Origin of the sequence: Sphingomonas longa (assembly GCF_016892685.1) — a bacterium.
GTDB lineage: Bacteria > Pseudomonadota > Alphaproteobacteria > Sphingomonadales > Sphingomonadaceae > Sphingomonas > Sphingomonas longa.
In genome coordinates, this window is record NZ_JAFEMC010000002.1 from 1 (window position 1) to 115,343 (window position 115,343).

Genomic DNA, 115,343 nt, shown 5'->3' on the forward strand with positions numbered 1-115,343 from the left:
TGAGCCAATCAGCACCGTCCAGCGTCAATCAGCCGTTGCCTGTCTCAAGACCCAACACCGACTTCTTCAACACAATCGCCCAATTGCGGACATTCGGCCGGCGCGGCATGGTGTGGCGATGGCAGAGTTCGAGAGCTTGGACGGCGAAGATAACTGGGACGCGGAGCTTGCCGCTGATCTGGTCGGTTGTACGCTTCTGATCGGCCTCACATATGTCGATCACGATGATTGCCTGATCCGGCGTCGGCAGCTCCACGGAACGGTTGTTTCAGTCGATCGCTACTCCGGCATCGTAATCCGCCAAGGCACTGGCGAGGATGCCACGATTGCTCCTGTCCTCAATGCAATCGAGCCTGCGCAGCCCGGTATCTACCAGCTAGCTGACGAAGACGCGGCAGTGGAGGACCCAGATTTCACTGCGCTTCTGACCGTCCGCGCGCCCCTTCGTAGCTAGCCTGCCATGTCGGCTATCGCCCAACTGCGGACATGCGACCTTCTTGCCAAACCGTACGTTGGTGCTAGCGTTCGTCAATAAGGAGCGGCTCATGTTACGTGGTGCGTTACTGGCAGCATTATTCGCGGCTGCTGTGCCGGCTGCGGCGCAGAAAGTGAACGTTCCGGCGATCCTTCCCGACGCGTCGTCGGCAGACGACATCATTGTCACCGCCTTGCGAATACCGCGCGAGAAGCTCCCGACCGGCGTTTACTGGGACTATCAAACGCTGCTTTCGAGCAAGATTGCTCGTGAAAACGCCCAGATGTTCTTACGGTGCGCGCTTAAGTCGAGTGACTTCAAGTCGATACGGATGGTGGTCGATGGCGAGCCTAACAGTGCGAACGCCCGCTTTGCTCAGGGGTGGATCAGGAAGACCCATCGTGGCTGCTATCCACCAACAACCTTGGCCGGGTACACTACGCCTGCCAAGCCATATACGATTGCCGACGTAGGCGGATCGATACTGGATCGGGGCGTCATCGTGGAGTCAGTGCTCAAATCCTATGCTCCCGACGCGGCTTTGACGCCGTCAATCACCGCAGACGCTGCCGTGCAAGGCCGCTTTCAGCAGCGTGAAGGGCTTCGCAATCGGCTCAGGCTCCCCAACGATCTTGACGCCCTAGTGTTTGCCTCCTGCCTCGTCAGACAACAGCCTGTGCTGGCCACGCGTTTGTTTCAATCGGAGCCGGGCTCTTTGCTCGAACGCGGGCTTACTCAAACCATCATCGTTCAGGGACGCGAATGCGTTGGGCAAGCCAGCCGTGTGACGGTCGATCCTAGTTTGCTGCGTGTCTACATCATAGACGCTTTTTACCGCTGGGTTGTCGCCTCTCGGGGTTTAGAAAGTCTGATCCCAGCTGACGCATGAACCCGCGTCGCAGCCGACGCTTGATGTCCGCTCTCCACCAAACCCGGACATTCTCGATGCACGATCGTTGTTGCGACACTGCGCCGCGCCGAGACGTGTCATCGCCCGCTGACGCAGCGTGCCGACCGGAGTCGACTCGCCATGCTCGCCGTTCGCCTGATGAACCCGGGCGTGGGGATCGAAGGGCTGGCGCGGTCGGGCAACCAGCATCGTCCGGATCGCGTCAGGGCAGACTGGCCGGTATGAAGGTCACGAAGATGTTCGCGGTCAGACGCCCGGTTTCGGGGTCCGGGCTGAGCCGTTCGGGTGACGGAACGCGCCCCGAGTGCAGGACGCAGCTGCGATAGACGATCAGCCTGTTCATCTCGGCCGACACCTGCATGATGGGTTCGAACCACGGCGCACCGTCCTCGACATATCCGTCCAGCGTGGCTTCGCCGGCACGGTGAGCATCGTAGCTGGCGAGCCGGCTCGGGCTCAACGTCTCGAACCCGGTCGCACGATGGCGGTAGAACGACGTTCCGCCGTGGTCCGCGCCGCAGAGATAATGCAGGATGGCGAATTGCATCGGATCGACCGAGTCGACGTGCGGGGCTCGCTGCGGAGGGGCGAGCGCATCGGGGGGCAGGGTCACGAGGGAAAACGCGCCCTGCGCCCGGATCGGACGAACCGCACCCAGTGAGAACGCCTCGGCGATCGGGCCCGTCAGGACGTTCACCACCTTCTGGATATAGTCGCTCGGCAGCGCGCTCCTGAGACCCGGAAAGCCGCCGGCGGGACTATAAGCGGGCAGGAGGTCGCTGGCCGAAACACCGCGGACCAGTTCGTCCGGATCGGCAAGTATCCCGTCCGACTGGAGCAGCGGTTCCTGTTCCTGCCCCAACAGCGTCGCGTTCAGCCTCGCTCCCGGTGCCAGCTGGAACTGTGTCATCGAACCTCGCCACCAGCTTTCGACGATCGGGTAGCGGCTTTCGCACTATCGTCCAGCCTCGGTGCGGCGGCGGATTGGCGGATCAGCAGGGAATAGGGATGCTCGACCCTGCGCACGGGGTCACGGCCCTCGAGCTGGGCGATGACCATGTCGGTGGCCGTGACCGCCATTTCGAAGACGGGCTGGCGTATCGTCGTGATCGGCGGCCACGCGATCCGCGACACCTCCGAATCATCGAAGCCGACGATGGACAGATCGCCGGGCACGGACAATCCGCGGCTGCGCGCCGCGGTCAGGGCACCGACGGCCATGTCGTCGTTCTGCGCGACGATCGCGGTGGGCAGGTCGCCGGCACCGAGCAGGTCCCCGGCGGCGGCTTCACCACTTTCGCGGGTATAGAGGCCGTCGCGGATGCGGTCTGCGCGGATGGTCGTGCCGACCGTCGCGAAGGCGTCGCTGTAGCCGCGCATGCGGGCTTCGGACGATCGATGGGTCGGGTCGCCACGAATGACCGCGACGTCGCGATGCCCCAGTTCGATCAGGTAGCTCGCAAGACGAAAGGCGGCCTCCTGATCGTTCATCAGGGTTTCCGGGCCCACATCCGACGCGGTGGTGGACCCGATCCGTGCGCACGCGATGCCCGCTTTGGCCAGGTCGCCGAGCAATGTCGGATCGTCGGAGGCCGGTGGCGCGAGGACGACGCCGTCGAGTGCCGCGGATCGAAGAAGGCTTACGACCTCCGCCGCACGCTTCGCCACCGACGTGATCGGAAGCACCACCAGCCTGTATCGCTCGTTGCGCAGGCGATCCAGGACGCCCATCTGCAGTTCGACGACGAAGCTGGGCGAGGGGTTCTCGTAGACCAGCCCGATCAGATGCGATCGGCGGCGCACCAGCGCCTGCGCGAACAGGTTGGGGTGATAGTTCAGCGCCTCGGCGGCGGCACGAACGCGCTGTCTTACGGGCTCGCTGACGTGCGGCGCATTGTTGAAGACGCGCGACGCCGTCTTGATCGACACATCGGCGTGAGAGGCGACATCGCGAAGGGTGGATCGGCGGTTCAGGTGCGGCGCCACTCGAATTCCCCTCGATCATCGTACGTGTGCCGCGCTGCCCTTGGCCGGCACTCTCGGCCACGAAATGCTTGAATGGCACAAAGCCCGACCTGTCAAATCGCGCCCTAGATCACGAGGCTCAGCAGCATCGTAAATCCCAGGCCGAACACGCCGACCAGCGTTTCCATCAACGACCATGTGCGGAAGGTCTGTTTCAGGCTCAGCCCGAAATACTCCTTGAACATCCAGAAGCCGGAATCATTCACGTGGCTGAACATCAGGCTGCCGGCGCCGATCGCCAGGACCATCAGGCTGCCATCCGCCTGATGGGTGGCAACTATCGGCTGCATGATTCCGGCTGCCGTCAGTCCCGCGACCGTCGCCGATCCCAGCGCGACACGGATCGTCATCGCCAGCAGCCACCCGAGCACCAAAGGCGGCAGCGGCATGCTGTTCAGGTGCGCCGCCAGTGCCACGTCGGCACCGCCCGCGACGAATACCTGTTTCAGCGCGCCGGCGCCGGCAATGATGAGCAGGATGCCGCCGATCTCCGTCACCGCCTGCGCCTGCCCGACACCGACTTGCGCCAGCGTCCTGCCCTGTGACGTGGCCAGCACGACGGTCGCCACCACCAGCGCGAACAGCATCACCAGCGCCGGATTGCCGAGCAGTGTGACCAGCGCCTCCGCCGAACCGCCGGCCGTGCCGTACTGGACGATCGTCGCCAGCGTCAGCAGCGCGACCGGCAGCAGGGCGCAGGTGAAGCTGCGCAGGGCGCCGGGCTGGCGCGCTGCGTCCGCCGCTTCGGACGGGGTGAACAGCGCGGGCGGGCGGGCGATGACGCCGCGCGTCGTGATCGAGAAGATGGGGCCTGCGATCGCCAGCGTTGGGATGCCGACGATCAGCCCCAGGATCAACGTTCGTCCGATGTCCGCGCCGAACTGCGCCACCAGCGCCGTCGGCGACGGATGCGGCGGCAGGAAGCCGTGCGCGATCGACAGCCCGGCCAGCATCGGAATGCCTAAGTACACAGCCGGCATCCGCACCCTCTCCCCCACCGAAAACACCAACGGCACCAGCAGCACGAAGCCGACATTGTAGAACAATGGGATTCCGACCAGAAAGCCGGTCGCGGCCATCGCGACGGTGATGAACCGCCGGCCCGACCAGCCGTACAGCGTGTCGGCGATGCGTCGTGCCGCGCCGCTGTCCGCGACGAGCTTCCCGAACATCGCGCCGACGACAAGGATGATCGCGATCGGGCCGAGCATCGCGCCGATCCCGGCCTCGATCGTGGACATGATCTTCGCGGGGGGAAGACCCAGCAATACGGCGGCCAGAACGGACGCCGCGATGAAGGCGATAAAGGGATGAACCCGCCCGACCGATATGGCGAGGATCAGCAACACTACCGCGGCAAGGATCGCAACCAACGTCATGACAGGCCGGCTCCCTCAGGCCGGCGGATCAAGCCGCGGCGTGTATAGCGCCCTGTCATGACACGCGGACGGCGATGCACAAGGGGCATTGCCACATGCGGTCCGGGGCATCGTCGCGAAGTCATGATCGGCGCGGCGCGACCCCGCGGGTGGTCTGCCAATCCTCGTATTCGAGCGATCCGCATCGCCCCGGAGTTGAGTGTGGACCGATTGCCGTGTCCGCAGAGTGAGAGTAGGTTGCGAAGATGCAGCGGAAGACGGCAGAGACAGCGACGGAGACCGAGGATCGCCCCCCCGCTCGCAAAGGCGACCGGCATCAGGAAGCCGTCACCATGCTGCGGCGGATGATCCTGGCGGGGGAACTGGCGCCCGGTGAACCCCTGCGCGAAGTGGCGTTGAGCGAGCAGTTCGGCACGTCGCGCACACCGGTACGCGAGGCGCTGCGCACGCTGGCGGCCGAGGGGCTGGTGACGTTGCTGCCCAACCGCACGGTGCAGGTCAGTCAGCTCGACGAGCAGGCCGCATCGGAGGTGTTCACCGTTCTCGGCGCGCTGGAATCGCTGGCGGCGCGGTTGGCGTGTGAGCGGATGGGGGGGGAGGATATGGAAGTGCTGTCGGAACTTCAGGAGGACATGGCCCGCTATTTCGAGAGCCGCGACCGGCCGCGCTATCTGGAGGCCAACCGCCAGATCCACGAGCTGATCGTCGAATCCTCCGGCAACGCATCGCTCATCCTCGCGTGGCGGCTGTTGCTGCCGCGGGCCGAACGCGCGCGGCATGTCAGCACGCTGGATCACGAGCGGTGGGAAGCGGCGTTCGAGGAACACAAGCTGATCGAACAGGCATTCCGGGCGCGGGATGTGCCCGCCATCGCCGAGTTGATGCAGTCGCATTTCGATAACGGGGCGGACAGCATCAAAAACGCGCATCGGCGCGCCCGGCGCGAGGAGCGGTCGCGCGCGTACCAGACGGCGGCGGGTTCGACACCGCGCAAGTAACCGTCAGACGGTATCGGCGCGGTAGATCGGCCGCGAGGCGTCGATCCGCAGGAACAGCAGCGCACCGATCGCGGACAGCGCCGCCAGCACGAACATCGCCGCATTCCACCCGCTCCAGTGCAGGATATAGCCGGTGATGACCGCGGCCAGCGCGCCGCCGATATTACCGAACGTGTTCATCACCGCCGACACCGAGCCGGCGAAGATGCCGCCGACATCCAGCGTCAGCGCCCACGACACGCCGACCGTCAATTCCAGCCCGAACACCGCCAGCGCGAACCACGCGACGCTGACCAGGGGCGAGGCGCTGAGCACACCCGCCGGGATCGCGACCGCCGCCAGCAGGAAGCCGACCACCGCGACGACGCGCCGCGCCAGCGTGACATGGCCCCAGCGGTGGAGCAGCCGGTCCGACACCCAGCCGCCGGTGATGTCGCCGACCACGCCCGCCATCAGCGGCAGGCTGGCGAACAGGCCCATCTGCGCGAGATCGAAATCACGCACCTCGTTCAGGTATTTCGGGAACCAGGTCAGGAAGATGTTGATCGAATAGGCGTAGCAGAAATACATCGCCGAGATCAGCCAGAGCTGCGGCTGCGCGAGGATGAAGCGCCACGGTACCTTTGCCGTCACGGCACCGGCTTCCCCCTGCGGCGCGAGCGCATCGGTGATCAGCCGCCGTTCCGCATCGTTGGTGGAGGCGTGCTGCTGCGGGCTGTCGCGGTAATACCAGAACCACACGGCCCCCCAGATCAGGCCCAGCACCGCGAAGATCAGGAACGGCGCACGCCAGCCGAAATGCAGCATCAGCCAGACGACCAGCACCGGCGTCAGCGCCGCCCCGAGCCGTGCGCCGGCATGCGTCAGCCCCTGCGCGAAACCGCGTTCGGACGGCAACATCCAGCGGCTGAGCGAGCGCGTGGCATTCGGGAACGCACCCGCCTCTCCGCAACCGAACAGGAAGCGGCAGACGATCAGCGACGACGCGCTCCACGTCGCGGTGGTCAGTGCGGTGAAAGTCGACCACCAGATCACGATCGCGGTCAGCACCCGACGCGGCCCGAACCGGTCGCCGAGCCAGCCGCCGGGGATCTGGAAGATCGCGTAACCGATCTGGAAGATGCCGAGCACCCAGCCCCAGGTGCGGTTCGACAGGCCATATTCCGCCTGGATCATCGGCCCGGTGACCGAAATGACCACCCGGTCCATATAGGTGATCATATAGGCGAGCACGGTCAGCCACAGCACGACGTGCCGCACGCGCGTCGGCCGCATCCCCGCCACCGACACCTTGGCCGCAACCGCCATGTCGCTCATCGGACCGACGGGACCTTGCTGCCGCCGATATAGACCGCGGCGATCCTGCGGCTGTTCAGGATGTCGCGGGTGGGATCGGCGTTCAGTACGACGAAGTCGGCGAGCCGGCCGGGCGCGATGAGGCCGCGGTCGTTGGTGCCCAGCCATTCGGCGGAGCGGGCGGTGGCGGTGTGGATCGCTTCCGCAGGCGTGAAGCCCGCCTTCACCAACTGCTCCAGCTCCCAATGTTCGGAATAGCCGGGCAGGCGTCCCGGCGGGCCGGCGTCGGTGCCGAAGCCGTACTTCACGCCGCTCTTCGCCAGCAGCATGATGTTGTCGCGCGCCTGTTCGTCGATCCGGGGCAAGGCGGGGTAGATGCGGCTGGTGGCGATGGTCTTCTCGCGCTCCGGGCTTTCCAGCCCCGCGATCGTTGCGGGATCGGCGGCCTGGCGGAAGAACGGATCGCGCGTGCGGGGATTGTCGGCGGCGAAGGCATAGACCGCCGCCTCCCGGCTGAGGGTGGCCGCACCCTGCCACACGCCGCGCGCCTTCATCGCCGCGATCAGCTCCGCATCCACGGGCTTGTCGCGGACGCTGTGCATGAAGCCGTCGATCCCCTGCGCCACCAGTTCCTTGGCGTCGGCGAGGTAGAAGACGTGGGCGAGGACGCGCTTGCCGTTGCGGTGGCCGGCATCGATGATCGCCTTGCTGATGGAATAGGGCATCTTCGGCATCGCGCCGAGTTCGTCATCCATCCACAGCTTGATGTAATCGACGCCCTTCTTCGCCTGCGCATCGACCTCCGCCGCGGCTTCCGCGGGCGTGGCGACGGGGTGATTGATGCCGGGAACGCCGCCATAGCCGCCCTTGAAGACCAGCCCCTGACCCGCCGTCAGCAGGCGTGCCATCGTCTGCGGACCGTTCCGGCCGGTGTCGCGGATGGCGATGATGCTATCCTTGTCGGTGCCCATCGACTGGACGGTCGTGACGCCGAACGCGGCATAGGTGCGCAGGTCCTTGCGCACGCTGTCGGGGGTGAAATATCCCTCTTTCTGGACGAGATCGCGGACCGTGCCGATATGGATGTGGAGGTCGACGATCCCCGGCATCAGGTACTTGCGCTTGAGATCGACGCGGGCTGCGCCGGGTGTGCGCGGGACCTGTTTCGCTGGGCCGACCCATGTGATGACGGCATCGTCGACGACCATCGCCTGATCGGCCTTCGGCGCGGTGCCGCTGCCGTCGATCAGGGTGAAGCCGTGATAGACGACCGTCGCCGCCTCCGCACCGACGGCGCACATCGCAGCGGCCCCGGCCAGCAGCCCAAGACCCAATCGCTTCCACCGAGTCGTCATCCTCGCCCTCCTCTTGCCGCCTGCAATCCGGCGGCCGCTCTGGTCGTCTTCGCCAATCTTTCGTCCGCGCCGTCGACCGCTTACCCACTATGCATGCAACCGAGACATAATGTATGCAACATCAAAAAGGCGCGGTGGTCAGCCGCGCAGGCGACCAGGAGAGTATGCGTGCGGCAGACGGGATGGAAGATTGCAGTTCTGATGCTGTCGGCGGCCGGAGCTGCTGCCGCGACGTCCGGCCGGGACGGCGACTGGACGGGGTTCGGCGGCGACGAGGCGGGCACCCGCTATTCCGCGTTGCGCGACATCACGCCCGCCAATGTCCGACGGCTGATCCCGGTCTGGACGTTCGAACTGAAGCCGCAGGAGAGCAACAGCCCTCGCCTGCTGGTGAGCAGCATGACGCCGCTGGCGATCGGCGGGATGCTGTATCTGGCGACGCCGTACGGCCGCATCGTCGCGCTCGACGGGGCGACGGGGGCCGTGACGTGGACGTACGCCTTGCCGGCTGACGACGGAATCGCCGGGCGCGGTTTGGGGTATTGGCCGGGCGAGCGCGGGGGTGGGGCGTCGCCGCGCCTGTTCTTCGGCACGCGATCGGGCCAGTTGATCGCGCTCGACCTCGCCACCGGTAAGCCGCCGGCAGACTTCGCGCCGATCCAGTTGCGCACGGCGGAGGTCATGAACGGCACCAACGGCGGCGGCTTTCCGGCAGGCTATACCTACCAGATCAACAGCGCGCCGGCGATCGCGGGCAACGTCGTCATCACCGGTGCGCGGTTGCAGGAGTCGCCGGTCGAGGGGCCGGCGGGCGATGTGCGCGGCTGGGACGCGCGCACCGGCAAGCTGCTCTGGACGTTCCACTCGGTGCCGCGTCCCGGCGAGCGGTTCCACGGCACGTGGCAGGGCGACAGCTGGGCGAAACGGTCGGGCGTCAACGCATGGAGCAGCATGTCGGTGGACGAAGCACGGGGGATCGTCTTCGTGCCGTTCGGCGCGCCCGCCTACGACCGGATCGGGGTGGACCGGGCGGGGGCCAACCTGTTCGCGAACTCGCTGGTGGCGCTCGATGCACGCACGGGACGGTATCTGTGGCATTTCCAGACGGTGCATCACGATATCTGGGACCTCGACCTGCCGGTCCAGCCGACCCTGATCGAGGTGCGGCGCGGCGGACGGACAGTCCCGGCGGTCGCGGCGATGAACAAGACGGGCTATCTGTTCGTGCTCGACCGGGTCACCGGCAAGCCGCTGTTCCCGGTGCGCGAGACGCCGATGCCGAAAAGCAGTCTGGACGGCGAGCAGGCATGGCCCACCCAGCCGATCCCGGCCGCGCCGCCGCCGGTGATCCGCCAGTCGCTGACCACCGACGATCTGGCGACGGTGACGCCGGAACTGGCCGCGCATTGCCGCGCGCGCGTCGAGAGCGAGGGCATCGGGTTCGCCGCGCCGTGGGAGCCGCTGCGCACCGACCGGCCGATGGTGCGCCTGCCCGGTAGCGGCGGCGGGCCGAACTGGGGCGGTGGGGCCTATGACGGCAAGCGGGGCCTGTACGTCATCAACACCAGCGAACTTCCGTCGGTGGAGAAGATGGGGAAGGACGCGAAGGGCAATTGGTACAATGCCGGTCCGCAGCCGTCGTGGTTCGGGATGGGCGGCGCGCGGATGCCGTGCCAGCGGCCGCCCTGGGGTAATCTGACCGCGATCGACGTGTCGAACGGGCGTATCGCGTGGCAGGTGCCGCTTGGTGTAACCGACAGCCTGCCCGCCGCCTTGCAGAAGACGGGGCGGCCCAATGTCGGCGGTCCGCTCGCCACCGCGACCGGGTTGGTGTTCATCGGTGCGTCCGACGATTCGCGCTTTCGGGCGTTCGACACCGCGACCGGGCGCGAACTGTGGACGTTCCGGCTGGGGGCATCGGCGCATGCGACGCCGATCAGCTATCGTGGGCGTGACGGGCGGCAATATGTCGCGGTGGTGTCGGCGGGCGGCTCCTATCTGGGCAGCCCCGGCACCGCGAGCCGGCTGGTCGTGTTCGCGCTTCCGCGTCAGGGAGAACGGCCGGCCGCCAGCGCCTCGGTCGCGCAGGCGGTGCCGGTGGAGGCGAAGCGCGCCGCCGTCGTCGCGGCAGCGGCTGTGCGGAGCGATCCGGCGTCCTTCGCGCCGGGGGCGGAGAAGGCCTTCGCCGAGAAAGCCTGCACCAGTTGTCACGTCGCGGCGCAGGTGACCAGCCAGCGCAAGACGCGCGCCGACTGGGTGGCGACGGTGGAGAAGATGGTCGGCTTCGGCGCGCAGGTGCCGGACGACAGGTTCGATGCGCTGGTCAGCTATCTGGCCACCAACTATCCGGCGGATCGGTAGGGTCGGGCGCGGTGACCAGCGCGTCGCGGGTCACCGTGCCGACATCGCGCTGACCGGCCAGCGCCATCGCGACCGCCAGTTCGTGGCGCATCAGCGACAACATGGTCGTCACCCCAGCGCCTCCCTGCGCCGCCAGCGCGAACGCCCAGGCGCGGCCGAGCAGGACGCCCTTCGCCCCCAGCGCCAGTGCGCGCAGGATATCGATGCCCGAGCGGATGCCACCGTCCATCAGCACGTCGGCGCGGCCGTCGACCGCCGCGACGACGGCGGGCAGGGCGGCGATCGACGACGGTGCGCCGTCCAGCTGACGGCCGCCGTGATTGGAGACGATGATCGTTTCCGCACCAGCCGCGACCGCGTCGCGCGCGTCGTCGGGATCGAGGATGCCCTTGATCGCCAGCCGCCCCTGCCAATGCTGCCGCAACCAGTCGAGATCGGCCCACGTCACGGTCGGGTCGAAGTTGCGGCCGACCCACGCGGTGAACTGCGCCAGCCCAGCGCCCTCGGGCATGCGCGCGGCGAAATTGCCCAGCGTGTGCGGGCGACCGCGCACGCCGACATCCCATGCCCAGCCGGGATGGCGCGCGATCTCGAACGAGCGGCGGAGTTTGGCGGCGAGGCCCTGATCGCCGGTCAGGCTGCTACGCACGTCGCGGCGGCGCGGCGAGTGGATGATGAGGTCGACGGTCAGGATCAGCGTCTCGACCCCCAGGGCGGCGGTGCGTGCCAGCAGGTCCTCCATGAACCCGCGGTCCTTGATCATGTACAATTGCAGGATCAGGGGGGCGGTGACGCCGCCCGCGACCTCCTCGATCCCGCAGCAGGCGGAGGAGGACAGGATGAAGGGGATGCCCGCCGCTTCGGCCGCGCGCGCCGCCTGCACTTCGCCGCGCCGTGCGTAGAGGCCGGCGAGGCCGATCGGCGCGAGCGCGACGGGGAAGCTGGCGGGGCGGCCGAACAATGTCGTGCCGAGATCGACGGTGCCGACGTCGCGCATGACGCGCTGGCGCAGCTTCAGCGTCTGGAGGTCCGCCTCGTTGGCGCGCAGAGTCTCCTCCGCGAACGAGCCGCCGTCGATATAGTCGAACAGGAAGCGCGGCAGGCGCCGGCGGGCCATCTCCCGGAAATCGTCGATCCCGGCCGGTGTCACGGCTGCGGACTCATCGACCGGTCCATGCCGGCGTCTCCTTGACGAGGAAGCTGCGGACGCCCTCCGCGAAGTCCGAACTGCCATAGATGGCGGCGATCAGGTCGTCGATGCCGGGCTGGTTCGCGGTGCCGATGCGGCGGATCGCTTCCTTGCTGACCTGCATCGTCAGGGGGGCATGGGTCAGCAGGCGTGCGATCAGCGCCTCGACGGTGGCGTCGATCTGGTCCGGCTCGACGAGGTCGTTGACGAGGCCGAGCGTCTTCATCTCTCCGGCGCCGATGATCTCCGCTCCCAGCAACAGCCGCTTGGCGACCGCGATGCCGGCATGCTGCACCAGCCGGGCATAGCCGCGCGCGGACAGGCAGTTGCCGATCGTGCGCGCGAGCGGCGATCCGAACCGCGCGCCGGTCGCGGCAATGCGGAAATCGCTGGCGAAGGACAGAGCGAGGCCGCCGCCGACCGCCCACCCGTCGACGATCGCGATCACCGGCTGCGGCAGGGCCTCGACCGCGCCGACATAGGAGTCCATCTCCGCCTCGTAGGCGACACCCTGCTCGCCGGTCGTGAAGGACTGGAAGCCGGCGATGTCGGTGCCCGCGACGAACGCCTTGCCGCCGGCACCGCGCAGCGTGACGACACGGATGTCGCGGTCGGCCGCGAAGGCGGCGCATGCCTCGCCCAACCCGCGCCACATATCCCACGTCAACGCGTTGTAGGCGTGTGGACGGTCGAAGACGATGCGCCCGACCGGGCCGACCCTGTCGTAGCGGGTGACGCCTTGGCTCATGCCGCCTGAGGCTCCGCGATCAGGCCCTTGTCGGCAAGCTCGTGGCGGATTTCCGTGCCGTGTTCGTCGAGCAGCGGCGGCGGGAAGCGCACGACCTGCGGCGTCGCGGACAGTTTCACCGGGAAACCGAGCGCCTTGAAGCTGCCCTCCACGGGGTGCGCGATGTCCTGCACCATCGCGCGGGCGTGCGTGTGTTCGCTGGCGAGGGACTGTTCGTAGTTGAGGATCGGCCCCGACGGGACGCCGGCCGCGAGCAGCGCGTCGACCCATTCGGCGGCGGTGCGGGTGCGGAAGCTGGGGCGTAACAGTTCGATCAGTTCGCGGGCGTTCGTCACGCGCGCGCTGTTGTCGAGGAAGCGGGGAAGGTCCGCCAGATCCTGGCGCCCGATCACCGCCAGCAGGGCGAGCCACAGTTTCTGGTTGGCGGCGGCGAAGACGAACCAGCCGTCCGACGCCTCCACCGCCTGATAGGGGGCGGACATGCGGTTGGCGCTGCCGAGCGGCTGGGGGCTCTTGCCCGTTCCCCAGAATTCGGCGGTTTCCCAGATCGACAGGCCCAGAGCCGCCTCGAACAGCGACGCCGTGACGAGCTGGCCCTCGCCCGTGGTCTGGCGCGCGAGGATCGCGGACAGGATGCCATAGGCGGCGAACAGCGCGGAGCCGAGATCGCCGACCGGCGTCGTATTCTTGACGGGCTCCTGATCCGGAATCCCGACCGCGCTCATCAGGCCAGACATCGCCTGTGCGATCAAGTCGTAGCCCGGTCGCGTCGCCCACGGGCCACCGGGACCGAAACCGGAAATACTGGCGTAGATCAGCCGCGGGTTCAGCGCGCGCAACGTATCGTAGCCGATACCTAGGCGGTCGGCGACGCCGGGCCGGCCATTCTCGACCACGACATCGGCGGTCTTGACCAGTGCATAGAAGGTGTCGCGATCCGCCGGCGCCTTCAGGTCGAGCACGATCGAACGCTTGTTGCGGTTAAGTGCCAGGAAGCCGGGGCTGTCCTCTCCCTTCAGACGAAATCCCATCGAGCGGCGCGAGCTGTCGCCGACCTGCGGCGGTTCGACCTTGATGACGTCGGCGCCCATGTCGCCCAGCAACATGCAGCAGAACGGCCCGGCCATGACCTGGGACACGTCGAGGACGCGGATGCCCGCCAAAGGCTGGTTGTTCGTCATCGTCCCACTCCCCCCATCACGGCTTGTACATCCGTCCTGCATTCAAGATAACAAAATTGCATACAATATGTTCGTGACGTCGCAAGTCACAGATCGCTCAGCCGGCAGGCCTGGTCGGCGTGATCGCAATGGCGGTCTGCGCGGCGGCATCGGGCGGCAGGTCGGCCTGACCCGCCGGAAAACCGTTGCGCGCCAGGATCATCGCCTCGATCGCCGCAACGGTTGCGCCGCCGAGCGAACCGGGATTGTCGAGCGGCATCGTCGTCTTGATGCGGGTGAAGAGTGCGCCGGCATCCTGTCCGTTCCAGTTGGCGAGGAACGTCCCGCCGGCCAGTGGCGGTGCCTGATCGCCGCCCGCGAGGGAGTCGCCGTGGCACGATGCGCAGTGCTGCGCATAGGCGGCGGTTCCGCGCTCCACCTGCGCCGCGCTGTAGACCCCGCTCCAGACGGTGCGGCCGGCGGCGCTCACGGCCCCTTGCGACAGGGCGATGGACGGAACGGCGACTGCGGTCGCGAGGATCAGGGGGAGGGCGCGCAAGAGCATCGATATGGCTTTCGACGGAGGCGGGGCGACAGGCGCAGGGCTCGGGGTCGGATCAGGCGGCGGGCACACGGAACACGATGAGTTCGGCAGGGTAATTGCCGCCGCCGACCGCGATCGCGATGTGCTGTCGTCCGTTGAGCATGTACGTCATCGGCGCACCGGTCTGCCCGGCGGGCATGTACACCGCGCCCTTCTGCTCGCCGGTCGCCTTGTCATACGCGCACAGCATCGCGCCACGGCGACCGTCGGGTAGCGTGAAGACGCCCGGTTCGCCGCAGATCACCAGCGTCTTCGTGACGAGCGGACCGACATTGCCCGGCCGGCCGGTCTTGGGGAGCGTCATCCCCTTCAGCTTGGGATGGTTGCGGATCGCGTCGGGGGTTTCGCCGTGCGGCACCTGCCACAGATGGCTGCCGGTCTTCAGGTCGATGGCGGTGATGCGGCCATAGGGCGGCTTCAGCAGCGGCAGCCCCTCGACCGTCAGCATCCCGTAGGTGTGATCGCCCCGCTTCGGCGCGGTAGGCATGCCGCGGACGTTGATATAGGCGAAGTCGGACAGCTTGGTGTCGCTGTTCTTCAACTCCGTCATCACGTCGGCGACGGTCTTGGAATAGACGTAGACGACGCCCGTCTCCGGGTCCGCGCCGCCGCCCGGCCAGTTGGTGCCGCCGGTCAGGTTCGGCGCGGTCAGCGTGCCCCATTTCCCTTCGGGCTCGAACACGACGGCGGGCGTGTAGAGTGGGCCGGTATGATAGTTCTTCATCACCTCCAGCGCCTTGGCGTGAAGTTCGGGCGTGAAGTCGATCAGGTCGTCGGCGCTGACGCCCTGCACGTCATAGGCCGGCGGCCTCGACGGGATCGGCTGCGTCGGGGAATACCATTCGCCCGGCACGTCGCCCTTGGGCACCTTGCGCTCCGGGATCGGCCACACCGGTTTGCCGGTTTCGCGGTTCAGAACGTAGAGGAAGCTCTGCTTGGTCGGCTGGGCCAGCAGCTTGACCAGCTTGCCCTTGATCGTCACGTCGAGCAGGATGGCGGCGCAGGGCACGTCGTAATCCCACAGGCCGTGATGGACGAGCTGGTAGTGCCATTTGCGCTCACCGGTATCGAGATCGACCGCGACGATGCTTTCGCCGAACAGGCCATTGCCGCGCCGGTACTGGCCGCCGACATCGCCGGTCGGGAGTTCGATGCCGAGATAGGCGAGGTTGAGTGCGGGGTCGGCCGAGATCTGGCACCACATGCCGGCGTTGCCGATCTTGTCGGTGCCGTCGAGCCACGTGTCGTAACCGAACTCGCCCTTTTTCGGGATGGTGTGGAAGATCCACTTCCGCTTGCCCGTGACGGGATCGTAGCCGCGGACATAGCCGCGCACATTGTCATAGGTCTTCGGCACGTTGCCGGCAGTGTGCGCCGCACCGACGATGACGGTGTTCTTGACGACGAGGGGCGTGGAGTTGAGGCCGACGTCGCTGTCGACGGGGTCGATCTCCTGATCGAAGTCGGTCTTCAGGTCGACCGCGCCGTCGACGCCGAAGCCGGGGATACGCTGCCCGGTCTTCGCATCCAGAGCGATCAGGCGGTACCCGATCGTGACGTAGAGGAGGCGTTCGTCGGTGCCGTCCGTCCAGTACGAGACGCCGCGCCCCGACAGCGTTCGTGGAGCCTTGCGTGCCCGGTCGCCCTCGTCCTCGCGGTGGACCCAGAGCAGTTCGCCGGTTTCCGCATCGAGCGCGATGACATCGCGCCGCGACCCGGCGGTCGAATAGATGACGCCGTTCACCACCAGCGGCGTCGCCTCCAGCTGGTAATCCGCGCGCGCCCCCAGCTTGTCGGTCCTGAACGTCCACGCGACCTCCAGCGCGTTGAAGTTCTCCGCCGTCACCTGATCGAGCGGCGCGTAGCGCGTGCTGCCGGGATCGTTGGCATAGTGCAGCCAATCGGTATCGCCGGGTGCCCGCTTGCGCGGGGTGATCTGGGCCAGCGCCGGGGCGTGCGCCGCCAGCCAGGTGAGCGGCGGCAGCGCCAGCAGCGCGCGTCGGTTGAATTTCATGGCGATCCGGCCTGTCGGGCGCTCAGTGCGCCGGTTCGAAATTGTGGAGGATGACCGGGCGCGGGTTGATCGGGATGCGCGTCGACATCGGTGCGCTGGGATCGTTGCCGGCGCGGTGCCAGCGTCCCTTGGCGGCGGTGACCACGTCGCCCGGCTCCGACACGAAATACGGATAGCCCTCGATCTTGTAGCCGATACGCCCTTCCATGATGAACCAGAATTCGGTCCAGTCGGTGTGGAAATGGCCCTTGTTGGTGTCGGGCGGCACGGCGTCGGCCGCCTTGCCGCGCAGGATGTTGGACGTGAAGTGATCGTCCCAGACGAACTTGCCGTTATACGGTTTGTCGCCGATCGCGATCGTCTTCATGAAATCGACCCAGACGGGATTGGTGTCGCGGTCCTTGGCCGGGCCGGGATTGCCGGTGACCTTCATATAGGTGCGGCCGGGCTGCGGATCGGGCGTCACGGTACCGGGGTAGAGCGGCGCGGAGCCGGCTTGACGAACCTCGAACCACAAAGCGGGGCGGGTGCCGGTATTCTCGATCGAATAAACGTGGCGGAACGGGACGCTGACCATGAAGCCCTTGGTCGCGGTGAACGGTTCCGTGCCGTCGATCGTCACGCGGACGGAGCCGTCCCAGACGATGAACATGACCCGGTCGTCCGCGTAAAATTTGGGCTTCGTCGCCTTGCCCGCGCCGAGCGAGACATAGTCGCCGTCCTGCTCCTGATTGCGGATGATCGGCTGCACCCAATCGGTCTTGCCGCGGTGCGCGGCGAGGATGTCGGACAGTTTCCAGTGGACCCGGTTGGGGGCGGCGTAAGCAGTTGCCTTGCTTGGTTTCGGCGCCCAGTATTCGCCGGTCATGCGCGGTTGGGTGACCGGCATCGGATCCTCGCGGCCGGAAAACTGCGCGGAGGCGGCCACGGTGGTGCCGAGCACCGCCATCGCTACGCCAAGATTCAGCACGCCCTTCATCCCTGATCTCCTGTTCTCGCCGCGTATTCGCGTCCGGGTTGCCATCGACTTTGTATGGACAGTCGCAATCTTGTATGCGATCTGATGTCCCGTCAAGTCGCAAAGCGGGAACGTCTTCGGCACGGCCGATGCGGAAATCCGGCGCGGCATGTGGGGAGGACGCCGATGGGCAGGACAGGTTTGGGCGTCATCGTCGCACTGGCGGCGCTCTCGCCCGCGATCGGCAGTGCCGCCGCCGGCGAAACCGCCGCCACCGGCTATCAGGCCGATCTGGGGCCGATGCCGCTCGACGACGAGACGAAGGTGTTCATCGCCGGGCGCGGCGAGGCGACGGCGGAAGTCGTCGGAGCACGGCTGGTCGTGAAGGGCAGCTTTCGCGGCATGCCGTCGCGCGCGACCGCCGCGCACCTGCTGATCGGTCCGGCGACGGGCGTGCCGGGTGCCAAGGTCGTGCCGCTCGCGGTGGAGGGCGACGGCACGGGCACCGTCTCCGGCAGCGTTCCCTTGACGCGCACGATGCGCGACGCGTTGCGCACCGGGCGGCTGTATATCCAGATCGATAGCGAGAAAGCGCCGCCCGGCTATAGCTGGGGACCGAAGGGCACGCTGTGGGGCTGGCTGTTGCCGGCACATGAGCGCGGCCGGCCGGGCGTTCCGCAACAGGGCGACTGGTTCATTCCCCAACTCGACACTCCATCGCGCTGAAAAGGCTCGCCGAACCGATGCACACCCGCCTCCGGTCCCCCCTGTTGCTGGTCGCCGCGACCGGCGTGTTCGCCACCAGCATCGCCGTCGGGCAGGGCAGTGTCGGGTTCTTCACGCCGCAGCAGGTCGACGCGGGACGAGCCGCCTACGCCGAGCAATGCGCCGCCTGCCACCAGGCCGATCTGGCGGGGGCGACCGATGCACCGGCGCTGGCGGGGACGTCGTTCCTGAACGTGTGGGGCAAGCGGCCGGTCGCGGCGCTGTACAGCAAGATTCACGCGTCGATGCCATACGGTCGTGGTGGCTCGCTCGACGACGGCACCTACGATGCGATCGTGGCATACGTGCTGTACGTGAACGGCGTCGCCGCGGGTGCGAGCCCGCTCGACCGGACGAGCCAGACGGTGCTCGGCCCGATCGCCAGCGGCAAGGTGCCGGGCGACGCCTTTGCCGCTGCACCGGCTCAGACCGAGGCGGCGGGCCCCCCGGCGGGCAGCGCGGCGTCGCAGAACGCGCAGATCGCCGGCGCGAAGGAGGCTGCGCCCGCCAACGGTCCCGGCGGATCGGCCGCGCCCGCGACCTCCGCCGGCTTCTCCGCGCCGGGACAGGTGGTGAAGTACGCCGATCCCGGCCGCTTCGTGCTGCCGACAAAGCTGGGCCTGAGCCTGGAAGGGGCGATCAAGGATTACGTTCCGGTCACGGATGCGATGCTGCGCAATCCGCCCGCCGAGGACTGGCTGATGTTCCGGCGCAACTATCAGGGGTGGAGCTATAGCCCGCTCGACCGGATCGACACGGGCAATGTCGGGCAGCTGCAGCTGAAATGGATGTGGTCGATGCCGGAGAACGGCACGATGGAGGACACGCCGATCGTCCATCACGGCATCATGTACATGTGGGGCGTCGGCAACACGATCCAGGCGCTCGACGCGCGCGACGGCGAACTGCTGTGGGAGAACCGGCTGGGTCCGCTGCCCAAGAGCGCGGGGCCGGGACCGTCGTCGGTGGAGACGCGGGCGATGGGGCTGTACGGCACCAATCTGTACGTCAACACGCCCGAGGGCTGGGTCTATGCGCTGGACGCGCGCAGCGGGCGCGAGGTGTGGAAGACGCACATCACCGACCAGAAGCCGGGCGTCGGCTTCTCCACCGGCGGGCTGATCGTCATCAACGGCAAGGTGATCGTCGGCATGACCAATTGCGGGCGCAAGGGGACGCCCGACCACTGTTATATCAGCGCGTACGACGCCGCGACGGGCAAGCGCGACTGGACATTCACGACGGTGGCGTTGACCGGCCAGCCGGGCGGCGACAGCTGGGGCGGGATGCCCGACAACGACCGGAAGGGATCGGAGACGTGGATCGCCGGCACCTACGATCCCGAACTCGACACCACCTATTGGGGCACCGCGCAGGGCAAGCCGTGGCGCCGCGATGAGCGCGGGTCGGCGACGGGCGCGACCGATTACGCGAACTCCACGCTGGCGCTCGATCCGAATACGGGCAAGCTGAAATGGTGGTTCAACCACGCGCCGGGCGAAACGTTCGACCTGGACGAGGTGTTCGAACGCGTGCTGATCGACCACGGGCCGAAGAAGTCGCTGTTCACGATCGGCAAGGTCGGCATCCTGTGGAAGCTGGACCGCGAGACGGGCCAGTATGTCGACTCGGCGCAGACCGTGTTCCAGAACGTCTTCACCAGCGTCGATCCGAGGACCGGGCGGCCGACCTATCGCAAGGACGTGGTGCAGCAGCAGTCCGACCAGTGGCTGTCCTCGTGCCCCGGGCCGGAGGGCGGGCACAATTGGCAGGCGATGAGTTATCACCAGCCGACCGATGCGCTGGTCATCCCGCTAAGCCAGAGCTGCGTGCTGATGCTGGGGAACGGGAGCCAGGTCTATTACGAAAGTCCGGGCAGCGGCGGCAATGTCGGGCGGCTGTCGGCGTACCGGGCCGCCGATCTGAAACCGCTCTGGACGTTCCAGCAGCGTGCGCCGTTCCTGACATCGGTGGTGTCGACGGCGGGCAACCTCGCCTTCGTCGGCGATTTCGACCGCGTGTTCCGTGCGGTCGACGTGCGGAACGGCCGTACGCTGTGGAAGACCCGGCTGGGGACGACGGTGCAGGGCTTCCCCGTGTCGTTCGGGATCGACGGCCAGCAATATATCGCCGTCACCACCGCGCTCGGCGGCGGCAGTCCGCAGCTGAAGCCGGGAACGATGCTGGGCGAGGTCCACCGGCCCGTCACCGGGTATGCGGTGTACGTGTTCGGGCTGCCTGACACCGAATGACGGCATTGGCCTGACACCGATTGCAGTTTTTTGCACGCACGATCACAAAGTTGTCGACAAAGCTAGAAAAGTCGCCGACAAACCTGTTTCGAAACGGAGAGGATAATCCGGCGCAATCAGGGGTACGACCGAGCGGAAAGCCGCCGGACGTGACGAGCGACAGACGCCCACCCCCGATCAGCGTCGATCCCTCTCCGAACAGGTTTCGGGAGGAGGGGATATCATGACGACATCTGCATTCGGGCTTGGCTGCGGCGTATCGATGCGGCGCTGGGCGATGGCGACCGCGAGCGGTGCGGCGCTGGCGGTGACGCTGGCATCGCCAGCGTTCGCGCAGGTGGACCCCGCCGGCCAGTCGGTGCCTGCACCGACGACGCAGCCGGGATCGTCGGCCAGCACCCCGTCCACGGCCGATCCTGCTACTCCGACCTCGGCCGCGACGGTCGATGCTCAGGAGACGGAGGACAGCGCCAACGCGGCGGATATCGTCGTCACCGGATCGAGGATCACGTCGAACGGCTTTGCGGCCCCGACCCCGACGCAGGTCATCGGCGCGGCCGACCTGAACCGTCTGGCCCAGCCCAACATCTTCAACGCGGTGGTGCAGTTGCCATCGCTTCAGGGCAGCACCGGCCGTGCGGTGTCGGTCGCGACGACATCGAGCGGCGTGCAGGGCCTCAGCTCCTTCGCGCTGCGCGGTCTGGGCGCGATCCGCACGCTGACATTGCTCGATGGCCAGCGGTTCGTCGGCGCCAATTATTCGGGCGTCACCGACGTCAGCCAGTTCCCGCAACTGCTGATCCAGCGCGTCGACGTGGTGAACGGCGGCGCATCCGCCTCCTACGGGTCGGATGCGGTCGCCGGCGTGGTCAATTTTATCACCGACAAGCGCTTCAAGGGCTTCAAGGCCAACATCCAGGGCAGCATCACCACCTACGGTGACGATGCGGGCGGCACTGCGCAGGTCGCGTGGGGCAACAGCTTCGCGGACGATCGCCTGCACGTCGCCCTGAGCGGCGAATACGGATATCAGGGCGGCGTTCCCAATCCGGGCTTCGGCATTACCGGTGCCAATGGTCGCGACTGGTTCGACTCGCCCGCCTTCGTGCAGACCGGCACCACCAACACGCCCGCCGGCCAGCCGCGAATCCGGTACATCAACAACGCGCAGCAATATCAGTATTCGAAATTCGGCCTCATCACTTCGGGTCCGCTACAGGGCATCGCCTTCGGTGCGGGCGGCCAGCCCTACCAGTTCCAGTACGGGTCGAACGGCGTGCCGACCGGCACCGGCGGCGTGACGGGCTGTACTCCCTCTTTCTGCTCGGGTGGCGACACCAGTGGCGTGGTGGGCGCGGGCACCAGCCTCGCCAGCAAGCTGGAGCGGTACAACGCCTATGGCCGCGTCGGGTATGATTTCGCGCCGGACAACGAGATCTATGTCACCTTCAACGCGTCGCGCGTGAAGTCGGAGAACTCGCCCAATCCGGGGTTCGCGCAGCAGGCGAACCTGACGATCCAGTGCGGCCTGAACAACGCGAACGCCAATCCGTTCGTGCCCGCCGCGATCCAGCAGGCCTGCACCAATGCCGGCATCACGTCGTTCCAGTACGGATCGGCGCTGGCGCAGCTCGGCGACTTCATCAAGGTGAAGCCGGTACGCACCAATTTGCGCGGCGTGCTGGGAGCGGCGGGCAAGTTCCAGGGGCTGGGGACCGAGTGGAGCTACGACGCCTATTACGAATACGGGCACAACTACACCGACCTGCACGTCGACAACATGCTCAACATCTCGCGGTTCAGGGCGGCCTATCAGGCGGTTCGCCTGCCCAACGGCACGATCGCCTGCGCCAACGTCGCAGCGCGTGCGGCGGGTTGCGTACCGCTCAACATCATCGGCGACGGCGGCGTGACCGAAGCGGCGCTGAACTACGTCAAGCCGGCGATCGGGCCGTACCAGCATACCTGGTCGAGCCAGAACGCGGCGGCGCTCAGCCTGAACGGTCAGCCGCTCCAGACCTGGGCCGGTCCGCTGTCGGTGGCGTTCGGGTACGAGTTCCGGCGCGAATGGTACCGGACCAAGGCGGACCCGTACGGCAACGGCGTGACGGCGGATAATCCGAACACCGCCGACTATCCGGCCGATCCGACGCAGAACACCGTCAGCGGCGGCAACTGGTATGCCGGCAACTACAAGAACGGTACCGGCCGCTACAATGTGCACGAAGGTTTCCTCGAACTCGACATCCCGATTTCGAACGAGGACCAGATCGGCCGCGCGAACATCAACGCCGGCGTCCGCCAGACGCGCTACAGCACGTCCGGCTGGATCACGAGCTGGAAGATCGGCGGTACCTGGGACACGCCGCTGACCGGCATCCGCCTGCGCGGCGTGACGTCCCGCGACGTTCGCGCGCCGAACCTGTCGGAGCTGTTCCGGACACCGACCTTCGCCAACGCCACCTATCTGGACACGCGCGCGCCCGGCCAGTCGCCGACCGCCGGCCAGTTCGTGCAGGCGCCGACCAACACGATCGGCAACACCGCGCTGCGTCCGGAAACGTCGCGCAACACCACCGGCGGCGTCGTCTTCAACGGCAGCGAGGCGGGCATCCTGCCGGGCTTCAACGCTTCGTTCGATTATTACGACATCAAGGTGAAGGGGATCATCATCGCCTTCAGCGGACAGGCGGCGATCAACCAGTGCTTCCAGCAAAACATCACGGAGTTCTGTTCGTCCTTCAACCTCGACCCGGCGGCGGGCGCACTCTTCGTGAACGAGCAGCTGTTCAACTTCGCCAAGGTCCGCACGAACGGTTTCGATATCGAGGCGAGCTATCGCCGTCCGCTGAGCGGGCTGGGCCTGCCGGGCAGCTTTGCGGTCCGCGGTCTGGCGACGCGGGTGCTGCACTATACCGAGACATCGGGCCTGCCGGGCACGATCCCGACCGAACAGGCGGGCAACAATCGCGGCAGCACGCCGGACTGGAAGCTGCTCGGCATCCAGAGCTGGGACACCGACCGGTTCTCGTTCTCCGTCACCGAGCGCTGGTTCTCCAACGGCGTCTATTCGAACGAGTATATCGAGTGCGATCCGGGCAGTTGCCCCACGACCGATCCCACCGGCAACACGTCGACGATCGGCGACAATTCGATGCCAGGCGCCTTCTATGTCGATGTCGGTGGATCGTGGAACTTCTCGAAGCAGATCTCGGCCTATTTCAAGATCGACAACATCGCCAACAAGGCGCCCGAGCAATCGCCGCAGAACGGCGTCAGCTACGGCTTCAATCCGCTGCTGTACGATGTGCTGGGCCGCACGTTCCGCCTGGGTGTCCGCCTGAGCTTCTGATTGGCCTGCGATACCCGGCCCGTCGCTACGGTCAGGCGGCGGGCCGGACGTCCTTGCGCGCAGGACGTGCGTTCCCCGACCGATCATCGCTTTCCGCGAACAGGTCGAGGCGGGCGGCACGTCCGCGACACCGTAGCGGCAAGCCAGGGTCGCACCCCGGCATCGAACCGAGAAGGACACGCCGCGGCACACGAAGTGCGGCGGCAGTTCTCGATAGCCGTCATCGTGCCTTCCTGACCACATACAGGAAGAAACAGTCCAATTGCGCCGCAAATGCATCACATTGGTATTGTCTCCCAGAACATGTCGTGACACTTTCGCCCACCGGATCAACCGGATGAAGACGTGAAACGTCGGTCTTCCGATGCGGGCGCCAGACCCGTGGAAGGCCGGGCGACATGCTGTTGATCGCCGCCGCAATGTTGGCGGCGGTGAGACTGGGCGGCATTCTTCATCCGATGGTCCCAAAGGCTATCGGGGAAAACTAATGCTGATGTTCAAAGGGTTGATGTCCACGACATGCTGCGCAGTCGCGTTGTTCGCGCTGCCGGCCGAAGCTCAGGTGCAGGCATCGGAGGCGCGCGCGGATGGCGTGACGCAGGATGCGCCGTCGTCGATCGGCGACCCCGTGGCATCCGCGAAGCTGGCGGCCGATACCGGACGCACGAACGATACCGGGGACGGGTCGGAAATCGTGGTGACGGGCACGCGCATCGTCCGCCCCAACAACCGCTCGGCCGCGCCGATCGTCACCACCACCGCCGCCGAGATCGCGGCGCAGGGCGCGACGACGATCGAGGAGGTGCTGAACCGCCTGCCGCAGGTGCAGGTCAATTCCGAACAGAATTTCAGCGACTCCGAAGGGCGTCAGCGCATCAAGCTGCGCAGCCTGGGCTATGAGCGCACGCTGACGCTGATCGACGGCCTGCGCGTCGGGCTGGCCAACACCATCGACGTCGGCATCATCCCGAACGCGCTGGTCGAGCGCATCGACGTGCTGACCGGCGGCGCATCGTCCGTCTATGGATCGGACGCCGTGTCGGGCGTCGTCAATTTCATTCTGAAGAAGAACTTCGAGGGCATCCGCGCCGACGCCAATTACAGCTTCTACAACCATAACAATCGCAGCAACGCGGTCACCGACGCGGCCGGCCGCGCCGGCTTCAACGCGGCGCGCGGCATGACCAACGACGGCGGCCGCGCCGACGTCAGCCTGGCGGCGGGCGTCAACCTGTTCGACAACCGCGTGAACTTCACCAGCTTCATCAACTATCGCCAGTCGAGCGCGGTCGAGCTGGTCGACCGCTCCTATTCGGTGTGCGAAGCGGTGCAGCCGACCAATACCTCTCCGCTCGGCTGTTCGCGCGCCAGCTTCACGCCGGCGGGCACGATCATCCCGCAATCGGGGCCGCGCGCCGGCGAAATTCTCGTCAACAATCCCAACGGCAACGGCACCTTCATTCCGATCAACAGCGGACCGCAGGGCACGTCCGCCAACCCGTACGACAACTGGGCGGTCCAGCGCGCCTTCAACCGCGTCAATCTGGGCGGCTTCCTGACCGCGAAGATCAGCGACGATATCGAGCTGTACGGCAACGGCCTGTTCTATCGCGACAAGTCGTACAACACGCAGCTCAACCGCACCTTCAACTTCGGCGCGTACGGCACCGAGCCGTTCCGCGTAAATTGCGACAACCCGTTCCTGTCGGGATCGCAGGCAAGCGACCTGTGCGGGGCCAATGCGGGCGTCGCCGGCCAGTTCGCGCCGATCGACGTGCGCTATCGCTTCGACGGGCTGCCCCTGACGCGGCAGGAGTTCACCAACGAGGGCTATCGCATCGTCGCGGGCCTGCGCGGGCGTGGGTTCGACGACGTGTGGTCGTACGACCTCGCGGGCATGATCTCCCGCGCGAGGCTGGATACGATCGACGTGCCGTTCGCCCGGTTCGACACCATCAACAACTCGCTCGACGTGGTCCGCGTCAACGGGACGCCGACGTGCCGATCGGTCGTCAACGGCACCGATCCGGCCTGCGTCCCCTTCAACGCGTTCGCGCCGTTCAATCAGGACGTGGCGCTCAACCAGTATCTGTACGGTGGCGCGACCGGCGGCATCAGCACCCGCATCCCGCGCCTGTTGCAGTTCATCGGCACCGTCAGCGGCGATCTGGGCAAGTACGGCATCACCTCGCCCTTTGCGGAGCAGGGCGTCGCGGTCGCGCTGGGCGCGGAATATCGGGAGGAGCTGGAACGGACGATCGTCAACGAGATCTTCCAGCAGAATAACGGCGGCGAGAACCAGCGCTTCACGCAGAACATCCTGGAGGCCAACGCCGAGATCCAGGTGCCGTTGGTCGAGAACCGCCCGTTCGCGCGACTGTTGCAGGTCAATGGCGGTTACCGCGTGTCCAAGTACAACCGCCTCGACGGCAAGTTCGACACGTGGAAGGCCGAGGGCATCTGGGCGCCGGTCGAGGATATCACGCTGCGCGGATCGTACAACAAGTCGCAGGCCGCGCCGGGCGTCGGCACCGCACAGGGCGCCGCCAACATCTTCTGGAACCAGGGCTTCTACGCCGACCCCTGCGCGCCGCGGATCGATCCGGCCAACCCCAACGGCGCCCGTCTGGCACCGTCCGCCACAGCGGCTCAGTGCGCCAACACCGGCCTGCCCGCCAATCTGTACGGCAGCGCATCGCTGATCTGCCCCGACGATCGCTGCACCGTGCGGGAGGGGGGCTTCGACCTGAAGCCGGAGACCGCCTATACCAAGACGTTCGGCGTCGTCCTGCGCCCGCGCTTCGTGCCGGGGCTGGTGGTGTCGGTCGATCGCTGGCTGATCGACCTGAAGGACCAGCTCGATTTCCTCCAGCCGCAGAACATCATCAGCGAGTGTCTGAACACCGGGAACGATTATTTCTGCCGCGGTATCATTCGCAACCCCGGCAGCGGCACCCTGTCGAGCTCGCCCGCGACCAGCCCGGCGACCGGCTGGGTCGCGCGCGGGTCGGCCAATGGGTACAAGTCGCAGTCGCATGGCTGGGATTTTCAGGGCCAGTATAATGTCGGGCTGGGCAGCGTCGGCCTGCTCGACCTGAGCTTCAACGGCACGCTGATGACCCGCGTTGGTTCGCAGTCGGCACCGACCATCGCGCCGCGCGACTGCGTCGGCTATTTCGGCAATCTGTGTGGTGAGAGCATGCCGAAATGGGCACACCAGTTCCGTACGACGTGGACCGCGCCGGACCGTACGACCAGCGTGTCGGTCAACTGGCGTCATCGCGGCGCGATGCCACTCGACGTGTACGCGCCCGCCGATACCGGCATTCCCGCGCAGGATGCCAGCGCGCGGCGGGACCAGTATCCGGGCGTCGGGTCGTACAACTGGATCGACCTCGCGATCAGCTTCGACATCGACAAGCGCATGACGTTCCGGGTGGCCGCGAACAACATCCTCGATCGCGATCCGCCGTTGATCCCGGACAGCCGCTCGCGGATCGGGCTGCTGCGCGGCAACACGATCATGGGCTACGACCTGCTCGGCCGGCAGATCGTCGCGGGCGTATCGGTGCGGATGTAACCGTCGCCCGCCGCCACGCTTCGTTCAGGGCGTGGCGGCGGACGACCTCGACCCGCTATGTTTTTGGATGACCGACCGGAGGCGGCGGCGAGGCGCGACGGGCCTGCCAGCCGTCGCCGGTGATCGTGTCGCCGGCGACGCGGCCCGCATAAACGCGCCCGAACGCGGTGAAGCGGATGGCGGGGCCGGTCAGGCGGACGCCGGTGAGCGTGCCGGCCGATCCGATGCGGGTCAGCGTGCCGCCGATATCCTGAAAATGCTGGTGCAGCGACAGGCGGGCACCGTCCGCCAGCACCCATTCGCCGGCGACCGCAGCGGGTACTCGCCACAGGTACAGGTGCGACCCGCCGACCCGGCCGGTGGCGTCCGGCGGCCAGTCGGCCATGTCGAAGGCGTGGCTGACGATGCGCGTGCCGGGGGCCAGGTCGCGCAACAGATGCGGGCGCAGGCGCAGGTTGACGCGCGGCAGCAGGAACATCGTGACGACGGTATGACCCCGCAGCGGCGTGGCGAACAGGTCCTGCGCCACGAAGCGCGTCCGATCGGCGACCCCGGCCTGCACGGCCGCCGCCTTGGCTTCGCCGATCAGCACCGGGTCGATGTCGACACCCGTGCCGGACGCGTCGCGACGGGCGGCAGCGATCAGGATGCGGCCATCGCCGGTACCGAGGTCCAGCACCCGGTCACCGCGTCCGACGCCCGCCATGTCCAGCATCGCTGCGACCACTTCCGGCCGGGTGCCCAGATAGGGCACGTCGAGCGTCGGTCCGCGGCCGGTCAGCGCCGCCCACGAACACCGCGCGACGCCGGGCGACAGGCACCGCGCGCCCAGCGCGACGCTGCCGCTGGCCAACAGCGTCAGGGCGAGGGCGGCAAGGGTGGAGCGTCGGGACATCGATCGGCTGCGTACCGCCGGGAGGCGCGTGGAGCCAAGACCCGATGTGGTGCGAATCACTCCTGAGCCGATGACTCCGCATGGCGGGTAACGGCTTCGCACAGTTCGTGCGTCGCGAGGATGGCGACGACCGCGGTCGGCCGCCGCTCGCGGACGGCTTGCAGGAAGTCTGCACACATCGCCTGAAAGCCGCGCTGCTGGCCGACCGGAGTCCAGTCGCCGCGTCGCTGCCGACACTCCGTCCCGGCGGAGCGGACGCGGTCGGCCATGTTCAGCACGGACTGGCGGACGCCGTCGCCGATCACGTCCAGCCGTTCCTCGTCGAGGCCACTGTCGCGGTGCATCGTGCCGATGGCGGTGTAGCCGTCGCCCTCCAGCATCAGCGTCACCGCCGTCAGCAAGCCATCCCGGAGGTGCGTCGTGATCGTGCGATGCCGGATCGGCGCGGGAATCAGGAACAGCAGCGTATCGATGACATGGATGAAGTCGTCGAACACGACCCGGCGTGCGGTGTCGGGCTGCCGGTGGCGATGCTTTTCCATGACGATCAGGCTGGCGTTCGACCCGCGCAGCGAGGCGTAATCGGGGGCGAAGCGGCGGTTGAAGCCGATCCTCAGCAGGGTGTCGTTGTGCTCGGCGAGTTCCACGAGCCGTTCTGCGTGCGTGAGCGTGTCTGCGAGCGGTTTGTCGACAAAGGTGGCGATGCGATGTTCCAGCAGCGTCTGCACCAGCGGCGGGTGGGCGCTGGTGGCGGCATGGACGAAGGCGGCGTCGAACCTGTGGGCCGCCAGCGCCTCTTCGATGCCGGTGTGGAGGTGATGCACGTGGAATCTGCGTCCCGCTTCCTCGAGCACTCGCCGGTCGCGAGTCGCCAGATGCAGCTCGAGCCCCGGCAGGGTCGATAGCACCGGCAGGTAAGCCTTGTGGGCGATGTCGCCCAATCCCGTAACCAGAACGCGCATGGTGGCTGTCAACTCCGTACGGCCGGGGGCGTCGGACCCCGCAAGACCAGCAACAGCACCCCGCCGATCGCCAGCACGCCGACGCCGACCAGCGCGCTGATGCCGGTATAGGCGATGCTGGAATACAGCAGATATGCGCTGGTCGCGCAGAACAGCGCGGGTATCAGCGGGTAGAGGGGGACGCGAAAGCAGTCCGGCGGGGGTGGCGAGCGACGCCGCAGCACGAACAGTGCGATCCCGACCATCAGCAGGAAGAACCAGAAGACCGGCGCGGTGTATTCGACGACCGCGCCGAACGCGTCGCGCCCGAACGTCGCCCCGATGACGAGCAGGACCGCGATAATGCCCTGGAGCAGCATGGCATTGCCCGGCGTGTCCCGCGTCGCGCTCCAGCGGCCGAGCCAGCGCAGGCGCGGGAACGCGCATCCGAGCGCATAGTTGGTCCGCGCCCCGGTGATGACGGTGGCGTTGGCGGAGGTCAGCGCCGCGATCGCGATCATCAGGCTGATGGCCGCGCCGCCCGCCGGACCAAACGCGCGGGCCATGACGTCCGCGGCGACGGTCTGGCTGCCCGCCACGCCTTCCAGCCCCAGCGCGCGCAGATACGCCCAGTTGACGAGCAGGTAGAGCAGGGTGACCAGACCCAGCCCGGCAACCATCACCGGCGCGATGCGGCGGCGTGCATTTTGAAGCTCGGCGGAGATGTAGACCACCTCGCTCCATCCGCCGTAGGTGAGCAGCACGAAGACGAGGACGAGCCCCAGCGCACCCTCCCGCGGGGCGCGGACGGTGGGCACCGCCTCCGGTGCGACGACCAGCCCGGCGACGATGACGCAGACGAGGCCCAGCACCTCCGCACAGGTCATCCAGAACTGCGTTCCCGCGCCCTGACGGATGCCCAGCCAGTTGAGGCCCGTCAGGCCCACGACCAGCAACGTCGCGTACAGGCTGCTGGAATAGGCGCCTAGCGGCAGCAACGCCGCTACGTAATCGCCGAATACGTAGGCGAGCAGCGCCAGCGATCCGGTCTGGATGACGGCGAGCCGCGCCCAGCCGTACAGGAAGGCCAGATCGCGGCCGAACGCCACTTCGAGGAAGTGGAAATCGCCGCCGGCGCTGGGATGCGCCGACGCGAGTTCGGCGTAACACAGCGCACCGAGGATCGAGAGCAGGCCGCCAAGCGCCCAGGTGCCGAGAAACATAGCCTCGCTCGACGCCGCGCCCGCGACCATCGCCGGTGCGCGGAAGATGCCCGCGCCGATGACGATGCCGACGCACAGCGCCAGCCCATGCCGCAGGCCGAGCGTCGGCCGTGGCTTACCCGCGCGATCGTCCGGTGATGCCGATACGGTGTCCATCCGCCCCTTCTGCAACGTCCGTCGGCGTTCGGGAACCGTCGGGAGACGAATGTCGCCGCCGAACAGGCCGCTTGGGACAGGTCATGATGGCGGTACTCGACCTTGCCTCCAGCACTGGCGGCTGGGCCATTCGTCTCGGCCAGCGATGCCTGGTCGACGGTTTCCATGAACCGCAACGTGGGTCTGCGTTGACGGCGTTGTTGCCGACATCACCGGCCGCGACCGTTGATCGCAATCGAAATCCTGCCCGAAACTGTGACAAACATCACGAATAACTGTGCGCTCCGTCACTGCGCAAGTTCTCCGAACCGGCGAAAGACGTTCGACGGCTTCGCCTGCTGGCGAACGGCCGAGTCGATTACGGGGGATATCATGAAGCAGATCAACAGCCGGGCACGCCTCTATGCAGGGGCGGCCACTATCGCCGTCGTAACGGCCCTGTCCGCACCGGCTGCTGCGCAGTGCGTCACCGATGCCACGACCGTGACCTGTGCGGGCACCGTCACCTCGGGCGACGTGAACGCGGCGATGAACGCCGTCGCACCTCCCTCGGTGACGCTGCGGGTGGCGGCGGACACGACGGTCACGCGGACGGCACCCTCGGTTCAACCGGCATCGACCTTCAACGGCGCCGTCGACATCGGCAACGCCGGCACGCTCGGCACGACCGCGGCCACCGTCGGCGTCACCTATTTCGGAACGCCGGACGCCGCCACCAACACCTTCTCCCTGACCAATAGCGGGTTGGTCACGGGTGGCGTGACCGTCGGCGGCGTCGGCGGCGCGATCACCGTGACCAACACGGGTACGCTGGCCGGCGGGCTGCAACTGTCCGGCTCCGGTCCGATCACGCTGAGCAGCAGCGGGCCGATCTACGTCGCCGGCGGCAACGGCAGCACGACGGCGGTGTCGCTCCAGTCGCAGCGCTTCGTCTCGACGACGACGGGAACGTTCGGCGTCGATGCGGTCACGACCAGCACGACGACCGGTGGTCCGGTCACCGCGACCATCACCGGACCGGTGGCGATCCCCGCCGCCGGTGCGGGAACCCCGGCCATCCCGCAGGGCGTGCAGATCGATAGCTTCGGCACCGGCGGATCGGCGCGACTGACCCTCGACGCGGCCGCCGGGCAGGTGCTCGTCCGTGCGCTCGGCACCGACTCGGTCTTCACGCCCGGCAGCAACACCACGACCGTGGGCGGCACGACCACGACGCGCAGCTCCAACACGCAGACGCAGGTCGGCGGCCCGGCGTCGGCGACGCTCGGCACCAACGCGCAGGTCGCAAGCCTGAGCGTCCAGGGCGGACCCGGCGGCGCGAGCGCCTCGATCGCGGGCGGCGTCGGCACCGTGGCCGCACCGGGCTTCGTCAGCGTGACGTCGTCGGCGGCGAACTTTGCCAACACCAGCGAAACGGTCAGCGACGCGACGGGCACCACGACACGGACGACCAGCGTCAACACGCCCGTGGGCGGGGCGGCATCGCTCGACATCGCGGCGACGGGACGGGTGATCGGCAACGCCAATGTCGCGTCCAGCGCCAGCACCGCAACCGCGAACGTCGCCGGTGCCGTCGGGACGATCGACGGAACCACCGTCCGCACGGGCAGCGTGACGGCCGACGCGCGTGGACAGCGTTCCACCTCGACCGGCGTGTCGACGAGCGGCGGCGGGGCATTCTCGAACGCCAACACCAACAGCCAGACGGCCTCGACCGGCGCGGCGTCCGTCGGCGTCGCGGAAACCGGCCGCGTCCTGGGGTCGATCAGCGCTCTGGCATCGGGGGGTACGGCCTCCACGACGATCGCCGGCCTGGTTGGAGCCAGCGACGACAGCATCGTATCGGCCAACGTCGTCTCCGATTCGCGCGGCTCAAATACCGAGTCGACCAACAGCAGCAGCAATGCCGCCAATGGCGATTTCGCGGGCAGTTCCACGTTTGCGCAGCGTAACGTCGGGGCCGCGGCCAGCACGACCATCGCCGCCACCGGGCGCGTCGCGGGCAGTGCGAGCGCCTTGTCCAACGCCGGCGACGCGACCGTCGTCGTCGCGGGCACCGTCGGTGCCGGCAGCGGCACGACGGTGACCGTTCAAGGCAACGTCCAGGCGACGGCGCGCGGCATCAACTCCACGCAGGCGAACAGCAACTCGAACGTCGCCGCGACGGGCGACTTCGCGAACAGCCAGAACTCGACGGGTGCCATCACGGGCGGCGCAGCGTCGGCCACGGTGGCGTCGACCGGCGCGGTCTTCGGCAGCGTGACCGTCCTCGGCGATCGCGGGGCGATCGTGGACAATGCGGGCCGCATCCGTGACACGGTGCAGGCGAACAGCTCGCGGACCATCACGCTGGCGCAGGGCAACTCGTCGAGCCAAGTGACGACGGCGGGCGCGGCCGGCGTATCGACGGTGGTGAACCGCAACGCCAACACCAGCCTGAGCCAGACCAGCGGCGGCACCGCCAGCCTCGTCAATCGCGCCGGCGGCGTGATCGAGGACGGCGCGTTCGTGTCGGGCGTCGGCGGCGCCACCCTTACCAACGCGGGCGCGATCTTCGGCAATGTCAGCGTGACGTCCGCCGGCAACCGCTCGGACAGCGCGAACTCGTCGGTCACGACGGCGACGACCACGCCGGCGGCGGCGGGCGGCGATACGGTGCGGAGCGAGACGGTGTCGGCATCGTCGTCATCGACTACTCCCATCGGCGGCATCGCAACCGGCACCTATGGCGGCACGATCGGCGCCGCACAGGGTTCATTGCTGGCCGCGGCCACGACGATCAACCAGACGGGTCAGGCCGGCAGCACCGCCACCTTCACGGGCGTCGCTTTTGCCGATGCGTTCACGTCCGCCGGCGCCAGCCGGAGCGAGAACAGCCAGTCGAGCACCAGCTTGACGGTGACCCAGCCGGCGGTCGGCCCGGCGACGCCCGCCAGCGAGACGACGGGCAGCTCCACCTCGCGCAGCGCCACCACCGTCGTGGCGGCGAACAACAGCGTCAGCGTCACCGGCGCGCTGCGCAACAACGGGCTCGGCACCGGTGATTTGCAGGCGACATCCACCGGCGGCACGGTCAGCGTGGCGATCGACGGCGGGACGGTGGAGGGCGGCGTATCCGCATTCGCCGGGCCGTCGTTCAACTTCACCAGCGGCTCCGACTCCAGCTTCCGCAACACGCAGGCGGCGACCGTCGCCGGACCGGTGGCTTCGACCGTGGAGCAGTCGAACAACGTCACGAACTTCAGCGAACAGCGGCTGGTGGCGAGCACCGCCAACGTCGCGCTGACGGGTAACGCCCGCGTCGGCGGCAATGTGCAGGTGACGGGTACCGGATCGGGAGCGGGTTCGACCGGAGCGTCGGCCAGCGTCGCCTCGACGGCGTCGATCGGTGGCGCGCTGAACGTCACCGGCGCCAATTCGGTGAATACACGTTTCGACAACAGCAGCGTGGCGACGCGCACCGGTGCGACGGAGACGACGCGCACGGACCGGTCCAGCACCGTGCAGACGCGCTCGCCGAATGCGGGCAATGCGACGGCGACCATCGCCGGTGACGTCGGCGGCACCGTCTCGGTCAGTGCGCCCTACGCCAATGCGTCGGCGACGCTGAGCGGACGTATCCTGAACGGCAGCGGCATCTCGGTGATTTCGAGCGGCACGCTGAGCTCCACTTCGAGCGAAACCATATCGCGCGGTACGAATGCGACGACGCTGGCGACGCCGCTTCTCCAATCGTCGCGCAATCAGGCGACGAACACGGCTGCCGGCGGGACGGCGACGCTCGCCATCGCCTCCACCGGCATGACGGCATCGTCCGGTGCCTCGGCCGTCGATGGCAGCATCGTCGTAGAAGGCGATGCGGGAGCGACGCTGTCGATCGCGGCCGGCACGCGTGTCCTCGCCAGCAACAACGGCGACATCGACGTCGGCAGCAACGGCAACAGCAGCACGTCGTCGCAGACGGCAAGCTACAATCTGGCGGGCGCGCTGACCGGCCAGACCTTCACCTTCACCAACACGGAGGTCGGCGGTCCGGCCAGCTTCACCAATGCCGGTATCATCGGCAGCTCGACCGGCTATTTCGGCGCGCCGATCGGGATCGACGTGGACAGCATCGGCGGCGTGACGATCGCGAATACCGGCACGATCTACGGGTCGATCGACGCCGACGCCCTGACCAGCAACGATAGCCAGACGACGACGATCACCGGTCTGACCGATCCGGTCACGCAAACCTCGACCACGATGGGCACGACGACGATCGTCGGCGGAACCGCGACGGTCACCAACAGCGGTGTGGTGTCCGGCGATGTCGGCATCGCCGCCGCGACCGGCACGGTGAGCAATACGGGCGTGCTGCGCAACGGCGTGTCGCTCGGGTCCGCGCAGTTCGCGGGTACCCAGACGACCACCCAGACCGCCACGTCCAGCAACGTCACCGTGACTGCCCCGGCGACGCGCTTCGTCCAGACCTACACGCTCAATCAGAACGGGCTGCTGCTGAACGGCGTCAGCGTGTCGGGCGCGACGGTCGGCGATTTCTCGACCAACGCCCCCGCCAACGCGACGCTGCGCACGAGCGATGTCCGCGCGACGATCAACCTGGGCAACGGGTCGGTGACGACGGGCAACATCGATGCCCAAATCGACATGGCTCGCGCCCGGTTGACCGACACGACGGTGAACCTGACCGGCAGCGGGTCGCTGGGGGCGGGCACCGGCCTGACGCCGCCGGCATCGCTGGGCTTCGGCGCGGCAGCGCTGCGGTACGAGAACACGCCCAATTTCGCCGCATTCGCGGCGACCGACCCGGCGCTGGGCAATTCCGCCAGCGGCACGTTCGTGCCCTCGGTCGGGATCGCCAGCGGTTCGCGGATCACCGGCGTCAACGTGGTCGAGCGTAATGGACCGGGTGTCTTCACGATCGTCGGTGCGCCGTATCTGTCCGTATCGAACGCCAACCCGTTGGCCGTGTATACGATGGATGTCGGCACGTTGCGGATCACCAGCGGCGAGCTGCAGCTCGGCGTTGCCGGGACGGACCCCGCCAACAGCGCGGCGGTCTTCGGCATCCGCGGCAATGTCGTGAACAGCGGCGGTACGTTGCTCCTCGGGCGCCGGGTCACGGACGGGACGACCTCGGTCGTGCAGGGCACCAATGTCCGGGTGGACGGCAACTTCACCCAAGCGGCAGGCGGCACCTTGTCGCTGGCTGCGACGCCGGCGCTGGTGCGGATCGCGGGCACGCAGGTCGGTGCGCAACCCGCCGACGGCATCCTCGGCTTCGGCGGGTACGGCGTCGCATTGACCCCGTTCGTGCCGTTCGATCCGCTCGCCACCAACCAGCTTCGCTCGACCCCGTCGACGTTGACGGTCAACGGCGACCTGACGCTGGCCGGCACGGTCAGCATCGCGGCGCAGCCGGGTGCGATCTATGCCGCGGGCCGCAACGCCGACCTGATCACCGTGTCGGGAACGTTCAATGCGGCGGGTCTGACGGTCAGCACGCCGATGAACTCGCCCTTCGTCCGCTTCGCGCTCACCCCGCGCACGGTCGGTGGCCAGACGGTCGTGTCCGTGGACGTGACGCGCACCTCCTACGCGTCGGTGACGACGACCGGTAACGCGTCGGCGGCGGCGGTCGCGCTCGACGCCGCGGTTCCAAGCGTCATCGCCCAGTTGCGCGCGGTGCCCAACCCGAACGCGGTGACCGACGTAGAGAGCTATGCCAACGTGCAGGATCTGGCGACGATCATCTCCGCGCTCGATACGCAACTCAACGCCGCAACCGCGACCATTGCGTTCGATCAACTGGGTTCGGGATCGATCTACGGTTCGCTGTCCGCAGTCACGGCGACCGCACCGTTCGGCGATCCGCTGGACGCGGCGGTCATCGCCGATGCCGGGCTTGGACTGTGGATGCGCCCGGTGGGCCTGTTCTCGCGGTTCGACGGCGATAGCGGTACGGGTGCGGGCCGTCTGAAGGCCGACAATTATGGCGGCTCGGCCGGGATCAGCATCACCACGGGCAACGAAGGCGCGTTCGGGATCGGTGGCGGTTACGGCCGCATCAACGCCCGCGACAAGGCGTTCGCCTCGACCGCCAAGGCCGACACCTACATGATCGGGATCTTCGGGCGTCAGCGCTCGGGCGGTTTCGATCTGGCGGTGCAGGGGGTGTTCGGGTGGAGCAACTGGGACGTGGTGCGCGCACTGCCGCTCTTCTCCCGCACCGCGGACAGCAGCTTCAACAGCAAGGAGTTCCGTCTGACCGCCCGGGTCGGATACGACGTGCTGCTGAACGGGATGACGGTGACGCCGTTCGGTCGCGTCGACCTGCGCCACTACGACTTCGAAGCGTTCAGCGAGCGTAACGCCGGCGGTATCGGTCTGGCCGTGGCGTCGCGCGAGAAGACGGTGTTCAACCCCGAGGCCGGCGTCCGTATCTCGGGCGATACCGGTGGGTTCCGTCCGTTCGCCGAAGCATCCTACGTCTTCCAGGGAAATGTCGGCAACGATCGTCAGGTGTCCTTCCTGGGTGATCGCGCCAACAGCTTCCGGATCGAGGGCGTCGATCCGGACGGTTATGCCCGCATCGGTGCCGGCCTGATGGCCGACCTCTATGGCGCCAACTTCAGCCTTCGCGGCAGCTATTTAACGGGTGGCGGCAATCGCGCGGGTGAAGTGTCGGGTGCAGTTACCTTCCGCTTCTAAATCCATCCCCCAAGCTAAAGGGGCGACGCAAGTCGCCCCTTTTTTTTGTCTGATGAATATCTTTTCGTCAGGTCCGATGCGAATTCGAGTGCAATGCGATCTTCCAGCGGGCATCGGCTCGGGAGGGGATCGACGAACTTGAAGCTTGCGGGGTGAATCGCTTCGTATTCAGGTCCGTCGCAAGAATGGGCGGGCGACGTGCGGGGGACGATGCAGGGAGAAGACGAGCGCTTCGACGGGTGGAAGGCCATCGCCCGTCATCTCGGCAGGGATCGTTCGACCGTTATCCGTTGGGCCAAGGATCGCGGCCTGCCGGTGCATGCGATGCCCGGAGGAAAGAGCCGGACCGTCTATGCCGTTCGCCGCGAGCTCGATGCGTGGATGCGCGGTGACGGCGTGCAACCTGCGGCGAACGGCGGTTCCGACCCGGTCGAGGATGACGAAGCACGACCGCTCCCGCCGGAGCCGCCGTCATCGTTCGATCCTCCTCCGTCGGGCAGGGCACCGGGCGACGCCGTCGCCCGGTCGCCGGCAGCGCGGGCAGGGCGGTGGGCGATGGCTGCCGCGGCGGCGATCCTGATCGTCGCGCCCGGCATCTACTTGCTTGCGAAAGAAAGACCCGTGCCGGATCAGGATCGGCAGGTACGGCTCGATCCCGCGACCGACGCTCGCCTGTTGCGAGCGCGGGACGACATCGCGTCGCGGTCCGAGCCGCGTCTCCGCGCGGCGATCGCGTCGCTCCGCACGATGGACCGGCAGTCGAATGGACATAGCGGCATCCATGAGGCGCTGGCCGAAGGGTATCTGCTGGCGCGCGAGTTCGGATCGCTGCCTGACGCACTCGCTTTGGAAAAGGCTCGGCAGGAGGCGGAACTGGTGCTGCGGGTCGACGGCGACTCCGCCGTCGCGATGCGGGTGCTGGGGGTCGTATCCTATTGGCGTGATCGCGATGTCCAGCGCGGCGGCGATATGTTCCGACGCGCCATCGCCGCCGATCCTCAGGACGCTCTGGCGCATCAATGGTACGCCAATATCCTTGCCGACAACGGCGATTTCGCTGGGGCCTTTCGCGAGTTCGCGGTCGCCCGGTCGCTCAGTCCGGGTGCCGCCTATCTGCTCGCCGATTACGCCTGGGCTCTATGGTCGGCCGGGCGCGAGCGGGAGGCCGAGGCCATATTGCTGGATCTGGCGGCACGCTATCCAGATCTCGCCAGCGTCTATGACTGCCTGAGCGTGACGGCGTTCGCACGCGGCGATTTCGCGGGCTACGCCAAGCGGCTGAAGACCCGGGCGAGCGCACGCGGCGCCGCGGAGCTCATCAGCTATTCGAAGCTGGTCGGCGAGGCGGCCACGCGCGACGATCGCGTTCTGTACGATGTCATGCTGACCCGCGGATTGACCTACGCCGAAGCGATGCCCGCCTCCGACCATAGCTGGCCCGCCTTCGTCGCCAGCGTGTTCGGGGATCGTCATCAGCTTCTCGCCATTCTGACGCGGGCGAGCGAGCGCGACGAAAAATGGGGGGCGTCCGGCTATACCCGCCGCATCGTCGCACGCTGGAAAACCGACCACGCGGTCGTCGAGGCGATCGGGCGCCTCGTTCAGCCGCCGATCGAGCCCCGCTCCGCCGCGTTGCGACCATTTGAGACGTGATGCGACGCCGCATTTCGGGATTTCTCCTCTAGTTTCCGTCGGGTCGGGAGCGTCACGCTTTAGGCACGCCGGGGGGCGACGGGGACGATGGAAGCAGGGGCAAGCTGGCCCGTGGCGATGCCGCCACGGTTCGGAGGGGGAGTGCTGGAAACCGGGCGGATCGAGCGGATCCGCCCGGCGACCAGAGTACGGCCGGGGGATGCCTTCCATTGCCCGGACAATGGCGACGTCGCGATCGTGCAATCCGGTGCCCTGGTGGTCGAACTGATGATGACGGGCGGGAGCGTCCTGCCGCTGGTCCGATACCGCGCCGGGGATATCGCGCCGGTGCTCTCTCGATTGTCCACGCCCGCCTTTTCGCTGGGCTATCGTGCGCTCGAGCTGACCCAGATGAGCTGGTTGCCGAGCCACCGGATCGACGACGCGGTGCGCGGTGGGATCGCCCGCGCGCGCGACGATCTCTTGAATGCCAGCATGCGCCAGATCACGTACCTGGCCTGTCTTCCCGCATCCTACCGGCTGTATATCGAGCTTCTGCGTTGCGCCCAGTCGGCGGGAGACGGTCCGTTTGCGATGCCGACGCATGGCGAGCTGTCGGCGCGGGTGTGCACGACGCGGGAAACCATATCCCGGGAGCTTTCGATCCTCCGACGGGAAGGCGTGTTGTCGCCGGGCAAGGTCGCGCGGTTGCTGGCACCGGCCGACCTCATGAAACGGATCGCGCGCGTCCTGAACCTGGAGCGCGAATCCGATGTCTGGGAAAGCTTTGGCATGATGCCCGTCGCGGCCGCATGATGGGTATGCCACGTGATCCCAACCGGCTTCCGGCGCGGTTCGGTCGTTCCGGGCATCGCTAGCCGTCGATCGCGGGCGATAGGGAAATCCGGCTCAGGCTGGGATGACAATGCTTTGCAGCGCATGCGGTTACGGCAATCGCGCTGATCCAAGTTGAACGGACCCCGGTCCCGAGGAACGCGGAACATATCGACATGGTTGGCCCGAGGAGATCGGGAGCAAGTCGATGAGCAACGTTGATTTTCTGGTAAGTCGTGCGCTTCAGGAGCGTCGGCAGGCGGACGCCAGCAGCGACATGGCCGTGCGCGACGTCCATCGCATGCTGGCGGAGCGATATTTCGACGAGGCGTGGAGCCTAAACGAGGCAGACGACGACGCCCCGCCCATGGACGAGCAGATCTGGCGCCACTGAAAAGCGGCGCCAGCCTTTCCTTCCAGATGCGGTATGTACGGCCTGGTCAACAGGCCGCCGTTCAGCGTCACTGCGCCGGAGCCAGGGTCGTTCCAGGACTGGACATCGCCTGCACCACAGCGATCTCGATCGGTGTCAGGCCGCTCATGCGCTCGACATCCTCCGCCGCCGTCACGCGTACCGATCCAAGTTGATCGCGACCGCGCAGGTCGGAAGCCACGGCAGGGCGTGCGGCACCGAAAAGCCCCAGCTTCATATGATTCGTACTTTCCCAGTATGTCCGACGCGGAGCTCCTCTCCACGTGCCGAGCGTATAATGCCGGCTGGCGATACTGGTTCCGGACGTGACAAGCCCTTTTGTTCGAAGGGTAAAATTCGGGATTACGCGATAGTGATGACGCCGTCCGACGTCGGCGATGCATGTCGCATTTCGCTTTTCAGATGCAGGATGTTCGAATGGAGCGCCTCCGCTCCGGTGCGCTGGGCGGTATCGCGAAGACGGCGGGCGCGAACGACGTAGCGGACGATGCCCGCATCGGTCGTGGCGTTGAACGCCAAGTCGTTTCCAATCCAGCGCGCACTGGCAAAGTTCGGTGTCCACATGATGGACGCAATCCCCCTTTAGCGTTCCGCAGCACGCGCTCCCCAGAGCCTGCCGACGAATCGCAACCGTTTCGACACCTGCGATGCAGGCGACAGAACCGAATTGAGGTGTTCTGGTTAATCAAATGATAACGGGGAAATCGGCTCTTGCGGCGAGATCGATCATCTCGCTCCAGTCCAGCTGCTCACGCGTGCCGTCGACGACCAGGAAGAGGCGGCGCTGCTCGCCCCGGTCGCTGGAGATCGCAAGCGCCACCATTTCGGCGACCGCGCCGCGCGCGACCTCGATCGATGGCATCCATGCCGTTGCGCCCGGTTGCCACAGTCGCGCTCCCCACCAATAACCGGCCGCGCTGGGCCGCGTTTGAGATCCAAGCTGCATGATCGGCAGAGGCTTTAGCCCCACACCGGTTGCGTGCAATCGGGCCGACCGCAGACTGGCGCGGATGCCGGTCGGATGGGCGCTTCGCGAGGACGGGATGGGGCGAGACGGGCTGGGTTGAGACGCGCTGGGTCGAAAGGGGGCGGACGGGTGAAGCCCGGTCGATGGCGATCACGCCACCATCAGGCGGTCACCTTCGAATACCCGACATGCGCGACCGTCATATGGGCGGCGGTCAGGGCTTCGCAGACGGCCAGCAGGAACCGGTCCGAGGCACGCATGCGCCCGCTCGCGTGATCCGCGATGATAATCTCGCATTCCTGGATGACGTGCGACACGACCTCCAGGCTGGATTTCAGATCCTGGTGGCTGAACCCCACCCCGGCCTTGCGCCCGGTCAGCACCCGGTCGCTGACGCGATTGAGCTGCTGCGAGAAGGTGGCCAGTCGCGACATCGCCTGAGCTTCGGAAATCACGAAATTCATGGGACATTTTCCACGGTGGCGTCTTCCGGACCGGAAAACTCCGCGGCACGATTGGCGTCCGAACCTTGTCGTCGGGTAAACGGGTGGGCAAAAACATGAGGTTGCCCGGGCCATCCCCTGACGGCGGAGATCACTGGGTCGCGCGGGCGTCCACCTGTTTCGACACGACAGCCCATTCGGCGTCGCCGAGCCGCATTTCCTCTTGATGGCCGTTGGTCGTCAGCGTGACCACTTGCTTGATCCGGTTGTCGAATATGCAGGTATAGTCGCGGGCCTCGATCCTGCCGCCGGTGACATCGGCCGCCAGCCGATCATAGGCGCGCCGCACGAAGGTCGTCGCTTCGCCTTCACTGATGCGCGCCGTATCCTTCGGTCGAATCGGCGCGCGGGGATCGCTGCGCAGGTTTGCGGGAAGGCTGCGCAGTTCTTGCGCCGCCAACAGGGTTTCGCATCGTTTGGTGACCGCCGCCGCCTGCTCGGCATTTTGGCATCCACCGATCCAGAGGCACAGGGTGGCAGCAACGGCTCGTCTCATGCATCGGCCCTTCGGAGCGTTTGGTTGCCGCAGCATAGAGCAGCCCGAACGTTCTCGCATCGCCCAAAACACGACAGCGCATCGCGGCCGGAGCCGGACACTCGCCTGCTCGTTGTGAGTCAGCAACGAAGGATGATCGAGATGGGGTGGAGCAAGATCGAGAAGGGCGGAATTCCGATCGATCGATCGCCGATGATCCGCGCGGGCGAGCCAAGGCAGCCGGTCGCGGACTACCGAAGCGCGGACGATGTCGGAGATCGCGGCAGGGCGCTCGTTCGGACCTCGTCGGCGCGGATGGGGGCGACACCCCGAAACGATAATCGGACCCTGGCGGGCTTCCCGGCGTGACGAAGCTGATCGTCTGGCATGACGGGGCGTGTCCGCTGTGCCGAAAGGAGATCGCGTTGATGCGGAGGCTGGATCGGCGCGGGGCGATCGCCTTCGTCGATGTGGCCGAACCTCGCAGCGTGTGTCCCATCGATCGCAAGACGATGCTGGCGCGGCTGCATGCGGAGGAGGACGGGCGTCTGATATCCGGTGCGGCGGCCTTTGCGGCGATGTGGCGGGCGATACCCGTGTTGCGACCCTTGGGGCTCGCGGCGCGCAACGCTATGGTCCTGTCGATGCTGGAACGCGGCTACCGGCTGTTCCTGCACGTCAGGCCGTCGTTGCAATCGCTGGCACGCAGGATGGAACAACGATGAGGTCTGTCGTGCCCGAGATCGCAGGGCCGGGACAGGAGAGCGTCTGGGACTATCCGCGGCCGGCGATCGCCGAGGCGACCGGCCGCCATATTCGGATCGAACATCGCGGCGTAGTCATCGCCGAGACGCATGCCGCGGTCCGGACGTTGGAGACGAGCCACCCGCCCAGCTATTATCTGCCGCCGGCCGATATCAGGATGTCGACGTTGCGCCGGTCCGGCCGCGGCTCGTTCTGTGAGTGGAAGGGGCAGGCGATCTATTATGACGTGGTGTTCGACGGCGAGGTCGTTCCCGATGTGGCGTGGAGCTATCCAAATCCGACGCCCCGGTTCGTCGGTCTGCGCGACCACATCGCCTTCTACGCCGGTCCGTTCGACGCGTGCCTCGTCGATGGCGAACGGGTCGTGCCTCAACCGGGCGACTTTTACGGCGGCTGGATCACGAACGACATCGTCGGACCCTTCAAGGGCGTGCCCGGCAGTCGCTTCTGGTAGTTGCGAGCGGACGCCTTGCCGCTCATAAGATCATGAAAGGACTGGCTGAGAGGGGTGATGTGCGATGAAGACGGTGAATGGTGCCATCGCCCTGTTGCTCGTGGCTGCGGCGATGCCGTCGCCCGCACCCGCGCAAGCGGCATCGGAGCCGGTCGTCGCCGGGCGCGTCGAGATCCAGGCGCAAACCCAAGCCATGCTGGCCGAGATGAAGCCGGATCAGGGTTTCATGTGGCGTCCGGTCCTGCGCGACGGCAAGACCGTCGCCGCGATCGAGATCTGGAAGAAACCCGGACGCCCCGCGGTTCATCCGACCGAGGCGGAATATGCGATCGTGCTGGAGGGATCGGGCACGCTGATTTCGGGTGGCACCCTGAACGACCCGAAGACCAGCAATCCCGGTCTGGTCGAAGGCAGCCGGATCGAGAACGGCGCGACGCGCAGCCTCGGCCCGGGCGACGTCATCCTGATCCCCGCGGGCGTGCCGCACTGGTTCGGGATCACCGGCGAGCGGCTGATCCTGCTGGGTGTGAAGCTGCCCGGATCGAAGTAGCGCCCGACGCGGGGGTGGTCGCTGCCGAACGTTGCTCGTAAGCGGGACGGCATGATGAACGTCCTCGCTGCACTCGCCTTGTTACCCGCCGCGGTTCCCCAGACATCGTTGCCGAGCCCGACGACGCTCCTGCCGGGCAAATGGGACGTGACCTCGACGATGGTCGACGCGGTCATTCCGGGCGCGCCCGGGTTCCTCGTGCGCATGATGCGGGGCAAGTCGAAGGCGGAGCACAAGCGCGTGATCGCCGGGCAGACGATCGAAGTCCTGCTCGCACCCGATCCGAAGGCGAAGTGCCGGGTCGATGCTCAACGCATCGCAGACGGCAGATACACGCAGCAGCTGAGCTGCCCGCAGAAGCGGGGGGAGGCGATGCGGATCGCGCGGGCCGGCACCTATTCGCGCGACGGTTTCGCCGGCCGCGCGACGGTCAGCGGGACCACGCCCAAGGGAGCGCTGAACATCGTGCTGGATCAACGCGCCGGCCGGGTCGGCGACTGACGGTACGACGCGGACACAGGATCGTTGACGCGGGCACGGGATCGCGGTTCAACCCCGTCATGACTTCGAACTCCGCACCGATCCTGTCCCGTCGCGAAATCGTCGCCGGCGGCGGCCTCGCTCTGGCACTCGCCTCGTCGCGCGTCTCGGCGGCTTCTGCGCCCGGCCTGATCGCCGGCACCTATGCGCGGGAGGGCGGTGCCGGTTTGGTGACGCTGATGCCGGAACGGGGAGGCTGGGCCGCGGGCGCGGCGCAGACCGCGATCCGCAACGCGTCGTTCGGCGTTCGGGCCAGAAGCCGCGGCATCCGGTACCTGCTCGACGAGCAACAATCGGGAATGGTCGGGATCTACGACCACGATTTTCGGCGGCTGACGCAAGCATCGACCCTCGGCGCCGACCCGTGTCATGCCGCGCTCAGTCCGGACGGATCAATGCTGGCGGTCGCGAACTATTCCAGCGGCGACGTCGCGCTCTGGCGCCTCGATCCGGCGACGGGTCTGCCGCGCGGGGATGCGCAACTCACGAGGCACGCAGGGCAGGGTCCCGATCGGGATCGGCAGGCGGGTCCGCATGCGCATTGGGTAGGTTTTACGGCGGATGGCGGCATCCTGCATTCGGTCGATCTGGGCGCGGACGCGGTGTTCGCCCACCGAATCGACCCGCGTACGAAGACGGTGACCGGGACGACAACCGCTTACCGTGCGGAGCCGGGATCGGGTCCGCGCCACCTTGTACGACATCCGCGATTGCCGGTGGCGTATCTGGTGGCGGAATTGGCGAACACGGTCACGACGCTGAGCGCGCGGGCCGACGGATCGTTCGCGGCCCGATCGGTCGCGTCGACCTTGCCCAAGGGTTTCGGCGGGGCATCGGCGGGCGCGCATATCGCGATCAATGCCGCCGGCACTCGGCTGTACGTGTCCAATCGCGGCCATGACAGCATCGCGGTCTATACGATCGCGCGCGACGGTTCGCTGACGCTGGCTCAGCACGCGGCATGCGGCGGGCACTGGCCCCGCTTCTTCCTGCTGCTCGAAAGCCGGGGCGAGATGCTCGTCGCCAACGAGCGGTCGGGGAATATCGCCGTCCTGACGATTGGTCGCGACGGTCGCCTGCGGGGGAGCGACGCCACCGTCCGGATGCCGGGCGTGGTATTCCTGGCGACCTGACGCCGCCGCCTGCCGATCGATCGTCACATCAGTCACACGTCAAGGGTCGCCTGAGATGCACAACATGGATCGTCGATCGATCATCGCAGCCGGTGCCGCGCTGCTGGGTGCGTGTGCGCCGGGGACGCGGCCGGGTGTCCGGGATACCATGCCGACACGGTTCGTGACGGTCGATGCAGGCGGATTTCGGCGCGGCGGCGAACGCTATCGCTATGCCGGGGCCAACATCTGGTACGGGGCGTATCTGGGCGCCAATACGCCATACGGCGACCGCGCGCGATTGCGCCGCGAGCTTGATCGCTTGCAGGCGCTGGGCATCCGCAACCTGCGCCTGCTGGGTTCCGCAGAGCTGTCGCCCCTGAAGAACTCGATCACGCCCGGATTTCGCGACCGCAGCGCGACCTACAATCAGGATCTGCTGGTCGGGCTCGACTGGACGCTGGCGGAGATGGCCCGGCGCGACATGACGGCGGTCCTGTACCTGACCAATTTCTGGGAGTGGTCGGGCGGGATGATGACCTACCTCTACTGGGTCAATGGTGGCCGCTACATCGACATGAACGACCCGGCGCATCCCTGGCCGGCGTTCGCGGACGCCACCGCCGCCTTCTACGCCAACGCTCGGGCGCAGGCGCTGTACCGCGACTATATCCGTGCGGTCGTCACCCGCACGAACAGCGTCACCGGCCGTGCCTATGCCGACGATCCGACGATCATGGCATGGCAGCTGGCGAACGAGCCGCGCCCCGGCGGGTCGGACGCGGTCGCGGTGCCGAACCTGCCGGCATTCTACGACTGGGTCGACGGCACGGCACGCTACATCAAGGCGCTGGACGGCAACCACCTCGTCTGCACCGGGTCGGAGGGGCTGAAGGGATCGATCGAGCGCGAGGAGGTCGTGCTCGCCGCGCATCGCTCGCCCGCAATCGATTACCTGACCGCTCATATCTGGCCGAACAACTGGTCGTGGATGGACCCCGCCAATCTGCCCGGCACCTACGATGCGGGCGCGGCGAAGGTCGCGGATTATATCTCGACGCATGTCCGGCTGGCGAAGATGCTCGGCAAGCCGCTGGTGATTGAGGAGTTCGGCTATCCGCGCGACGGGGCGGCGGCGTACGACCCGACAGTCACGACCGTCTTCAAGGACCGGTTCTACCGCCAGATCTATGCCGCGATCGAGGCGGATGCGGCGGCGGGCGGACCGCTCGCCGGCTCCAACTTCTGGGCCTGGAACGGGGAGGCGCGGACGCCGCACGCCGACCACCGCTTCCGACGCGGCGACCTGAACTATATGGGCGACCCGCCGCACGAACCGCAGGGCTGGTACGGGGTGTTCGACAACGACGCGACGACGCTGGCGGTGATCCGCGCGCACGCTGCGGCGCTGGCCGGGGCGCGGGGTTAATGGGCGGCCGGTGGATCACCGCCCTGGGCGGGCTGGCGCTGATCGGGGCGGCACCCGCGGCGGACAGGGTGACGGTGGTGCCGGTCGCCATCGGCGGGCAGTCCGGTCGCGCCCTGCCGATGCATATCGAAGGGCGGGTCGAGCGAACGGCGGACGGCGACCGGCGGCAATGGCCAGGCACCTATTGGGAGGCGGCGTTCCAGGGCGCGGGCGTATCGCTGCGCGTCGGTGAAGGCGACGTGATCCTGAAGGTTTCGGTCGATGGTGTCCCCACGGCGACGCTGGTGAAGCCAAAGCCGGGCAATTACGCGATCGACGGCCTGACATCCGGCCGGCATGTCGTTCGCGTCGATGTCGCCAGCGAAAGCCAGGCGGGGGCGACGGTCTTCGGCGGGCTGTACGCCACCGGCATGACCCGACCGCTGCCCGCGCCGACGCGGGCGCACCGGATCGAGCTCATCGGCGACTCGCACACCGTCGGCTACGGCAACACCGCGACGACGCAGGACTGTACGGAGGCGCAGGTGTGGGCGACGACCGACACCGCGCAGGGGTTGCCGGCGGTTCTCGCACGGCGCTTCGATGCGGACTATCAGGTCAACGCCATCTCGGGCCGCGGCGTCGTGCGCAACTACAACGGCTTCGCGGCGGACACGCTGCCGACCGCCTATCCGTTCGTGCTGTTCGACAAGGCCAGCCGCTATGCGCCCGCGGGGTGGCAGCCGCAGTTGATCGTAATTGCGCTGGGGACCAACGACTTTTCGACGCCGCTGCACGCTGGGGAGCCCTGGGCGACGCGCGATGCGCTGCATGCGGCCTATCAGGCGCGCTACACGGCGTTCGTGCGGCAGTTGCGCGCGCAGAACCCGCGCGCCCACATCCTGCTGTGGGCGACCGACATGGCGAGCGGGGAGATCGCGGATCAGGCGGGGCGGGTCGCGGCGACGTTGCGCGCGGCAGGCGACCGGCGCGTGACGTTCCTGCCGGTTCCGGGGCTGGCCTTCTCCGGCTGCCATTCGCATCCGTCGCTGGCGGACGACCAGCGTATCGCCGACCGGCTGGCCACCTACGTCGACGCGCATCCGGGGTTGTGGGCGGGACGGTAAGGCGATCCGGGACCGCACGTGCGCCTATGGAGATCAGCGCACGTCCGGCTCGCCGAGGTGATGCGCCTTCCACCTCATCGCCATCAGGATACGCGTCCGGCCGGACGGGTGATCGAAGAAGACGATTTCTTCCAGCGCGCCGGGCTCCAGCTTGCGATACTCGCCCAGCTTCAACGCCACCCGACCGGCGTCAATAGCGGCGCCAGCACACTCGCGGCTCACCCCCCGTGATGACCGGAGGCTAGCCACTCGCGGTCAGGAGCGCCAGCGCCGTGTCGTTTGCCGCTCCATATGGCTTGATCGACATTCACCGCCAGCTTGGGTTTCCCGTCGGCCCATGCCTCCGAACACGTCCGGGTGACGGGTGACCTGAAACCCAACGCCCGCCCTGACGATCGGTTGCCCGCACCAAAGCAGTCAGGCGAAGTCGCCGAGTTTTTCGGCATCGTCGTCGGGCAGATCGTGCCTCTGCGGCTGGTCGTCTGGCCCTCGCGTGCCGGGCTCCGTGGACATATCGCCGGGGTCGGGCTCGTTGCCGGGGATGCGGGTCGGGTTCATCGTCTTCTCCTAAGCGGTCAGCGGAGGAACGCGCGAGAACCCGAAAGTGGCATCGGAAGGCTCGCCTCACGCACGTCACCGTCGCTGTCGATACGGGTCACTCTTGCCGGCGCCTCTCCGTCGTGGCCGAGCGGGTGTCAGTCGCCTAAGCATCGAAGGCGGTGTCGTCGGTCACCGCCTGCCAAGTTGCGATCCACTTCACGCGCCAAGCGTAACCGGCCCCATCGGCACGATCGATCCGGCGCGTACGAACAGCGGCATGCGCGCGAGCGGCGCGGGTACGGTTGAGCTGCTGCCACCGGCATAGCTTTTGCCGGTCGAGAAGTCGTACCATATCGTCCCGCCGGGAAAGTACACGCTGCGGCTGCGCGCCTTGTGGTCGGTGACGGGAGCGACGAGGAACGCCTTGCCGAACAAATACTGGTCGTCGATCTTGCGCGCCATCATGTCGGCGGGAAGTCCACGGCCAGCCCAGAAGGTGTTGGCGTAACCGGGTCTCTTCCGGTCTTTGTTCCCCTGGCGCAGATTGCCCTGATAGAGGGGGCCTTTGGCCGCCAGCTCCTTGCAGGCGTCGGTGGTCGGGTGGAATTGCCGCCAGACCGAGATCATGAAGTTGGTGTTATCGCCGTAGACCGCGTCGATCATCGCCTTCGGATCGGGGAGGCGGGTCTTGTCGAAGCGATGGCTGTTCCAGTCGTTGTCCCGCCAATAGCGCCAGTCGAGCTTGATATTGCCGAGGGGGGTATTGAGCTTGCGATGGGTGTCCACGACGTCCACGACCTCCTTCTCGGCATCGTAGCGCTGGCGCGACTGGCAGAAGCCATACCCCTATTTGGGCATTATCTCCGCCTTGCGCGTCGGACGGCGATAGCCGGCGATGACGTCGTCCATGTCGTCGCCCGGTACGAACCCGTAATGCTTGGCCTGCGCGACATCGCCGGTCAGCCACGCCGAATGATGGTCGGCGGCGGGCAGCGGGTGGTTGTGCAGCAATGCAATACACCCGGCATTCGGCTCCCTGCTGGGACACCGCCACACAGGGCTTGCCGTCGCCGCTGGTCGCAGGGAATGCGGGCTGCCCCGCCTCCGCCAGCACCAGCTTGCCCGCCGCATCGAGGAACCGGACCTGGCCGGTCGCGAGATCGACATCCGCGGTGGCCTTCGTCGCCTTGCACAGAACGTGGCCGCGCGCCTCGGTGACAGTGAACGGGCTGGTTGCGGGTGGGTTCGGCACCATCAGGCTGGGGATTGGGGGCCGATGTAGCCGTTCTCGGCGTGACCACGACGGCGGTCGCGAACTTGCGCCAGCTTTGCGCCTCGACCAACCCGATAGAGCTACCGAGCATCAGCGTGGCGAAGACCCCTGAGACCTTGTCAGGCCAAATGCGACGGTTTTCAACCGGCCGTGGCGGGACATTGCTTTACCGGTACCAAAGCGTGCTAAGCCGATGGTGAACAACGGAGACTTGGTTGCCGATGTCGCCTCGCCGTTTCATTATGCTCGTCCTGCCCGCCGTCGTCATGCTGACGGCCGCCACCCCGCCGCCGGCGTCTGAGCCCGTGTCCGCAATCCGGCTGAACCAGATCGGCTTCCTGCCCGACAGCGGCAAGCGCGCGGTGATGGCCGATGCGTCGAAGTCGCCGCTGCCTTGGCGGGTCGTCGATCCCAGCGGCAACACGATCACGTCGGGGCGGACGACGGTGGTCGGCGACGACGCCGCATCCGGCGATCACGTCCATCTGATCGAGTTCGGCCGGCTGGCGACACCGGGTACGTACCGTGTCGTGGTGGCGGGACATACGAGCCGCGCCTTCCCGATCCGCGCCGGGCTGTACGCGCCGTTGGCGGCGGCGGCGCTCAACTACTTTTATCAGACCCGCGCCGGCATCCCCATCGAGGCAAGGTTCGCCGGTGGCGCACGATGGGCACGACCGGCGGGTCACCCCAAGGAAATCGCGCCGTGCTTCAAGGGCAAGGACGAGCGCGGCACGGATTGGGCGGGATGCAGCTATTCGCTGGACGTGACCGGCGGCTGGTACGATGCCGGAGATCAGGGGAAGTACGTCGTCAACGGTGGCATATCGCTGTGGACGTTGCAGAATCTATACGAGCGAGAGGCGGGGAAGGCGCGCTTCGACTTTGCCGATGGCCCCGCCCGCATCCCGGAAAGCGGCAACGGGATCGACGACCTGCTCGACGAGGCGCGGTGGGAAATGCGCTTCCTGATGGCGATGCAGGTACCGGACGGCGGCAGGGCGCGGGTGCCGGTGGGCCGACTGTCGCGCGGCGCTGCGCTGACGTTCCGCGATATCGATGCGGGCGGCATGGCGCACCAGAAGGTCGCCGATTGTCGCTGGACTTCTCTTCCGACGCGTCCGCAGGACGACAGGGAGGACCGGCTGCTCTATCCGCCGACGACCGGCGCGACGCTGAACCTCGCCGCCACCGCTGCGCAATGCGCCCGCAACTGGCGCACGATCGACGCCGGTTTCGCCGCGGCGTGTCTGACCGCCGCTCAGCGGGCCTATGCGGCGGCCCTGCGCAATCCCGAGGTCTACGCGACCAGCAGCTTTACCGGCAGCGGCGGTTACGGTGACGACGACCTTGCCGACGAACTCTACTGGGCGACGGCGGAACTTTGGGCGACGACCGGGCAGGCGCGCTACGGTGAGGCGCTGCGGCGGATGCCGGCGTTCACCGCGACCGTGCGCGAGCCGAACTGGGGCAGCGTCGCCGCGCTCGGCACGATCACGCTCGCCACGGCGGCGGGAGTTCCACAGGCCGATGCGGCGCGGGCGAGGGCCATGCTGGTCACGGCAGCGGACCAGTTCCTCGCGGAGGAGGCGCGGTCGGGCTACCGCATCCCGTACGCGACGCTCGCCTATCCGTGGGGATCGAATTCGTCGATCCTGAACCGGGCGATGATCCTGGGGCTGGCACACGGCTTTACCGGCGAGGCGCGCTACCGCGACGGGGCGGTAGACGTGATGGATTATGTGCTGGGGCGCAACCCGCTCGATCAGAGTTACGTGTCCGGGTTCGGGGCGAGGCCGCTGATGAATCCGCATCACCGCTTTTGGGCGCACCAGCTCGACGCGACGCTGCCGGGGCCGCCGCCGGGGGTCGTGTCGGGCGGGCCGAACTCGACCGCGATGAGCGATCCGATCGCCGCGGCGATGAAGGGCGGGTGCGCGCCGCAGCGATGCTGGAAGGACGAGATCACCGCCTATGCGTTGAACGAGGTCGCGATCAACTGGAACGCGCCGTTGCTGTGGGTGGCGGCGTATCTGGACGAGCGGCAAACCGCCGGAGAACCGCGATGACCTGGATGCCGACCCGTCGCGACAGCATTGCGGCCCTTGCCGCCGCGGCGCTGGTGCCGCAACTCGCCCGCGCGGCGGAAGCCCCCGGCCTCGACGCCGTGGCGCGGAAAAAGGGAATGCGGTTCGGGTCGGCGGTGTCGGCCAATCCGCGCGGCGGCTCGTTCGACAATCCCGCCTATGCCGCCTTGCTGCGCGCCGATTGCGGGCTGCTGGTCGCCGAAAACGAGATGAAGTGGCAGCATCTGCGACCCGCGCCCGACCGGTTCGACTTCGCCGCGTTCGACCGCATGCTGGGCTGGGGCGAGCGCAACGGCATGGCGATGCGCGGCCACAATCTGTTGTGGCATCGGCGCAAGTGGATGCCGCGCTGGCTGGAAGTGCAGGATTTCGGCGCACGCCCGGCGACGGAAGCGGCGCGCATCCTGACGACGCACATCCGCACGGTGACGCAACGCTATGGCACGCGCATCGCCAGCTACGATGTGGTCAACGAAGCGGTGACACCGGACACCGGCGATCTGGAGGAGACGGCGCTCAGCCGGGCGATGGGCGGCGTGGAGGTGACGCTGGATCTCGCGTTTCGCACCGCGCGCGCCGCCGCGCCGCACGCCGAGCTGGTCTATAACGACTATATGAGTTGGGAGCCCGGCAACGCCCGGCACCGCGACGGCGGGCTGCGGCTGCTGGAGGGCTTCCGTCGCCGCGGCACGCCGGTCGATGCGCTCGGCGTGCAGTCGCACATCATGACGCAAGGGGCCGATGGCCACGCCGGTGTGCTGGCGCAGCAGGACGCGTGGCGGCAGTTCCTGAAGACCGTGTCGGACATGGGGTACGGGTTGCTCATCACCGAGCTCGACGTGCGCGACAACGGCCTGCCGGTGGCGATCGGCCCGCGCGACCGCGGCGTGGCGGAGTATGCGCGGGCGTATCTGGACGCGACGCTGGCGTTCCCGCAGCTGCGCGATGTCGTCGCGTGGGGAATGTGCGACCGGTTCAGCTGGATCGAGGGCTTCGAACCCCGTGCCGACAAGGCGGCGCGGCGTCCATGCCCCTATGACGAGGCGTACCGTGCGAAGCCCTTGCACGCGGCGATCGCCACGGCGTTGGCGAACGCGCCGGCGCGGTCCGCGAAATCGGGCACGCGCTGACGGGACGCGGCCCCGCATCTCGGCCTCCCATCGGCGCGGCATCGCAACGTCGGGCAAAAAAGAAGGGGAGGCGGCACGGGCGTGCCGCCTCCCCCATGTCATCCCGGGGTGTGGATCAGTAGTTGGCGCGCAGGATGATCGAATAGCGCCGGTCGTTGGTGAAGTAGGACCGCGGAGCGAGGTCGTTCGAACCCGCCTTGTAAGCCTGCAACAACTTGGTCGTGGTATTCGTCAGGTTCACGCCCTGCACGCCAAGCTTCACGTAGCGGTTGATGTTTATGAACGCCGAGGCGTCAAGCTGTCCGGTCTTGTCGTTGAAGATCGACGTGTAGGGGAAGATCACGTCCGCCGCCGTCAACAGGAACCGCGAACGCCAGTTGTAGGCTGCCCGCAGCGAGATCGGCCCCTTCTCGTAGAACAACGTCGCGTTGAAGTTGTGCTTCGATAGTCCCTCCAGCGGCAGATTACCCTTCGCGACCGTCGAATTGGACGACGGCGTGCCTCCGTTCAGGAACGAGTTCGGCAAGCCCGAGCTTTCGATATAGGTATAGTTGCCGTTGAAGCCGAAGCCGTTGAGCAATCCCGGCAGGAAGTCGAACGTCTGCTGATATGCGACCTCGAAGCCCTTGATCTTGCCCTTGCCATCGTAATTGGCCGGGCCGCGCGCCTGGATGTTCTGGGTGATGCCGTTGTTCGTCACCGACCGGTTGACCAGCGACTGGTAGAAGAAGCCATCGACGGTCTTGTAGAAGGCGTCGAACGACAACTGCCCGACACGCCCGAAATACCACTCGATCGTCGCGTCGAACTGCCATGCGGTTGCGGGCTTCAGATACGGGTTGCCCGCGTTGATCGTGACGGTGCCCGATCCCGGTTCCAGTGCATAGGTGACGTAGGGACGGATGTTCGCGAAGTCCGGACGAGTCAGCACCTTCGACCCGGCGAGGCGCACGATCAGGTCGCGCGTTACGCCGAACTTCAGGTTCGCGCTTGGCAGGAAGTAATGATAGCTGTTCGAGAAGGACGCCGGCTGCGATGCGTAACCGTCGGTGGCGAACGTGCGGAGGCGCGTGTATTCGGCCTCGCCGAGGTTACACACGCCACTCGGCTGCGTGACCTGCACAGTGCCGTCGGGCAGCGTGCGGGACGTGGCGACGCAGCGTACCGCAAATGGATCGACTACGCCGAGCTCGGTACGGTTCGGCACTGCGGTCGCGGTCCGCGAGGCGTTGGCGGTGTGAACGTAGCGCAAACCGACATTGCCCGAGACGCGGACATCGCCGAACAACGGTTCGTTGTTGCCGAACTGGAGCATCGCGTAGGCGGCCGTGTCTTCCTGACGGACGTTGGATACCTCGGAAGGCAGGTACGCCGTACCCGCGATTGCGCCCGCGCGCTGGCCAGCTCCCACGAAACGGTTGCTGGCGGTCGCGCCATTGGTGTTGCGCCAGATGTCGTTCTGCGCCTGGAAGAACTGGACCGCGCTGTCGTAGCCCTTGATCAGGTCGCCATTGTAGAAATGGGCAGTGGGCGGCGCATTGGTCTGGCCGCGATAGAAGTTGTCGAACGAATAGAGCGACGAGCGGCTGGTATCGCCCTGGTTGAACGTCACCGGCGCACCCGACCAGACTTCACTGATCGCACCCCAGTTATAGGCGGTGTAGCGCACGTCCTGCTGGCGTTCGGCATAGCGCGCACCGAACTTGACGCGCTGGAGGAAGTTGCCGTCATCGAACTTGTACGCGAAATCGCCCTTGATCTGGTACTCGTCGCCGACGCTATCCTCGATGTGGTCCATCGCCGCGCGCCAGAACTGGAAATCACGGCTCTGGAAATATTCGGAGTCGCTGGCGGCGGCCATTGCCGGGTTGGGGGCTGCCCAATTCGCCGACAGCGTCAGCGGCTTGTGCGGGGTGACGACCGGCAGCTTGCCCGTCAGGTCCAGCTCTTCGTCGGCAAAGGTCGAGCCGAACACGCTCAGGTCGGTAACCTGGTGCCGCGCATAGGTATAGTCCGCGTCGAGGTTGATCGACCAATGATCGTCCGGATTGATCTTCAGGTTGAAGCCGGCATCCTTGACCAGATTCTCGTCATAGACCTGACGACGCGACAGCGATTGCTGCATGCCGCCGGTGGGAACGGTCGTCGTCGGCGACCCGCTCGACGCGGTGCGCCAACCGGAGCCGGGCAGCGTGATGAAGCCGCTCTGGAACAGACCATTCTGGTCATACGCGAAATTCGGATACGAGTTGCCGGCAGGGTTGTAGCCATTACCGCGCTGATTTTCGCCGAACACGAAGTTCCCGCCGGTACCGAGCGCGCATTCCGCCCGCGTTGTGGCATTGTTCGCGCCGTTCAGCGGACCATTGCCGTTCTGCTGGCAGCCCGCGGGATAGGTGTTGTATTCCGACAGATCGGGCGCGGTTTCAAACGTGTGCTCGCCCCAGGCGTTGCTGGAATGCGTGCGCAGGAACTGCGCCGTCAGCGAGGTGCGCTCGTCGTTGCTCTGCCACTGGACGGCCAGCGCCTGTCCGTCGCGCTTGCGGTCGTAATCCTGGCTGCGGAACTGACCGCCGATCGGGGCATAGGCGATGCCGAGCGGGTCGGCGAAGCCGTCCGCACCCGCGATGCCGGTGTTGCCGCAGATGTTCGACGGATTGGGGAAGGACGCGCCGCCGACGCCGTTGACGTTGCCGGGCAGCAACGTGTTGGCGTCCGTGTTGCCGGGCAACTGGTTGCGGCAGGTGACGGTGGTATTGGTCCCCGTGCCCGTCGCGGCCTGGATGCCGTCGCGGGTCTGGAAGTTGGTGACCTGGATACCGTCGGCGCGGCTCTTCAAGCGCGAATAGGAGGCGTTGGCGAGGATGCCGAACGTGCCGAGTCCGGTATTCCAGGTGTTGGTGACCAAGATCGAACCGGTCGGCGACCATTTCTTCGCGAAATCGCCATAGTTCGCCTCGACACCGCCACCGATGTGGAAGCCCTTGTTGTCGAACGGCTTGCGCGTGTTGAGGTTGACGGTTCCGGCCAGACCACCCTCGATCAGGTCGGCGGTCGCGTTCTTGTAGACCTCGACCGAGCCGAGCAGTTCGGACGGCACGTCGGCGAAGTTGATCGCTTGACCACCGATGCCCGCCGAAAACGTATCGCGTCCGTTGAATTCGGATCGCACGAAGTTCAGGCCGCGCACGTTCACGCCCGAACCCTCAACCGAGAAATGGTCGGGGTCGTTGTTGCCGGCGAAGCGGTTGATCGAGACGCCGGGCACGCGCTGCAACGCTTCCGTCACGGAACGATCGGGCAGGGCGCCGATGTCCTGCGCGGTGATCGCGTCCACGACGGTATCGGAGTTGCGTTTGATGTTCTGGGCGTTCGCGAGGCTTTGACGAATGCCGGTGACAACGATGTCATCAGGAGACACAGCATCGTCGGCCTGTGCGCCTGTCGCATTTTGCTGAGCCGCCGGATCGCCGCCCGGCGTGTTGGTCGATGTCGCCGATCCGGCAGTGTTCTGGCCGCTGACAGCACCCGTCTGTGCGTAGGCCGGCGCGCTCAACGCGAACACCCACATCGCGGTCGCGGACACACCCAGCAGCACGGCTTTCTTGCCACGGCGTGTATTCGCCGCAAGCTCCAAAGTCATATAATTGGCGGACATTCAGACCCCTCCCCAAACATAAAGACGACGTCTTGTCGCGGTTTGACCACGCAGCATCGTTCAACCCAAATGTTACGATTGCACTTCAGGTGTCGCAAGCGGAAATGTTCGCGCTACCAAAAAATGCCGGACCGTTGCTGGAATGTCGCGGTCGGCTCTGTCCAACCTCCATGTAACTGGTATGAAACGGCAGAAGCACGGCCACGCAGCCGTGCCCCGAACCGGGACGGAGTGGATGGAGACGGCAACGCGTCAACGGGTTGTGGTGGTCGGTGGCGGTACCTCCGGCTGGATGACCGCGGCTGCGCTCGCCAAATTGCTGCCCGACCGCTGCGACGTGCATCTGATCGAGTCGGAGGCGATCGGCATCATCGGCGTGGGCGAGGCGACGCTGCCGCACATCCGCGCCTTCAACGAACGGCTCGGCATCGTCGAGGCCGATTTCATGGCGACGACCCGCGCGACGTTCAAACTGGGTATCGAGTTCCGCGACTGGGGGCGGATCGGCGACAGCTACATCCACCCGTTCGGTACGTTCGGCCGCGGCACCGGCGACGTGCAGTTTCATCATTATTATACCCGCCTGCTGCACGCCGGCATCGAATTGCCGCCGATCGAGGCATTCTCGATGGCGTGCACGCTGGCGAGGACCAACCGCTTCGCGCAACCCTCCACCGATGCGCGGCAGATCGCGTCGACTTTCGGCTATGCCTATCAGTTCGATGCGGTGGCCTTTGCGCCCTATCTGCGTCGGTTCGCGGAGGCGCTCGGCGCCCGCCGGAGCGAGGGCCGGATCGTCGATGTCGGGCGCGACGGCGGGAGCGGCGATGTCAACGCTGTCGTGCTGGAGGACGGCCGGCGGATCGAGGGCGACCTGTTCGTCGACTGTTCCGGCTTTGCGGCGCTGTTGATCGGCAAGGCGCTGGGCGAACCATTTCAGGACTGGTCGCGCTGGCTGCCCGCGGATCGTGCGGTCGCCCTGCCGTGCCGCACCGAGACGGCGGTCACCCCCTTCACCAGCGCCGTCGCGATGCCGTCCGGCTGGCGCTGGCGCATCCCGCTCCAGCACCGCACCGGCAACGGTTATGTCTTTGCGAGCGGCTTCGTGTCGGAGGAGGCCGGCGCCGACGCGCTGACCGCCGTAGTGGAGGGGACGCCGCTCGCCACCCCGCGCGTGCTGAAGTTCACCGCTGGACGACGGGAGCGGGCATGGGCGCATAACGTCGTCGCGATCGGGCTGGCGGGCGGCTTCCTCGAACCGCTGGAATCGACCAGCCTCTACCTCGTCCAGCAGGCCATCACCGCGCTGGTGGAGTTGTTTCCCGAACGCCGCGCGTCGTCGGTCGATCGCGACGAGTTCAACCGCATCGTCAACATGGAATATGACCGCGTCCGCGACTTCCTGATCCTCCATTATCACGCCACCGAGCGCGACGATTCCGAGTTCTGGAATTACGTGCGGACGATGCCGATCCCGGACAGTCTTGCGGAGAAGATGGAGCTGTTCCGGCGGCGGGGTCGCATCGTCAAGTACCGGGAAGGGGCGTTCCTCGATGCCAGTTGGGTGTCGGTCTATCTCGGCCAGCGGGTGATGCCCGCCGGTTACGACCCGCGCGCGGCGGGGCCATCGGTCGACAGTCTGGTGGCGGGCATGGAGCAGATGCAGGCGGAGATCCGCACCGCGGTCGGCGCGATGCCGGATCACCGGTCCTATCTGGCGGAGTATTGTCCGATGCCGGTCGCGGCGTGACCCTGTCGGGGCGGCACGGCGTGGACGAACCGATCCGCAGCGTCGTGGTGATCGGCGGCGGCATTGTCGGATGGTCCGCCGCCGTCGCGCTCCGGCGCCGGGTGCCGGGGCTGGCGGTGACGATCGTTGCGACCGAGCCGCCGGCGAACGCGCTCGCCGACCGGATCGCGCAGACGCTGCCCTCGACGGTCGGCTTTCACGACGATCTGGGCCTGAGCGAGGAGGATGCGGTGCTGCGCGCGGGCGGCACGTGGCGATCGGGTACGCTATTCGAGGGTTGGGCGGAGGGGCTGCCGGGGTACGTCCATGCGTATGGACCCTATGGGCAGCCGTTCGGGACGGCGTCGTTCCACCACCACTGGGTGCGGGCGGCGCAGGCTGGCGGCGCTGCGCCCTTCGACGCGCATTCCCCCGCGGCGATGCTGGCGCGGGCCGGGCGGATCGTGCCGGCGGGGGTGGAACCCGAGGCTCCGTTCGCGGGGGTGCAGCCGGGGCTGGTGCTCGACATCGACCGCTATCGCGCGATGCTGGCGGCGTTCGGGCGGCATCTGGGCGTTGCGGTGCAGGACGGTGAAGTCGCGGAGGTGCGCTTGCGCGGCGACGACGGCTTCGTCGAGGCTGTCGTGCTGTCGGACGGCAGCGTCGTCGAGGGCGACCTGTTCGTGGATGCCGCAGGTCCGGCGGGCGTCGTGCGCGGGCGGATCGATAGAGATTGGGAGGACTGGAGCCGCTGGCTGCGCTGCGATCGGCTGGTGCAGGCGGACGGGCCGGCCGAGCCGCCGTCTCCGCTCGACCACGTCGTCGCGCACGAAGCCGGCTGGCAGTGGACGACGCGCGCGCCGGGTCGGACGTTGCGCGGGCGGTGCTATGCCAGCGGCTTTACGGCGGCGGACGGGGCGCGTTCGCCGGTCGAGGGGGATGTCGTCGCCTTCGAGCAGGGCACGCGGCCGAACGCGTGGGCGCGCAACTGCGTGGCGATCGGGGATGCGGCGACGGTGATCGAGCCACTCGACTGGACGAACCTGCACCTCGCGCAGAGTGCGATCGACCGGATCGTGTCGATGATGCCCGGCCGCGCCTGCCACCCGCTCGAAATCGCGGACTATAATCGGCAAGCGGCGGCGGAGGTCGTTCGCGTGCGCGATTTCGTCCTGTGCCATTACGTCGCTGCGCGGCGGCCGGAGCCGTTCTGGCAGGTGCCTGCCGACTTACCCGAGAGCCTGACGAGCACGCTGGCGCTGTTCGCCGAGCGCGGCCGGCTGCGCTTCTTCGAGGAAGAGACGTTTGCGCGCGACGATTGGCTGGCGGTGCTGCTGGGTCAGGGTTTCCTGCCACGGCGGACCGACCCGCTGATCGGCGCGACCCCGCCCGACCACTCGGACGCCGCGATGGCCGCATATCGCGCCGCGATCATGCGCGCGCTGCCGCGATTTCCGACTGCCGCCGACCATCATGCCGCCCAGATGAAACGGATTGCCCGATGAACGAACACACGATCAGCAACGTCGTCATCGTCGGCGGCGGCACCGCCGGCTGGATGGCCGCCGCCGCGATGTCGCGCTTCCTCAACAACGGGGTCACGCGCGTGACGCTGATCGAATCGGAGGAGATCGGCACGGTCGGCGTCGGCGAGGCGACGATCCCGCCGCTGCTCACGTTCAACCGCATGCTCGGCATCAACGAACATGATTTCGTTCGTGAGACCGGCGGTACGTACAAGCTGGGCATCGAATTCGCGGGCTGGGGCGATGTCGGCGAACGCTATTTTCATCCGTTCGGCTCGCACGGTCACGACCTGGGCGGCGTGCATTTCCACCAACTCTATCTACGCGAGCGCAAGCGCCGGGTGATGCAGGACATCTCCGCCTGGTCGATGAGCGCGGTAGCGGCGCAGGCGGGCAAGTTCGCGACGCCCGGCCCCAACGCGCAATCAGCGGTCAAGGACCTGCTCTACGCCTATCATTTCGACGCGGCGCTCTACGCCCGCTTCCTGCGCCGCTTCGCCGAGGGCAATGGCGTGCAGCGACTGGAGGGCAAGATCGTCGACGTGGCGCTGCGGCCGGAGGACGGCCATGTCGCCGCGGTGACGTTGGAGGACGGGCGATCCGTCGGGGGCGAACTGTTCATCGATTGCTCTGGGTTTCGCGGGCTCCTGATCGAGGAGGCGCTGCACACCGGATATGAGGACTGGCGGCACTGGCTGCCCTGCGACCGCGCGGTTGCGGTGCCGAGCCGCTACTCGGGTGATCCCGACCCCTTCACCCGCGCCACCGCGCGCAGCGCGGGCTGGCAATGGCGCATTCCGTTGCAGCAGCGGATGGGCAACGGCCTGGTCTATTGCAGCGAATTCCTGACGGCCGAGGCGGCGGAGCGTGAGCTGCTCGCGAATCTGGAGGGCGACCCGCTGGCGGAGCCGCGGCATCTTTCGTTCACGACGGGACGGCGGAAACTGGGCTGGAACCGCAACGTCGTCGCGCTGGGGCTGTCGTCGGGGTTTGTCGAGCCGCTGGAATCGACGTCGATCCACCTCGTCCAGTCCGGTATCGCGAAACTGATTGCGCTGTTTCCCGACCGTCGTTTCGACCCCGTCGAACGCGACGAATATAACAGCCAGATGGACGAGCTTTACGCCGACGTGCGGGATTTCGTGATCCTGCACTACAAGGCGACCCGGCGCAGCGACACGCCGTTTTGGGATCGGTGCCGCACGATGGACATTCCCGACAGCCTTCAGCGCAAGATCGACCTGTTTCGCGCGAAAGGCCGCGTCTTCCGCGAGGGGCGCGACCTGTTCGCGACGACGAGCTGGGTCGCGGTGTGCCTCGGCCAGCATATCGTGCCCGACGAGTACGAGCCGGCGGTCGACGCGCTGGACGAGGACAAGGTTGCCACCGCGCTGGAACAGATGCGCCGCGACTATTTACAGGTCGCGGACCAGTTGCCGACGCATGCCGACTTCCTGCGGCACACCGGCGCGACGCTGGCCAACGCAGCCCCGCCGGTCGCGGCGGTGAAGGACGAGCCCAATTTCGCCTTTGCGTCGGAAACGCCGTTCAACTTTTCGGCGAACCCGCTGTGAGGGAGGACGCCATCCGCCGCGTCGTGATCGTCGGCGGCGGCACCGCCGGCTGGATGACGGCGGCGGCGATCACCCGCGTGCTGGGGGAGATACCGGGACTGTCGATCGAGCTGGTGGAGTCGGAGGAGATCGGGACGGTCGGCGTCGGCGAGGCGACGATCCCGCAGATCGTGCTGTTCAACAAGATGCTCGGCATCGACGAAGCCGAATTCATGCGGGAGACGCGGGCGACCTATAAGTCGGGCATCGAGTTCGTCGACTGGGTGCGGCCCGGCCACCGCTACGTCCACCCGTTCGGCTTCTATGGGCTGGATATGAAGGGGATCGAGTTCCATCACCACTGGCTGAAGGGCAGGGTGTTGGGCGATCCGACGCCACTCGACGCCTATTCGCTGGCGATCGTCGGCGGCTCGCAGGGCCGCTTCGCGCATCCGCGGCCGGACCAGCCGGGCTCCCCCCTGTCCAAGCTGGGCTATGCGTACCAGTTCGATGCGGGGCTGTACGCACGCTTCCTGCGGCGGCTGGCGGAGGGGAACGGCGCGACCCGGACCGAGGGGCGGATCGTCGGCGTCGAGCGCGACGGCGAGAGCGGCCATGTCGCGGCGGTGCTGCTGCAATCGGGCAAGCGGGTCGCGGGTGACCTGTTCATCGACTGCTCGGGCTTTCGCGGGCTGCTGATCGAGGGCGAGATGGCCGCGGGCTTCGAGGACTGGAGCAGTTGGCTGCCCTGCGACCGTGCGGTGGCGGTTCCATGCGAGAATGGCGGCGACCGCCAGCCGCTGACCCGGTCCACTGCGCGCGGCGCGGGCTGGCAATGGCGCATCCCGCTCCAGCACCGGATCGGCAATGGCTATGTCTATTCGTCGGCGCATATTTCAGACGACGAGGCAACGGCGACGTTGCTGGCGAACCTCGACGGCCGGCCGATCGCCGATCCGCGACCGCTGCGCTTCACCGCCGGGCATCGTCGCCGTGCCTGGGTCGGCAACGTCGTCGCGCTCGGACTGGCGGGCGGGTTCCTGGAGCCGCTGGAATCGACAAGCATCCATCTGGTGCAGTCCGCGATCGCCCGGTTGATGACCTATTGGCCCACGAAGCGCTTCGACCGGCTGGAGATCGATCGGTTCAACGCCGCGCATGTCGCCGATTACCTCGACATCCGCGATTTCCTGATCCTCCACTACAAGGCGACGGAGCGGACCGACACGCCGTTCTGGGATTATTGCCGGACGCTGGAACCGCCGGCGGGGCTGGCCGACAAGCTGGCGATGTTCCGCCTGAACGGCCGGATCTTCCGAGAGGGAGAGGAACTGTTCACGGAGACGAGTTGGCTGTCGGTGATGGTCGGGCAGGGGATCGAGGCGGGCGGATACCACCCTGCCGCGGACCTGCTGTCGGACACCGAGACGTTGTCGCGGCTGCAGCACATCCGTCAGGTCGTGGCGGACACTGCGACGCTGATGCCGGAGCAGGACGAGTATCTGCGCCGTATCGGTTGCGAACTGGCGGTCGCCGCGTGACCTATCCGCCGCTGCCCGAGATCGATCGCATCGATCGCCGCACGTTCGAGGAGGAGGTGCGCCCCGCCGCGCAACCCGTCGTGCTGCGCGGGCTCGGCCGCGATTGGCCGGCGGTCGTCGCGGCGCACGCATCGGCGGAGGAGGGCGTCGGTTACCTGAAGCGGTTCAGCCATCCGCAGCCGGTGTCCGCGATCCTTGGCGAGCCATCGATCGAGGGGCGGTTCTTCTACACGCCCGACCTGAAGAGCCTGAACTTCGTGCGCGGGCAGACGCCGCTCGATCCGTTCCTAGACCGGCTGCTGCGGGACCGCGATCATGCGCAACCCTATGCGATGGCGATCCAGTCGGTGCCGTTGCCGCAATTGCTGCCCGGCTTCGCGGATTCGAACGAGAGCGGACTGCTGCCGCCCGCGGTGGTGCCGCGCATGTGGCTGGGCAATGCGATCCGCGTCGCGACGCATTACGACCTGATGGAAAATATCGGCGTCGTCGTGATGGGCCGACGGCGCTTCACGCTGTTCCCGCCCGACCAGATAGCAAACCTGTATATGGGGCCGCTGGAACTGACGCCGGCGGGGACGCCGATCAGTCTGGTCGATCCCGACGCGCCGGATCTCGACCGCTACCCCCGCTTCGCGGAGGCGGCGAAGGTCGGGCGATCGGCGACGCTGGAGCCGGGCGACGCGATCTACATCCCGTTCCACTGGTGGCATGCGGTCGTGTCGCTGGATCCGATCAACGCGTTCGTCAACTATTGGTGGAACCCGGCGCGGACGGGGATGGGCAATCCGTACGACGCGCTGCTGCACGCGCTGGTCGCGATCGGGTCACTGCCGCAGGATCAGCGCGGCGTGTACCGCGACGTGTTCGAGCACCTCGTCTTCCGCATGAACGGCGAACCGGCCGCGCACCTGCCGGACGACGTGAAGGGCGTGCTCGGCACCGCCGACGCCACGACGGCGGCACGGATGCGGGCGACGTTGCTCGACAGTTTTTCGCGGGGCTGACCGTCCGGCCGGGGCAATGTTTGGGCTGGGAGGACGACGATCGCCCTAGCTGTATTGTTGCGCTGGGCTGGCTCTACTGATCCGCCTCCAGCACGGATAGCGACCTGCCCAGCGCCCGTATGCTCCCGCGGAGGCGGGAGCCCAGTACTGGGTCCCCGCCTTCGCGGGGAGACATGGTTGGTTCGTGGCTGAAGGAACTACTAGGGACCGGTGGTGGGTGCGGGAGCGATCGGCGCGAACGGCTACATCCCGTTACGGACGCAGGCCCAAGTCAGACCTTTCCTCCGAGCATGCGGATCAGGAATCCACGCAGCCTTTCGGTCCTTGCGGGGCTGCCCCTCGCGAGGACGCCGCGCGCGTGCTCGGGGAGGTGTGCCGCCACCGTGTCGGCGTCGGCATCGAATACGTAATGGTCGAACCATGCCCGCCACGCCGCCTTCTGTGGTGGCGGCAGATCGCGGACGCTCATCAACGCGTGGATCAGCGCGCCGAACGGCGACGCCGTCTCCTCGTGATTCCACCAATAGTTCACCAGCACGTTGAACGGGTCGAGCGCGGCGACGTGATGCCACCAGATCGCCGGCACGAAGATCGCATCCCCCGGTTCCAGCTCGGCGACCTGTGCGTGTTCCAGCGCCTCGGCGAAGCGGGGATATCGGTCGAGATCGGGGGTTTCCGGGTCGGCCATGCTCGACGGCGGCCCGGCCAGCGTGTTGTCGAGCGGCCCGATATACAGGTTCGCGATCTGCTCGGGGGGGAACAGCGTGAAGCGGCGGCGGCCGTGAACGACGCAGGCGATGTTGTTGGACTGGTCGTAATGGGTCGCGACGCGGGTGGCGTTGCCGATCCAGAGACGGGCCGGCGCATCGCCGGTCGGCAGGTCCAGCGCGTTGTCGGCGTCCCAGCCGGGCAGATGCTCGGGCGCGGTCGCGGCATTGGCGTACAGCGCGTGCGGTGAGGCGACGTCCTGCTCGGCGAAGCGGAGCAGCTCGCCCAGCAACTGGCCGAGCGCGACATGTTGCCGCTGGAAATTGAAGCCGCTGAGATCGTGGTTGTAGAAGAATCGCCCGGCGATCTCCGGCGCGCCGATCATCACGTCGAGCGGTTTGCCGCCGCCGAACGCCGCCAGATATTCGGCCATCGCCCGGTCGCCGCCGCCACTCGCCCGGACGGCGGCCCAGCGCCTGACCTGCCCGCGCAGGATTATCGGCCGGTATTCGCCCACGACCTCGCGCGCGAAGGTCTCACCGTCGACGGCGGATCGTTCGGCGACGCGGCGGTCGGGGGCGGACGAGTGTCGAAGCACGTGCGAATCCTACAGGATCCCGGCTGCGGCGACCACCGGAAACCATGGCCTGCCGGCGTTGCCAACGTCAGCTCCCACTGGACTTGTTCGCGCGGGAGCTTAGCCTGATTGCAAGTGGCGGGGACGGGGTACGATGAAGCTGACGGTTCGGATCGCGCTGCTGGCGCTTGCGCTCGCGCCGCTGACGGCGTTCGGCGACAGTGCGCCACAGGTCACGATGGCGACGCCCGGCGTCGGCAATGGGTCGATCGAGCGCTTCACGATCCGTTTCAGCCAGCCGATGGTCGCACTGGGCGATCCCCGGGCGGAGGGACCGCTGACGGTTCAGTGCGCGGTCGGCGGCGAGGGGCGCTGGGTCGATCAGCAGACCTATGTCTGGGAATTCGCGACGCCGCTGCCGGGCGGCACCGCGTGCGAGATGAAAACGCGCGACGGTCTGAAGAGCGCGAGCGGCTATGCGCTGGCGGGCCAGCAGAGCTTCAAGGTGGATGCGGGCGGGCCGGTGGCGCGTGTGGTGCTGCCGGGGCAGGGGCGCAATATCGAGGAGGATCAGGTGTTCCTCGTCGCCGCGAACATGGCCGCGACCCCCGCGTCCGTCGCGGCCAACGCTTACTGTGCGGTCGACGGGATCGGCGAACGGATCGCCGTCGACGTGCTGCCGGCCAGTCTGGCGGGCGAGTTGCTGGGCAAGATGGGCACCGGGCAATGGGAGGTGCGCAGCTTCCTGGAAAGCGCGGGCCTGCCGACGGCTATCCCGGCGAGCGCGCCGGATCGCCAGCCGCTGCTGTCGACGGTAACCGCACTGAAATGCCGCCGTCCGTTGCCGCCGGGCCGCGACGTGGCGCTGGTATGGGGCGCGAACATCGCCGGGGCGGGCGGCAAGCTGGCGGGCGCGGACCAGCGTTTCGACTATACCGTCCGCCAGCCTTTCACCGCTCGCTTCGAATGTTCGCGCGTCAATCCGCAGGCGGGGTGCAGCCCGGTCGAGAAGGCGTATGTCCGTTTCACCGCGCCCGTGCCGATGAGCCAGGCGGCGGCGATCCGAATCCGGACGCCGGACGGAAAGACGATCGCGCCGACCTTCGACGATGATGATCGCAAGAAGGCGACGACATCGGACGTGACCTTCGCCAACCCGCTGCCGTTCGGCACTGCGGCTACGCTGGTTCTGCCTGCCGACATCAAGGACGAGAGCGGCCGACCACTCGCGAACGCAGAGCGCTTTCCGTTGGAGGTGCGCTTCGACGTCGCGCCGCCGCTGGTGAAGTTCGCCGCGGGCTTCGGCATTCTGGAAGCGAAACAGGGCGGCGTGCTGCCGGTGACGGTGCGCAACGTCGAGCCGGCCTTGCAGGGGCGGAAGCTGGCGGTGAACGGCCAGACGATGCGCGTCGACGGTTCGGACGGCGATATCGCCAAATGGCTGCGCACCGTCGACAGCGCGGACGACACCAGTTTCGAGGAGGTCGAGCGGGGCGGCGAGACGGTGCGGATCAACCACACCGGCGAGAAACCGATCCTGACCGCGGGCTCGGGCGCGGCGATGACCGTTGCGCTGCCGGGCAAGGGCAAGGATTTCGAGGTCGTCGGCATCCCGCTTAGCAAGCCGGGCTTCTATGTCGTCGAACTCGCCAGCCCGGTGCTGGGCCGCGCGCTGCTCGGGCGCGACGTGCCGCGCTACGTGGCCAGCGCGGCGCTGGTCACCGACATGGCGGTCCATTTCAAATGGGGCCGCGAGCGGAGTCTGGCTTGGGTGACGCAATTGTCGGACGGAAAGCCCGCCGCCAATGCGGAGGTGCGCGTCACCGACAGTTGCACGGGCAGGCTGCTGGCGCGGGGCGTCACCGATCGCAGCGGCGGGCTGTACGTACCCGCCGGCCTGCCCGAGCCGGAAACGTATAGCGACTGTTCGAGCGAGACCGGATCGCATGCGCTGATGGTGTCGGCGCGCCGCAACGGCGATTTCAGCTTCACACTAACCGAATGGGGCGAGGGTATCCGCCCCTACGACTTCGACCTGCCCTACGGCTATTCGGCGCGCGGGGAGATGGTCCACACCGTGTTCGACCGCGCGCTCGTCCGGCAGGGCGAGACGGTGCATATGAAGCACATCCTGCGGCGGCCGAACGGCAGCGGCTTCGCGCTGGCGCCCGGCGTGACCGGCACGCTGAAGCTGACGCATCGCGGGTCGGACACGCAATTCGAGCTGCCGCTCAAGATCGACGCGAACGGGATCGGCGAGAACCAGTGGACCGCGCCGCAAGGCGCGCCGATGGGCGATTACGACCTGTCGATCGAGGCAGCGGAGCGATCGATCGAGATCGGCCAGTCGTTCCGCGTCGACGAGTACAAGCTGCCGACGATGCGCGCGACGGTGACCGGGCCGAAGGAGGCGGCGATCCGCCCCGCCAACCTGCCGCTCGACCTGTTCGTCGGCTATCTGTCGGGTGGCGGCGCGTCCAATCTGGGCGTCGACCTGCGCGTCGGCTGGTTCGCGCACAGCGCCACGCCGGACGGGTATGACGGCTACACCTTCGGCGGGCGCGCGGTGACCGAGGGCGTCAAGGCGCTCGACGGCGACGGCGAGGAGGAGCGGACCGAACTGCCGCCGACACAGACCCTGCCCGCGACGCTGGGTGGCGACGGCACCGCGCGGCAGACGATCGAGGTGCCGCAGTCGCTCGACGGCAATGCCGACATGCAGGTGGAGATGGACTATCGCGATGCGAACGGCGAGACGCTGACCGCGTCGCGAACGATCCCGATCTTCGCGTCGGGCGTGCAATTGGGCGTGAAGACCGACGGCTGGCTGATGAAGAAAGACGATCTACGCCTGCGCTTCGTCGCGCTCGACACGGGCGGAAAGCGGATCAAGGGCCAAAAGATCGCGGTCGCGCTGTACAGCCGACAGGTGCTGACCGCACGGCGGCGGCTGATCGGCGGCTTCTACGCCTATGACAACCAGATGCGGACGACCAAGATCGACGCGGATTGCATGGCCACGACCGATGCGCAGGGACTGGCCCAGTGCAAGGTCGATCCGGGCGTCTCGGGCGAAATCTACGCCGTTGCGACAACGGTCGATAGCGACGGACGGACGGCGCGCGCGGTGCGCAGCGTGTGGCTGGCAGGTGACGAGGACTGGTGGTTCGGCGGCGACAATGGCGACCGCATGGACCTTGTCCCCGAACAACAATCCTATGCGTCCGGGGAAACCGCACGGTTCCAGGTGCGGATGCCGTTTCGCGAGGCGACCGCGCTGGTGACGGTGGAGCGCGAGGGCGTGCTGTCCAGCTTCGTCACGCATCTGTCGGGCTCCGATCCGGTAGTGTCGGTGCCGATGACGGGGGCATATGCGCCCGACGTGTTCGTGTCGGTGATGGTCGTGCGGGGTCGCACGACGAGCGGGTTCTGGAACTGGCTGCACGGTATCGCGCGCACGCTGGGGCTGTCGGACACGCCCGACGACGCGCCGGAGCCGACTGCGCTTGTAGATCTCGCCAAGCCCGCCTACCGGATCGGTATCGCCAAGGTGAAGGTCGGGTGGGAGGCGCACCGGTTGCAGGTCGGCGTGAAGGCGGATCGCGACCGCTATGCCCCGCGCGACATCGCGCAGGTGGCGATCCGCGTGCGCAGGCCGGACGGCCAGCCGGCGCGTACCGCCGACGTTGCGTTCGTCGCGGTCGATCAGGCGCTGTTGCAGCTTGCGCCTAACGACAGCTGGGATGTGCTGACCGCCGAGATGGGAGAGCGGCCGTTGTCGGTCCTGACCGCGACCGCGCAGATGCAGGTCGTCGGCAAGCGCCATTATGGCCGCAAGGCGGTGGAGGCCGGCGGCGGTGGCGGCGGCGATATGTCGGGGCTGAACCGCGAGAACTTCCAGCCGGTGCTGCTGTGGCGCGGGCGGGTGGCGCTGGATGCGCGCGGTCAGGCGCGCGTCGCCGTGCCGCTGTCCGACGCGCTGTCGTCCTTCAAGCTGGTGGCGATCGCGACGGACGGCGCGCAGTTGTTCGGCACCGGCAGCGCGGATATCCGTACCGCGCAGGACCTGTCGATCTATGCCGGCCTGCCGCCGCTGGTGCGGACGGGCGACCTGTATGCCGCCGCCTTTACGCTGCGCAACGGATCGGCGAAGCCGATGACGGTGACGGCGAACGTCGACGTCTTCCCGCGCGTGGCGCAGGGCAAGCCGCTGACGGTGACGATCCCGGCGGGCGGTGCCGCTCCGGTCGCGTGGAACCTGACCGCGCCGGATGGTGTCGCTTCGCTGCGCTGGCAGGTGCGGGCACGCACATCGGACGGGCGCGCGACGGATCAGGTCACGGTGACGCAGGACGTGGTGCCTGCGGTGCCGGTGGAGGTCTGGGCGGCGACGCTGGCGCGCGTCAACGCGGGCTCGACGATCCCGATCGCGGCGCCGGCAGGCGCGCTGCCGGGCCGGGGCAGCGTCGACGTGCGCCTCGACGACAGCCTCGTGCCGTCGCTGAAGGGCGTGCGCGATTATATGAGCGGTTATCCGTACAATTGCTTCGAACAGCGGCTGTCGCGGATCGTCGTGCTGGGTGATGCGGCGGGCTGGGCGCGGTTGGCGGGCGATATCCCGACCTATCAGGCGCCCGACGGGCTGCTGCGCTACTTCCCCGGCGACACGATGATTGGGTCGGAGGCGCTGACCGCTTATGTCCTGTCGATCACCGGCGAGGCAGGGCTGGCGCTGCCCGAAGCGGCGAAGACGCGGATGGTCGAGGCGATGAAGGCGGTGCTCGATGGCCGGCTGCGCCGCGAGGATTATGGCGACGTGCGGCTGCAACGCGTGGCCGCGCTGGCCGCGCTGGCGCGGGTCGGGTCGGCGATGCCGGCGATGCTCGGCCAGATCGGCATGCCGCCCGCCGACATGCCGACCGCGACGCTGGCCGACTATCTCGCGGCGCTCGACCGCATCCCCGGCCTCGCCAACGGGCCCGCGCTGAAGTCGGAGGGCGAGCGCGTATTGCGCACCCGATTGGTGTATGAGGGCACGCGGCTCGACCTGACGGACCAATCGTCGCAGTCGTGGTGGCTGATGTCGTCCGGCGACGAGGCCGCGATCAAGGCGACGTTGGTGACGCTCGGCCGCCCGGGCTGGCAGGACGATGCGCCGCGGATGATGGTCGGCGCCACGCTGCGCCAGAGCCGCGGGCATTGGGATACGACGACGGCGAACGCGTGGGGCACGGTTGTCGCGCGCAAGTTCGGCGGGCTGTATCCGGCGGAGGCGGTGGCGGGCACGACGACGCTGGCGTACGGCGCGCGGCAGATCGCAAAGGGCTGGCCGCTGGCGGGCGACCAGAATTTGACGTCCTTCCCGCTGCTCGCCGCGCCCACACCGCTGCGGATGGCGCAGGCGGGCGGGGCTGGGCCGTGGGCGACGGTATCGGTATCCGCTGCGGTGCCGCTGAAGTCGCCTCTGTCGGCCGGCTATCGCATGACGCGGCAGGTGACGCCGGTGCAGGCGCGCAACCCCGGCCGGCTGACACGCGGCGACGTGCTGAAGGTGACGATCACCGTCGACGCCACCGCGGAGCGCAACTGGGTGGTCGTCAACGACCCGATTCCGGCGGGCGCGACGATCGTCGGCGATTTGGGCGGACAGTCGGCGATGTTGCAGGCGAGCGGCGACGGCGAGGGCGTGCAGCCGTCGTACGTCGAACGTGGCCGCGACGCATGGCGCGGGTATTTCGCGTGGGTCCCGCGTGGGCGCTTCGTGGTCGCGTACACCGTGCGGCTGAACGGTACCGGCCGCTTCGGCATGCCGCCCAGCCGGGTCGAGGCGATGTACTCCCCCGCGATCCGTGCGGCGGTACCCAATGCGCCGGTCGTGGTGGGGATGCGGTGACGTTGCCACCGTCGTGCCGGGTCGATCCCGGCATCCGCTTTTTGGAACGCCTCATCCGTCAGGATGCGCGGTATCGTGGATGCCGGGACCAGCCCGGCATGACGGGTGGTGCGCGGTCATGGGCGTGAACGGCAGGCGACGTGCGGGGCGGAAGGCATCAGTCGGGACTCGGCTGTGACCGGCGACCGTGGGGCGGCCTGGCGCGGAGCTCCGGCTTTCGCTGGAACATGGGAGGTCTTGAGGCGGCGATGGCGATTGATCGCCGTGCTGGTCGCCTTCACCCTCCTCGCAGTTGTCGACTACGCGACCTATCCGCCGCCGATCCCGAATTACGCACAGGCCCGTGCCGCCTATCGCCCGTCGGAGGCGTGGCTGTACGACCGTCACGGCGTGCTGATCGACAGCGCGCGGGTGGATTTCGCGACGAGGCGGCTTGCGTGGACGCCGCTCGACCGGATCGCTCCGGTCGTACCGCAGACGATCGTCGCGGCGGAGGATCATCGCTTCGCCTCGCACGGCGGCGTCGACTGGCTGGCGCTGGCGGGATCGCTGCGGCGGCGGATAGGGGGACAGTCCGCGCGCGGGGCCTCCACCCTCTCGATGCAGGTCGCGGGCTTTCTCGCTCCCGATCTGGCCCGCCCCGGCGCACGCGGGTGGCGCGACAAGGTGCGGCAGATGCGCGCCGCGCGGGCGCTGGAAGGACGCTGGAGCAAGGATCAAATTCTGGAGGCCTATCTGAACCTCGCGCCGTTCCGTGGCGAGGCGCAGGGGATCGGTGCGGCGGCGATGGGCTTTTTCGGTAAGACGCCGGCCGCGCTCGCCGGCGACGATGCGGTGCTGCTCGCGGCGCTGCTGCCCGATCCACAGGCGAGCGCCGACCGGCTGGCGCGCCGTGCGTGCCGGCTGGCGCGGGCAGGCGATTGTTCCGGTTTCGAAGCGCAGGCGGCGTCGATGCTCGGCCCGGCGCGCAGTCTGGCGCTCGACCCCGGTCTCGCGCCGCATCTGTCCGATCGCCTGCTGACTAGGCCCGGCCTGCGTGTCGCGACGACGCTGGATGCAGGGTTGCAGCGGCTGGCGATCGGGGCGTTGCGTCGGCAATTACAGGGGCTGGGCGGGACACGGGCCCGCGACGGCGCGGTGGTGGTCGTCGACAACCGGAGCGGCGACGTGCTGGCCTATGTCGGCGGGATCGGCGGCGCGTCGACGGCGGCGGCGGTGGACGGCGCGAACAGCTATCGGCAGGCGGGATCGACGCTGAAGCCGTTCCTGTACGCGCAGGCGATCGAGCGGGGATATCTGACGGCGGCGTCGATCCTCGACGATTCGCCAGTGCAACTGGATACGGCGTCCGGGCTGTATGTGCCGCAGAATTACGACCACGGCTTCAAGGGGCCGGTATCGGCGCGCAGCGCGCTGGCGGGGTCGCTGAACGTGCCCGCGGTGCGGACGCTGTTGCTGGTCGGGGTCGATCCGTTCCGCGACCGGTTATGGGATACCGGGTACCGCGGCCTGACCGAGGACGGGCAATATTACGGTTTTTCGCTGGCACTGGGATCGGCGGAGGTGACGCTGCTGGAGCAAGCGGACGCGTATCGAAGCCTCTCGAACGGCGGGCGCTGGTCGCCGCTGCGCGTGTTGCTGCGTGCGCGTACGGTTGCGGCGCGGCCGGTGACGACGCCCGCGGCGGCGTGGATCGTCGCGGACATGATGGCCGATCCCAATGCGCGTGCAGCGACCTTTGGGCTCGATTCGGCGCTGCGGCTGCCGTTCTGGGCGGCGGTGAAGACGGGCACGTCGAAGGCGATGCGGGACAACTGGTGCGTCGGTTTTTCCGATCGCTTCACCGTCGCGGTGTGGGTCGGCAATCTGGAGGGCGATCCGATGCGCGCTGTGTCCGGCACCAGCGGCGCGGCCCCGGTATGGCGCGACCTGATGCTGGCGCTGCATGCCCGCACCCCCGGCCGCGCGCCGCCGCCGCCCGCCGGGGTCGAGGCGCGCCGGATCGCCTTCGCCGACCGGATCGAGCAGCCCCGGCGCGAGTATTTCCTGCGCGGCACCGGCCAGACGCTGATCGCCGCCGCGCCGGGGGAGGCACGGCGACCGCGCATCGCCAATCCGGTCACCGGCACCGTTTACGCGATTGACCCCGACATCCCTCCGGAGCGGCAACGGTTCGCGGTCGCGGTCGCGGGGAGCGCCGCCGCGTATCGCCTGATGCTGGACGATCGCGATCTCGGATCCGCCACCGCCCGGCCGCAGGTCATGCCAGCGCCGGGGCCGCACCGGCTGCGGCTGGTCGACACCGCCGGCCGGGTGGTCGATCAGGCGCGCTTTACGATCCGCTGACCGGCGCGTCGCGGCCGGTGCGCCGCCACAACATCCACGCCATCGCGGCGAGCAGCGCGGTCGCCGCGAGCAGCACCGCCCAGAGCAGTGCTTGCCGTCGCCACCGGCCGCTGTCGTCGGCTGCTGCCAGATGCAGCGTCGTGGCGGGCAGCGTGACCGGCGCGGTCGCCGGCGTCGTCGTCCGGAGGCTCGCCAGCGGCAGGTACGGATCGGCCGTCCCCGCACGCCCCACCGCCAGCGTATAGGGTGGACGACCCGCGGCGAGGAACACGACTGCCGCTGGCGCAAAGCCTAGCTCCAAAGTCGGTGGCGCGGTGAAGCCGGGCGATCCCTCGTCGGCCTCGATCCGCCACAGGCGATGGCGGCTGTCGCCGACCATAATGGCACCGCGCTCGCTCGTGGCGAGATCGGCGCGGGTGGCGGTGCCTTCGCCGAGTGCCGTCCACGGTTGCTCCCGGTTGTCGCGGCCGAGGATGCGGATCGGCACGATCATGTCGTTGCCCGTCGGCAGCACCCGCACCGTCGCAAACGGACTGGCGAACGGGGCGACGAACTCGATGGCATGCGCGTCCGTCAGGGGCGGCAGCGTCGCGGCGACGGTGACGCTTGCCGCGGCGTCGGCCTGTGTCAGCAACGCCGCGCCCTCGACGCCGACCGGCGACAACAGTCGCGAGGACCCGCGCCACGACACGCGCAGATAGTCGCCGTTCAGCCGCGCGCCGCCCAGCGGGATCGCGACGGCATCGCGGGCGTCGCCGGCGCGGTAGACGGTCTTGTCGCCCAAGGTGCGCCATGTCTTCAGATCGTCACTGGCGTCCACGACGAAGGTCACGGGCTGGCCGGCGGGCAAGGTGGCGTCGAGCGACAGGCCAGCGGCGCGCGTGACGATCCGCCGGGCATCGAGCAGGACGCCGAGCGTCGCGGTGGCCACGCGGTCGCCGGGCTTGCCCTCGACCTGCGCCACGCTGGCGCGCCCGCTGTCGTCGATGCGCAGCGATACGCCCGTGACGTCCAGCGTGTCGCCGCTACCCAGGATCGGCATCACCCGCAGGGACACGCGGCGGCCCGGTGCGTCGGCCGGGGTTGCGCGGGCGATCGGCATCGCGCGGTGGTCGGCATCGAAGACGCGCACATCGTTCAGTCCACCGGTGCGCGACGCCGCGATCACGGCCGCGGGCAACGTCAGCCGTTGCACCGCCGAACCCGCGGCGACGGTGACCGGTGCGCGTACCGCATAACGATCCGGCGTGTCGCTTTGCTCGGGTGCGGCGGCGACCGGCGTGGCCAGCGCCAGGACGACGGCGGCGTGATGGAGCAGGCGCCTCATGCCAGCGCCTCCGCGGGGTGGCTGTCTTTCGGTGGCAAGGGCGCGAGATAGCCGACGACCAGCATCAGCACGCCGACGCCCATGAACGCGATGATGCGCGCGCCGCCACCCGCGGCGTTGAGGTCGATCAGCAGCAGCTTCAGGACCGTCAGCGCCAGCAGCCCGGCTCCGACCAGCCACAGCGTCCGCCGCACGCGACGGTGCGCCACGACCATCAGCGTCAGCGCCAACACCGTCCACAGGATCGCCAGCCCGGTCTGGACGACGACGCTGTCGAGCAGCAGGTCGATCGACCACGGCACCCCCAGCCAGTGATGCGCGATGCGGAGCCACACCGTGTTGACGATCACGAACGCGAGCCCGGCCAGCGCCGCCAGCGCGCCCGTTCCGCCGAGCTTCGCCGCGCCGGGCGGGACCGGAACGGCGGCGAGCATCGTGCGCCGCCACGCCTCCAGCGTCGCCAGCGACAGGCCCAGCGACAGGTCGACGGGGTTCAGCACGGGTACATAGGGCAGGGGCGCCGCGACGCCGGACGACAGCAGCCCCGTGAGCAGCGCTCCGCCATAGACCAGCACGGCGATCGGGATCGCTGCGACCCAGCCATACGCGGTGGCATGCCGGTCGAGCGGCCAGCGCTTGTCCGCCGCATGCCGCATCGCGCGCCCGGCGGTCAGCGTCAGGGCGAGCAGCACCGCGATGCTCGCAACGAGGAACACGACCTCCGCCCATGCCGTGCGCCACAAGCCGGCGCGGTCGATCCCCAGCCACAGCGCGTCGGCCAGCATCGCGACCCCCAGCAGCACGCCGCCGACATGCGTCGCCGCGAGCATCTCGCGCGGAGCCGGCGCCTCGCGATCGTTCACGAACAGCATGCGCAGGTGCAGCGCGATCGCCGCTCCCCACATCAGCCAGTCGGGCATCGACAGGATGTTGCGGCCGAAGCCGATCACGCCGATCGCGAATGCCAGCGTGAGCGCCGGCAGCGCTGCGTAGCTCGGCCAGAATGCGACCGCCCAGCGGCGGCGCTGGCCCAGCATCTGCGCCAGCCACGCGCTCGCGACGGCGGCGAGCATCACGACGACCGGTTGCAGGGCCGGATCGATGACCGGCACCGGCAGGGCGCCAGCGCGGAGTGACGGCACCGCGCGGATCGCCTCCGCCGCCCACGCCGCGCACCAGAAGGCGAAGCCGAACAGGAAGGCGGGCGCGGCCAGCGCGTGCTCCACACGCTGATACGATTGCGCCATCCGCGATCCGCTGTGCGGCAGTGGCTCCCGCAACCACCACGCCGTCGCCAGCGCTGCCAGCGCGATCAGCATCGCACCAAGGAACGCCGGGTTGGCGAGCGGGACGGCGGCGGTGGTGTCGAAGGTAGCGATGTAGACCAGCGCGGCGACCACTTGCAGCAGTAGCCCGAACAGCCGCGGCATCCACCGCGCTTGCCGCATACCGACCCAGAACGCGCCCGCTCCCTCCAGCGCCCAGGCCGACGACGTCCAGCGCGCGCCGAGCGCCAGCGGCACCGCCAACGTGACGAAGCCGATGCCGATTGCGAGCATCGTCTCGTTCATCACCCGGAACGTGTCCTTGCGATACCGCATGGTCCACATCGCAACGCCAAGATACAGCGCCGCGAAGCCCAGCGCGGCAAAGGCGCTGCCGAAGGGCCGGTCGCTGACGAGACCGACCTGAAGACCGAACCCCGCCAGCGCCGGCCCGAACAACAGGGTGGTGTCGACGACATTGCCCAGACGGCCGGGCGTCGCCCGCGTGTACAGGACGGCGGTCGCGACGTAGATCAGGACGGAGACGATCAGAAAGCCCTGCGCGGCGGCATAGTCGCCCGGCTGATAGCTGGTGGTGCCCCACAGCGTCGCCATTCCAAACGTGGCGAAGAAGCCGATCAGGTTCAGCACGCGCCACGCCTGACGCTGCGCGATGAACAGGATCGCGGCGTTGAGGATCGTGTAATAGACGAACACGCCGACGATGTTGCCGCCCGCACCCGCGAGCAGGACGGGCACGGCGAAGCCCCCGGCGAAGGCGGTCGTCGCCAGCGCCTGCGACCGTTGCAGCAGCGCCAGCGCACAGCCGAGCGCGCACACCACGATCATCAGCGCGAAGGCGGCAGCGACCGGGAAGCCGTCGAGCAGCCTCACCGCCGCGAACAGCGTCAGATAGATCGTGGCGATGCCCGCGCCTTGCAGCGCCAGCCCGAAGCCGGGCCGGTCGGTTCGCGTGCGGAACCCGAAGCCCAGCAGCGCGATGCCCGCCGCGACGATCAGCGCCAGCCGCGCCTCGACCGGGAACAGTCCCGCGGCGGCGGCATAGCTGGCGAGGAAGGACAGTCCCACGAACAGGATGACGAGTCCGACGCGCACGATCGTGTTGCCGCCCAGCAGCCAGCCCTTCGCGGCGGCGATGCCCGCGGCGATCGTCGTCGCGACGATGCCCGATTCCGGCGGTGTCGTCGTCACCGGTTCCCGGGCTGCGGGTTGGCGAGGCGATGGCGCGGCCGACCAGCTATCCGTCTGTGGCGTTTGCGCGCGGGCGGGGACGGCCACAGGAGTGGGGGCAGGCACGGGGGCGGCGGGCGCGAAAAAGGGGTCGGGCGCGGCGACGCCGTTCGCGATCAGCGCCGCGATCTGGTCCTGCAACGGTGCGGTCGCGCGCGTCACTTCGGCGCGCACCGCGCTGCGAAAGCCCCAACCGACGAACGCGCCGCAAAGACCGCCGAGAAAGAAGCCATAGCTGTCGAGGCCAGCGGCGAGCCAGCCCGCCAGCGCCCCGGCGATTGCCATCCATACGATCATCGGCCGTCTGTCCCCCGCGGCGTCTCGACGACGCCGACGAGTACATGCCCCAGCCCCCTCCACCGGTCGAGGGGGCGCGTTCTTGCGGACGTTTCGAACGCATGGGGCGTACGGACACGCGGGCCGCCGCCCGGAATCGGCAGAACGTGTTTGAAAACGCGAGGGAAATGGCCGATCCCGTGGATGGTAGAGGATGATCGAGGATAGCAGAATGACCGAAGCGACCGTGACCCGGCGTGACTGGATCGGCGGCGCCGCCGCGACCGCGGGGTTGCTGCCCTTCGCCCAGCCCGCATCCGCGCGCCGGATCGCGGCGAGCGACCGGGTCAACGTCGCGGTGATCGGCGCGGGCGGGATGGGCGCGCAGAACATGGCGAAGCTGACCGACCAGAACGTCGTCGCGCTGGCGGACGTCGACTTCGCGCACGTCGCCAAATCGCTGGTCGACGACACGGGCGCGGTTCGGAAGGATCGCGTGGCGCTGAAGGCGGCCTACGACCGGGCGGAGAAGTTTGCCAATTACCGGCGCATGCTCGACGCGCGGAAGGATATCGACGCGGTGGTGATCGCCACGCCCGATCACCACCACGCGATCGCCGCGAAGACGGCGATGGAGCGGGGGCTGCACGTCTATGTCCAGAAGCCGCTGACCTATACCGTGCGGGAGGGGCGCACGCTGCTCGATCTGGCGCGGCGTAACCCGAAGCTCGTCACTCAGATGGGCAACCAGGGGCATTCGGGCGACGACGGCCGCCGCACGGTCGAGCTGATCCGCGGCGGTGTCATTGGAACGGTGCGGGAGGTTCAGGTCTGGACCAACCGCCCGATCTGGCCGCAGGGGGAAGCCCGGCCGGCACCCGTGCCGAAGCCGGCCAGCCTAGACTGGGACCTGTGGCTCGGGCCGGCGGCGGTCGATTGGGGCTATCACCCGGATTACGCCCACTTCAACTGGCGCGGCTGGGTGCCGTTCGGGGTCGGCGCGCTCGGCGACATGGGCGCGCACCTGATCGATTTCCCGGTTTGGGCGCTGGAGCCGGGCCTGCCGACGCGGGTCGAGACGCGGCACAGCCGCTGGGGCGGCGACGACGATGTCTGGGACGGCAAGCCGCCCGCCGACCTGTCGAGCTATCCACTCGCCAGCATCACCACCTACCGCTTCGGCAACGCCAGGAACGGGCCGCTGACGATGACCTGGTATGACGGCGGCCTGATGCCGCCGACGCCGGACGCGATGCCGGCCAAAGCGCGGATGAATCCTGACGGCGGCGTCCTGTATATCGGCGACCGGGGGATGCTGATGCACGAAACCTATGGCGAGAAGCCGGTCCTGATCGGCGACGGCGTGGCGGAGCGCGCCGCCGCCGTGCCGATGTCGCTGCCGCGCATCATCGGCGGCCGCGACGGCCACGAGATGAACTGGATCCGCGCGATCCGCGGACAGGAGGCGATCTCCTCGCCATTCTCGATCGCCGTGCCGCTGAACGAGACGATGATCCTGGGCATGGTCGCGCTGAGGGCGGACCAGCCGATCGAGTATGACGGCGGGGCGGGGCGGATCACGAACGTGCCCGACGCGAACCGCTTTCTGGATCGGCAGTATCGCAAGGGGTGGTCGATCTGAGGTGGCGTAGGGCGCGTCTGATCCACATTATCGGCGCAGGGCGGCGGTCGTGGTAACGCCGCCGGGTCGTGGGTGTGCGGCGATGCTTGCGGGTGCGGACGATCCTCCTCGGTAATGGGACAGCAACGGGCGCTATCGACGGCGCGGTGCTCAGGCGGGACGGTCGCGCAAGCCGCCACTTCGCCGTCATCGCGCCGCCGACGCTGGGGCATCTGAACCCGTTGCAGGTGCTGGGCGGCGAACTGGTCGCGCTCGGCCACCGGGTGACATTCGTGCATGCCGGCGAGGTCGGCCTGTACGTCACCGATCCGAGGATGGGCTTCTCGCGGCTGCGCGGGCCGGCGGGGGAGGGGTTCTCGCTCGCCCGGCATCTGGCGACGCTCGCCGCGCCGACCGGGCCGGCCGGGATGACGCGGATGATCCGCGCCTCCGCCGACCTGACCGCGATGCTGCTCGACGAAGCGCCGGCGGTGCTGGAGCGGATCGGCGCCGATGCGGTGATCGCGGATGCGGCGGAGGCGGCAGGGCCGTTGATTGCCGCCAAGCTGCGCATCCCGCATGTGGTCAGCGTCACCGGCCTGCCGTTGTTGCACGACGCGGCGGTACCACCGCCGTTCGTCGGCTGGCGCTATCGCACCGATCCGCTCGGGCTGAACCGCAACTGGGGCGGCTACACCGTGTCCGACCTGCTGCTCCGCCCGATCGTGCGGGTGGTGGAGGCGCGGCAGAGGGCTTGGGGCATCGCGATGCCCGATCCGCAGGCGAGCCGCTACGTCGCGCAGTGCCCGCGCGGGCTCGACTATCCGCGCGCCGCCCTGCCGCCGGGCTTCGTCTATGGCGGGCCGTGGCGCGCCGACACGGGCGAGGAGGTCGTGTTGCCCGACGACGACCGGCCGCTGATCTTCTGTTCGCTCGGCACGTTGCAGGGATCGCGGCGCGCACTGTTCGCGACGATCGCCAGCGCCTGTGCCGCGGTCGGTGCGCGCGCGGTGATCGCGCATGGCGGTGGCCTTTCGGCGGACGAGGAAGCGGGGTTGCCCGGCGATCCGCTGGTGCGGGCCTTCTGGCCGCAACGCGCGGTGCTGCGCCGGTGCGCGGCGGCGGTTCTGCACGGCGGCTTCAACACCGTGCTCGATGCGCTGGGCGAAGGCGTGCCGATGGTCGTTTTGCCGATCGCGTTCGAACAGCCCGGCACCGCGGCGCGGCTGGCGCATCATGGCGCGGCACGTGTGCTGTCGTCGCGTTGGGCGAGCGTCGGTGGCGTTGCGGCGGCGTTGCGTGAGGTGATGACCGGGCCGCAATACAGGGCGGCGGCGCGCCGCCTCTCGGCTGAGATCGCCGCAGCGGGCGGGGCCGCCGCCGCCGCCGCCACGATCACCGAGGCATTGACCGTGCGCGGTTGAGGTGGGGCAGCCGCCACCACGGCGTATGCGGCTTCAGATGATGTTCGTGGTGGTAGGCGCCGAAGTGGAAGCACGTTACCAGCGATGCCAGCGGCGACAGCGAATTGCTGCGCGCGTTGTGCTCGTCCGCGAACGGCAGTTCCTCGTGCCGGTGCGGCAGATAGGTGCCGAACACGAACAATTGCGCCAGCGCCAGCAGCGCGGGCACTGCCCAAAATGCGACGATGTTGAGGAGCGACGCGCCGAGCAGCATGTACGCGATTGCCGCGACGGTGATCCGCAGGATCTGGCCGTGCGTGTAATAGCCGCGGAAGAAGTGCACGAACCACGGCAGCGCCTGTCGCGGCGCGCCGGCATGGAAATCGGGATCGTCGGGGGTGCCGGGTGCGGCGTGGTGCGCGTGATGCTTGGGGTAGAGCGCGGCGTAGGACAGGCCGGCATAGGCGGCGAGGCACAGCGTCCCGACGACCGTGTTCAGCCGGCGCTGCCGTGGTGCGAACGACCCGTGCATGCAGTCGTGCGCGACGATGAACAGCCCGGTGCTCAACCACGCCTGCACGACGATCAGCGCGACCGCGAGCGGCGCGGTCGCCCAGCGCCATTCCCAGAAGAAGATGCCGCCGATGTGAATCGCCAGCCAAGCCCCACCGATCGCGCCGGCCAGCATCAGGCTCCGTCGGCCATCGGCGGCGGTGTCGCTCATGGATCGACGCGCTGCGACAGCTTGCGCTTCAGTTTCGTCGGGTTGGGCGCGAACAGGAACCCGAAGCTGACGCCGCCCTCCTTGCCCTTCACCGCGTGGTGCAAGCGGTGCGCCTGAAGCAGCCGCTTGGAATAGCCGCGCCGCGGGACCCAGCGCATGCCGAACCGCTGGTGGACCATCATGTCGTGGACGAACGCGTAGATGCCGCCATAGATCGTGATGCCCAGCGCCGCCCACCACAGCGGCTCCCACCACATGCCCGCGGTGAACAGGCCGACGACGAACACGGCGAAGGTGACGGCGTAGAGGTCGTTCTTCTCGAACGCGCCCTCATGCGGTTCGTGGTGCGAGCGGTGCCAGCCCCAGCCCCAGCCGTGCATCACGTATTTGTGCGTCGCCCAGGCGAAGCACTCCATGAACAGGACCATGCCGACCACCAGGGCCAGCTTCTCAAACCACGTCATCGTCAACTCCAGACCCGGTCGCTGTACGCCGCCGCCGGACCCGCGCCAACCGTCAGCCGGTCACTTCGGTTACTACGCGTGCCAATACCGCTCGTTCCGTCTCGCGCCGGGGCCCGCGCGCAAGCCACGTCGCGGCGAGAATCGATAGCGGCGCGAGCGCGATGCCGGCCAGGACGTCGACGCCGTAATGCCCGCCGAACACCGGCGTCGCGACGATCGTGACCCCGGCCCAGACCGGCGCGACGATCCGCCAACCCCTGACGTCGCGCTGCGCCCAGGCGAGGATGATCGGCAGCGTCGCATGATAGCTGGGGAACGTCACGATTCCCATCAACTGCGTCAGGTCCAGCGTCCGGAACGTACCGTCCCGCAGCCCCGCGATCATCGCCCGCTCCATCCAGGCGACCGAGGGCCAGAGGTGGCGATAGCCGGCAGGATCGAAGACGTTGCCCATTGCGGGCGTCGGGCCGGAGATCAGGATCGTCGCAAATCCGCCGAGGATCGCCGCCATAACCGCGGTTCTCAGCGTGGCGAAGCGGCCGGTGCCGCTGAGCACGACGATGGCGACGATCATCTGCACCGTCAGGCTGTGATAGGCGATGCCGCCGATCCAGAGCGACGGCGGTGACTCGTCGAGCGCGGCGAACACCGCCGGCCAGTCGAACCCCAGCGCCCGGTCCGCCGCCGCGAGATTGTCGTCCCACAGCGGCCCGCCCCGCGCGGCGAGCGCGTAGGCGAGCACGACGCCGATGATCGTAAACAGCGTCATCTGCAGGAACGCCTCTGCGCCGGCTGCCAGCCGAGGACGGCCGCGGCTGATGCCGAACCCCATCGCCAGCGCCAGCATGGCAAGGCCAGCAGCCGGCGGCAGCGCGCGCACCGGATCGACGTGGAACCCCAGCCCGCTACAGGCCATGAGGCACGTCCCCGCCATGCCGGCGATCAGCCACCAGATCGGCGGGTCCCTCCTGTCGTCGATCACGCTCACCCCCGCCCAACGCGGCAGCGCGGGCGCGGTGCCGGACTGAAGCGGCGAATCGGGCGCAGTCCTACTTCTCTCTTCAGAGCAGCGGCGACCAAGCCGCTCCTCCCCCGTCATTGCGAGCGTAGCGAAGCAATCCAGTCCGGCGCTCGCGGCTCTGGATTGCCGCGTCGCTTCGCTCCTCGCAATGACGGCAACGCAGTGCGAGCGAGCACGTGCGGCCCCACGAGTGAGGCTGAAGATCGCGCCCGCTCGGCCGACCTCACCACCCTCCAACCGCGATCCAACAAACGACCATCCACCTCCAACGTTCTCATAATGTTCTGTCCTACAAGGATTTCTCTTGGCATTCCGGGCTCAGCAGGAGGTAGTTATGACACAGATGGATGCATCAATGCTGATGGCGGTCGCCGCCCTCATCAGCAGTCTGTCGGGCCTGATCTGGGCGCTTCGGCGGAAGGCCTGATCGGAGCGGCGGCAATCTTACCAACTTAGGTTGGGTGGCCTAGGTCACGGACCGGTTCGGTGCGTGTTCCGGGCCGCGTTCTGATCCAGTTTGCAGCGCAGCACGGCGCAATGGGCAACCATCGTCACAATGGCGGCCCATTCTCCTTTCCGCGCGATCGGCCTGACCATCGCCGCAATGCTCGTAGCGGCGGTGCCCGTCGCGGCTCAGCGGACACAGAACGGCCGGGCAGCGCCGGTCGCGCAACGCGGCAGCCGGTCCGACCCCTCGCCCTCGCCGCAGACGGCGGATACGCAGAACCGGCCGCCGCCGGGCCTGCTCGGCGATATAGGCGGCGTGCGCCCCTATCTGCGCGATCGCGGCGTCGAACTGACGCTTCGCTACGCTTCCGAAAGCGCCTATAATCCCACGGGTGGCGAGCGGCATCTGTACCGCGAGACGGGCCAGTTCGATCTCGGCGCGACGATCGATATGGAGCAACTGGCGCAGATCGCCGGAGGGACGTTCCAGGCGACCGTCACCTATCGCCGCGGCCACGATCTCGGCGCCGACGCCGGGCTGGGCGTGCTGCAACAGGTGCAGGAGGTTTATGGGCGTGGCCAGACGTGGCGGCTGACGCAATTCTGGTACGAACAGGCGTTCGGCGCGGCGCGGTTGAAGGTCGGGCGCAGTTCGCCGGGCGAGGATTTCGAGGGTTTTTCCTGCCATTTCCAGAACCTCAGCTTCTGCGGATCGCAGCCGGGCAACCTGGTCGGCGATTACTGGTATAACTGGCCCGTCAGCCAATGGTCTGCCCGGCTGCGCATCGATCGTGCCGACGGCTTCGTGCAGGCCGGCATTTACGAGGTGAACCCGCGCAATCTGGAGCGTAATTTCTTCAGCTGGCGGTTCCGCGGCGCGACCGGCGTGCTGGTGCCGGTGGAACTCGGCTGGTCAGGCACGTCGGGGCGCACCGGCCATGTCTGGTCCTACCGCGCCGGCGGCTGGTACAGCAGCGCGGACGGCGACGACGTGCTGCTCGACATCGACCGCCGTCCCCTGATCGTCACCGACGCGGCGCCGATGCGGCGATCCGGTCGCTACGGCGGCTGGTTCAGCGTCCAGCAGCAGCTGACCGGCCGGGCCGAGGGCGGCAAGTCGGTGTCGGGGCTGAGCGCGTTCCTGAACGTCACGCAGGCGGATCGCCGCACGTCGGTAACCGACAATCAGGTCGCGCTGGGGCTGTTCTACAAGGGGTTGGTGCCGTGGCGTCCCGGTGACGTGCTCGGGCTCGGGCTGGCGCGGACCAACGTCAACGCGCGCGCGATCCGCGGCGGCACGGCGGGGGTGGCGCCGAACGGCCTCGATCCCGGCCCGCGTGATGCGGAATATGCCGCCGAACTCTATTATAGTCTGCACCCGACGCCCTGGCTGGAGCTTCGGCCCAATATCCAGGGCATCCACCATCCCGGCGGCCGGCGGAACGCGCGCGACGTGGCCGTGTTGGGCCTGAAGGCTGCGGTGACATTGTGATGCAACGGCGTCTCCGCAGGGCATGGCGCACGGCGTCGCAGGCTTCGATACACGACCCTTCACGACAGGGATGACGGATATGGCGACACGGCAACCGGCCCCCAACGATGCAGTCGATCCGGTCCACGGATCGCGGCGTAGCAAGCTCTTGTCCGTTACGGCCGTCGTCGTCGGCCTGTTCGGACTCGCGACGCTGATCGGTGGCGGGTTGCTGATCGCGGTCGGGGGCAGCTGGTATTACGTCATCGCCGGGCTGGCGATGCTCGCGACCGCGTGGCTGCTGTGGCGGCGCAACCCGGCCGCCCTGCACTTGTTTGCGGCGCTGGTGATCGGCACCGTCATCTGGGCGGTCGCGGAGATCGGCTTCGACTGGTGGCCGCTCGTGCCGCGCGGCGACATCATCTTCCTCATCGGCGCGTTCCTGCTGACCCCCTGGGTCACGCGGCGCCTCGACCGGCGCTGGCGCAGCGCGGCTGGACCCCTGGCGGGGGCGCTGGTCGTCGCCGCGATCGTCGGCATCGTATCGCTGCTGGCGAGCAGTTCGAAGGAATGGGAGGGGCAGCTCCCCGGCCCGCGCGCGGCGATGCCGGCGACGGAGAATGGGATGCCGGCGGGCGACTGGTTCGCGTACGGCGGCGATTGGCGCGGCACCAAATTCTCGCGATTGACGCAGATCACGCCGGCCAACGTCAAGGATCTGAAGGTCGCGTGGAGTTTCCGAACGGGCGACGTGAAGCGCGCCGGCGATCCGCAGGAGACCACCTACGAACTGACCCCGATCAAGATCGGCGATACGCTCTACGCCTGCACCCCGCATAACATCGTCATCGCGCTGGATGCGGAAACGGGGAAGCAGCGCTGGCGCTTCGACCCGAAGATGACGACGCCGCTGCACCTCCAGCATCTGACCTGTCGCGGCGTGTCGTATCACGACGCACGCTGGGCGGGCGCGACGCAGGCCCCGGGCGGCGACTGCCCGCAGCGGATCGTCACCGCCACCAACGACGCGCGACTGTTCGCGCTCGACGCGCGGACCGGCCGGCCCTGCCGGAGCTTCGGCGTCAACGGCGCGGTCGACCTGCGGCCGAACGTCCAGAACTACAATGGCGGCTGGTTCCAGTTCACCTCCGCCCCCGTCGTGACCAAGGGCCTGATCGTGGTCGGCGGCGCGATCTTCGACAATGCCGCCGTCCACATGCCGTCGGGCGTGATCCGCGCGTTCGACGTGGCGACGGGGCGGCTGGTGTGGAACTTCGATCCGGGCAATCCCAACGACACCGCGCCGCTCGGGCCGGGACGGCATTATGTGATCTCCACCCCCAACAGCTGGACGACGTCAGCCGCCGACGAGGGGCTGGGGATGATCTACGTGCCGATGGGCAATGGCGCGATCGACCAGTGGGGCGGCAAGCGTTCGCCGGAGACGGAGCGCTTCTCCGCCTCGCTCGTCGCGCTCGACATCCCGACCGGTCGCGTGCGCTGGGTCTACCAGACCGTGCACCACGATTTGTGGGACATGGACATTCCGGCACAGCCCGCGCTGGTCGACCTGACGATACCGGGCCGCGGTATCGTGCCCGCGGTGGTGCAGTCGACCAAGACCGGCAACATCTTCGTCCTCGATCGCCGCACCGGCCAGCCGGTGCACCCGGTGACCGAGCGCCCGGTGCCCGGCGGGCCGGCACCGGGCGACCGCCTGTCGCCGACGCAGCCCTTCTCCGCGGTGACGATGATGCCGCAGCAGCGTATCCGCGAAAGCGACATGTGGGGGGCGACGATGTTCGACCAACTCGCCTGCCGCATCACCTTCCGCAAGCTGCGCTACGAAGGGCCGTTCACGCCGCCGTCGCTGCGCGGATCGATCGTGTTCCCCGGTAATTTCGGGGTCATGGACTGGGGCGGCATGTCGATCGACCCGGTGCGGCAGGTCGCCTTCGCGCATCCCAATTACATGGCGTTCGTCGATCAGCTGATCCCGCAGGGCGATGCCGGCAAGAGCAACGACTCCGGTGGTGCGGCGGGCGGGTCGGATCGCGGCGGATCGGACGAGCACGGCTTCAACCCCAATAAAGGAGCGCCATTCGCCGTGTCGCTCAACCCGTTCCTGTCGAAGCTCGGTCTGCCGTGTCAGGCCCCGCCCTGGGGCTATGTCGCTGGCCTCGACCTCGTCAGCGGCAAGGTCGTGTGGCGGCACCGGAACGGCACGATCCGCGACGAGTCGCCTGTGCCGGTGCCGATCAAGATGGGCGTGCCGACCTTGGGCGGGCCGATGATGACCGCCAGCGGCGTCGCCTTCCTCAGTTCCGCGCTCGATTATTATGTCCGCGCCTACGACACCGGCACCGGCAAGGTGCTGTGGCGCGCGCGGCTGCCGGCCGGGGCGCAGGCGACGCCGATGACCTACAGTTCTCCCGCTTCGGGGAGGCAGTTCATAATCGTAGTCGCGGGCGGGCATGGGTCACTCGGCACCCGGATGGGCGATTCGATCATCGCCTACGCCCTGCCGAGAACGTGACGAGCGACCGTTCCGCCAGCGGAACGGAACGGCCGCAATGTCGGTTTGTCGTGCAACAGGAGGAGTTTGCATGACTGCCAGTGCCCGGCTGACTTCATTGACGCGGATCGGTTTCGCGACGCGAGGATTGCTCTACATCGTCATCGCCGTGCTGATCGTCCGCACCGGCCGCGCCGAGGACCCGAGCGGCGCGCTGGAGTATCTCGGCAAGGGTGGCGGCCAGTGGCTGCTCGGGATCATGGCGGCGGGACTGGTCGCGTACGGCATCTGGCGGCTGTCCGACGCGGCGTTCGACATCGAACGTCACGGGAGCGACCGCAAGGGCGCGATGGAACGCGCTGGCGCCGGCGTCAGCGGCATCGTGCATCTCGTCCTCGCATGGCAGGCCGTTCGCCTCATGCGTGGTGTCGCGGCATCCGGCGACGGCACGCAGGAGGGCGCTCAAGCTGCAATGGGTCTGCCGGGCGGGTGGGCGCTGGTGATGCTGGGCGGCGTGGTCCTGTTCGGGCTGGGCGCGGTGCAGATCGTCAAGTCCGTCAAGGCGGGTTTCCTGCGCTATCTGGACCCGCAGATCGCGTCGCAGCTATGGGCGCAGTGGAGCGGTCGCGCCGGTTATGCCGCACGCGGGTTGGTGTTCATCATCAGCGCCTTTTTCCTCGTCCGTGCCGGGCTGGAGGAACAGGCCGGCGAGGCGGGCGGCATGGCGCGGGTGCTATCGTGGCTGACCAGCCCGTTCGACATCATCATCGGTGCAGGCCTGTTCGGCTTCGGCGTGTTCAGCCTGATCGAGGCGCGGTACCGGCGGTTGCACGACGTGCCGGTCGACGGCATCGTGCGGCGCGCGACGACCTTGCACTGAGCGGGCGATCGGCGGACCTTCGGAAGGAATATCATGGTGGTGGATCGTCGACGCTGGATGGGACTGCTGACCGTCGCCGGCCTTGCAACCGTGGCGGGTCGCGCCACGGCGGCCGGGCGCGGCGCTACGAAGGGCAAGGTCGTACATCACGTCTTCTTCTGGCTAAAGGACCCGGCGACCGCCCCGAAACTCATCGCCGGCCTGAAGACGTTGCGCGACATTCCCGTCATCCGCGAATTGCGGGTCGGGGTGCCTGCCGATACGGAAAAGCGATCGGTGGTGGACGGCAGCTATCACGTGTCGGAACTCATGATCTTCGACACGGTCGAGGATCAGGCGCGCTATCAGGACCACCCCATACACCAGCGTTTCGTCGCCACCTGCGGCGACCTTTGGGAAAAGGTGGTCGTGTACGACAGCATCGACGTGTAGTGGCCGCCGCTGAGATTGCAGCATATATTCAAGCGTCCGCTTACCCGCTCGTACTATTCGCGGGAACTATCGACGGCGCAGTGCCTCTTCTGATAACTCAGGTAAGTAATTCACATCAGATAGAAATAGAGGCCGGGTGGCGGCGGCATTAAGCCGTCTGAAAGCGGAAACGTGTCATGAACGCCCGTCGGTCAACAAGTTCCTGGCAAAGCCGATCGGGCGCTCCGGCATCCGCCATCATCTATCGAGCAGACCATGCCACGATTTTTCCTGAACCTGCACAGCGACGTGGACACCGCGCTGGATACCGAGGGCGCGATGTTCGACTCCTCGGACGACATGAAGGCGGCGGCGCTGGGTGGCGCGAGAGAAATCATTGCGGCCGACGCAATGTCCGGCGTGGTCGATTTGAGCCCGCGTATCGAGGTTCAGGACGAAGCCGGGACAGTCGTTCACGTGCTGTATTTCGCTCAGGCCATCGCGTTCCTCTCCACCGGATCTCGCGCGGCATAACGCCAGCCCGCCGACGTGCCCGACCCGCAGGAGCGATACGGCGTCACCGGGAACGTGACCTGCTGGAAACGGCGCTCCGATCGTGCGATCAAAGTCCGATCTTGTCGAGGGCAGCCGCCAGTTCTCCGCTGATGGCCTCGCCGTCGCCACTGTCGCCGTTGCTGGGTGTCATCCGGTTCAGGACGGTGTGGATGCGCTTCTGCGCCACCTCCAGCATCTTCCGGCGCACCTCCCGCGTTTGGTTGGTGCGCCACGACGGGCTTTCGCCGACCAGCGCCGCCCATTTGCCCTCCTCCGCCGCCAGCATTGCCAGCGCGAGACGCAGGCCGTCGCGGCGCCCGCGCTCGTAAGGGTCGGACCTGTGCTCGTCATCGTCGGACATGGCATCGTCCTGCGGCAATCGTCGTGCGGCGTCCACCCTGCGCCCGGGAACGGCAACGACGCGTGAGAGTTTCTCCAGCATACTCAACAGGATGAACCCTTATGCGCACGCTCTCGGCGGCGGAGATTGCTACCATGCCGCCTGGGGAGGATGCGCTGAAACCAGCATTGGGCACGGCCGAAATCGCGACCGAACTGGCGGTTCTGCTTCAACGGGGCGATGTGCTGGTCGCAGAAGCCGACGAGACGCGTGCCCTCGCGCTGACGCGGATACTGGCGGCGATGATGCCAGGCGCGTGCGTCTGTTTCTGTCCCGGCACCGATGCGTTGCCGGGTGACGATGCGCCGGCATCTCCCGCCAATGTCGGCCAGCGCGTCTCCACGCTACGCGCCGTTCGCAGGATGCTGGCGGACAAGCAGCACCCGCCGATCGCACTGGTCACCACCGGCGAGGCGCTGGCCAACGCCTATCCCGCGCCTGTCGCGTTCGAGGCGGAGCCGCCGAAGGTGGCGACCGGCGCGGCGTGCGACCTTCAGGCGCTGTACGATCAACTCGTCTCGATCGGCTATATCGCGGACGAGCGAGTGGACGAGCCCGGCGAGGTCGCGTTGCGCGGGCAAGTGCTGGACGTATTCCCCGCCGATGCCGACGACCCCGTGCGGATCGAGGTCGCGGAGGGCGTGATCGCGTCGATCCGCTGCTACGACCCCGTCGACCAGCGCGCGGTCGGCGAGATCGAGCATCGGGAACTCGGTCGCGTCGCGGAGCCGCCGCTTGGCGACGATCGCTGTCCGCTGACCACGCATTTGCCGGGGGCCACGATCGCCTTCACCCCCGCCGCGGACGAACGCCGCCGGCGCCTGTTGCTGCTGAGCAAGGATGCCGCACGCCGGGGGTCCCGTCGCGCCGCACGCGAAGTGATCGACGACGCCGGCTGGCGCGCTGCGCTGAAAGGCCGTGACACCGTGACCTTGCGGCGCACCGACGAACCGCCTGCCCGCTTCGTCGAACAGCGTGCGCCGCTGCGCGCCTTCGCAAAGGTCGGCAAGGCGGCGATCGAAGCCGGCGACCGGGTCGTCCTCCTCGGTGGCGAGCGCGACCTGCGCTTCCTGACCCGGCGTCTGGAAAGCGTGCTGGACCAGCCGGCCGAACAGCTCGCGACATGGGCCGCCGTCCACGATGCGGCGCCCGGCACGCTGCTGACACTCGCGGTCCCGGCCGATCGCGGCTTTCGCCGGCCCGGCATCCTCGCCGTGGCAGCATCCGACCTGATCGGCAGCCGCGCCGACCGTGACGAAGCGCCGTCGCGTGCGGCCAATGTAGCGCTGATCCAGACCGCGGAGGTCCGCGTCGGCGACACCGTCATCCACGAGGATCACGGCATCGGTACCGTGACCGGGCTCGAAACGCTGCCCGGTGACCAGGAGCAGCCGGGCGGCGACGCAATCAAACTCACCTATGCGAGGAATGCGGTGCGCCTCGTTCCCGTCGCGGAGGCGGATCGGCTGTGGCGCTACGGCGCGGAGGACGACGCGGTCACGCTCGACACGCTCGACGGCAAGAGCTGGCAGCAGCGCCGCGCGGGGATCGACGCCGCGATCGCCGAAACGGCACGCCAATTGACCGAAATGGCAGCGGAGCGTGCCGATCGCACCGCGCCGGTGCTGGACCCCGCCCCCGCCGATTATGAGCGGTTCGCGGCCGGGTTCCCCTTTTCGGAAACGCCCGACCAGCTCGCCGCGATCGAGGCGGTGCGCAGCGACCTCTCCTCCGGGCGGCCGATGGACCGGCTCGTCATCGGCGATGTCGGCTATGGCAAGACGGAGGTGGCGTTGCGCGCCGCGGCGGTCGCGGCACTGTCCGGGAGGCAAGTTGCGCTGGCCGCGCCGACCACCGTACTCGCCCGCCAGCATCTCGACAGCTTCGTGCGTCGGTTCGACAATACCGACATCGTCGTCGCCGGCCTGTCGCGGCTGTCGACACCCGCGGAGAAGCGCCGCATCAAGGCCGGGCTGGCCGATGGCAGCATCCATGTCGTGATCGGCACCGGCGCCGTCGCCGCAAAAGGTGTGGCGTACAAGGATCTGGCGTTGGTCATCGTCGACGAGGAGCAGCGCTTCGGGGCCGCCGACAAGGCGCGGTTGCAGGATCTGTCCGCCGGCCACGTCCTGACGCTGTCGGCGACGCCGATCCCGCGCACGCTCCAGACCGCGCTCGTCGGCCTGCGCCAATTGTCGATCATCGCAACGCCACCGGCGCGGCGACAGCCGATCCGCACCGCCGTCTCGACGTTCGATACCGAAGTGCTGCGCGCGGCGCTGCTGCGGGAGCGGGCGCGGGGCGGGCAGAGTTTCGTGGTGGTGCCACGGATCGCCGACATGGCGCCGCTGGCGGAGACGCTTAACAAGCTCGTCCCGGAGCTCGAACTGCTCCAGGCGCACGGGAAGATGCCGGCGGCTGAGATCGACGAGGCGATGGTCCGCTTCGGGCGCGGCGACGGCGACGTCCTGCTGGCGACCAACATCATCGAAGCGGGGCTCGACGTGCCGCGCGCGAACACGATGGCGATCGTTCACGCCGACCGGTTCGGGCTGGCGCAGTTGCACCAGTTGCGCGGGCGCGTCGGCCGCGGCCATCGCCGCGGGCAGGTGCTGCTGTTCACCGATGCCGAGCAGGCGATCGCCCCCCGCACGCTCAAGCGGCTGCGGACGCTGGAGGCGTTCGACCGGCTGGGTGCGGGCTTTGCGATCAGCGCCCGCGACCTTGACATGCGCGGAGCCGGCGATCTGCTCGGCGAGACGCAGGCGGGTCACATGCGGCTGATCGGCGTCGAACTGTATCAGCAGTTGCTGGAGGGAGCGTTGCGCGTAGCGCGCGGGGAAACGGCGGAGCGGTGGACGCCGGAACTGAATCTGGGCGTCGAGGGCCGACTGTCCGAAGAGTGGATCCCGGACGAGGACCTGCGCATCTCGCTGTACGCACGGCTCGCGCGGCTGCGGGACGCGGTGGAACTCGATGCGTTCGAGCAGGAATTGCAGGACCGCTTCGGTGAATTGCCCGACGAGGCTCAACGCTTGCTCGCGGTCGCACGGCTGCGTGAACTGGCGCGCGATCACGGTATCGCCCGGATCGATGCGGGACCAGCCGCGATCGCGCTGACGCCGCGACCCGACAGCGACATGGCCGGCGGGTTCGAAGGCTTGACGGAAAAGAACGGGCGACTGTTGCTGGCGGAACGGATCGACGATGCCGGGGTGAGGCTGGAGCGTCTGGTGGGGCTGCTCGGCTGACCATCGCGGAGCCAGTCGATCGGTCGTACGTTGGCGCGACATGCCTCATGCCAGTAACATTGTTTATCCGACCGGACCGGATGCACCGCACGCTTTCGACATCATCCCGCTGAAGCCGCGCAAGGGCAATCTGGATGCGCTCTGCCCGGTCTGTCGCGGCTATGGCGAGTGGAATACCGAGATCGATCTTGTCAGCTTCCGCTGCAAGCGCGCGATCTGCGACCGCTGCCTCGGTGCGGGCTGGGTCGAGACGGGTGTCGATCCGATCGGCTATCCCGACATCGAACTGTCACCCGAGGGAAATCCGCAATGGGTCACCCGCTTCGTCCCGCGCGAGGATGTCGTGGGTGACGACGTGCCGCACGGCAATCTGCTGGAGCCGAAGCCCGGCGCCTGACCTCAGGCGAAGATGCCGATCACAAGCGTCAGCCCACCGAGACCGACCGAAAGCGGCGTCCTGATCCGCATCCACCAAGCCGGCGCCAGCCCCGCGGCACGCAGCCGCCGGTCGACGACGAGCGATCCAAGGATCGCCATTCCCAACGCGATCAGCGATGCTCTGGGCGACGGCGTCCCGAACGCCCAGAGCAGCGCGGCGGCGAAGGCGATCAGGGACGGCGTCACGGCCGCGAACCAGAGCCAGCGCGGTGCCCGCACATCCGCTTGCGCCGCGATGCCCCACCACATGCCGCCGAGGAAACTCAGGATCAGGGCAGCGTAGGCGAAGGCGACGATCACTGCCGCGTCGTGCCAGCGCGGTCCGAGGACCAGCAGCGCGAGCAGTGCCGCTATCTGGGGGAGAAGACCGGCAAAGCCGAGGGCGCCGACGACGGGATCGGGTGGGCTGGTCCTGCTTGTGGTCATGCTTCGCTCCGGCTGCGATGTCGGTGCCGCTACAACGACGCGGGGCGGCAATGTTTGCAAAGCCCTGCTGCGCTGCAAAAACGTGTGTATGGTGGAGGTTGCACGACCGTTGGAGGGCAGGATGAGCACGATCGACACCCGCGAACATCAACGCTTTCCAACATTGTCGCCGGCGCACATCGACACGGCACGCCGCTTCGCCAGCGGTCCCGAGGTGCGGTTCGCGGCGGGCGAGAGCGTCTACGCGATCGGTGATCTGCACGCGCCGGCCTGGCTGGTGCTCGCCGGATCGATCGAGGTCGTGCGCCGTGACGGGCTCAGCCGGGAGGCGCCGGTCACCACGCACGGCGTCGGCCAGTTTTCGGGGGAGGTGAACCAGCTAGCCGGGCGTGCCTCGATCGCGGCGGGGCATGCCGGGCCGGACGGGTGCACGGCGCTGCCGTTCGATGCGGCGCATCTGCGCGCGTTGATGGTCGGATCCGCCGATCTCGGCGAGATCGTGATGCGCGCGCTGATCCTGCGCCGCGTCAGCCTCATCGAGGAGGGCGGCGCGGGTACGATCCTGATCGGCGTGCCCGGCAGCCCCGATATCATGCGGCTACAGGGCTTCCTCAGCCGTAGCGGCTTGCCCAATCTCGTCCTCGACATCCATTCCGACGAAGAGGGCCGCGCGCTGGTCGAACGCACGGGCGTTCTGCCAGAAGAGCTGCCGCTCGTCGTCTGCCCGTCCGGTCCGCTCCTGAAACATCCGAGCAACGAGGAACTCGCCGCCTGCCTCGGCATCGTGCCTGCGATCGATCCCGACCGCCTGTACGACGTTGCGGTGGTCGGCGCGGGTCCGGCCGGGCTGGCGACGGCGGTCTATGCCGCCAGCGAGGGGCTGTCGGTGGTGGTGCTCGACGCGCGTGCGATGGGCGGACAGGCTGGCGCGTCGTCGCGGATCGAGAACTACCTGGGCTTTCCGACCGGCATCTCCGGGCAGGCGCTGGCGGGCCGCGCGTTCAATCAGGCGCTGAAGTTCGGGGCGGAAGTGGCGATACCGGTCGGCGTGGAGCGGCTCGACTGCGACGGCGAGCATCTGACGCTGGTGTGCAGCGGCGACCGACGGATCGCGGCGGCGACCGTCGTGATCGCGTCGGGCGCGCGCTATCGCCGGCCCGACGTGCCGAACCTCGCGACGTTCGAGGGGGCGGGCATTTCCTATTGGGTGTCGCCGATCGAGGCACGGCTGTGCGCGGGCGAGGATGTGGCGCTGGTTGGCGGCGGCAATTCGGCGGGGCAGGCGGTCGTCTTCCTTGCGCCGCAGGTGAACCGCCTGCACCTGATCGTCCGCCGCCCGCTCGTGGAGACGATGTCGCGCTACCTGATCGACCGGATCGCCGCGCTTCCCAATGTCGAGGTGCATGTCGGCTACGAAGTCGCGGCACTGGAGGGAGATCGCATCGGCGGGCTGACCGCGGCGACCTTCCGCAACCGGCACGACGGCACGACCTATAGCTGCGCGCTGCGCCACCTGTTCCTGTTCATCGGCGCGGACCCGAATGCCGACTGGGCGCGAGACTGCGTCGACACCGATGAGAAGGGCTTCGTCGTCACCGGCAACGCCGCCCTGCCCCTGGAGACGAGCAAGCCCGGCGTGTTCGCGATCGGCGACGTGCGCGCCGGTTCCACCAAGCGGGTCGCCGCGGCGGTGGGCGAGGGAGCGGCGGTCGTCGCGCAGATCCACGCCTTGCTGGCGGACCGGAAAGCAGAGGCGGGATGATCCCGTCGCGGGCTTAGGTATGGGGAGGCCGATTGCCTGATGCCAGCAGGAATTTAGGAACACCCGCCGCGCCTCGTGCGTCGAACCTGTCGATATCGCCGACAGGAGAACAAGATGACGATCTTCAACAAGGATATGGTCGACCTCGCGACGCGGAACGAGCTCTGGCAGAAGGAGGTCTACCGCGACAAGAAGGTGCAGATCGTCCTGATGAGCATCCCGGCCGGCGAGGAGATCGGCATGGAAACGCATCCGGCCGACCAGACCACCTTCATCGTCGCCGGCGATGCGCACGTCGTGATCGACGGTCATTCGACCAAGGCGGGTCCCAACCACCTCGTCGTCGTACCCAAGGGCGCGCAGCACAATATCGTCAACAAGGGTTCGGGCGAGTTGAAGCTGTTCTCCGTCTACGCCCCGCCTGCGGAGCCGGAGGGCGCGGCGTTCAGGACCAAGGAAGAGGCTGAGGAAGCCGAGAAGGGTCTGCTCGCCAAGGCGGCGGATGCGGTCAAGGAGGCAGTCGGGCGATGAGCGGCGCGGCGGCGGGCAAGGACGGCGCGCCGCTGCGCGTCGTCATCACCGGTGCGTCGAGCGGGATCGGCGCGGCGACCGCAATCGCCTTCGCACAGGAGGGCGCACGGCTGATGCTGGGCGCGCGCGGTGAAGCCGGTCTGGAGGATATCGCCCGTCGCTGTCGCGAAGCGGGTGGCGATGCCGCGGTGCAGGTGGTCGACGCGACCGACGCCGCGGCGGTGGCCGGGTTCGCGGCGTCGGCGCGCGACAGGCTGGGCGGCATCGACCTGTGGTTCAGCTGCATTGGGGTCGGGGTCGTCGGCAAGTATCAGGACGTTCCGATCGCGGATCACGCGCGGGTGATCGAGACGAATCTGGTTAGTCACATGAACGACGTCCACGCGGTCTTGCCGATCTTCCTCGCGCAGGATCGCGGCACCTGGGTGAACATGATCTCGGTCGGCGGCTTCGTCGCGACGCCCTATGCGGCGGCCTATGCAGCGAGCAAATTCGGATTGCGCGGGTTCAGTCAGGCCCTGCGTGGCGAAGTGTCGAAGCGGCCGAACATCCACATCTGCGATGTGTATCCCACCTTTGTCGACACACCGGGCATCGACCACGCGGGTAATTATACGGGCGCCAAGCTGTCGCTGCCGCCCGGTGCGCTCGCGCCGGAAACGGTCGCGAGGGCGGTGGTCCGGCTCGCGCGGCATCCCCGCAACACGACCGTGGTCGGTGCGCCGGCGATCGCGCTGAAGCTCGGCCAGTTCGCGGCGCCCAACCTGGGTGCGGCGATGATGAACGGCTTTATGGATGTCTGGGCGAGCAGGGCGGACACGGGCGAAGACGATAGCGGCACACTCCACGAGCCGCCCTCCGGCGCCAGCGGCACGGATGGCGGGCGTCGCCACCCTGAGCGGCGACGCAAGGCGGCTGCCGCGGCGGGCGCGACGGCCGCCGTCGGGCTCGCCGCGGTGGGTGCGTGGCTATGGCAACGCCGCCGGTAACGCCGGACGGCCGCTACATCGTGGTGCGCGGACGCCTTTGGCGGCGCGCGAACCCGAACTTGGCGGAAGACGAGCGGCAGGCACTGGTCGATCGGCTGATGACCGCGCGCCGTGCCGTGCGGTCGGCCTTGGCCAGCGGGGACGCCGCGGCGTTGAAGGCGGCGCGGTCGGATGTGAATGCGGCGAAGATCGGTCTTGGCGAGCGTGGTCCGGTGTGGTGGCAGGGCGACGATCTCAACCGCCATATGGCGGCGAATACTCCCTACGCCGATTGGCATGCGGCAATCGACGAATAACACGGGGCGGCCGGTCCGACCGCCCCGCCGACGTCAGCCCTTCTTGCGCGCGCGCTTTGGTGCGGCGGCGGCTTCCGTGTCTTCATCCTCGTCGGGCTGATCCTCGCCCGCCTCGGTCAATGCCTCGCCGAGTGCCTTCAACTTGTCCTGCGACTTATCCGCCTTGTCCGCGATCTTCGTCGTCGCGACACCCAGGCGGTGCAGTAGCGCGTGGACGCGGTCGGCATCCGGCGTATCCTTTTCGAGCTGCTTGCGCAGCGAACCCAGGTCGCGGAGGATACCCTTTGCTCCGGTCAAGTCCAGATCGGCCAGCGCGGCCTCCCAATCCTCGACCATGTGCGCACCCTTGTCGGGCTTGGTTTCGTCGAGGCCGCGGTTGATCGCGTTCATCGTTCCGGCAAATTTGACAGCCATCAGGCACATCCTCTCGTACGGGAGAAATCCCGCGCCGCTAACGAGGCGTAACGGCCGATGGCTCCGCTGATTCCATGCGAACGGCAACATAGGTTGCAGTGCTTGATCGGGATCAAGCGCTTTGCTCCAACATCCTCTAAATTACTGGAAAGCATGAACCTTTTCCGATGATCGACGCTGTTCTTGCATCAATTCGCAGGAGTGTTGTCATGACCGACCTTGCCAATCGCCGAGACTTGTTGAAGGGCGCGGCCGTCGCCGGTGCCGCCGTTGCCGCTGCGCCTGCGCTGGCACAGGCGAGCGCGCCGCCACCATTCGCAGACCCGCAGACCAAATACACCAGCCAGCCCTATCCCGAGCAGCGCCAGAAATGGCCGGCGCTTCAGCGCGACATGACGCCGGTGCCCGATTGCGGTGAACGGAGCTATCGCGGATCGGGCAAGTTGCAGGGGCGTAAGGCGCTGGTCACCGGCGGCGATTCCGGCATCGGTCGCGCGGCGGTCATCGCCTTCGCGCGGGAGGGCGCCGATGTCGCGATCAACTATTTTCCCACCGAGGGGCCCGACGCGCAGGACGTCGCCAAACTGCTCCGTGCGGAGGGGCGCAAGATCACGCTGATCCCCGGCGACCTGACCGATCAGGAATTTTGCGTTAATCTGGTGGGCAATGCCAACCGCAAGCTCGGCGGGCTGGATATCCTGGTCAACAACGCCGCGTACCAGCAGTCGAAGGACTCGATCGCGGAGGTCAGCTTCGAACAGTTCGACCGCACGATGAAGACGAACCTGTACGCGATGTTCTGGATAACCAAGACGGCGATCCCGCTGATGAAGCCGGGATCGGCGATCATCAATACCGCGTCGGTGAACTCGTTCGCGCCAGAGAAGGAACTGCTCGATTACGCCACCACCAAGGGTGGGATCGCGATCTTCACCAAGGCGCTGGCGAAACAGGTCGCGAAGCAGGGGATCCGCGTCAACGCCGTCGCGCCGGGGCCGATCTGGACACCGCTTCAGGTCGCGGGCGGGCAGTTGCCGGGCAAGATGCACGAATTTGGGCAGGACACACCGCTCGGGCGCTCGGGCCAGCCGGCGGAACTCGCGCCGTTGTACGTCGCCCTCGCGTCGGGGGAGTTGAGCTACACAGACGGCAGCGTGTTCGGCGCGAACGGGGGAACGGGGACGATCTGAAGATCCGCCTGTTCCAAGGTAATGGTCACCGGCGGATAGCCACCGCCACATCGGTCCTGACCGGACCGATCGCGACGCGCAGGATGCCGCCGCTGGCGGTGGCGGTTGATAGCGGCTGCGATATCCCGGTCTTCGTGTCGAACGCCGTCACGGTGTAGGTGCCGTCCGCCAGACCCGGCACGGTCAGCGTAACAGCCGACGCGTCGGTGCGCGCCTCCATCGTCCCGTCCCGGCCGGTCGCGTCCGTGCGGACCAGCCACGCGAGCGCCTGCGCATCGTCGCCGCAGCCGACGACCGCGACGCCCGGATCGCTGCATCGCATCTCCTTCGACAGGTTGCGGCGACGGAACCGCGTCCAGTCGATCGCCGGCAGAAACAGCGACAGCACGCGCTGTGCTTCTCGCATCCCGGCGGTCAGGACATGCGGATGGCGATTGGGCCAGCGCATGCCGCCGCCCGCGCCGCCGCTGGCGAGATGCGCCCATTGGATGTGCCGAAAATACTCGTCGTCGAACGCGTCCGGCAGGGTGCGCTTGCGGTCCTTGAAGCTGTGGATCGGCCCGTGTTCGGAATCGAAGACGGGACGGCCCGGTCCCGCCTCAGTCACGGCAGCGCGCATCAGGCGTGCCACGGCCAGAGCGGGCGCGATGGTGTCGCGCGGCGCGTCGATCGTACCTTTTTCGTAGAGGTGGGTGTTGGCGAAATCGAGCGCGGGGTGGCGGAAGATCGCCTCCACGAGCGAGGGGTGGTTGATCAACTCGGGACCGAACACGGACACGGTCTGCAGGTTGGCGCAACCGCGTCGCTCGATCTCGTGATCGCGCAGCCAGCCGGCGATGTCGGCGATGAAAGGCGCGGCGGTGGCCGGATCGTCGCCGCCGTGAGCGGGATGGATCTCGTTCCAGATGTCCCACGCGAACAGCGCCGGACTGCCGCCCCAGCGATCGCTGGCGAACGCCAGCCGCTGCTTGATCGCGGCGCGCGTGTCGGGACAGGTCAGCCAGGTGCGGCGTGCCGCGCAAGGGCCGTCGTTCGCACGCGCATAGGGGTGGTGCCGCCACCGTATCCACATAAAGAACGTGTCGAACGGCGTGAGCAGCACGCGCAGCCCGACCTTCTCCAGCAGTACGAACAGATCGTCCCAGAAGCGGACCATGTTGGGGACGAAGCGCCCGGCCGGTCGCTCCAGATAACGATGCTCGCCGTGGCAATATTCCAGCATCAGCCGGATGCACGTCACGCCGTGATCGCGCAGCCAGACCAGATGCCGCTCGACCGCAGCCATGTCGCGGCGGCGGAATAGGGGAGCGAGTTCGGGCCAGGTGATCGCGTCGTTATGGCCGATCGGCGTCCAGGGTGACCCGTCGTCGGTCACGAAGTAAGGCAGGTTCGGCAGGACGCCGATGCGCGCGAGGGGCGGATTGCGGGAACCTGAACTCGGGAGCACGCCGGTCAGGTTAGCTGCCGATCCGCCACATCGCCACACGCAATGTATTGATCTGGCTGATACTCGCGGAGCGAAGCGGCCGAACAGGTTCGGAGCCGGCAACGCACTTGGCGCTACCGGCTCCGATCTTAGTGAAGCGACGGTTCAGTGTGCGTTCCGCCTGCACCAGCGGCGTCGCCGGGGTGCAAGGGCAGGATCGCAATGACCCGATCGGGAACGCCGGCCTTCCTGAGCACGGCAGCGGCGCGTTCGGCCTCCGCGATGCTGTCGAAGATCGCCATCAGCCGATGCGGGCCTTCCTTCACCGGACCGAGCCGCGACGAAAGAGGTTGATGATCGCGAGCAGAACGATCGCACCAACGAGCGAGACGAGCACCGACTGGATGCTGATGACGCCGCTGGTGATCGGCGCACCGCCGATCAGGGGGGTGACGATGAAGCCGGCGAGCAGTGCGCCGACGATGCCGACGACGACGTTGAGCAGGATGCCCTGCTGACCGTCGGTACGCATGATCATGCTGGCAACCCACCCGATCAGGCCGCCGACGATGAGAAGTACGATGAGACCCATGATTATTCCCTCTGTTGATGGAGCTTACGGGGCGTTCAACGGATCGCCGGCCACGGTTGTTCAGATCGCGAGCAGTCGATCTAATGCGCCGATGGGTGCTGATGTACTAATCGAATAGGTATCCGGTCCGGGAACAGGTGAGGCCCGTCGCGCGCTTCAGCCGCCATGCCAGACACTCCCGAACACGGCAGCGCGCCGACGCTGCGCCACCTCCAGCAACTGATGGCGCAACTGCTCGACGGAGTGATCCTGATCGATCCTGCGGGAACGATCCTCGACGCCAACGCCGCGGCGCTGCGGATGCACGGGGTCGATGACGTCAACGATCTCGGCACGACCGCGGAGGGCTATGCGGAGCGCTTTGCGCTGCGGGACGGTGATCACAAGCCGCTGAAGCATCGGCAATATCCGCTGTTCCGGCTGCTGGCGGGCGATCGCTTCCCCGACCTGATCGTCGAGGTCGCTCCCGCTGGCGAGGACGAGGTGCGCTGGGTGCATCAGGTGCGCGACGTGACGATGGATGTCGACGGTGGCGAACCCGATTACCTCGCGCTCGTCATCAGCGACGTGTCGCAACGCTTCGACGCGGAGGCGCGCTTCAACGCGATGTTCCAGGCGAACCCGGCACCCGCTGTCGTGGTGCGGCTGAGCGACCAGCGCATCGTCCGGATCAATGCCGGCTTCATGGCGCTGACCGGGTTCGGTGAGGAGCAGGTGGTCGGCAAGACGCTGTTCGGGCTCGATCTGCTCGGGAGCCTGCCCGACCCGACCGAGGTGCGGCAGCGGCTGGAGGCGGGTGAGATCGTCGACCAATCACAGGCGGAACTGCTAACGGCGGCGGGGGCGCGCAGGCTGGTGCTCTTCGCCGGCCAGCCGATCGACGTGACGCAGGAGGATGCGATGCTGCTGACCTTCGCCGATCTGGAGCCGCGGCGAGAGGCGGAGGCGGCGCTGGCGACCAGCGAGCGCCACTTGCAGACGATCTTCGAAATGGCGCCGGTGGCGATGGCGGTGACGCGCGATGCCGATCACCGGATGGTGAGCATCAACGCAGCCTTTAGACGACTGACGGGCTATGCCGAGGATGAGGCGGTCGGCCACAGCGCCGACGAGCTGGGTTTATGGGAAGATGCCGACGCCCGCGCGGCGATCGAGCGGGATGTCGCCGAGGGCGGCAGTGTCCGCGACTGTGATGCGCGGCTGATGTCGAAGTCCGATGGGCCGGTCGATTGTCTGGTGTCGGCGGAGACGATCGGCGTACAGGGCGCGCCTTGCATCCTGTGGGTCTATCAGGACGTGACCGAGCGGCGGCGCAGCGAGGCCGACCTGGCCGATGCAATCGACGAGGTGATGAAGGATGCGAGTTGGCTCAGTCGCTCGATCCTCGACAAGCTGGCGACGCTGCGCCGGCCGGAGGCCCGCGCGCCGACCGCCGAACTGACGCCGCGCGAACGCGAGATCCTGGACCTGATCTGCGACGACATCGACGACACGGCGATCGCCGCGCGGCTGGGGTTGTCTCGCAATACCGTCCGCAACCACGTCGCGCGGCTCTACGCCAAGATCGGTGTCAACCGGCGCAGCGGCGCGGTGGTGTGGGGGCGCGAGCGCGGGATGGGCACGCGGTCGGACTGACGGTACGCCTCCAGGCCCCCCTGCGCTGTCAGCGATCCTTCGGGTGCAGCAACAACCCGTCGCGATGAGGCACCGCCTCGATCGCGTCGAGCTTGTCGAGCAGGTCGGCGAACGCGCCGTCCTGTTGCACCGGGAACAGCCGGTGAAACCCGGTTCCCAGCACGTCGAGATCGCGTGCGGTCAAAAAGCCGACGGCAACTATAGGTTCTCGCACAGACATTTGCTCCTAAAGCGCGGCTGGGGCATTTGGTGCCATCCGTTGCGCAAAAGCATCGAAGATCGTTGCGACGGAGCGGCTGCGGAAGACGAGGAAAGCAGTGCCGAGGACAGGTAAGGAGCCCTTTCTGGCGGGCGATGGGGAATTGGCGACGCGGATCGCGGCATTCGACTGGGCGACGACCCCGGTTGGGCCGATCGACACGTGGCCGGCGGCGATGAAGACGATGCTGGCCTTCGTCCTGCACTCGCCGGTGCCGATCGTCACGTTGTGGGGCGACCGCGGCGTGATGATCTACAACGATGCCTACCGCAGCTTTGCAGGCGCGCGACATCCGGCGCTTCTCGGCACCAACGTGCTGGAGGGGTGGCACGAGGTCGCCGACTTCAACGCCAACGTGATGCAGCGGGTGTACCGCGAGGGCGGGACACTGTCGTACAAGGATCAGGAACTGACGCTGATCCGCGATGGCACACCCCGCCGGATGTGGACCGACCTGGAATATTCGCCCGCCTGCGACGAGCATGGGCAGCCGTTGGGCGTCGTGGCTGTGGTGATCGAGACGACGGAAAAGGTCCTTGCCCGCCAGCAACTGGAGGACGACCGCAATCGCCTGTGGTCGCTATCGCGCGACCTGCTGCTGGTGTGCACGTTCGAGGGGGCGATCACAGCAGTGAACCCGACCGCGACGCGGCTGCTGGGATGGGCCGAAGACGAGATGGTCGGCCGATCGCTCGGGGACTTCATCCACCCCGACGACATGGACGAAACCGCGACGGAGGTCGCGAAGCTCAGCCGCGGCATCACGACGCTGGCCTTCGAGAACCGCTACCGTGCCAAGGACGGCGAGTACCGCTTGTTCGCGTGGACCGCCGTGCCCGACGCCAACCGCATCCACGCCGTCGGACGCGACATTACGGACGAGCGCCGGCTCGCGCGCGATCGCGAGCGGATCTGGACGCTGTCGCCGGTGTTGAAGGTCGTTGCCGATGCCACCGGCCGCATCACCGACGTGAATCCGTCGTGGACGCAGGCGCTGGGCTGGACTCGCCGCGAGACGCTGGGCCGTCGCACGACCGAGTTCATGGTCGACGACGAGGCGTTTTGGGCAGAGCGTGTCGAGACGCTTCGCTCCGGCACGCCGCTGATGGAATATCGCACCACGCTACGGTGCAAGGACGGCGAAGAGCGGCTGATACAATGGTCGACGGTCCCTGAAAACGGCACCTTCTATGGCTTCGGTCGCGACGTAACCGCGGAAGTCGCCGCCGGCGAAGCGCTGGCGGAGGCGGAGGCGGCGCTGCGCCAGTCGCAGAAGATGGAAGCGGTCGGCCAGCTGACGGGCGGCATCGCCCACGATTTCAACAACCTCTTGCAGGGCATTACCGGCAGTCTGGAGATCGTGCAGCGCCGCGTCGCACAGGGGCGGGTAGCGGACCTCGACCGCTTCATCACCGGGGCGTCGACCGCGGCGCAGCGGGCGGCGGCGCTGACCCACCGGCTGCTCGCCTTCTCCCGCCGCCAGCCGCTCGATCCCAAGGCGGTGCGAGCCAATACGCTGATCGCATCGATGGAGGACATGCTGCGCCGAACGATCGGCGAGCGGATCGAGATGGAGCTGGTGCTGGCGGGCGGGTTGTGGGTGACGCTGTGCGATCCCAACCAGTTGGAAAGCGCGATCCTGAACCTCGTCATCAACGCCCGCGACGCGATGCCGGACGGCGGCAAGCTGACGATCGAAACGTGCAACGCGCATCTCGACAGTGCCTATGCCGCCCGCGAACGGGGTGTGAAGCCCGGCCAATATGTCTGCATCTGCGTCACCGACACCGGCACCGGCATGGATGCCGGCACGATCGCCAAGGCGTTCGAGCCCTTCTTCACGACCAAGCCGATCGGGCAGGGGACGGGGCTGGGCTTGTCGATGATCTACGGCTTTGCGCAACAGTCCGAAGGATACGCGAAGATCTATTCCGAGGTCGGGCAGGGGACGACGTTCAAATTCTACCTGCCGCGCCACCGCGGCGCAGCCGACGAAGACGAGCCGCTGCCGCAACTGACCGAAGCCCATCAGGCCGAAGACGGCGAGGTGGTGCTGGTCGTCGAGGACGAGGTGGTCGTGCGCGGCCTGATCGTGGAGGAGCTAGAGGAACTCGGCTATCGCGCGATCGAGGCGGTCGACGGATCCAAGGGGCTGGAGGTGCTGCAATCGCGGCGACGGATCGACCTGCTGATCACCGACATCGGCCTGCCGGGTCTGAACGGTCGGCAACTGGCTGACGCCGCGCGCGAATTGCGACCGGCACTGAGGGTGCTGTTTATGACCGGTTATGCCGAAAACGCGGCGATGGCGTCGGGATTTCTGGAGCCGGGGATGGAGATGATCACCAAACCCTTCGCGATGGAGGCGCTGGCGACGCGTATCCGGCAGATGCTGGGGGACGGCATCTGACGTTTGCGGGACATCGTGCCTCCAAGGCCGATCGGCGCGCGGTGCTCGGCTACTTCACCGGACGTTTTTCCAACTTCCGCGCCAGCGTTCGGCGGTGCATGCCCAGCCGGCGTGCGGTTTCGGAAATGTTGAATCCCGTCTCCGCCAGCGTTTCGTTGATATGCTCCCACTCCAGCGTCTTGATCGAGGACGCGCGTTCGCCGATCGCGACATCGGTGTCGCCGGCCGCGCGGCTGAACGCGGCTTCGACATCGTCGGTGTTCGAAGGCTTGGCGAGATAGTGGCACGCGCCGAGCTTGATCGCCTCCACCGCGGTGGCGATGCTGGCAAAGCCGGTCAGGACGACGATCAGCATCTTCGGGTCGTGCGCGTGTAGCCGCTCGACGCAGGTCAGGCCGGACGCCGTACCCAGTTTCAGGTCGACCACCGCATAGCCCGGCGCGGCCTCAACCAGCAGTGCGTCGAGTTCTTCCGGGCTGCGCGCCACCCACACCAGATAGCCGCGCCGTTCGAACGAGCGTTGCAGCGTCCGCGCGAAGGTGGCGTCGTCCTCGACGATCATCAGGCGGCGAACAGGGTCGGTCATCGTCCCTCCGGCTTGGTGACGAGCGGCAGGATCAGCGTCACCTGCGCGCCGCCTTCGCGCCGATTTGCGGCCTCCAGACGCCCACCGGAGCGGCGCGCGACGTTGCTGGCGAGGAACAGCCCCAGCCCGTGACCGGCACCCTTGCTGGAACGATAGGCCTTGCCGATCCCGGCAAGCTGCGTCTCCGTAAAGCCGGGTCCGCGATCCGATACCGTGATCGTCAGCCCCTCCGCGCCGATCGCTGCGGTCAGTTCGACCCCGCCGGGCGCCGCCTCCGCGGCGTTGTCGAGCAGGTTCCAGATCGCCTGCCGAAGCGATGCATCGGCAACCAATTGGGCGTCATCCAGATCGGCACGGCGGTAGGCCAGAGGGACGCCCGCATGCGTCGGCTGCCATGCGGCGGCGACCTCGTCGAGGAAGGCGCGTGCCGGGATGCTCGCCATCGCCTCGCCGCGGGGTTCGCCGGCGGAGTGGAGGATGTCGCTGACGATTGCCTTGCAGCGTTCGACTTCCGCCTGCATCTCCTCCAGTTCACTCGCCAGTTCGGGATCGCGCGCCAGCTTCGGCATGCGCCGCCAATCGCTGAGGATCACCGACAGCGACGCGAGCGGCGTGCCGAGTTCATGCGCCGCGCCGCTGGCGAACAGGCCCATTCGCACGATGCCGTCCTCCTCCGCCGCATATTGGCGCAGGTCGGCGAGGTACTCGTCGCGGGCGCGGAGATTGCGGCTGATACGGGTGATGAACAGCACCAGCAGCGTCGCGATCATTGCGAACGCCAGCCATGCGCCGAGTGTGTAGAGGTCGCCCTCCTCCGGCAGCAGCCCGACCGGGTACACCAGCGGCACGCTCCGCATCGTCAGCCCGGCGTAGCAAAGGCTGGTCGCGGCGACGAGGACCCACACCGACCACGTTTCGAGCAGGATCGCGCCCAGCACGACCTGAAGCAGGTACAGCGAGATGAAGGGATTGGTCGCGCCGCCGCTCCAGTAGAGTTGCGCGGTCAGCACCGCCATGTCGAACAGCAGCGCCAGCATGATCTGGCCGTTGGTGATCCGGTGCCGCGCGAGCAGACCGACGATCGCCAGGTTCACGACCGCGATCAGCGCTACCGCTCCCAGCATCGGGGCGAGCGGCAGGGGCACGCGCAGGACGACGCCGACGAACAGGATCGTCAGCAGCTGCCCAGCGCCGGCGATCCAGCGCAATTGCACCAGCTGGCGCATATTCTCCGCCGCCGTCGTTTCCGGCGACAGCGCCTCGCGCGTGGCAAGGCGCGGGCGGGTCAGCGCGAGCAGGGGCCGGTCCATCACTGCGTGCCCTCCTTCCGCCACGTCATCACCGCACCTGCGACCGACAGGGCGGCCAACGCGAACCATGTCAGCGCATAGACGAGATGATTGTTGCGGAAGGCAATGACGGTCAGGCCGCCGACCGGATAGCCGCCGGGGTTGGGCGTCGCGTCGGCGTCGAGGAAGAAGGGCGCGGTGTCGCGCAATCCTCGTGCGCGCGCGATCGCCGCCACGTCGCGCGAGTACCAGCGGCCGGCGGCGGGGTCGTTGCTGCGCAGGAAGCCGCCGCCCGGCTCGGTGGTGCGGAGCAGGCCGGTGATCGTCACCGGATCGTTCGACCGTGCAGCCTGCCGCGTTTTCGGGTCACGCCGCTCGTTCGGAACGAAACCGCGATTGACGAGCAGCGTCGTGGTGTCGGTCCTGAGCGGTGTCATCACCCACCATCCGGGGCCATAGTCTGTCACCGCCTGCACCAGCGTCTCACGGTCGTTCAGCAGCGTGCCGGTGACGCGAACCCGGCGATAGCTCTGATCCTCGCGCCACGCAGCGCGCGGCGGCAGCGGGGCGGGGGCGGCGGTGGAGCGCGCCGTCACCCGCCCGATCAGGTCCAGCTTCCATGCCCGCCGCTCGACCTGCCAAACCCCCAGCGCCGCGAAGGCGAACGCCAGGAGCACGCAAAGGCCGAGCAACAGGCGGCGCTTCATGGCATTTCGGTCATGCCGGCGCCGGTCATCGGCATCATGTTGCCGTTCAGGTGGAACATGATCCACATCGACCCGCTGATGACGATCGCCACGATGACGATCGTGAAGATCAGTGCGATCATCGTCCATCCCCCTTCGGAGCGTGAATTGACGTGCAGGAAGCAGGTCGTGTGGACGACGATCTGAACGAAGGCGAGGGCGATGATCGCCAGCGCGGTCGCCTGCGCGTCGACCAGCACCCCCGTCATCACCAGCCAGAACGGGATCGCCGTCAACGCCGCCGACAGCGCGAAGCCGATCAGGTAGGTGCGACGCGAGCCGTGGCTGCCGGCGGCAGGGTGGGTGTCGTGGCTCATCGCAGCACTCCGAGCAGGTAGACGAAGGTAAAGACGCCGATCCAGACGACGTCGAGCAGATGCCAGAACATGCCGAGGCACATCAGGCGGCGGCGATTGTCCGCGTTCAGCCCGTGCAGGCTCATCTGCACCAGCATGACGCCGATCCAGATCAGGCCGCACAGGACGTGCAGCCCGTGCGTGCCGACCAGCGCGAAAAAGCCAGACAGGAACGCGCTGCGCTGCGGCGTCGCGCCCTCCGCGATCAGGCTGGCGAACTCGTACAGCTCGATCCCCACGAACGCCGCGCCGAACAGCGCGGTGATGCCCAGCCACAGGCGCGTCGCGCCCGGCCGTTCCTCGTCCGCCGCGATCGCCGCCATGCCGAAGGTGATCGACGACAGCAGCAGCATCGCGGTGTTCACCGCCACCAGCGGCAGTTCGAAGATCTGGCGCGGGGCCGGACCGCCGGCATAGCTGGTGCTGAGCACGCCGTACGTCGCGAACAGCGTCGCGAAGATCAGCGCGTCGCTCATCAGGTAGATCCAGAAGCCGAGCGACGTGCTCGCTCCCGGACCGTGATGCTCCTCCTCGTCGATGACGTAGAAGCCGGGGGCCGCGCCGTCGGCGGTCATGCTGTGCGTCGACATATCAGGCTCCCGCCGCCGCGAGGCTGGCTCGCTCGGCCTCCGCGACCTCGTCGGCCGGGATGTAGTAGTCGCGGTTGTAGTTGAACGTGTGGCCGATCGTCACCGCGATCAGTGCGACGAAGCTCAGGACCGCCAGCCACCAGATGTACCAGACCATCGCGAAGCCCAGCACCAGCGCGAGCCCCGACAGGATCACGCCCGTGCCGGTGTTGCGCGGCATGTGGATCGGGCGATAGCCGCCCGCGGGCCGCTCGTGCCCGCGCGACTTCATGTCATACCACGCATCCAGGTCGTGGATGACGGGCGTGAACGCGAAGTTGTAGGCTGGTGGCGGCGAACTGGTCGACCATTCCAGCGTGCGGCCGTCCCACGGATCACCGGTGGTGTCGCGCAGCGCCTCGCGGTTCCTGATGCTGACCGCGATCTGGATCAGGAACGCGAGAATTCCGATCGCGATGATCCCCACGCCGATCGCCGCGACGATGAAGAAGGGTTGCAGCGTCGGGTCCTCGAAATGGCGGACGCGGCGCGTCGTGCCCATCAGGCCGACGATATAGATCGGCGTCCAAGCGACCCAGTAACCGATCACCCAGCCCCAAAAGCTGACCTTCCCCCAGAACGGGTCGAGGCGGAAGCCGAACGCCTTGGGGAACCAGTAGTACATCCCCGCGAACAGCCCGAACACGACGCCGCCGATGATGACGTTGTGGAAATGTGCGACGAGGAACAGCGAGTTGTGGAGCACGAAGTCGGCGGGCGGCACCGCCAGCAGCACGCCGGTCATGCCGCCGACCGTGAAGGTCAGCAGGAACGCGACGGTCCACATCATCGGCAGCTCGAACCGGATCTGGCCACGGTACATCGTGAACAGCCAGTTGAAGATCTTGGCGCCCGTCGGGATCGAGATGACCATCGTCGCGATGCCGAAGAAGCTGTTGACGCTGGCCCCCGACCCCATCGTGAAGAAATGGTGCAGCCAGACGAGGAACGACAGGATCGTGATGACGACGGTGGCGTAGACCATCGACGAATAGCCGAACAGCCGCTTGCCCGAGAAGGTCGAGGTGATTTCCGAAAAGATGCCGAAGACCGGCAGGACCAGCACATAGACCTCCGGATGACCCCAGATCCACACGAGGTTCCAGTACATCATCGGGTTGCCGCCGAGATCGTTGGTGAAGAAGTTGGTGCCGACATACCGGTCCAGCATCAACAGCGCGAACGCCGCCGTCAGGATCGGGAAGATCGCGACCGCCAGCACGTTGCTGCACAAGGCGGTCCAGCAGAACACCGGCATCTTCATCATGGTCATGCCGGGCGCACGCATCTTGATGATCGTGGTGACCATGTTGATCGCCGACAACGTCGTGCCGACGCCCGCGATCTGAAGCGCCCAGAGATAATAATCCGGCCCGGTGTCCGGGCTGTTCTGGAGGTTCGACACGGGCACGTAGTTGAGCCAGCCGGCGCGACTGAACTCGCCCACGAACAGCGACACCATCACCAGCAGCGCGCCCGCGACGGTCAGCCAGAAGCTGAGATTGTTCAGGAACGGGAACGCCACGTCGCGCGCGCCGATTTGGAGCGGCATGACATAGTTGATGAGGCCGACGACCAGCGGGATCGCGACGAAGAAGATCATGATCGTGCCGTGCGCGGTGAAGACCTGATCGTAATGGTGCGCGTTCAGATATCCGTCGCTGCCACCGAACGCGATCGCCTGTTGCAGGCGCATCATCACCGCATCGGCGAACCCGCGCAGCAGCATGATGATGCCGAGGATCATGTACATGATGCCGATCTTCTTGTGGTCGACGGACGTGAACCACTCCCGCCACAACCAGCCCCACAGGCGGTACTTCGTGACGGCGAACAGCAGCGCGCTGCCCATCACCACGACGCCGGCGAAGGTGACGAGCAGGATCGGCTCGTGGATCGGGAAGGATTCGAAGCTCAGACGTCCGAAGATCGTCTTGAGAAGGGATGGATCGATCATGATGGCTCCGGCGGCTTAGCCGCGGGCCGTCCGGGCGATGCCCGGTACGGTCGGCAGAAGGAAGGACATGTCGCGGTTGCGCGGGCTGTCGGGCTGCGTCGACCCCGGCGCGCCGGGTTTGCGCTCCTTGGTGACGTTCGGGGCAGGGGCGATCTCGTCCGCGTCCTTGAACAATGCGCCCTTGGGCTTGGTGCCGCGCGGCGGTTCCGCGGTGTCGCGCCCCTGCGGCATGCCCGAACCGACACGCATGTCGTGCGGATCGCCGCCGCCTGCCCGCTGGTCGCGCATCATCACGTCGCTCATGCAGGGCGTGCCGGGGCGGACGCAGCGATTATAGACCTTGTCGAACAGCCCCGGCTGGAACGCGGCGAAGCGGATCGCCGGCACCTTCTCGCTGGGCCGTTCGAGCTGGAGGTAGGCGGGCGTCGACAGCGACCGGCCGCTCGCCTTCGCGTCGCTGACGAACCGCGCAAAGCCCGCCGCGTCGACGCCGCGCAGCTTGAAGCGCATGTCGCTGAAACCCGCGCCGCTATAATTGGCCGAGAAGCCCTCGAACTCGCCCGGCTTGTTCAACACCGCGTGCAGCGTGCTGCGCATGCCGGGCATGGCGTAGACCATCCCCGCCAGCGTCGGCGCGTAGAAGCTGTTCATCATGTTGGTCGAGGTGATGTCGAACCGCACCTGCCGATCGACCGGCAGCACCAGTTCGTTGACCGTCGCGATGCCCTGTTCCGGATAGATGAACAGCCACTTCCAGTCCATCGCGACGACCTGCACCAGCATCGGCACCTGCTTTTTGTCGATTGGCTTGCCCGCCGCCACGCGGTCGAGCGGGCGGAACGGGTCGAGCAGGTGCGTGCTGGACCAGGTCAGCGCGCCGAGCGCGATGATGATGAGCAGCGGCGCGGACCAGATCACGAGTTCCAGCGAGGTCGAATGGTCGAACTTCGGATCGTAGGTCGCGTCGCGATTGCCCTTGCGATAGCGCCACGCGAACAGCACGATCAGGATCAGCACCGGTACGATGATGATGAGCATCAGCCCGGTCGACGCGTAGATCAGGTTGCGCTGTTGCAGCGCCACGTCGCCCGCGGGGTTCAGCACCGCATGCTGGCAGCCGGCCAGAGCGAGCAGCGGGATGAGACCGAGACGGCGGAGCGCACCTTGGCTTACCCTGCGACCTTTCGCCTCTTCCTTCCGTTCGTCTCGAGTAGCCGTCGAGCCCGTCGAGACGGCGTATCGAGAGAGTAGACCGAAGCGCGTTTCGCGGCCCCTGTCTCTCGACACGGGCTCTCGACAAGCTCGATCCCTGCTCGAGACGAACGGAGGCCGGGAGCCGGACAATGCGGTAGGTGGGACGGACGGGTGTTCGCGCATGATGGCCCGATACGACCCCAGCGGCCGCGGCCCCATTGGACATTTTGTCCAATCCCGTCATCCGTCGATCGCGGGCAAAGGGGCGCTATGGTAGCCCGTGGGCTGCGCGACGCAGAAGAGCGGCCCGGTGCCGCAGGAGCATGACGGACGATGACAGCCTCCACCGCGAATGCGACCTCGACGCCGCTCGAACGCGATGCGCGCCTCGTCAATGCGGGTGTCGGCCATGATGGCGGGCACCGCATCGCACCGGGCGAGATCGCGATTGGCGTGATCGTTGGGCGGACCAGCGAGTTCTTCGACTTCTTCGTCTACGCGCTCGCCTCCGTGCTGGTCTTTCCGAAGCTGATCTTCCCCTATGTCGATGCGGTCACCGGCACGCTCTATTCGTTCGCGCTGTTCGCGCTGGCGTTCGTGGCGCGGCCGTTCGGCACGCTGCTGTTCATGTGGATCGACCGGATGCACGGGCGCGGCGTCAAGTTGACGCTGGCGCTGTTCCTGCTCGGCGGGTCGACGATGGCGATCTCGCTGCTGCCCAGCTACGCGCAGGTCGGCCCGGTCGCGGCGGTGCTGCTGGGGTTGTTCCGCTTCTGTCAGGGCGTCGCGCTGGGTGGGGCGTGGGACGGGCTGCCGTCGCTGCTGTCGCTCAACGCGCCGGAGGAGAAGCGCGGCTGGTACGCGATGATCCCGCAACTCGGCGCGCCGCTCGGCCTGCTCGTGGCGGTGGCGCTGTTCGGCTATCTGCTGGCGATCCTGTCGCCGGAGGATTTCCTGGCCTGGGGCTGGCGCTATCCGTTCTTCGTGGTGCTGGCGATCAACGTCGTCGCGCTGTTCGCGCGGCTGCGGCTGGTCGCGACGCCGGAGTTCACGCGCCTGTTCGAAAGCCGCGAATTGCAGCCGTCGCCCGCCTTCGCGACGCTGTTCAGCGAGTGGCGGACGATCGTGCTCGGCGCGTTCGCCCCGCTCGCCAGTTTCGCGCTGTTCCACCTCGTCACGGTGTTCCCGCTGTCATGGGTGACGCTCTATGCGGGCGAAACGCCGGTGCGCTTCCTGATGATCGAGGCGGCGGGTGCGGTGGTCGGCGTGCTGGCGATCCTCGCCTCGGGCCTGATCGCGGACCGGGTGGGCCGGCGCGCGGTGCTGGGCGTGTCGGCGGTGCTGATCGGTGCCTATTCCGGCTTCGCGCCGCAACTGCTGGGCGCGGGCGGGTTCGGCGAGACCATCTACATGCTCGGCGGATTCGTCCTGCTGGGACTGGCGTTCGGTCAGTCCTCGGGGGCGGTCAACGACCGGTTCCCGGTACAGCACCGCTATACCGGCGCGGCGATCGTCGCCAATTCGGCGTGGCTGATCGGGGCCGGCTTCGCGCCGCTGATCGCGCTGTTCCTCGCCAGCCGGGTCGGGCTGTGGTCGGTCGGCGCGTATCTGCTGTCGGGCGCGATCTGCACACTGGCCGCGCTGGGATGGAACAAGGATTGGGCGCGGCGGAGTGCCTGAATGAGGGGCACGCTTTAGCCCCTCCCCTTCAGTGGAGGGGTTGGGGTGGGGCCTCTCCACAGGCGACCTGCTCGCGGCACCGCCCCACCCCCAGCCCCTCCCCTGAACGGGAGGGGAGAAGATGCAAGTCCTCGCCTGACGACAGAGAAGCGGGCGTTATCGAAAGCTGACGGCGGCCGTGACGGGGAAGTGATCGGACGGATAGGTCGTCCCCAGGTGGAATGTGCCCGTCTCCAGCGTCCCAACCTTGAACCCGCGGACGAACAGGTAGTCGATCCGGCGATCCGGGTTGCCCGTGAAGTCGTGGAACGTATTCTCCGGACCGCGGACCTGCGTCGCCGCCGTCCGTGCGTCGGTCAGCGCCTTGGCGAAGCGCTTGTACGCCGCCGTCTCGGGTCGTGCGTTCATGTCGCCCGCCACGATCACGGGCAATCCCGCCGCCAGCTTCGGCAGGCGGGCAAGGATCGTTGCGACGGCACGGTCGCGCGCGTCGTCGTCCTGATCGCGGTGAGCCAGATGCGTGTCGACGAATACGAACCGCTTCCGCTGCTTGCCCGAGGTCGGCTTGTCCAGCGTCTCGAACACCGCCCAGGTCGCCATGCGCGGCAGGTCGGTGCCCCAGCTGGAGCTGCCGACGACGTCGGGAGTCTCGGACAGCCAGAAATCACCCTGTCGGACGAGGCGCAGCCGGTCGGGGCGATAGATTACGCCCATATGTTCGTCCTTGTGCTCGCCCCGCCGGTCGCGTCCGAACCAGCGATAGCCGGGCAGCGCGCGGACCAGATCGTCGCCCTGCCGCTGCAACAGCTCCTGCGTCCCGATCAGGTCGGGCCGCGCCTGTTTCAGCAACGCGATCATCACCGGCCGCCGCAGAGGCCAAGCCTGCGGCCCCTCGTCGGAGGCATAGCGGACGTTGAAGGTCATCACCTTCAGCGTCTGGGCCGTGGCCGCGCTCGGCGAGAGCACGAGTGCTGGCAGCAGGAGATGCAGGAACCGGTTCAACATCACTCTCCTTCGAGCGTGGGGGATCGTAGCGCTCTTAGCCACCGCCGCGACGGTCAGGCCAGCTCTGCTTCCATTTCGCGACGATGATAGCCGCGGGTGGTCTTCGTCGCCGAACTGCGCTTAGATCGCGGCAATTCGGGGGAGAGCATGATGACGGCATATGCAGGCGCCGCTGCTGGAGACGCGACGTTCCAGAGCGACAAGAAGGTCATCATCGCCTCCTCGCTGGGCACCGTGTTCGAATGGTATGACTTCTACCTGTACGGCCTGCTGGCGACGTACATCTCGGCGCAGTTCTTCTCGGGCGTCAACGAAACGACGGGCTTCATCCTTGCACTAGGCGCGTTCGCCGCAGGATTTGCGGTGCGGCCGTTCGGGGCGCTGGTGTTCGGGCGGATCGGCGATCTGGTCGGGCGCAAGAACACGTTCCTCGTGACGATGGGGATCATGGGCCTGTCGACCTTCGCCGTCGGTCTGTTGCCGTCCTACGCCACGATCGGCGTCGCCGCGCCGTTGCTGCTGGTGCTTTTGCG

At 67.6% G+C, this 115,343-nt stretch carries 90 protein-coding genes and 1 pseudogene (1 of these 91 running past the window's edge); 46 read left to right on the forward strand and 45 right to left on the reverse strand.

Annotated features, from left to right (window positions below):
- On the forward strand, positions 1 to 454 hold a 454-nt coding region (locus ILT43_RS06130), incomplete at its 5' end, for a hypothetical protein (protein ID WP_204196509.1).
- 91 nt (positions 455 to 545) lie between these two features.
- The gene (locus tag ILT43_RS06135; RefSeq protein ID WP_204196510.1) at positions 546 to 1,364 is read left to right on the forward strand and encodes a hypothetical protein; all 819 of its coding nucleotides are present in this window, start codon (positions 546 to 548) and stop codon (positions 1,362 to 1,364) included.
- 223 nt (positions 1,365 to 1,587) lie between these two features.
- On the opposite strand, the gene ILT43_RS06140 is transcribed toward ILT43_RS06135, so the two are convergent.
- The 3 genes from ILT43_RS06140 to ILT43_RS06150 all read right to left on the reverse strand — a co-directional run bounded on the left by ILT43_RS06140 (position 1,588) and on the right by ILT43_RS06150 (position 4,789).
- Positions 1,588 to 2,295, reverse strand: coding sequence for a DUF6445 family protein (locus ILT43_RS06140; protein WP_204196511.1), 708 nt, complete (start codon positions 2,293 to 2,295; stop codon positions 1,588 to 1,590).
- Positions 2,292 to 3,371 carry a substrate-binding domain-containing protein gene (locus ILT43_RS06145; protein WP_204196512.1) on the reverse strand — a complete coding sequence of 360 codons (1,080 nt, stop codon included), beginning with the start codon at positions 3,369 to 3,371 and terminating at the stop codon, positions 2,292 to 2,294. The genes ILT43_RS06140 and ILT43_RS06145 overlap by 4 nt, the downstream gene beginning before the upstream one ends.
- Positions 3,372 to 3,475: 104 nt before the next feature.
- Positions 3,476 to 4,789: a GntT/GntP/DsdX family permease gene (locus ILT43_RS06150; RefSeq protein ID WP_204196513.1), complete on the reverse strand. Its 1,314-nt coding sequence runs from the start codon at positions 4,787 to 4,789 to the stop codon at positions 3,476 to 3,478.
- Positions 4,790 to 5,034: 245 nt separating this feature from the next.
- On the opposite strand from ILT43_RS06150, the gene ILT43_RS06155 reads away from it, so the two are divergent.
- Positions 5,035 to 5,787: a GntR family transcriptional regulator gene (locus tag ILT43_RS06155; RefSeq protein ID WP_204196514.1), complete on the forward strand. Its 753-nt coding sequence runs from the start codon at positions 5,035 to 5,037 to the stop codon at positions 5,785 to 5,787.
- Between the two features lie 3 nt (positions 5,788 to 5,790).
- Here ILT43_RS06155 and ILT43_RS06160 read toward each other — a convergent pair whose 3' ends face one another.
- On the reverse strand, positions 5,791 to 7,104 hold the full coding sequence (locus ILT43_RS06160) for an MFS transporter (RefSeq protein WP_204196515.1): 1,314 nt from the start codon (positions 7,102 to 7,104) through the stop codon (positions 5,791 to 5,793).
- Positions 7,101 to 8,438: an amidohydrolase family protein gene (locus ILT43_RS06165; protein WP_204196516.1), complete on the reverse strand. Its 1,338-nt coding sequence runs from the start codon at positions 8,436 to 8,438 to the stop codon at positions 7,101 to 7,103. Before ILT43_RS06165 ends, ILT43_RS06160 begins: the two co-directional genes overlap by 4 nt.
- A gap of 168 nt (positions 8,439 to 8,606) precedes the next feature.
- On the opposite strand from ILT43_RS06165, the gene ILT43_RS06170 reads away from it, so the two are divergent.
- Positions 8,607 to 10,799, forward strand: a complete 2,193-nt coding sequence (locus ILT43_RS06170) for an outer membrane protein assembly factor BamB family protein (RefSeq protein ID WP_204196517.1) — start codon at positions 8,607 to 8,609, stop codon at positions 10,797 to 10,799.
- Here ILT43_RS06170 and ILT43_RS06175 read toward each other — a convergent pair.
- The 6 genes from ILT43_RS06175 to ILT43_RS06200 all read right to left on the reverse strand — a co-directional run bounded on the left by ILT43_RS06175 (position 10,762) and on the right by ILT43_RS06200 (position 17,493).
- Positions 10,762 to 11,949, reverse strand: coding sequence for an L-lactate dehydrogenase (locus ILT43_RS06175; protein WP_318293470.1), 1,188 nt, complete (start codon positions 11,947 to 11,949; stop codon positions 10,762 to 10,764). The genes ILT43_RS06170 and ILT43_RS06175 overlap by 38 nt on opposite strands.
- A 10-nt stretch (positions 11,950 to 11,959) precedes the next feature.
- Positions 11,960 to 12,736, reverse strand: coding sequence for an enoyl-CoA hydratase (locus tag ILT43_RS06180; RefSeq protein ID WP_204196519.1), 777 nt, complete (start codon positions 12,734 to 12,736; stop codon positions 11,960 to 11,962).
- On the reverse strand, positions 12,733 to 13,917 hold the full coding sequence (locus ILT43_RS06185) for a CaiB/BaiF CoA transferase family protein (RefSeq protein ID WP_204196520.1): 1,185 nt from the start codon (positions 13,915 to 13,917) through the stop codon (positions 12,733 to 12,735). The genes ILT43_RS06180 and ILT43_RS06185 overlap by 4 nt, the downstream gene beginning before the upstream one ends.
- 97 nt (positions 13,918 to 14,014) lie before the next feature.
- Complete coding sequence (locus tag ILT43_RS06190; protein WP_204196521.1) at positions 14,015 to 14,455, reverse strand: c-type cytochrome; 441 nt, start codon at positions 14,453 to 14,455, stop codon at positions 14,015 to 14,017.
- A 58-nt stretch (positions 14,456 to 14,513) separates the two neighbouring features.
- Positions 14,514 to 16,514 carry an outer membrane protein assembly factor BamB family protein gene (locus tag ILT43_RS06195; RefSeq protein WP_204196522.1) on the reverse strand — a complete coding sequence of 667 codons (2,001 nt, stop codon included), beginning with the start codon at positions 16,512 to 16,514 and terminating at the stop codon, positions 14,514 to 14,516.
- A gap of 22 nt (positions 16,515 to 16,536) precedes the next feature.
- Positions 16,537 to 17,493: a cupin domain-containing protein gene (locus ILT43_RS06200; RefSeq protein WP_204196523.1), complete on the reverse strand. Its 957-nt coding sequence runs from the start codon at positions 17,491 to 17,493 to the stop codon at positions 16,537 to 16,539.
- Positions 17,494 to 17,658: 165 nt separating this feature from the next.
- On the opposite strand from ILT43_RS06200, the gene ILT43_RS06205 reads away from it, so the two are divergent.
- From ILT43_RS06205 to ILT43_RS06220, 4 genes are all read left to right on the forward strand, one after another.
- On the forward strand, positions 17,659 to 18,198 hold the full coding sequence (locus ILT43_RS06205; RefSeq protein WP_204196524.1) for a CHRD domain-containing protein: 540 nt from the start codon (positions 17,659 to 17,661) through the stop codon (positions 18,196 to 18,198).
- A gap of 17 nt (positions 18,199 to 18,215) precedes the next feature.
- Complete coding sequence (locus tag ILT43_RS06210) at positions 18,216 to 20,489, forward strand: outer membrane protein assembly factor BamB family protein (RefSeq protein ID WP_204196525.1); 2,274 nt, start codon at positions 18,216 to 18,218, stop codon at positions 20,487 to 20,489.
- A 223-nt stretch (positions 20,490 to 20,712) separates the two neighbouring features.
- Positions 20,713 to 23,841, forward strand: a complete 3,129-nt coding sequence (locus tag ILT43_RS06215) for a TonB-dependent receptor plug domain-containing protein (protein WP_204196526.1) — start codon at positions 20,713 to 20,715, stop codon at positions 23,839 to 23,841.
- Between the two features lie 487 nt (positions 23,842 to 24,328).
- A complete protein-coding gene (locus ILT43_RS06220) occupies positions 24,329 to 27,421 on the forward strand; it encodes a TonB-dependent receptor domain-containing protein (RefSeq protein ID WP_204196531.1) in 3,093 nt (1,030 codons plus the stop codon).
- 55 nt (positions 27,422 to 27,476) lie between these two features.
- On the opposite strand, the gene ILT43_RS06225 is transcribed toward ILT43_RS06220, so the two are convergent.
- The 3 genes from ILT43_RS06225 to ILT43_RS06235 are packed head-to-tail and all read right to left on the reverse strand — an operon-like array spanning position 27,477 to position 30,636.
- Positions 27,477 to 28,316: an SAM-dependent methyltransferase gene (locus tag ILT43_RS06225; RefSeq protein ID WP_204196540.1), complete on the reverse strand. Its 840-nt coding sequence runs from the start codon at positions 28,314 to 28,316 to the stop codon at positions 27,477 to 27,479.
- Between the two features lie 56 nt (positions 28,317 to 28,372).
- A complete protein-coding gene (locus ILT43_RS06230; RefSeq protein WP_204196553.1) occupies positions 28,373 to 29,278 on the reverse strand; it encodes a Gfo/Idh/MocA family protein in 906 nt (301 codons plus the stop codon).
- Positions 29,279 to 29,286: 8 nt separating this feature from the next.
- Complete coding sequence (locus ILT43_RS06235) at positions 29,287 to 30,636, reverse strand: APC family permease (protein WP_204196578.1); 1,350 nt, start codon at positions 30,634 to 30,636, stop codon at positions 29,287 to 29,289.
- Between the two features lie 372 nt (positions 30,637 to 31,008).
- Between ILT43_RS06235 and ILT43_RS06240 the strand changes: the two genes are divergently transcribed.
- The 4 genes from ILT43_RS06240 to ILT43_RS06255 all read left to right on the forward strand — a co-directional run bounded on the left by ILT43_RS06240 (position 31,009) and on the right by ILT43_RS06255 (position 40,210).
- On the forward strand, positions 31,009 to 37,350 hold the full coding sequence (locus ILT43_RS06240) for an autotransporter outer membrane beta-barrel domain-containing protein (protein ID WP_204196586.1): 6,342 nt from the start codon (positions 31,009 to 31,011) through the stop codon (positions 37,348 to 37,350).
- Positions 37,351 to 37,560: 210 nt separating this feature from the next.
- Positions 37,561 to 39,003 carry a tetratricopeptide repeat protein gene (locus ILT43_RS06245; RefSeq protein WP_204196614.1) on the forward strand — a complete coding sequence of 481 codons (1,443 nt, stop codon included), beginning with the start codon at positions 37,561 to 37,563 and terminating at the stop codon, positions 39,001 to 39,003.
- A 141-nt stretch (positions 39,004 to 39,144) separates the two neighbouring features.
- Positions 39,145 to 39,798, forward strand: coding sequence for a helix-turn-helix domain-containing protein (locus ILT43_RS06250; RefSeq protein ID WP_204196621.1), 654 nt, complete (start codon positions 39,145 to 39,147; stop codon positions 39,796 to 39,798).
- Between the two features lie 226 nt (positions 39,799 to 40,024).
- Positions 40,025 to 40,210, forward strand: a complete 186-nt coding sequence (locus ILT43_RS06255) for a hypothetical protein (protein ID WP_204196631.1) — start codon at positions 40,025 to 40,027, stop codon at positions 40,208 to 40,210.
- A gap of 67 nt (positions 40,211 to 40,277) precedes the next feature.
- On the opposite strand, the gene ILT43_RS06260 is transcribed toward ILT43_RS06255, so the two are convergent.
- The 5 genes from ILT43_RS06260 to ILT43_RS06280 form a co-directional block, all read right to left on the reverse strand.
- Positions 40,278 to 40,466 (reverse strand): hypothetical protein, encoded by a 189-nt coding sequence (locus tag ILT43_RS06260; protein WP_204196632.1) that lies wholly within the window; start codon positions 40,464 to 40,466, stop codon positions 40,278 to 40,280.
- Between the two features lie 125 nt (positions 40,467 to 40,591).
- Positions 40,592 to 40,813: a hypothetical protein gene (locus tag ILT43_RS06265; RefSeq protein ID WP_204196639.1), complete on the reverse strand. Its 222-nt coding sequence runs from the start codon at positions 40,811 to 40,813 to the stop codon at positions 40,592 to 40,594.
- A 121-nt stretch (positions 40,814 to 40,934) separates the two neighbouring features.
- A complete protein-coding gene (locus ILT43_RS06270) occupies positions 40,935 to 41,111 on the reverse strand; it encodes a hypothetical protein (protein WP_204196642.1) in 177 nt (58 codons plus the stop codon).
- Between the two features lie 266 nt (positions 41,112 to 41,377).
- Positions 41,378 to 41,680 (reverse strand): hypothetical protein, encoded by a 303-nt coding sequence (locus ILT43_RS06275; RefSeq protein ID WP_204196645.1) that lies wholly within the window; start codon positions 41,678 to 41,680, stop codon positions 41,378 to 41,380.
- Positions 41,681 to 41,810: 130 nt separating this feature from the next.
- Positions 41,811 to 42,215 (reverse strand): hypothetical protein, encoded by a 405-nt coding sequence (locus tag ILT43_RS06280; protein WP_204196655.1) that lies wholly within the window; start codon positions 42,213 to 42,215, stop codon positions 41,811 to 41,813.
- A 344-nt stretch (positions 42,216 to 42,559) separates the two neighbouring features.
- Here ILT43_RS06280 and ILT43_RS06285 point away from each other — a divergent pair, with 344 nt between their 5' ends.
- The 7 genes from ILT43_RS06285 to ILT43_RS06315 all read left to right on the forward strand — a co-directional run bounded on the left by ILT43_RS06285 (position 42,560) and on the right by ILT43_RS06315 (position 48,150).
- Complete coding sequence (locus ILT43_RS06285) at positions 42,560 to 42,919, forward strand: DCC1-like thiol-disulfide oxidoreductase family protein (RefSeq protein ID WP_204196656.1); 360 nt, start codon at positions 42,560 to 42,562, stop codon at positions 42,917 to 42,919.
- Positions 42,916 to 43,413: a DUF427 domain-containing protein gene (locus ILT43_RS06290; protein WP_204196662.1), complete on the forward strand. Its 498-nt coding sequence runs from the start codon at positions 42,916 to 42,918 to the stop codon at positions 43,411 to 43,413. Before ILT43_RS06285 ends, ILT43_RS06290 begins: the two co-directional genes overlap by 4 nt.
- A 64-nt stretch (positions 43,414 to 43,477) precedes the next feature.
- Complete coding sequence (locus ILT43_RS06295) at positions 43,478 to 43,963, forward strand: cupin domain-containing protein (RefSeq protein ID WP_204196670.1); 486 nt, start codon at positions 43,478 to 43,480, stop codon at positions 43,961 to 43,963.
- A gap of 51 nt (positions 43,964 to 44,014) precedes the next feature.
- Entirely contained in the window at positions 44,015 to 44,464 is a 450-nt protein-coding gene (locus ILT43_RS06300) for a DUF3617 domain-containing protein (RefSeq protein ID WP_204196684.1), read from the forward strand.
- A gap of 59 nt (positions 44,465 to 44,523) precedes the next feature.
- A complete protein-coding gene (locus tag ILT43_RS06305; RefSeq protein ID WP_204196689.1) occupies positions 44,524 to 45,636 on the forward strand; it encodes a lactonase family protein in 1,113 nt (370 codons plus the stop codon).
- Between the two features lie 55 nt (positions 45,637 to 45,691).
- On the forward strand, positions 45,692 to 47,044 hold the full coding sequence (locus tag ILT43_RS06310; RefSeq protein WP_204196691.1) for a glycoside hydrolase 5 family protein: 1,353 nt from the start codon (positions 45,692 to 45,694) through the stop codon (positions 47,042 to 47,044).
- A complete protein-coding gene (locus tag ILT43_RS06315) occupies positions 47,044 to 48,150 on the forward strand; it encodes an SGNH/GDSL hydrolase family protein (protein WP_204196703.1) in 1,107 nt (368 codons plus the stop codon). The genes ILT43_RS06310 and ILT43_RS06315 overlap by 1 nt, the downstream gene beginning before the upstream one ends.
- Positions 48,151 to 48,183: 33 nt before the next feature.
- Here ILT43_RS06315 and ILT43_RS06320 read toward each other — a convergent pair whose 3' ends face one another.
- The 4 genes and pseudogenes from ILT43_RS06320 to ILT43_RS06335 all read right to left on the reverse strand — a co-directional run bounded on the left by ILT43_RS06320 (position 48,184) and on the right by ILT43_RS06335 (position 49,701).
- Entirely contained in the window at positions 48,184 to 48,330 is a 147-nt protein-coding gene (locus ILT43_RS06320; RefSeq protein ID WP_204196722.1) for a hypothetical protein, read from the reverse strand.
- A gap of 237 nt (positions 48,331 to 48,567) precedes the next feature.
- On the reverse strand, positions 48,568 to 48,708 hold the full coding sequence (locus ILT43_RS06325) for a hypothetical protein (RefSeq protein WP_204196728.1): 141 nt from the start codon (positions 48,706 to 48,708) through the stop codon (positions 48,568 to 48,570).
- A 198-nt stretch (positions 48,709 to 48,906) separates the two neighbouring features.
- Positions 48,907 to 49,521: pseudogene (locus ILT43_RS19770) on the reverse strand (TIM-barrel domain-containing protein); the annotation flags it as partial.
- A gap of 15 nt (positions 49,522 to 49,536) precedes the next feature.
- On the reverse strand, positions 49,537 to 49,701 hold the full coding sequence (locus ILT43_RS06335) for a hypothetical protein (RefSeq protein WP_204196742.1): 165 nt from the start codon (positions 49,699 to 49,701) through the stop codon (positions 49,537 to 49,539).
- A gap of 483 nt (positions 49,702 to 50,184) precedes the next feature.
- Between ILT43_RS06335 and ILT43_RS06340 the strand changes: the two genes are divergently transcribed.
- Both ILT43_RS06340 and ILT43_RS06345 read left to right on the forward strand, forming a co-directional pair.
- Positions 50,185 to 52,032 carry a glycoside hydrolase family 9 protein gene (locus ILT43_RS06340; protein ID WP_204196754.1) on the forward strand — a complete coding sequence of 616 codons (1,848 nt, stop codon included), beginning with the start codon at positions 50,185 to 50,187 and terminating at the stop codon, positions 52,030 to 52,032.
- The gene (locus ILT43_RS06345; RefSeq protein WP_204196768.1) at positions 52,029 to 53,180 is read left to right on the forward strand and encodes an endo-1,4-beta-xylanase; all 1,152 of its coding nucleotides are present in this window, start codon (positions 52,029 to 52,031) and stop codon (positions 53,178 to 53,180) included. Before ILT43_RS06340 ends, ILT43_RS06345 begins: the two co-directional genes overlap by 4 nt.
- Positions 53,181 to 53,295: 115 nt before the next feature.
- Here the strand turns inward: ILT43_RS06345 and ILT43_RS06350 are convergent, their stop codons facing one another.
- Positions 53,296 to 56,838, reverse strand: a complete 3,543-nt coding sequence (locus ILT43_RS06350) for a TonB-dependent receptor (protein ID WP_204196773.1) — start codon at positions 56,836 to 56,838, stop codon at positions 53,296 to 53,298.
- A 235-nt stretch (positions 56,839 to 57,073) separates the two neighbouring features.
- On the opposite strand from ILT43_RS06350, the gene ILT43_RS06355 reads away from it, so the two are divergent.
- The 5 genes from ILT43_RS06355 to ILT43_RS06375 are packed head-to-tail and all read left to right on the forward strand — an operon-like array spanning position 57,074 to position 64,194.
- Entirely contained in the window at positions 57,074 to 58,588 is a 1,515-nt protein-coding gene (locus ILT43_RS06355; protein WP_204196774.1) for a tryptophan halogenase family protein, read from the forward strand.
- The gene (locus tag ILT43_RS06360; protein WP_204196775.1) at positions 58,564 to 60,072 is read left to right on the forward strand and encodes a tryptophan 7-halogenase; all 1,509 of its coding nucleotides are present in this window, start codon (positions 58,564 to 58,566) and stop codon (positions 60,070 to 60,072) included. Before ILT43_RS06355 ends, ILT43_RS06360 begins: the two co-directional genes overlap by 25 nt.
- Positions 60,069 to 61,667 carry a tryptophan halogenase family protein gene (locus ILT43_RS06365; RefSeq protein WP_204196776.1) on the forward strand — a complete coding sequence of 533 codons (1,599 nt, stop codon included), beginning with the start codon at positions 60,069 to 60,071 and terminating at the stop codon, positions 61,665 to 61,667. Before ILT43_RS06360 ends, ILT43_RS06365 begins: the two co-directional genes overlap by 4 nt.
- Entirely contained in the window at positions 61,664 to 63,187 is a 1,524-nt protein-coding gene (locus ILT43_RS06370; RefSeq protein ID WP_204196777.1) for a tryptophan 7-halogenase, read from the forward strand. Before ILT43_RS06365 ends, ILT43_RS06370 begins: the two co-directional genes overlap by 4 nt.
- Positions 63,184 to 64,194: a cupin-like domain-containing protein gene (locus ILT43_RS06375; RefSeq protein WP_204196778.1), complete on the forward strand. Its 1,011-nt coding sequence runs from the start codon at positions 63,184 to 63,186 to the stop codon at positions 64,192 to 64,194. Before ILT43_RS06370 ends, ILT43_RS06375 begins: the two co-directional genes overlap by 4 nt.
- Before the next feature lie 271 nt (positions 64,195 to 64,465).
- Here the strand turns inward: ILT43_RS06375 and ILT43_RS06380 are convergent, their stop codons facing one another.
- Entirely contained in the window at positions 64,466 to 65,500 is a 1,035-nt protein-coding gene (locus ILT43_RS06380) for a cupin-like domain-containing protein (protein WP_204196779.1), read from the reverse strand.
- Between the two features lie 133 nt (positions 65,501 to 65,633).
- Here ILT43_RS06380 and ILT43_RS06385 point away from each other — a divergent pair, with 133 nt between their 5' ends.
- The gene (locus tag ILT43_RS06385) at positions 65,634 to 71,372 is read left to right on the forward strand and encodes an alpha-2-macroglobulin family protein (RefSeq protein ID WP_204196780.1); all 5,739 of its coding nucleotides are present in this window, start codon (positions 65,634 to 65,636) and stop codon (positions 71,370 to 71,372) included.
- A 255-nt stretch (positions 71,373 to 71,627) separates the two neighbouring features.
- Positions 71,628 to 73,718, forward strand: coding sequence for a penicillin-binding protein 1C (gene pbpC / locus ILT43_RS06390; protein ID WP_204196781.1), 2,091 nt, complete (start codon positions 71,628 to 71,630; stop codon positions 73,716 to 73,718).
- Here pbpC and ILT43_RS06395 read toward each other — a convergent pair.
- Together ILT43_RS06395 and ILT43_RS06400 are read right to left on the reverse strand one after the other, a co-directional pair.
- The gene (locus ILT43_RS06395; protein WP_204196782.1) at positions 73,705 to 75,045 is read right to left on the reverse strand and encodes a DUF3999 family protein; all 1,341 of its coding nucleotides are present in this window, start codon (positions 75,043 to 75,045) and stop codon (positions 73,705 to 73,707) included. The genes pbpC and ILT43_RS06395 overlap by 14 nt on opposite strands.
- Complete coding sequence (locus ILT43_RS06400) at positions 75,042 to 77,858, reverse strand: DUF2339 domain-containing protein (protein WP_204196783.1); 2,817 nt, start codon at positions 77,856 to 77,858, stop codon at positions 75,042 to 75,044. The genes ILT43_RS06395 and ILT43_RS06400 overlap by 4 nt, the downstream gene beginning before the upstream one ends.
- Before the next feature lie 211 nt (positions 77,859 to 78,069).
- On the opposite strand from ILT43_RS06400, the gene ILT43_RS06405 reads away from it, so the two are divergent.
- Complete coding sequence (locus tag ILT43_RS06405) at positions 78,070 to 79,479, forward strand: Gfo/Idh/MocA family protein (RefSeq protein WP_204196784.1); 1,410 nt, start codon at positions 78,070 to 78,072, stop codon at positions 79,477 to 79,479.
- Between the two features lie 146 nt (positions 79,480 to 79,625).
- On the forward strand, positions 79,626 to 80,882 hold the full coding sequence (locus ILT43_RS06410; protein WP_204196785.1) for a nucleotide disphospho-sugar-binding domain-containing protein: 1,257 nt from the start codon (positions 79,626 to 79,628) through the stop codon (positions 80,880 to 80,882).
- On the opposite strand, the gene ILT43_RS06415 is transcribed toward ILT43_RS06410, so the two are convergent.
- Genes ILT43_RS06415 through ILT43_RS06425 form a run of 3 tightly spaced genes read right to left on the reverse strand, consistent with a single transcriptional unit; the run spans position 80,854 to position 83,031 of the window.
- Positions 80,854 to 81,585 (reverse strand): fatty acid desaturase, encoded by a 732-nt coding sequence (locus ILT43_RS06415; protein WP_204196786.1) that lies wholly within the window; start codon positions 81,583 to 81,585, stop codon positions 80,854 to 80,856. The two genes, ILT43_RS06410 and ILT43_RS06415, sit on opposite strands and share 29 nt — an antisense overlap.
- The gene (locus ILT43_RS06420) at positions 81,582 to 82,049 is read right to left on the reverse strand and encodes a sterol desaturase family protein (RefSeq protein WP_204196787.1); all 468 of its coding nucleotides are present in this window, start codon (positions 82,047 to 82,049) and stop codon (positions 81,582 to 81,584) included. The genes ILT43_RS06415 and ILT43_RS06420 overlap by 4 nt, the downstream gene beginning before the upstream one ends.
- 52 nt (positions 82,050 to 82,101) lie before the next feature.
- Entirely contained in the window at positions 82,102 to 83,031 is a 930-nt protein-coding gene (locus tag ILT43_RS06425) for a phosphatase PAP2 family protein (RefSeq protein WP_204196788.1), read from the reverse strand.
- A 595-nt stretch (positions 83,032 to 83,626) separates the two neighbouring features.
- Here ILT43_RS06425 and ILT43_RS06430 point away from each other — a divergent pair.
- From ILT43_RS06430 to ILT43_RS06450, 5 genes are all read left to right on the forward strand, one after another.
- Positions 83,627 to 85,009, forward strand: coding sequence for a carbohydrate porin (locus ILT43_RS06430; protein ID WP_204196789.1), 1,383 nt, complete (start codon positions 83,627 to 83,629; stop codon positions 85,007 to 85,009).
- A gap of 79 nt (positions 85,010 to 85,088) precedes the next feature.
- Positions 85,089 to 87,524: a glucose/quinate/shikimate family membrane-bound PQQ-dependent dehydrogenase gene (locus tag ILT43_RS06435; protein WP_204196790.1), complete on the forward strand. Its 2,436-nt coding sequence runs from the start codon at positions 85,089 to 85,091 to the stop codon at positions 87,522 to 87,524.
- A 70-nt stretch (positions 87,525 to 87,594) separates the two neighbouring features.
- Positions 87,595 to 88,383 carry a DUF1206 domain-containing protein gene (locus tag ILT43_RS06440; protein WP_204196791.1) on the forward strand — a complete coding sequence of 263 codons (789 nt, stop codon included), beginning with the start codon at positions 87,595 to 87,597 and terminating at the stop codon, positions 88,381 to 88,383.
- 33 nt (positions 88,384 to 88,416) lie between these two features.
- Entirely contained in the window at positions 88,417 to 88,815 is a 399-nt protein-coding gene (locus tag ILT43_RS06445; RefSeq protein ID WP_204196792.1) for a Dabb family protein, read from the forward strand.
- Positions 88,816 to 89,070: 255 nt separating this feature from the next.
- Positions 89,071 to 89,328, forward strand: a complete 258-nt coding sequence (locus ILT43_RS06450) for a DUF6894 family protein (RefSeq protein WP_204196793.1) — start codon at positions 89,071 to 89,073, stop codon at positions 89,326 to 89,328.
- An 88-nt stretch (positions 89,329 to 89,416) separates the two neighbouring features.
- Here the strand turns inward: ILT43_RS06450 and ILT43_RS06455 are convergent, their stop codons facing one another.
- Positions 89,417 to 89,791, reverse strand: a complete 375-nt coding sequence (locus ILT43_RS06455) for a hypothetical protein (RefSeq protein WP_204196794.1) — start codon at positions 89,789 to 89,791, stop codon at positions 89,417 to 89,419.
- A gap of 20 nt (positions 89,792 to 89,811) precedes the next feature.
- Between ILT43_RS06455 and ILT43_RS06460 the strand changes: the two genes are divergently transcribed.
- Positions 89,812 to 93,000 (forward strand): TRCF domain-containing protein, encoded by a 3,189-nt coding sequence (locus tag ILT43_RS06460; RefSeq protein WP_204196795.1) that lies wholly within the window; start codon positions 89,812 to 89,814, stop codon positions 92,998 to 93,000.
- A 40-nt stretch (positions 93,001 to 93,040) separates the two neighbouring features.
- Positions 93,041 to 93,397: a hypothetical protein gene (locus ILT43_RS06465; protein WP_204196796.1), complete on the forward strand. Its 357-nt coding sequence runs from the start codon at positions 93,041 to 93,043 to the stop codon at positions 93,395 to 93,397.
- A 2-nt stretch (positions 93,398 to 93,399) separates the two neighbouring features.
- Here ILT43_RS06465 and ILT43_RS06470 read toward each other — a convergent pair whose 3' ends face one another.
- On the reverse strand, positions 93,400 to 93,864 hold the full coding sequence (locus ILT43_RS06470) for a DUF3429 domain-containing protein (RefSeq protein WP_204196797.1): 465 nt from the start codon (positions 93,862 to 93,864) through the stop codon (positions 93,400 to 93,402).
- A gap of 121 nt (positions 93,865 to 93,985) precedes the next feature.
- On the opposite strand from ILT43_RS06470, the gene ILT43_RS06475 reads away from it, so the two are divergent.
- The 4 genes from ILT43_RS06475 (at position 93,986) to ILT43_RS06490 (ending at position 97,442) form a co-directional block, all read left to right on the forward strand.
- Positions 93,986 to 95,626 carry an FAD-dependent oxidoreductase gene (locus ILT43_RS06475; RefSeq protein WP_204196798.1) on the forward strand — a complete coding sequence of 547 codons (1,641 nt, stop codon included), beginning with the start codon at positions 93,986 to 93,988 and terminating at the stop codon, positions 95,624 to 95,626.
- A gap of 114 nt (positions 95,627 to 95,740) precedes the next feature.
- Positions 95,741 to 96,157, forward strand: a complete 417-nt coding sequence (locus ILT43_RS06480; protein WP_204196799.1) for a cupin domain-containing protein — start codon at positions 95,741 to 95,743, stop codon at positions 96,155 to 96,157.
- Positions 96,154 to 97,146 carry an SDR family oxidoreductase gene (locus tag ILT43_RS06485; protein ID WP_204196800.1) on the forward strand — a complete coding sequence of 331 codons (993 nt, stop codon included), beginning with the start codon at positions 96,154 to 96,156 and terminating at the stop codon, positions 97,144 to 97,146. The genes ILT43_RS06480 and ILT43_RS06485 overlap by 4 nt, the downstream gene beginning before the upstream one ends.
- Positions 97,128 to 97,442 (forward strand): hypothetical protein, encoded by a 315-nt coding sequence (locus ILT43_RS06490; RefSeq protein WP_204196801.1) that lies wholly within the window; start codon positions 97,128 to 97,130, stop codon positions 97,440 to 97,442. Before ILT43_RS06485 ends, ILT43_RS06490 begins: the two co-directional genes overlap by 19 nt.
- Positions 97,443 to 97,475: 33 nt before the next feature.
- Here ILT43_RS06490 and ILT43_RS06495 read toward each other — a convergent pair whose 3' ends face one another.
- Positions 97,476 to 97,856: a hypothetical protein gene (locus tag ILT43_RS06495; RefSeq protein ID WP_204196802.1), complete on the reverse strand. Its 381-nt coding sequence runs from the start codon at positions 97,854 to 97,856 to the stop codon at positions 97,476 to 97,478.
- Positions 97,857 to 98,065: 209 nt separating this feature from the next.
- On the opposite strand from ILT43_RS06495, the gene ILT43_RS06500 reads away from it, so the two are divergent.
- On the forward strand, positions 98,066 to 99,046 hold the full coding sequence (locus ILT43_RS06500; RefSeq protein ID WP_204196803.1) for an SDR family oxidoreductase: 981 nt from the start codon (positions 98,066 to 98,068) through the stop codon (positions 99,044 to 99,046).
- 25 nt (positions 99,047 to 99,071) lie between these two features.
- Here the strand turns inward: ILT43_RS06500 and ILT43_RS06505 are convergent, their stop codons facing one another.
- The 3 genes from ILT43_RS06505 to ILT43_RS06515 all read right to left on the reverse strand — a co-directional run bounded on the left by ILT43_RS06505 (position 99,072) and on the right by ILT43_RS06515 (position 101,064).
- Positions 99,072 to 100,493: a glycoside hydrolase 5 family protein gene (locus ILT43_RS06505; protein ID WP_204196804.1), complete on the reverse strand. Its 1,422-nt coding sequence runs from the start codon at positions 100,491 to 100,493 to the stop codon at positions 99,072 to 99,074.
- 128 nt (positions 100,494 to 100,621) lie between these two features.
- Positions 100,622 to 100,774 carry a hypothetical protein gene (locus tag ILT43_RS06510; protein WP_204196805.1) on the reverse strand — a complete coding sequence of 51 codons (153 nt, stop codon included), beginning with the start codon at positions 100,772 to 100,774 and terminating at the stop codon, positions 100,622 to 100,624.
- 20 nt (positions 100,775 to 100,794) lie between these two features.
- Complete coding sequence (locus ILT43_RS06515; RefSeq protein WP_204196806.1) at positions 100,795 to 101,064, reverse strand: GlsB/YeaQ/YmgE family stress response membrane protein; 270 nt, start codon at positions 101,062 to 101,064, stop codon at positions 100,795 to 100,797.
- Between the two features lie 165 nt (positions 101,065 to 101,229).
- Here ILT43_RS06515 and ILT43_RS06520 point away from each other — a divergent pair, with 165 nt between their 5' ends.
- On the forward strand, positions 101,230 to 102,699 hold the full coding sequence (locus ILT43_RS06520) for a PAS domain S-box protein (RefSeq protein WP_204196807.1): 1,470 nt from the start codon (positions 101,230 to 101,232) through the stop codon (positions 102,697 to 102,699).
- 28 nt (positions 102,700 to 102,727) lie between these two features.
- Here ILT43_RS06520 and ILT43_RS06525 read toward each other — a convergent pair whose 3' ends face one another.
- Positions 102,728 to 102,883, reverse strand: coding sequence for a hypothetical protein (locus ILT43_RS06525; protein WP_204196808.1), 156 nt, complete (start codon positions 102,881 to 102,883; stop codon positions 102,728 to 102,730).
- Between the two features lie 133 nt (positions 102,884 to 103,016).
- Here ILT43_RS06525 and ILT43_RS06530 point away from each other — a divergent pair, with 133 nt between their 5' ends.
- Positions 103,017 to 105,368, forward strand: a complete 2,352-nt coding sequence (locus tag ILT43_RS06530) for a PAS domain S-box protein (RefSeq protein ID WP_204196809.1) — start codon at positions 103,017 to 103,019, stop codon at positions 105,366 to 105,368.
- Between the two features lie 49 nt (positions 105,369 to 105,417).
- On the opposite strand, the gene ILT43_RS06535 is transcribed toward ILT43_RS06530, so the two are convergent.
- Genes ILT43_RS06535 through cyoA form a run of 7 tightly spaced genes read right to left on the reverse strand, consistent with a single transcriptional unit; the run spans position 105,418 to position 112,032 of the window.
- Positions 105,418 to 105,954: a response regulator transcription factor gene (locus tag ILT43_RS06535; protein ID WP_204196810.1), complete on the reverse strand. Its 537-nt coding sequence runs from the start codon at positions 105,952 to 105,954 to the stop codon at positions 105,418 to 105,420.
- The gene (locus ILT43_RS06540) at positions 105,951 to 107,264 is read right to left on the reverse strand and encodes an ATP-binding protein (protein ID WP_211534427.1); all 1,314 of its coding nucleotides are present in this window, start codon (positions 107,262 to 107,264) and stop codon (positions 105,951 to 105,953) included. The genes ILT43_RS06535 and ILT43_RS06540 overlap by 4 nt, the downstream gene beginning before the upstream one ends.
- Positions 107,264 to 107,950 (reverse strand): SURF1 family protein, encoded by a 687-nt coding sequence (locus tag ILT43_RS06545; protein ID WP_204196812.1) that lies wholly within the window; start codon positions 107,948 to 107,950, stop codon positions 107,264 to 107,266. The genes ILT43_RS06540 and ILT43_RS06545 overlap by 1 nt, the downstream gene beginning before the upstream one ends.
- Entirely contained in the window at positions 107,947 to 108,306 is a 360-nt protein-coding gene (gene cyoD / locus ILT43_RS06550; RefSeq protein WP_204196813.1) for a cytochrome o ubiquinol oxidase subunit IV, read from the reverse strand. The genes ILT43_RS06545 and cyoD overlap by 4 nt, the downstream gene beginning before the upstream one ends.
- The gene (gene cyoC, locus ILT43_RS06555) at positions 108,303 to 108,935 is read right to left on the reverse strand and encodes a cytochrome o ubiquinol oxidase subunit III (RefSeq protein WP_211534408.1); all 633 of its coding nucleotides are present in this window, start codon (positions 108,933 to 108,935) and stop codon (positions 108,303 to 108,305) included. Before cyoC ends, cyoD begins: the two co-directional genes overlap by 4 nt.
- 1 nt (position 108,936) lies before the next feature.
- On the reverse strand, positions 108,937 to 110,931 hold the full coding sequence (gene cyoB, locus ILT43_RS06560; RefSeq protein WP_204196814.1) for a cytochrome o ubiquinol oxidase subunit I: 1,995 nt from the start codon (positions 110,929 to 110,931) through the stop codon (positions 108,937 to 108,939).
- A 15-nt stretch (positions 110,932 to 110,946) separates the two neighbouring features.
- Positions 110,947 to 112,032 (reverse strand): ubiquinol oxidase subunit II, encoded by a 1,086-nt coding sequence (gene cyoA / locus ILT43_RS06565; RefSeq protein WP_425530291.1) that lies wholly within the window; start codon positions 112,030 to 112,032, stop codon positions 110,947 to 110,949.
- A 426-nt stretch (positions 112,033 to 112,458) separates the two neighbouring features.
- Between cyoA and ILT43_RS06570 the strand changes: the two genes are divergently transcribed.
- Entirely contained in the window at positions 112,459 to 113,805 is a 1,347-nt protein-coding gene (locus ILT43_RS06570; RefSeq protein WP_204196816.1) for an MFS transporter, read from the forward strand.
- A 156-nt stretch (positions 113,806 to 113,961) separates the two neighbouring features.
- Here the strand turns inward: ILT43_RS06570 and ILT43_RS06575 are convergent, their stop codons facing one another.
- Positions 113,962 to 114,810: an endonuclease/exonuclease/phosphatase family protein gene (locus tag ILT43_RS06575; RefSeq protein ID WP_204196817.1), complete on the reverse strand. Its 849-nt coding sequence runs from the start codon at positions 114,808 to 114,810 to the stop codon at positions 113,962 to 113,964.
- Positions 114,811 to 114,957: 147 nt separating this feature from the next.
- Here ILT43_RS06575 and ILT43_RS06580 point away from each other — a divergent pair, with 147 nt between their 5' ends.
- Positions 114,958 to 115,343 carry the 5' portion of an MFS transporter gene (locus tag ILT43_RS06580; protein WP_204196818.1) on the forward strand. It continues 1,282 nt past the right edge of the window, so 386 of the gene's 1,668 nt are visible here — the first part of the coding sequence; its start codon is at positions 114,958 to 114,960; its stop codon lies beyond the right edge, outside the window.

Bases quoted from the DNA above. Each gene is read 5' to 3' on its own strand.
- ILT43_RS06135 (WP_204196510.1), top strand. From the start codon at position 546: ATGTTACGTGGTGCGTTACTGGCAGCATTATTCGCGGCTGCTGTGCCG.
- ILT43_RS06140 (WP_204196511.1), bottom strand. From the start codon at position 2,295: ATGACACAGTTCCAGCTGGCACCGGGAGCGAGGCTGAACGCGACGCTG.
- ILT43_RS06150 (WP_204196513.1), bottom strand. From the start codon at position 4,789: ATGACGTTGGTTGCGATCCTTGCCGCGGTAGTGTTGCTGATCCTCGCC.
- ILT43_RS06155 (WP_204196514.1), top strand. From the start codon at position 5,035: ATGCAGCGGAAGACGGCAGAGACAGCGACGGAGACCGAGGATCGCCCC.
- ILT43_RS06160 (WP_204196515.1), bottom strand. From the start codon at position 7,104: ATGAGCGACATGGCGGTTGCGGCCAAGGTGTCGGTGGCGGGGATGCGG.
- ILT43_RS06165 (WP_204196516.1), bottom strand. From the start codon at position 8,438: ATGACGACTCGGTGGAAGCGATTGGGTCTTGGGCTGCTGGCCGGGGCC.
- ILT43_RS06180 (WP_204196519.1), bottom strand. From the start codon at position 12,736: ATGAGCCAAGGCGTCACCCGCTACGACAGGGTCGGCCCGGTCGGGCGC.
- ILT43_RS06185 (WP_204196520.1), bottom strand. From the start codon at position 13,917: ATGACGAACAACCAGCCTTTGGCGGGCATCCGCGTCCTCGACGTGTCC.
- ILT43_RS06195 (WP_204196522.1), bottom strand. From the start codon at position 16,514: ATGAAATTCAACCGACGCGCGCTGCTGGCGCTGCCGCCGCTCACCTGG.
- ILT43_RS06200 (WP_204196523.1), bottom strand. From the start codon at position 17,493: ATGAAGGGCGTGCTGAATCTTGGCGTAGCGATGGCGGTGCTCGGCACC.
- ILT43_RS06205 (WP_204196524.1), top strand. From the start codon at position 17,659: ATGGGCAGGACAGGTTTGGGCGTCATCGTCGCACTGGCGGCGCTCTCG.
- ILT43_RS06210 (WP_204196525.1), top strand. From the start codon at position 18,216: ATGCACACCCGCCTCCGGTCCCCCCTGTTGCTGGTCGCCGCGACCGGC.
- ILT43_RS06215 (WP_204196526.1), top strand. From the start codon at position 20,713: ATGACGACATCTGCATTCGGGCTTGGCTGCGGCGTATCGATGCGGCGC.
- ILT43_RS06220 (WP_204196531.1), top strand. From the start codon at position 24,329: ATGCTGATGTTCAAAGGGTTGATGTCCACGACATGCTGCGCAGTCGCG.
- ILT43_RS06225 (WP_204196540.1), bottom strand. From the start codon at position 28,316: ATGTCCCGACGCTCCACCCTTGCCGCCCTCGCCCTGACGCTGTTGGCC.
- ILT43_RS06230 (WP_204196553.1), bottom strand. From the start codon at position 29,278: ATGCGCGTTCTGGTTACGGGATTGGGCGACATCGCCCACAAGGCTTAC.
- ILT43_RS06235 (WP_204196578.1), bottom strand. From the start codon at position 30,636: ATGGACACCGTATCGGCATCACCGGACGATCGCGCGGGTAAGCCACGG.
- ILT43_RS06240 (WP_204196586.1), top strand. From the start codon at position 31,009: ATGAAGCAGATCAACAGCCGGGCACGCCTCTATGCAGGGGCGGCCACT.
- ILT43_RS06245 (WP_204196614.1), top strand. From the start codon at position 37,561: ATGCAGGGAGAAGACGAGCGCTTCGACGGGTGGAAGGCCATCGCCCGT.
- ILT43_RS06255 (WP_204196631.1), top strand. From the start codon at position 40,025: ATGAGCAACGTTGATTTTCTGGTAAGTCGTGCGCTTCAGGAGCGTCGG.
- ILT43_RS06260 (WP_204196632.1), bottom strand. From the start codon at position 40,466: ATGAAGCTGGGGCTTTTCGGTGCCGCACGCCCTGCCGTGGCTTCCGAC.
- ILT43_RS06265 (WP_204196639.1), bottom strand. From the start codon at position 40,813: ATGTGGACACCGAACTTTGCCAGTGCGCGCTGGATTGGAAACGACTTG.
- ILT43_RS06270 (WP_204196642.1), bottom strand. From the start codon at position 41,111: ATGCCATCGATCGAGGTCGCGCGCGGCGCGGTCGCCGAAATGGTGGCG.
- ILT43_RS06275 (WP_204196645.1), bottom strand. From the start codon at position 41,680: ATGAATTTCGTGATTTCCGAAGCTCAGGCGATGTCGCGACTGGCCACC.
- ILT43_RS06280 (WP_204196655.1), bottom strand. From the start codon at position 42,215: ATGAGACGAGCCGTTGCTGCCACCCTGTGCCTCTGGATCGGTGGATGC.
- ILT43_RS06290 (WP_204196662.1), top strand. From the start codon at position 42,916: ATGAGGTCTGTCGTGCCCGAGATCGCAGGGCCGGGACAGGAGAGCGTC.
- ILT43_RS06295 (WP_204196670.1), top strand. From the start codon at position 43,478: ATGAAGACGGTGAATGGTGCCATCGCCCTGTTGCTCGTGGCTGCGGCG.
- ILT43_RS06300 (WP_204196684.1), top strand. From the start codon at position 44,015: ATGATGAACGTCCTCGCTGCACTCGCCTTGTTACCCGCCGCGGTTCCC.
- ILT43_RS06305 (WP_204196689.1), top strand. From the start codon at position 44,524: ATGACTTCGAACTCCGCACCGATCCTGTCCCGTCGCGAAATCGTCGCC.
- ILT43_RS06310 (WP_204196691.1), top strand. From the start codon at position 45,692: ATGCACAACATGGATCGTCGATCGATCATCGCAGCCGGTGCCGCGCTG.
- ILT43_RS06315 (WP_204196703.1), top strand. From the start codon at position 47,044: ATGGGCGGCCGGTGGATCACCGCCCTGGGCGGGCTGGCGCTGATCGGG.
- ILT43_RS06325 (WP_204196728.1), bottom strand. From the start codon at position 48,708: ATGAACCCGACCCGCATCCCCGGCAACGAGCCCGACCCCGGCGATATG.
- ILT43_RS06340 (WP_204196754.1), top strand. From the start codon at position 50,185: ATGTCGCCTCGCCGTTTCATTATGCTCGTCCTGCCCGCCGTCGTCATG.
- ILT43_RS06345 (WP_204196768.1), top strand. From the start codon at position 52,029: ATGACCTGGATGCCGACCCGTCGCGACAGCATTGCGGCCCTTGCCGCC.
- ILT43_RS06350 (WP_204196773.1), bottom strand. From the start codon at position 56,838: ATGTCCGCCAATTATATGACTTTGGAGCTTGCGGCGAATACACGCCGT.
- ILT43_RS06355 (WP_204196774.1), top strand. From the start codon at position 57,074: ATGGAGACGGCAACGCGTCAACGGGTTGTGGTGGTCGGTGGCGGTACC.
- ILT43_RS06365 (WP_204196776.1), top strand. From the start codon at position 60,069: ATGAACGAACACACGATCAGCAACGTCGTCATCGTCGGCGGCGGCACC.
- ILT43_RS06385 (WP_204196780.1), top strand. From the start codon at position 65,634: ATGAAGCTGACGGTTCGGATCGCGCTGCTGGCGCTTGCGCTCGCGCCG.
- ILT43_RS06395 (WP_204196782.1), bottom strand. From the start codon at position 75,045: ATGAGGCGCCTGCTCCATCACGCCGCCGTCGTCCTGGCGCTGGCCACG.
- ILT43_RS06400 (WP_204196783.1), bottom strand. From the start codon at position 77,858: ATGATCGTATGGATGGCAATCGCCGGGGCGCTGGCGGGCTGGCTCGCC.
- ILT43_RS06405 (WP_204196784.1), top strand. From the start codon at position 78,070: ATGACCGAAGCGACCGTGACCCGGCGTGACTGGATCGGCGGCGCCGCC.
- ILT43_RS06415 (WP_204196786.1), bottom strand. From the start codon at position 81,585: ATGAGCGACACCGCCGCCGATGGCCGACGGAGCCTGATGCTGGCCGGC.
- ILT43_RS06420 (WP_204196787.1), bottom strand. From the start codon at position 82,049: ATGACGTGGTTTGAGAAGCTGGCCCTGGTGGTCGGCATGGTCCTGTTC.
- ILT43_RS06430 (WP_204196789.1), top strand. From the start codon at position 83,627: ATGGCGGCCCATTCTCCTTTCCGCGCGATCGGCCTGACCATCGCCGCA.
- ILT43_RS06435 (WP_204196790.1), top strand. From the start codon at position 85,089: ATGGCGACACGGCAACCGGCCCCCAACGATGCAGTCGATCCGGTCCAC.
- ILT43_RS06440 (WP_204196791.1), top strand. From the start codon at position 87,595: ATGACTGCCAGTGCCCGGCTGACTTCATTGACGCGGATCGGTTTCGCG.
- ILT43_RS06445 (WP_204196792.1), top strand. From the start codon at position 88,417: ATGGTGGTGGATCGTCGACGCTGGATGGGACTGCTGACCGTCGCCGGC.
- ILT43_RS06450 (WP_204196793.1), top strand. From the start codon at position 89,071: ATGCCACGATTTTTCCTGAACCTGCACAGCGACGTGGACACCGCGCTG.
- ILT43_RS06455 (WP_204196794.1), bottom strand. From the start codon at position 89,791: ATGCTGGAGAAACTCTCACGCGTCGTTGCCGTTCCCGGGCGCAGGGTG.
- ILT43_RS06460 (WP_204196795.1), top strand. From the start codon at position 89,812: ATGCGCACGCTCTCGGCGGCGGAGATTGCTACCATGCCGCCTGGGGAG.
- ILT43_RS06465 (WP_204196796.1), top strand. From the start codon at position 93,041: ATGCCTCATGCCAGTAACATTGTTTATCCGACCGGACCGGATGCACCG.
- ILT43_RS06470 (WP_204196797.1), bottom strand. From the start codon at position 93,864: ATGACCACAAGCAGGACCAGCCCACCCGATCCCGTCGTCGGCGCCCTC.
- ILT43_RS06475 (WP_204196798.1), top strand. From the start codon at position 93,986: ATGAGCACGATCGACACCCGCGAACATCAACGCTTTCCAACATTGTCG.
- ILT43_RS06480 (WP_204196799.1), top strand. From the start codon at position 95,741: ATGACGATCTTCAACAAGGATATGGTCGACCTCGCGACGCGGAACGAG.
- ILT43_RS06485 (WP_204196800.1), top strand. From the start codon at position 96,154: ATGAGCGGCGCGGCGGCGGGCAAGGACGGCGCGCCGCTGCGCGTCGTC.
- ILT43_RS06490 (WP_204196801.1), top strand. From the start codon at position 97,128: ATGGCAACGCCGCCGGTAACGCCGGACGGCCGCTACATCGTGGTGCGC.
- ILT43_RS06495 (WP_204196802.1), bottom strand. From the start codon at position 97,856: ATGGCTGTCAAATTTGCCGGAACGATGAACGCGATCAACCGCGGCCTC.
- ILT43_RS06500 (WP_204196803.1), top strand. From the start codon at position 98,066: ATGACCGACCTTGCCAATCGCCGAGACTTGTTGAAGGGCGCGGCCGTC.
- ILT43_RS06510 (WP_204196805.1), bottom strand. From the start codon at position 100,774: ATGGCGATCTTCGACAGCATCGCGGAGGCCGAACGCGCCGCTGCCGTG.
- ILT43_RS06515 (WP_204196806.1), bottom strand. From the start codon at position 101,064: ATGGGTCTCATCGTACTTCTCATCGTCGGCGGCCTGATCGGGTGGGTT.
- ILT43_RS06520 (WP_204196807.1), top strand. From the start codon at position 101,230: ATGCCAGACACTCCCGAACACGGCAGCGCGCCGACGCTGCGCCACCTC.
- ILT43_RS06535 (WP_204196810.1), bottom strand. From the start codon at position 105,954: ATGACCGACCCTGTTCGCCGCCTGATGATCGTCGAGGACGACGCCACC.
- ILT43_RS06540 (WP_211534427.1), bottom strand. From the start codon at position 107,264: ATGGACCGGCCCCTGCTCGCGCTGACCCGCCCGCGCCTTGCCACGCGC.
- ILT43_RS06545 (WP_204196812.1), bottom strand. From the start codon at position 107,950: ATGAAGCGCCGCCTGTTGCTCGGCCTTTGCGTGCTCCTGGCGTTCGCC.
- cyoD (WP_204196813.1), bottom strand. From the start codon at position 108,306: ATGAGCCACGACACCCACCCTGCCGCCGGCAGCCACGGCTCGCGTCGC.
- cyoC (WP_211534408.1), bottom strand. From the start codon at position 108,935: ATGTCGACGCACAGCATGACCGCCGACGGCGCGGCCCCCGGCTTCTAC.
- cyoB (WP_204196814.1), bottom strand. From the start codon at position 110,931: ATGATCGATCCATCCCTTCTCAAGACGATCTTCGGACGTCTGAGCTTC.
- ILT43_RS06570 (WP_204196816.1), top strand. From the start codon at position 112,459: ATGACAGCCTCCACCGCGAATGCGACCTCGACGCCGCTCGAACGCGAT.
- ILT43_RS06575 (WP_204196817.1), bottom strand. From the start codon at position 114,810: ATGTTGAACCGGTTCCTGCATCTCCTGCTGCCAGCACTCGTGCTCTCG.